This window comes from Thermaerobacter sp. FW80 (assembly GCF_004634385.1).
GTDB lineage: Bacteria > Bacillota > Sulfobacillia > Thermaerobacterales > Thermaerobacteraceae > Thermaerobacter > Thermaerobacter composti.
In genome coordinates this window covers 173015-288357 of record NZ_CP037895.1, presented here as the reverse complement: position 1 = coordinate 288357, position 115343 = coordinate 173015, and the positions used below count along the sequence as shown (strand labels likewise).

At 68.7% G+C, this 115343-nt stretch carries 93 protein-coding genes, 4 pseudogenes and 1 riboswitch (2 of these 98 running past the window's edge); of the genes and pseudogenes, 59 read left to right on the top strand and 38 right to left on the bottom strand.

The genetic code is table 11. The features are described 5' to 3' along the window. The 14 genes from E1B22_RS01190 to E1B22_RS01130 form a co-directional block, all read left to right on the top strand. Window positions 1-93: the 3' end of a type I restriction endonuclease subunit R gene (locus tag E1B22_RS01190; protein WP_243123545.1), read on the top strand. It extends 2772 nt beyond the left edge of the window; only the last 93 of its 2865 coding nucleotides appear in the window; its start codon lies beyond the left edge, outside the window; the stop codon is at window positions 91-93. Next, a complete protein-coding gene (locus E1B22_RS01185) occupies window positions 90-434 on the top strand; it encodes a M48 family metallopeptidase (protein WP_243123543.1) in 345 nt (114 codons plus the stop codon). The genes E1B22_RS01190 and E1B22_RS01185 overlap by 4 nt, the downstream gene beginning before the upstream one ends. A 208-nt stretch (window positions 435-642) precedes the next feature. After that, window positions 643-1563: an ABC transporter ATP-binding protein gene (locus tag E1B22_RS01180; protein ID WP_135224233.1), complete on the top strand. Its 921-nt coding sequence runs from the start codon at window positions 643-645 to the stop codon at window positions 1561-1563. A 52-nt stretch (window positions 1564-1615) separates the two neighbouring features. Continuing rightward, complete coding sequence (locus E1B22_RS01175) at window positions 1616-2434, top strand: ABC transporter permease subunit (protein WP_135224232.1); 819 nt, start codon at window positions 1616-1618, stop codon at window positions 2432-2434. Between the two features lie 22 nt (window positions 2435-2456). Then, entirely contained in the window at window positions 2457-3218 is a 762-nt protein-coding gene (locus E1B22_RS01170) for a TetR/AcrR family transcriptional regulator (RefSeq protein ID WP_135224231.1), read from the top strand. Window positions 3219-3384: 166 nt separating this feature from the next. Beyond that, window positions 3385-4041 carry an RNA polymerase sigma factor gene (locus tag E1B22_RS01165; RefSeq protein WP_135224230.1) on the top strand — a complete coding sequence of 219 codons (657 nt, stop codon included), beginning with the start codon at window positions 3385-3387 and terminating at the stop codon, window positions 4039-4041. 17 nt (window positions 4042-4058) lie between these two features. Then, window positions 4059-4382 (top strand): hypothetical protein, encoded by a 324-nt coding sequence (locus E1B22_RS13035; RefSeq protein WP_243123541.1) that lies wholly within the window; start codon window positions 4059-4061, stop codon window positions 4380-4382. Between the two features lie 22 nt (window positions 4383-4404). Beyond that, window positions 4405-5763: a sigma-E factor regulatory protein RseB domain-containing protein gene (locus E1B22_RS01160; RefSeq protein ID WP_243123540.1), complete on the top strand. Its 1359-nt coding sequence runs from the start codon at window positions 4405-4407 to the stop codon at window positions 5761-5763. Window positions 5764-5911: 148 nt separating this feature from the next. Continuing rightward, on the top strand, window positions 5912-6247 hold the full coding sequence (locus E1B22_RS01155; protein ID WP_135224229.1) for a hypothetical protein: 336 nt from the start codon (window positions 5912-5914) through the stop codon (window positions 6245-6247). Between the two features lie 83 nt (window positions 6248-6330). After that, complete coding sequence (locus E1B22_RS01150) at window positions 6331-6960, top strand: GNAT family N-acetyltransferase (RefSeq protein ID WP_243123539.1); 630 nt, start codon at window positions 6331-6333, stop codon at window positions 6958-6960. Window positions 6961-7123: 163 nt separating this feature from the next. Further along, window positions 7124-8425 carry an MFS transporter gene (locus tag E1B22_RS01145; RefSeq protein WP_135224228.1) on the top strand — a complete coding sequence of 434 codons (1302 nt, stop codon included), beginning with the start codon at window positions 7124-7126 and terminating at the stop codon, window positions 8423-8425. Window positions 8426-8609: 184 nt separating this feature from the next. Then, entirely contained in the window at window positions 8610-8834 is a 225-nt protein-coding gene (locus tag E1B22_RS01140) for a hypothetical protein (RefSeq protein ID WP_135224227.1), read from the top strand. Between the two features lie 252 nt (window positions 8835-9086). Then, window positions 9087-9572, top strand: a complete 486-nt coding sequence (locus tag E1B22_RS01135) for a peroxiredoxin (protein WP_135224226.1) — start codon at window positions 9087-9089, stop codon at window positions 9570-9572. 320 nt (window positions 9573-9892) lie between these two features. After that, window positions 9893-10564, top strand: coding sequence for an SIMPL domain-containing protein (locus E1B22_RS01130; protein ID WP_135224225.1), 672 nt, complete (start codon window positions 9893-9895; stop codon window positions 10562-10564). Between the two features lie 71 nt (window positions 10565-10635). On the opposite strand, the gene E1B22_RS01125 is transcribed toward E1B22_RS01130, so the two are convergent. Continuing rightward, the gene (locus tag E1B22_RS01125) at window positions 10636-11745 is read right to left on the bottom strand and encodes a HepT-like ribonuclease domain-containing protein (protein WP_135224224.1); all 1110 of its coding nucleotides are present in this window, start codon (window positions 11743-11745) and stop codon (window positions 10636-10638) included. A gap of 264 nt (window positions 11746-12009) precedes the next feature. Here E1B22_RS01125 and E1B22_RS01120 point away from each other — a divergent pair, with 264 nt between their 5' ends. From E1B22_RS01120 to E1B22_RS01100, 6 genes and pseudogenes are all read left to right on the top strand, one after another. Beyond that, a complete protein-coding gene (locus E1B22_RS01120; protein ID WP_135224223.1) occupies window positions 12010-12372 on the top strand; it encodes a hypothetical protein in 363 nt (120 codons plus the stop codon). Window positions 12373-12506: 134 nt separating this feature from the next. After that, window positions 12507-12776 (top strand): annotated as a pseudogene (locus tag E1B22_RS14025) (NAD(P)-binding domain-containing protein); the annotation flags it as partial. Between the two features lie 34 nt (window positions 12777-12810). After that, window positions 12811-13020, top strand: coding sequence for an NAD-binding protein (locus tag E1B22_RS13030; RefSeq protein WP_371413490.1), 210 nt, complete (start codon window positions 12811-12813; stop codon window positions 13018-13020). Window positions 13021-13126: 106 nt separating this feature from the next. Continuing rightward, a complete protein-coding gene (locus E1B22_RS01110; RefSeq protein WP_167758813.1) occupies window positions 13127-13762 on the top strand; it encodes a CPBP family intramembrane glutamic endopeptidase in 636 nt (211 codons plus the stop codon). 210 nt (window positions 13763-13972) lie between these two features. Beyond that, a complete protein-coding gene (locus E1B22_RS01105) occupies window positions 13973-14335 on the top strand; it encodes a hypothetical protein (protein WP_135224220.1) in 363 nt (120 codons plus the stop codon). Then, window positions 14328-14711, top strand: coding sequence for a type II toxin-antitoxin system RelE/ParE family toxin (locus E1B22_RS01100; RefSeq protein WP_135224219.1), 384 nt, complete (start codon window positions 14328-14330; stop codon window positions 14709-14711). Before E1B22_RS01105 ends, E1B22_RS01100 begins: the two co-directional genes overlap by 8 nt. A 159-nt stretch (window positions 14712-14870) precedes the next feature. Here E1B22_RS01100 and pckA read toward each other — a convergent pair whose 3' ends face one another. The 3 genes from pckA to E1B22_RS01085 all read right to left on the bottom strand — a co-directional run bounded on the left by pckA (window position 14871) and on the right by E1B22_RS01085 (window position 20100). Then, window positions 14871-16466: a phosphoenolpyruvate carboxykinase (ATP) gene (gene pckA / locus E1B22_RS01095; protein WP_135224218.1), complete on the bottom strand. Its 1596-nt coding sequence runs from the start codon at window positions 16464-16466 to the stop codon at window positions 14871-14873. A gap of 554 nt (window positions 16467-17020) precedes the next feature. Further along, entirely contained in the window at window positions 17021-18769 is a 1749-nt protein-coding gene (locus tag E1B22_RS01090) for a hypothetical protein (RefSeq protein ID WP_135224217.1), read from the bottom strand. After that, window positions 18769-20100, bottom strand: a complete 1332-nt coding sequence (locus tag E1B22_RS01085; protein WP_135224216.1) for an ABC transporter ATP-binding protein — start codon at window positions 20098-20100, stop codon at window positions 18769-18771. Before E1B22_RS01085 ends, E1B22_RS01090 begins: the two co-directional genes overlap by 1 nt. A gap of 65 nt (window positions 20101-20165) precedes the next feature. Here E1B22_RS01085 and E1B22_RS01080 point away from each other — a divergent pair, with 65 nt between their 5' ends. Beyond that, entirely contained in the window at window positions 20166-21671 is a 1506-nt protein-coding gene (locus E1B22_RS01080) for an RsmB/NOP family class I SAM-dependent RNA methyltransferase (protein WP_243123537.1), read from the top strand. On the opposite strand, the gene E1B22_RS01075 is transcribed toward E1B22_RS01080, so the two are convergent. Both E1B22_RS01075 and E1B22_RS01070 read right to left on the bottom strand, forming a co-directional pair. Next, on the bottom strand, window positions 21606-22967 hold the full coding sequence (locus tag E1B22_RS01075; RefSeq protein ID WP_243123536.1) for an MFS transporter: 1362 nt from the start codon (window positions 22965-22967) through the stop codon (window positions 21606-21608). The two genes, E1B22_RS01080 and E1B22_RS01075, sit on opposite strands and share 66 nt — an antisense overlap. Window positions 22968-23278: 311 nt before the next feature. Continuing rightward, window positions 23279-28405, bottom strand: a complete 5127-nt coding sequence (locus E1B22_RS01070) for a S8 family serine peptidase (protein ID WP_167758812.1) — start codon at window positions 28403-28405, stop codon at window positions 23279-23281. Window positions 28406-29222: 817 nt separating this feature from the next. On the opposite strand from E1B22_RS01070, the gene E1B22_RS12825 reads away from it, so the two are divergent. Beyond that, on the top strand, window positions 29223-29843 hold the full coding sequence (locus E1B22_RS12825) for a helix-turn-helix transcriptional regulator (protein ID WP_207669900.1): 621 nt from the start codon (window positions 29223-29225) through the stop codon (window positions 29841-29843). Window positions 29844-30096: 253 nt separating this feature from the next. Here E1B22_RS12825 and E1B22_RS01060 read toward each other — a convergent pair whose 3' ends face one another. The 5 genes from E1B22_RS01060 to E1B22_RS01040 form a co-directional block, all read right to left on the bottom strand. Further along, window positions 30097-30522, bottom strand: coding sequence for a hypothetical protein (locus E1B22_RS01060; protein ID WP_135224213.1), 426 nt, complete (start codon window positions 30520-30522; stop codon window positions 30097-30099). A gap of 261 nt (window positions 30523-30783) precedes the next feature. Next, the gene (locus E1B22_RS01055; protein ID WP_135224212.1) at window positions 30784-34215 is read right to left on the bottom strand and encodes a VWA domain-containing protein; all 3432 of its coding nucleotides are present in this window, start codon (window positions 34213-34215) and stop codon (window positions 30784-30786) included. Continuing rightward, window positions 34205-36646: a VWA domain-containing protein gene (locus E1B22_RS01050; protein WP_135224211.1), complete on the bottom strand. Its 2442-nt coding sequence runs from the start codon at window positions 36644-36646 to the stop codon at window positions 34205-34207. The genes E1B22_RS01055 and E1B22_RS01050 overlap by 11 nt, the downstream gene beginning before the upstream one ends. A 120-nt stretch (window positions 36647-36766) precedes the next feature. Next, window positions 36767-37894: a DUF58 domain-containing protein gene (locus E1B22_RS01045; protein ID WP_243123534.1), complete on the bottom strand. Its 1128-nt coding sequence runs from the start codon at window positions 37892-37894 to the stop codon at window positions 36767-36769. 138 nt (window positions 37895-38032) lie between these two features. Then, a complete protein-coding gene (locus tag E1B22_RS01040; protein ID WP_135224210.1) occupies window positions 38033-39436 on the bottom strand; it encodes a transposase in 1404 nt (467 codons plus the stop codon). A gap of 383 nt (window positions 39437-39819) precedes the next feature. Here E1B22_RS01040 and E1B22_RS13025 point away from each other — a divergent pair, with 383 nt between their 5' ends. The 13 genes and pseudogenes from E1B22_RS13025 (at window position 39820) to E1B22_RS00975 (ending at window position 53849) form a co-directional block, all read left to right on the top strand. Next, the gene (locus E1B22_RS13025) at window positions 39820-40008 is read left to right on the top strand and encodes a hypothetical protein (RefSeq protein WP_243123532.1); all 189 of its coding nucleotides are present in this window, start codon (window positions 39820-39822) and stop codon (window positions 40006-40008) included. A gap of 1142 nt (window positions 40009-41150) precedes the next feature. Continuing rightward, window positions 41151-41801: a GntR family transcriptional regulator gene (locus E1B22_RS01030; RefSeq protein ID WP_135224209.1), complete on the top strand. Its 651-nt coding sequence runs from the start codon at window positions 41151-41153 to the stop codon at window positions 41799-41801. A 127-nt stretch (window positions 41802-41928) separates the two neighbouring features. Then, window positions 41929-43116, top strand: a complete 1188-nt coding sequence (locus tag E1B22_RS01025) for a LeuA family protein (RefSeq protein ID WP_167758811.1) — start codon at window positions 41929-41931, stop codon at window positions 43114-43116. A 5-nt stretch (window positions 43117-43121) separates the two neighbouring features. After that, window positions 43122-44402 (top strand): 3-isopropylmalate dehydratase large subunit, encoded by a 1281-nt coding sequence (locus tag E1B22_RS01020; RefSeq protein WP_135225871.1) that lies wholly within the window; start codon window positions 43122-43124, stop codon window positions 44400-44402. After that, entirely contained in the window at window positions 44399-44923 is a 525-nt protein-coding gene (locus E1B22_RS01015; protein WP_135224207.1) for a 3-isopropylmalate dehydratase small subunit, read from the top strand. Before E1B22_RS01020 ends, E1B22_RS01015 begins: the two co-directional genes overlap by 4 nt. Next, window positions 44920-46371, top strand: a complete 1452-nt coding sequence (locus E1B22_RS01010; protein ID WP_135224206.1) for an MmgE/PrpD family protein — start codon at window positions 44920-44922, stop codon at window positions 46369-46371. Before E1B22_RS01015 ends, E1B22_RS01010 begins: the two co-directional genes overlap by 4 nt. 40 nt (window positions 46372-46411) lie before the next feature. Next, window positions 46412-47425 (top strand): tripartite tricarboxylate transporter substrate binding protein, encoded by a 1014-nt coding sequence (locus tag E1B22_RS01005; protein ID WP_135224205.1) that lies wholly within the window; start codon window positions 46412-46414, stop codon window positions 47423-47425. Window positions 47426-47442: 17 nt separating this feature from the next. Continuing rightward, the gene (locus E1B22_RS01000; RefSeq protein ID WP_167758810.1) at window positions 47443-47898 is read left to right on the top strand and encodes a tripartite tricarboxylate transporter TctB family protein; all 456 of its coding nucleotides are present in this window, start codon (window positions 47443-47445) and stop codon (window positions 47896-47898) included. Continuing rightward, on the top strand, window positions 47895-49391 hold the full coding sequence (locus E1B22_RS00995; RefSeq protein ID WP_135224203.1) for a tripartite tricarboxylate transporter permease: 1497 nt from the start codon (window positions 47895-47897) through the stop codon (window positions 49389-49391). The genes E1B22_RS01000 and E1B22_RS00995 overlap by 4 nt, the downstream gene beginning before the upstream one ends. Before the next feature lie 86 nt (window positions 49392-49477). After that, a complete protein-coding gene (locus E1B22_RS00990) occupies window positions 49478-50398 on the top strand; it encodes an oxaloacetate decarboxylase (protein ID WP_207669899.1) in 921 nt (306 codons plus the stop codon). Next, on the top strand, window positions 50388-51716 hold the full coding sequence (locus tag E1B22_RS00985) for an MFS transporter (protein WP_135224201.1): 1329 nt from the start codon (window positions 50388-50390) through the stop codon (window positions 51714-51716). Before E1B22_RS00990 ends, E1B22_RS00985 begins: the two co-directional genes overlap by 11 nt. Window positions 51717-51836: 120 nt before the next feature. After that, a pseudogene (locus tag E1B22_RS00980) lies at window positions 51837-52964 on the top strand (IS110 family transposase). A gap of 132 nt (window positions 52965-53096) precedes the next feature. Further along, window positions 53097-53849 (top strand): SDR family NAD(P)-dependent oxidoreductase, encoded by a 753-nt coding sequence (locus E1B22_RS00975; RefSeq protein WP_207669898.1) that lies wholly within the window; start codon window positions 53097-53099, stop codon window positions 53847-53849. Between the two features lie 39 nt (window positions 53850-53888). Here the strand turns inward: E1B22_RS00975 and E1B22_RS00970 are convergent, their stop codons facing one another. From E1B22_RS00970 to E1B22_RS13675, 7 genes are all read right to left on the bottom strand, one after another. Continuing rightward, window positions 53889-55421, bottom strand: a complete 1533-nt coding sequence (locus tag E1B22_RS00970) for an aldehyde dehydrogenase family protein (protein ID WP_135224200.1) — start codon at window positions 55419-55421, stop codon at window positions 53889-53891. Window positions 55422-55441: 20 nt separating this feature from the next. Further along, on the bottom strand, window positions 55442-56521 hold the full coding sequence (locus E1B22_RS00965; protein ID WP_135224199.1) for a hypothetical protein: 1080 nt from the start codon (window positions 56519-56521) through the stop codon (window positions 55442-55444). A gap of 5 nt (window positions 56522-56526) precedes the next feature. Further along, window positions 56527-57045, bottom strand: a complete 519-nt coding sequence (locus E1B22_RS12820) for a hypothetical protein (RefSeq protein ID WP_207669897.1) — start codon at window positions 57043-57045, stop codon at window positions 56527-56529. A gap of 5 nt (window positions 57046-57050) precedes the next feature. Further along, window positions 57051-57344, bottom strand: coding sequence for a hypothetical protein (locus E1B22_RS12815; protein ID WP_207669896.1), 294 nt, complete (start codon window positions 57342-57344; stop codon window positions 57051-57053). Next, window positions 57314-57934 (bottom strand): hypothetical protein, encoded by a 621-nt coding sequence (locus E1B22_RS12810; protein ID WP_207669895.1) that lies wholly within the window; start codon window positions 57932-57934, stop codon window positions 57314-57316. Before E1B22_RS12810 ends, E1B22_RS12815 begins: the two co-directional genes overlap by 31 nt. Next, window positions 57931-58233: a hypothetical protein gene (locus E1B22_RS00955; protein WP_135224198.1), complete on the bottom strand. Its 303-nt coding sequence runs from the start codon at window positions 58231-58233 to the stop codon at window positions 57931-57933. The genes E1B22_RS12810 and E1B22_RS00955 overlap by 4 nt, the downstream gene beginning before the upstream one ends. A gap of 76 nt (window positions 58234-58309) precedes the next feature. Continuing rightward, a riboswitch (TPP riboswitch) is annotated at window positions 58310-58420 on the bottom strand. 150 nt (window positions 58421-58570) lie between these two features. After that, a complete protein-coding gene (locus tag E1B22_RS13675) occupies window positions 58571-58705 on the bottom strand; it encodes a hypothetical protein (RefSeq protein WP_256369292.1) in 135 nt (44 codons plus the stop codon). A gap of 251 nt (window positions 58706-58956) precedes the next feature. On the opposite strand from E1B22_RS13675, the gene E1B22_RS00950 reads away from it, so the two are divergent. Further along, the gene (locus E1B22_RS00950; RefSeq protein ID WP_371413477.1) at window positions 58957-59505 is read left to right on the top strand and encodes a transposase; all 549 of its coding nucleotides are present in this window, start codon (window positions 58957-58959) and stop codon (window positions 59503-59505) included. On the opposite strand, the gene E1B22_RS00945 is transcribed toward E1B22_RS00950, so the two are convergent. The 6 genes from E1B22_RS00945 to E1B22_RS00925 form a co-directional block, all read right to left on the bottom strand. Beyond that, the gene (locus E1B22_RS00945; RefSeq protein ID WP_135224197.1) at window positions 59408-60649 is read right to left on the bottom strand and encodes an IS256 family transposase; all 1242 of its coding nucleotides are present in this window, start codon (window positions 60647-60649) and stop codon (window positions 59408-59410) included. The genes E1B22_RS00950 and E1B22_RS00945 overlap by 98 nt on opposite strands. Before the next feature lie 577 nt (window positions 60650-61226). Then, on the bottom strand, window positions 61227-62219 hold the full coding sequence (locus E1B22_RS00940; RefSeq protein WP_135224196.1) for a GTP-binding protein: 993 nt from the start codon (window positions 62217-62219) through the stop codon (window positions 61227-61229). Between the two features lie 535 nt (window positions 62220-62754). Continuing rightward, window positions 62755-63240: a hypothetical protein gene (locus tag E1B22_RS12805; RefSeq protein WP_207669894.1), complete on the bottom strand. Its 486-nt coding sequence runs from the start codon at window positions 63238-63240 to the stop codon at window positions 62755-62757. A 24-nt stretch (window positions 63241-63264) separates the two neighbouring features. Then, window positions 63265-63648 carry a polysaccharide deacetylase family protein gene (locus E1B22_RS12800; RefSeq protein ID WP_207669893.1) on the bottom strand — a complete coding sequence of 128 codons (384 nt, stop codon included), beginning with the start codon at window positions 63646-63648 and terminating at the stop codon, window positions 63265-63267. Between the two features lie 132 nt (window positions 63649-63780). Further along, a complete protein-coding gene (locus E1B22_RS00930; protein ID WP_135224195.1) occupies window positions 63781-64746 on the bottom strand; it encodes an asparaginase in 966 nt (321 codons plus the stop codon). A gap of 35 nt (window positions 64747-64781) precedes the next feature. Beyond that, window positions 64782-66140: a TrpB-like pyridoxal phosphate-dependent enzyme gene (locus E1B22_RS00925; RefSeq protein ID WP_135224194.1), complete on the bottom strand. Its 1359-nt coding sequence runs from the start codon at window positions 66138-66140 to the stop codon at window positions 64782-64784. Between the two features lie 376 nt (window positions 66141-66516). On the opposite strand from E1B22_RS00925, the gene E1B22_RS00920 reads away from it, so the two are divergent. The 3 genes from E1B22_RS00920 to E1B22_RS00910 all read left to right on the top strand — a co-directional run bounded on the left by E1B22_RS00920 (window position 66517) and on the right by E1B22_RS00910 (window position 71173). Next, window positions 66517-67803 (top strand): IS256 family transposase, encoded by a 1287-nt coding sequence (locus E1B22_RS00920; RefSeq protein WP_135224086.1) that lies wholly within the window; start codon window positions 66517-66519, stop codon window positions 67801-67803. A gap of 570 nt (window positions 67804-68373) precedes the next feature. Next, window positions 68374-69603: an IS256 family transposase gene (locus E1B22_RS00915; protein ID WP_135224084.1), complete on the top strand. Its 1230-nt coding sequence runs from the start codon at window positions 68374-68376 to the stop codon at window positions 69601-69603. A 196-nt stretch (window positions 69604-69799) separates the two neighbouring features. Further along, window positions 69800-71173, top strand: a complete 1374-nt coding sequence (locus E1B22_RS00910; RefSeq protein WP_135224193.1) for a tryptophanase — start codon at window positions 69800-69802, stop codon at window positions 71171-71173. 607 nt (window positions 71174-71780) lie between these two features. Here E1B22_RS00910 and E1B22_RS00905 read toward each other — a convergent pair. After that, a complete protein-coding gene (locus E1B22_RS00905; RefSeq protein WP_135225854.1) occupies window positions 71781-73004 on the bottom strand; it encodes an IS256 family transposase in 1224 nt (407 codons plus the stop codon). 651 nt (window positions 73005-73655) lie between these two features. Between E1B22_RS00905 and E1B22_RS00900 the strand changes: the two genes are divergently transcribed. After that, entirely contained in the window at window positions 73656-74195 is a 540-nt protein-coding gene (locus E1B22_RS00900) for a hypothetical protein (RefSeq protein ID WP_135224192.1), read from the top strand. A gap of 1730 nt (window positions 74196-75925) precedes the next feature. On the opposite strand, the gene E1B22_RS00890 is transcribed toward E1B22_RS00900, so the two are convergent. Both E1B22_RS00890 and E1B22_RS00885 read right to left on the bottom strand, forming a co-directional pair. Further along, window positions 75926-77212 (bottom strand): IS256 family transposase, encoded by a 1287-nt coding sequence (locus E1B22_RS00890; RefSeq protein WP_135224104.1) that lies wholly within the window; start codon window positions 77210-77212, stop codon window positions 75926-75928. 212 nt (window positions 77213-77424) lie between these two features. Further along, a complete protein-coding gene (locus E1B22_RS00885; RefSeq protein ID WP_135224191.1) occupies window positions 77425-78663 on the bottom strand; it encodes an IS256 family transposase in 1239 nt (412 codons plus the stop codon). A 415-nt stretch (window positions 78664-79078) separates the two neighbouring features. On the opposite strand from E1B22_RS00885, the gene E1B22_RS00880 reads away from it, so the two are divergent. Next, the gene (locus E1B22_RS00880; protein WP_135224190.1) at window positions 79079-79567 is read left to right on the top strand and encodes a hypothetical protein; all 489 of its coding nucleotides are present in this window, start codon (window positions 79079-79081) and stop codon (window positions 79565-79567) included. Between the two features lie 110 nt (window positions 79568-79677). Then, window positions 79678-80901, top strand: a complete 1224-nt coding sequence (locus tag E1B22_RS00875) for an IS256 family transposase (protein WP_135225854.1) — start codon at window positions 79678-79680, stop codon at window positions 80899-80901. A 242-nt stretch (window positions 80902-81143) separates the two neighbouring features. Here E1B22_RS00875 and istB (E1B22_RS00870) read toward each other — a convergent pair whose 3' ends face one another. Further along, on the bottom strand, window positions 81144-81929 hold the full coding sequence (gene istB / locus E1B22_RS00870) for an IS21-like element helper ATPase IstB (RefSeq protein WP_243123526.1): 786 nt from the start codon (window positions 81927-81929) through the stop codon (window positions 81144-81146). A 5-nt stretch (window positions 81930-81934) separates the two neighbouring features. After that, window positions 81935-83491, bottom strand: a complete 1557-nt coding sequence (gene istA, locus E1B22_RS00865) for an IS21 family transposase (protein ID WP_135224189.1) — start codon at window positions 83489-83491, stop codon at window positions 81935-81937. A gap of 209 nt (window positions 83492-83700) precedes the next feature. On the opposite strand from istA (E1B22_RS00865), the pseudogene E1B22_RS00860 reads away from it, so the two are divergent. After that, window positions 83701-84987 (top strand): annotated as a pseudogene (locus E1B22_RS00860) (IS256 family transposase). Between the two features lie 272 nt (window positions 84988-85259). On the opposite strand, the gene E1B22_RS13020 reads toward E1B22_RS00860, so the two are convergent. Then, entirely contained in the window at window positions 85260-85613 is a 354-nt protein-coding gene (locus tag E1B22_RS13020; protein WP_243123523.1) for a DJ-1/PfpI family protein, read from the bottom strand. Window positions 85614-86151: 538 nt separating this feature from the next. Between E1B22_RS13020 and E1B22_RS00850 the strand changes: the two genes are divergently transcribed. From E1B22_RS00850 to E1B22_RS00835, 4 genes are all read left to right on the top strand, one after another. Then, window positions 86152-86901, top strand: a complete 750-nt coding sequence (locus E1B22_RS00850; protein WP_135224188.1) for a hypothetical protein — start codon at window positions 86152-86154, stop codon at window positions 86899-86901. A gap of 292 nt (window positions 86902-87193) precedes the next feature. Then, complete coding sequence (locus E1B22_RS00845; protein WP_135224187.1) at window positions 87194-87934, top strand: TetR/AcrR family transcriptional regulator; 741 nt, start codon at window positions 87194-87196, stop codon at window positions 87932-87934. A gap of 3 nt (window positions 87935-87937) precedes the next feature. Next, complete coding sequence (locus E1B22_RS00840) at window positions 87938-89527, top strand: acyl-CoA dehydrogenase family protein (protein ID WP_135224186.1); 1590 nt, start codon at window positions 87938-87940, stop codon at window positions 89525-89527. A gap of 227 nt (window positions 89528-89754) precedes the next feature. After that, window positions 89755-91359, top strand: coding sequence for an AMP-binding protein (locus E1B22_RS00835; RefSeq protein ID WP_135224185.1), 1605 nt, complete (start codon window positions 89755-89757; stop codon window positions 91357-91359). 887 nt (window positions 91360-92246) lie between these two features. Here the strand turns inward: E1B22_RS00835 and E1B22_RS00830 are convergent. Further along, window positions 92247-93533, bottom strand: coding sequence for an IS256 family transposase (locus E1B22_RS00830; RefSeq protein WP_135224104.1), 1287 nt, complete (start codon window positions 93531-93533; stop codon window positions 92247-92249). A 1109-nt stretch (window positions 93534-94642) separates the two neighbouring features. On the opposite strand from E1B22_RS00830, the gene istA (E1B22_RS00825) reads away from it, so the two are divergent. The 7 genes from istA (E1B22_RS00825) to E1B22_RS00795 all read left to right on the top strand — a co-directional run bounded on the left by istA (E1B22_RS00825) (window position 94643) and on the right by E1B22_RS00795 (window position 101706). Beyond that, a complete protein-coding gene (istA, locus tag E1B22_RS00825) occupies window positions 94643-96100 on the top strand; it encodes an IS21 family transposase (protein WP_243123896.1) in 1458 nt (485 codons plus the stop codon). After that, window positions 96097-96873, top strand: coding sequence for an IS21-like element helper ATPase IstB (gene istB, locus E1B22_RS00820; protein WP_135224183.1), 777 nt, complete (start codon window positions 96097-96099; stop codon window positions 96871-96873). The genes istA (E1B22_RS00825) and istB (E1B22_RS00820) overlap by 4 nt, the downstream gene beginning before the upstream one ends. Before the next feature lie 79 nt (window positions 96874-96952). Then, window positions 96953-97738: an NRAMP family divalent metal transporter gene (locus tag E1B22_RS00815; RefSeq protein WP_243123520.1), complete on the top strand. Its 786-nt coding sequence runs from the start codon at window positions 96953-96955 to the stop codon at window positions 97736-97738. A 313-nt stretch (window positions 97739-98051) separates the two neighbouring features. Next, complete coding sequence (pxpB, locus tag E1B22_RS00810; protein WP_135225868.1) at window positions 98052-98768, top strand: 5-oxoprolinase subunit PxpB; 717 nt, start codon at window positions 98052-98054, stop codon at window positions 98766-98768. 107 nt (window positions 98769-98875) lie between these two features. Then, a complete protein-coding gene (locus E1B22_RS00805) occupies window positions 98876-99919 on the top strand; it encodes a biotin-dependent carboxyltransferase family protein (protein WP_135224182.1) in 1044 nt (347 codons plus the stop codon). A 133-nt stretch (window positions 99920-100052) separates the two neighbouring features. Next, a complete protein-coding gene (locus tag E1B22_RS00800; RefSeq protein WP_135224181.1) occupies window positions 100053-100829 on the top strand; it encodes a LamB/YcsF family protein in 777 nt (258 codons plus the stop codon). 88 nt (window positions 100830-100917) lie between these two features. After that, window positions 100918-101706: a putative hydro-lyase gene (locus E1B22_RS00795; protein WP_135224180.1), complete on the top strand. Its 789-nt coding sequence runs from the start codon at window positions 100918-100920 to the stop codon at window positions 101704-101706. 151 nt (window positions 101707-101857) lie between these two features. Here the strand turns inward: E1B22_RS00795 and E1B22_RS00790 are convergent, their stop codons facing one another. Next, window positions 101858-102421, bottom strand: coding sequence for a DJ-1/PfpI family protein (locus E1B22_RS00790; RefSeq protein ID WP_006903186.1), 564 nt, complete (start codon window positions 102419-102421; stop codon window positions 101858-101860). A 446-nt stretch (window positions 102422-102867) separates the two neighbouring features. Here E1B22_RS00790 and msrA point away from each other — a divergent pair, with 446 nt between their 5' ends. Further along, window positions 102868-103539, top strand: a complete 672-nt coding sequence (gene msrA / locus E1B22_RS00785) for a peptide-methionine (S)-S-oxide reductase MsrA (protein ID WP_243123519.1) — start codon at window positions 102868-102870, stop codon at window positions 103537-103539. Between the two features lie 140 nt (window positions 103540-103679). Here msrA and E1B22_RS00780 read toward each other — a convergent pair whose 3' ends face one another. The 6 genes and pseudogenes from E1B22_RS00780 to E1B22_RS00760 form a co-directional block, all read right to left on the bottom strand. Then, window positions 103680-105137, bottom strand: a complete 1458-nt coding sequence (locus E1B22_RS00780) for an FAD-binding oxidoreductase (protein ID WP_135224179.1) — start codon at window positions 105135-105137, stop codon at window positions 103680-103682. Window positions 105138-105158: 21 nt separating this feature from the next. Continuing rightward, the gene (locus E1B22_RS00775; protein WP_051009282.1) at window positions 105159-105953 is read right to left on the bottom strand and encodes a thiazole synthase; all 795 of its coding nucleotides are present in this window, start codon (window positions 105951-105953) and stop codon (window positions 105159-105161) included. 168 nt (window positions 105954-106121) lie between these two features. Further along, a pseudogene (gene thiS, locus E1B22_RS14020) lies at window positions 106122-106349 on the bottom strand (sulfur carrier protein ThiS); the annotation flags it as partial. Next, window positions 106349-107056 carry a thiamine phosphate synthase gene (gene thiE / locus E1B22_RS00770; RefSeq protein WP_135224177.1) on the bottom strand — a complete coding sequence of 236 codons (708 nt, stop codon included), beginning with the start codon at window positions 107054-107056 and terminating at the stop codon, window positions 106349-106351. The gene thiE and the pseudogene thiS, both read right to left, overlap by 1 nt. A gap of 427 nt (window positions 107057-107483) precedes the next feature. Next, the gene (locus E1B22_RS00765) at window positions 107484-109280 is read right to left on the bottom strand and encodes a DUF262 domain-containing protein (RefSeq protein WP_135224176.1); all 1797 of its coding nucleotides are present in this window, start codon (window positions 109278-109280) and stop codon (window positions 107484-107486) included. 549 nt (window positions 109281-109829) lie between these two features. Next, window positions 109830-110450 carry a PA domain-containing protein gene (locus E1B22_RS00760; protein ID WP_135224175.1) on the bottom strand — a complete coding sequence of 207 codons (621 nt, stop codon included), beginning with the start codon at window positions 110448-110450 and terminating at the stop codon, window positions 109830-109832. A gap of 174 nt (window positions 110451-110624) precedes the next feature. Between E1B22_RS00760 and E1B22_RS00755 the strand changes: the two genes are divergently transcribed. From E1B22_RS00755 to E1B22_RS00740, 4 genes are all read left to right on the top strand, one after another. After that, window positions 110625-110981: a nuclear transport factor 2 family protein gene (locus tag E1B22_RS00755; RefSeq protein ID WP_135224174.1), complete on the top strand. Its 357-nt coding sequence runs from the start codon at window positions 110625-110627 to the stop codon at window positions 110979-110981. A gap of 98 nt (window positions 110982-111079) precedes the next feature. Continuing rightward, entirely contained in the window at window positions 111080-112447 is a 1368-nt protein-coding gene (locus E1B22_RS00750) for a short-chain fatty acid transporter (RefSeq protein ID WP_135224173.1), read from the top strand. Window positions 112448-112939: 492 nt separating this feature from the next. Beyond that, window positions 112940-114634, top strand: a complete 1695-nt coding sequence (locus E1B22_RS00745) for a spore germination protein (RefSeq protein WP_243123517.1) — start codon at window positions 112940-112942, stop codon at window positions 114632-114634. 92 nt (window positions 114635-114726) lie between these two features. Then, on the top strand, window positions 114727-115343 hold the start of the coding sequence (locus tag E1B22_RS00740) for a GerAB/ArcD/ProY family transporter (RefSeq protein ID WP_207669891.1). The gene runs 661 nt beyond the window's last position; the window shows 617 of its 1278 coding nt (coding positions 1-617); its start codon is at window positions 114727-114729; its stop codon lies beyond the right edge, outside the window.

Genomic DNA, 115343 nt, shown 5'->3' with positions numbered 1-115343 from the left:
GCCCTCTACAAGGTGTTGATGGACGCAGGGATCGAGACGGTCATCGAGGTAGCAGAGCGTCTTCTGAAGATGTTATGGAGGAAAGACGGGTGAATCAAAACAGCCAGTGGATCAGATTAGAAGAAGCGGTGCCTATTGATGTATTTAAGGCCGAGGTGCTTGCTTGGGCCCGTCGGATCGGGGTGGCGCCGCGAGAGATCCACGTGCGCCCTATGAAGAAGAAGTGGGCTAGTTGTTCCTCCAAAGGCAGGCTGACCTTCAACTCAGATCTTCTTAAGGAAAGTGCGGCGTTCAGGCGAGAAGTCATCGTGCATGAGCTCCTCCATCTCAAGGTGCCAAATCATGGGCCGCTGTTTCGAGCTTTATTGCGAGCTTATTTGCACGATCCGACGTCATTGCATCTTGGTCGGCATCGCTCGATAATTCCTTCTTGATTACGGCTCGTATCTCGGCTTGTCCAAATGGGACGATTTCTCTTGACCATCCGGTCAGCCCCGCGTTAGCATCATCTTGCACCGAATTGACCGGACGGTCAAACCGCGGTGGGTGCCCCGCCATCCCAACGATCCCAGCGATCGGGCCCATCAAGTGATCCGGCCCCACGATCCGGTCAAACCATGCGGTGCGGGGAGGTCCCTTCCCATGCCCGCCGCCATCGAGATCCGCGGGCTGACCAAGTACTACGGCAGGACGCGCGGCGTCGAGGACCTCGACCTGGAGGTGGAAGAGGGCGAGATCTTCGGCTTCACCGGCCCCAACGGCGCCGGCAAGACCACCACCATCCGCACGCTGCTCGGGCTGGTTCGTCCGACGTCGGGCAGCGTGAGCGTGTTCGGGCGGCCGGTCCCTCGCGGGGGCGGCCCCTGGTTGGCCGAGGTGGGCTACCTGCCCAGCGAGGTCGCCTACTACCCGGACATGACGGGCCAGGAGCTGCTGGACTACGCCGCCGGCTTCTACCGGGGCGTCGACCGGCGGTGGGTGGCCCAGCTGGTGGAGCGCCTCCAGCTGGATCTCTCCCGCCCCGTCCGCACCTACTCCCTGGGCAACCGCAAGAAGCTGGGCATCGTGCAGGCCCTCGTGCACCGGCCGCGGCTGCTCATCCTGGACGAACCCTCCAGTGGTCTGGACCCGCTGATCCGAGCGGAGCTGTTCGCGATCCTGCGCGAGGTGAACGCCGCCGGGACCACGATCTTCTTCTCCACCCACGTCCTCGACGAGGTCGACCGGCTCTGCCACAGGGTGGCGATGATCCGCGCGGGGCGGCTCCTGCAAGTGGCGCCCGTCGACGATCTGCCCGGCCGGCACATGAAGATCGTGACCCTGCGCCTGGCAGGGGGTGCGCCGCTGCCGGAGGCGCTACTGGCCCGCTTGGGCGACCCGCGGCCCGAGCCGGTGCCCGGCAAGCCCGGCACGTACCGCCTGGTGGTGCGGGCGCCGGTGCAGGAGCTGGTGGCTGCCCTGGCCCCCGTGCCGCTCGAGGACCTGACCATCGGCGATCCCGGCATCGAGGACGTGTTCCTCACCCTGTATCGGGTTCCGGACGCCGTGGAGGGCCGTCCGTGACGGCGCGGAGGCCGACGCACGGGGACCGGCTGCCAAGCGGGAGGGCAGGGCGATGAACGGTCGCGATGGACTCCGCCCGATCGTCCACATGACGCGCATGGAGCTGCGGCTGGCGCGCCGCGCGCTGCTGATCTGGACCGCCGTGCTGGTCGGCGTGGTCGCCCTCTACCTGGGTCTGTTCGAGTCCATCCAGGACCCGGCGATGGTGGAAGCGCTCAAGGCCATGCCCGAGAGCCTGCTGAAGGCGTTCAGCTTCACCCCGGCGATGATCGCCGACGTCAACAGCTACTACGGCGTGTACATCATGGGCTACCTGGTGCTGCTGGCCACCATCTACGGCCTGATGCAGGCGGGCGGCAGCGTCGCCCGGGAACCCGACCTGGGGGCGGTGGAGTTCCTCTACACGCGTCCCGTGACCCGCCGCCAGGTGGCGGTCGCCAAGATCGCCGCCTTCGTCGTGGGCGCGGTGATCCTGTGGGTGGCGATCTTTGCCGTCAGCACGCTGGTGGGCTGGGCGGTGGCGGGCGACGCCTACGACCTCGGACGCCAGCGGTGGACGCACCTGGCGGGACTGGCCGCCACGCTGGCCGGCGGCGGCGTCGGATTCCTCCTGGCGCCCTTCTTCCCCCGGGCCCAGACGGCCATCTCCGCCGGCGTCGGCGTCGGACTGGCCTCCTTCGTCCTCCACGCCCTGAGCCAGGTGGCGGACCGGCTGCACCCCATCGGGTACCTCAGCCTGCAGCGCTACGCCGCCCTCGACCGCGCGGCGGCGGGCGACCCCGACGCGGCGGGCCTGCTCGTCCTGGTGGCGGTCTTCCTGGCGGGCACGCTGGCCGGTACGATGATCCTCGAGCGGAAGGACTTCGCGTGATCGAGGGGGATGGAGGCGAGCCATGGCCGACGACGGGACACCCAGCAGCGGCACCCCCGCGGGCGACCACCGCGCGGGGCCCGATGGTTTCGGAAGCAGGGGCCGCCGGGGTACGGCGGCCCCATCGGCCCAAGGGGGCGCGGGGGGCGCCAGCCCGAGGGGCGCTGGCCCGAGGAGGACGGCCGATGCCAGCCCCCGCGAGCGCATCCTCGACGCGGCGGTGGCCGAGTTCGCGGACCGGGGCTACCTGCGCGCCTCCCTCAGCCGCATCGCCCGTCGCGCCGGCGTGGCCAAGAGCCTGGTACTCTATTACTTCGGCAGCAAGGACGACCTCTACCGGGCGGCCGTGGACCGGGCACTCCAGCCCATCGAAGCCGCCCTCGAGGAGGCGGCGCCCGACCTTCCCCGGGATCTGTTCGAGCGGCTCCGCCGGCTGGGCGCGATCAAGCTCCAGGTGTACCGGGACCGCCCGGACGCCTACCGGCTGATCGTAAGATCGATGGTCGACCCCGCCGTGTCCGCCGAGTTCCGCCAGCAGCTGGCCGAGGCGGCGGCCCGTAGTCAGGACCTGCTCTACCGCGACGTCGACACGGGACGCCTGCGGCCGGGGGTGACGGTGCAAGAGGCGGTCGAGCTGCTCATGCTGCTCGGCGACGGCCTCATGCCGCGCATCTTCGCCGCCATCCGCCAGCGTCCCGACCTCGGCTACGCGGATCTGGACCGATGGGTCGCGAAGTGGGAACGCTATCTCGAGCTGGTCCGCGACGGTCTCTACCAGCCCTAGACCGGCCGCTCGGCGCGCGACCCGATCGCGACCCGACGCGCACCGTGGGCATACGCCGCTTTCCGCGATGGACCCCCATCCCTGCCGCGTGACGTCCCCCGCCCCGCTGCGTTCTTCCCCGATGGAGGCGCCTCTCCGAGCCACGGTTGGGAAAGCGGGTGTCGCGATGGCCGAAGGAGCGAACGCCGGGTCGCCGTCCCCCGCCGGCGAGGACGCGGTCCGGCGGTGGTACGACGCGACGTGGCCCTGGCTCTACCGGTTCGTCTATGCCCGGGTCCAGAACCGCGAGGAGGCCGAGGACGTGACCCAGGAGACCGTGCTGCGCGTGTTGCGGGGCGGCCGGGCCGCGGGCCCCGGCGGCTCCGGTGCCCACGGTGATACCGATACCGCGTTCGGTGCCCCCGCGCCCGGTTCCGGCGCTCAGGGAGCCACGCCGGCGGAGGCGACGCGGAGCGGGTTCCCGCCGCCCGACGCCCTGGTCCGCACCATCGCCCTCAATCTGATCCGCGACCGTTGGCGGCGGCAGCGGCGGGACGGGGCGGCCGTACCCCTCGAGGAGGCCCTGCTGCAAGGCCGGGTCCCAAGCCGCGGCGGCGCGACCGCGGACGTGGACACGGCCGCCGTGGTCGACCGCCTCTGGCTGGAGGAGCGGCTGCGGCGGCTGCCGCCCGCATATCGCGAGGTGCTGCACTGGCGCATCGTCGTGGGGCTGTCGAGGGCCGAGACCGCCCGCCAGATGCGGCGCAGCGAGGCCGCCGTCCGCGGTCTGCAGTTCCGGGCTCTCAAGGCGTTGCGGGACCTTTTGCGGGAGGTGGACCGCTGATGGGAGGGAAGGGCCCGATGACCTCCTGGCGCGACTGGAACCGGCGTCGGTTGCGGGCCCTCCGCGAGGAGCGGATCGACCGGATGATCGACGCCCTGAACGAGGAACGCCGTCCCCCCGCGCCTGTGGACCGAGACGAGGCCGAACTCTTGGCCGTCGCCCGCATGCTGAGGAGCCTACGCGGCGTGCCGGAGCCGGCGGAGGGGTGGCAGCCGCGGGTCGCCGCCGGGTGGCCGGGTTCGTCCGCAGGGGGACGTCCGGAAGCGGCCGGCAGCGCCGGCCACGCCGGGGGCGCCCGGCAACGGGATCACTCCCGCGCCCGACGGGGGGGAGGCCGGTAGGACGCGCAGCCGCCGGCGGCGGGTGGGGATCGCCGCGGCGGCCCTGGTGGCCGGGATCGCGCTGGCGACGGTGCTGGCCCCCTGGCCCGGGACCGCCGGTCTCGGCGGGTGGCTCCGGGCGCAGCTGGGGCTCGGACCGGCGGCGGAGACCGACGTGGTCCATGCCATGGAGCGGGCCATCGCGCAGCTCCAAAGCTACCACGGGGTCCTGGAGAAGCGCGCGACCAACGCCGACGGGGAGACGTGGCTGGTGCGGCGGATCGAGGTGTGGGTCGACGGCGACCGCTACGCGACCCGCGACGACACCGGCGTGGTCACGGTCCACGACGGCCGGCGCAAGTGGCAGGTTCGTCCCGCCGATCGGGTGGTGGCGGTGCTGCCCCCGCTGCCCGACGTGCGGCCCTTCGACCTGGAGGACGAGGCCCGCGCCGCCCTGCGCTACCCCCACCGGGTGGTGGGCCGCGAGCAGGTCGCGGGACGCGAGGCGATCCGGCTGCGCATCGAGCCGCCGGGCGGGCTTCCCTACGACCTTTGGGTCGACGCCGAGACCCACCTGCCCCTGCGCCTGCGGACGGCGATGCAGAACGGGATCCAGACCGAGACCACCTTCGTCCGGTTCGAGGCCAACGCGCCCGTCGACCCGTCCCGGTTCCGTTTCGAGGTGCCGGCGGGTTACCGGGTCGAGGAGGAGAACCCGGGGCAGTTCGTGGACACGCCCGCTGAAGCCGCGGTCATCGCCGGCTTTGCGCCGCTGCTGCCGGACGAGGCGCCCCGTCGGATCCTGGCGGCTCGGGACCGGGTGGTCCTGGACTACGGTGAGACGGTGATCGTGGAAGAACCGGCCCAGGGCCCGTTCGAGCCCCAGCCGAACGCCGCCCTCGGCTCCGCCGGCCAGGACGGCGTGCTCGAGGTGTTCGGCGAGCGGTTGCGCTGGCGCCAGCAGGGGCTCGAGATCACCGTCGAGGGGCCGCAGCGGGTGGAACTGGCCCGCGCCCTGGCGCCGGACCTGCGGCTGCCCGATCCCGGCGGGCAGCCGTCCGGCAGTGGGTCCGCCAGTGGCAACTTCGATCCACAGGTCGAGGTCTCCGTCGACATGGAGGTCGAGCGCAACTCCCAGCAACAGGTCGACGGCGGCCATTTTCCGTGGATGCTGGATCCCGTGCAGGTGGCGGGGGCCTTCCTGCTGGGCCAGTTCGGCGAGCAGATGGGCGATCCCGCGGCCCTGGTGGATGAGCACATCCGCGTCGTGCACAACGACGGCCGGCGGGCCATCGTCGAGGTCGAGGTGGGTCCGGTGGCGCGGGTGTACCTGGAGCGGCTGGTCCGCCCGGACGAGTCGGGGATCTGGACGGTGGTGGGTTACGATCCGCGGGGATCGTGAGGACGCGGATCGCTGGGGTGACAGCCGAGCAGGGCCCGGGCTCATCCGAAGGTACCCGGTCGATGGGCAGGTCCACCGTCGGGCCATGGTATGCTCTGGATGAGCCGTGCCGGCGGCCCGGCACGGCCTGGGCAAGGGGGTGGTGACGGTGGCGCTCGCCGAGTTGAGCACTCTGCTCCTGGGGGCCCTCGTCGGGATTCCGGGGTGGATCCTCACCGTCGGCTGCGGGATGGCGGGACTCCTCACCCGCCGGGTTGGATGGGTCTACGCCGCTGCGGTTTTCGCCATCGGGCCGTTGTCGTACTTCTCCGCCACGCCGCGGTTTCAGTACGTGGCCCCCGTCGGCATCGTGCTGGCCGTGGCGGCCCTGGTCGTGCTCCGGCGGAGAGGCGATCTTCGCGTGGCCGCCGTCCTGGCCACGGTGCCGTTGGTCGCCATCCTGGCGTGGATACTGGTCTCGGCCATCGCCACGGGGCAGAGCTAGGCGGCCTGCCCGCGGGCGCTATGCGCCATCCGTTGAACGCCGAGGCACCAAGCGACCCGGGTACCGACGGGGGAATCGAATCCATGGACGCCATCCAGGTTCGCCGGGCGATGCTGGCCGACGCGGCCGGCATCGCCCGGGTGCAGGTGGCCACCTGGCGGACCACCTACCGGGGCCTGATCCCGGATGCGTACCTCGACGCCATGGAGGAAGAGCCACGGGCCAAGATGTGGGAGGAGGTCATCGCCCGGGACCGCGGCGATGGCGCCTCATCCTTCGTCATGGTCGCCGTAACGGCTGGCACGGAGCCTGGCCATCGTCCGGTGTCTGGTCCGTCGTCGGCCGCTACCGGCGAAGAACGCGGCCGAGCCATCGTAGGCTTTGCCGCCGCCGGGCCGGAGCGATCGGGCGACCCGGAGTTCCGGGGTGAGCTGGGTGCCATCTACGTGCTGAAGGAGTACCAGGGGCGGGGCGTGGGCCGGCGGCTGGTGGCGGCGGCGGTCCGGGAGCTGCTGGGCCGCGGGCACGCGTCGATGCTCGTGTGGGTGCTGGCGCAGAACCCCTACCGCCGTTTCTACGAGTCCCTGGGCGGAGTCCTCGTCCGCAGCCGGACCATCGAGATCGGGGGGGTGGCGCTGGAGGAATGGGGGTATGGATGGCCGGACCTCGAGGGGTTGCTGCGGCGCCTCGAGGGGGAGGGACAGGGCGCATAAAGGGACAGGGCGCATAAGGAGGTCGGCAAACCCACTGGAGCAAGCCCGTAGGCGATGACGGGCTGCGGTCCGATGGCGGTGGTCCTGGGGGCGCTACGATGCTGCCATCCAGCCCACGAGGCCCCCTACGCATGAGTGCAGGCTCCAACGTTCCCGTCACGGGATGCTGCTGCCGATGTTTGGACTTTTCCGTGAGGCATCTTTTCGATGGCTGTGGATCGGGCGCGCTGCCTCCCTTCTCGGAATGCGGTTGGCGGACCTGGCCCTGCCGTGGTTGCTGCTGCAGGCGACAAGTTCGGTGTGGGTCACCGGCGCGGCCCTGGCGTGCGACCGGCTGGCGGCGCTCGTCCTGTCCATTCCCGTCGGGGCCTGGGTGGACCGTGGTTCCAAGTGGAAGGCAGCTCTCCTGGCGGAAGCGCTACGGTTTGGTGCCACGAGTGCCGTGGCCGGTTTGGCCCTGGTGGGTCCTGTGCGGGCGTGGGAGATCGCTCTGGTTCTGGCGTCGCTGGGTGCGGCTGACGTGCTTCACGCCGCCGCGTTCCGCCCGCTGGTCGTCCACACCGTGGGGCGGGAGCGGCTGGCGGCCGCGTTCAACCTCAACGAAGGAGCCGATGCCGTCGCCACACTGCTTGGGCCGCTGCTCGCAGGGGCGATCATCGGCCGGTACGGGGCGGGATGGGCGCTGGCTGCCGATGCGCTGACGGATCTTCTTGCGGTGGCCAGCCTGCTGGCGGCCCGGGTCGCGGCATCCGGACGGCAGCATCGCGAGGAAAGCCCATGCAGCCAGCCGGAAGCGGCGGCATTGCGGGACGCCCCCAAACGGGCGGGATTCAGTGCTTGGGACGGGTTCCAGTACCTCTGGCGCGAAGCCCTTGCCTGCCGCTTGGCGCTGGCCGGATGCCTCCTCTCGACCACCAGCGTGGCCGTCGGTCTCTGGGTCGTCGTGCTGGCACGGGATGAACTGCATTGGGATGCGGAACGGGCGGGTTGGATCTTCTCCGCCATGGGAGCGGCCAATGTGGTCGCGGTACTGCTGCTAGGCTCCATAGGGGATCGGGTGGCCTGGTCCCGGCTCTTCACAGGGGCGGTCGCCCTCGCCGCTGCGGGGACCCTGGTGCTCGCAGACGCACGGAGCGTCCTGGCGGTTTTGATGGGGGCCCTTCTCCTTGACGGTGCGCTGTCCGCTGCCTTCGTGCTGCAGAGCAGCCGGTTGACGGCGGTCACCCCGCCGGACCGGATGGCGCGTGTCACCGTGGCAGCCGGTCTCGCGGACGACGGGGTGCGGGCCCTGGGGCGCGTCCTGGCCGGCAGCGCGGCGGAGGTCGGTGTCCGGTGGGCGTTGCTGGGTTGGGGCTTGATGCTGGCGGCCGCGTCCCTGTGGATTCATCGGTGGGGGCGTTTCAGCCGCTGGCCATGGGCGGGACCGTCATGTCTAGGACCAGATCGGCGCAGGTCCACTGCCTAGGGGCTCGTGGCCCCTGCATGGCCGGGGCCCGAGCTGGTGTGCACCGCCCGAGGGAAAGGGTGTGATCGGATCGAATCGAACCGACCAACCGCTAGGAAATCCCTAGGAAACGGATAAGGAGAAAGGGGGCGTAGAAGAGAAGGGACATTTTGTGCGGGATCACGGACGAAGGAGGCGGGGGATGATGTCCGTATCCTATGCCGCGCCGGGCGGACCGCTACTGTGGCTGACCCTTTGGCTCGCGGTGGCCGCCCTCGGGCTGGTTTCAGCCGCCCGGCTGTCAGCGGGCGGAAACCGCGGCGCCCGTGGTGTCTTGTGGTGGGTGGTGGCGACGCCCCTGGCACTTGTCGCCGCGGCCGTCATCCTCGTCCTGGTGAACGCCGTCATCGCGATGCTGACGTTGTCGTGACGCGATGAGGTCCAGGTAGTGTATTGGCGCGTCGGACCACGAGCGAGCCGAGGTCGAACGAGGCCTGTCCCTTGGCCGGGTGAGCCGGTGGCCGCCGGCTCGTGGGCCGCGGGATCGACGGGGACGTCCTGAGCCCGGACGGGGCACGGTCGCGGACGGGCGGGGCCTGAGCCCGTCCTTGCGCCTGGCCATGGTGTGCCCCGGCGTGACAGCCGTCCTTCAGCGCTGATGGATCCCAGGAGATGAGCCCCCATGCTCGGTCCCGGTGACCCTGCCCCCGACTTCACCGCCGTCGACGATGAGGGCCGCCCGGTTCGCCTCTCGGACTTCGGCGGAAGGCCGGTCGTCTTGTACTTCTATCCCAAGGACCACACCCCCGGTTGCACGGCGGAAGCCTGCCACTTCCGGGACCGCCACGCCGAACTGGAAGCGCTGGGGGCCGTGGTGCTGGGCGTCAGCCCGGACCCGCCCCAGACCCACCGGCGCTTCCGGCAGCGGCACCACCTGCCGTTCCGCCTCATCGCGGATCCCGACCGCCGGGTGGTCGCCGCGTACGGTGTCCGGCGGGATTTGCCCGTCATCGGCCGGTTCGTCCCCCTGGTGGACCGGGTGACCTTCGTGATCGGGCCCGACGGGCGGATCCTTGGGGTACTGCGGGGCATTCCGCCCAACCGTCATGCGGAGAAGGCGCTGGAGCTGCTAAGAGGGGAGCTGGAGGTCCCGCCGCAACGGGGATGAGGCTCGGACCCCCCACGCTCGGCCTCGCGAAGGTGCGCGCTTGAACCCGTTGCGGCCGGTGCGACGTCGATTCGATGTCGGTTTCGTCCGGGGTTGGGTGCCAAGCTCCCTCCCGTCCCATCTCGTGATTGCAGGGCTCAAAGCCCATCGGCCGCTTTCCCATCGAATCGCGAACCCGCCTCTGGACGCCGCCCGCCGGCCTGCCGATCTCTTCCGGTAGAGCCGGTCGCTTGGAGCCGCTCGCTGCAGGCGGTCCTGTTCCCGTGGCGAACCGGCTCTTGCGTGGAAGTTCATACCACAAGATGCGAGGAGGAGCCATCGTGTCGCCCGATGCCGAACCGTGCCAACCTACCCTCTTCGCCACCGGCTACGGAACGGTCTCGGTCACGCCCGACGTGGCGGTGCTTCGGTTCTACGTCTACAGGACGCACCCCACGAACCACATGGCCGCGTATCGGGCGGCTGTGGACGCCGCGCAGCAGGTCGTCGCCGCCCTTAAGGATGAGGGGCTCGACGACGATTCCCTGCGGACCGTGGACATCGAAACCGATACACGCTACCGCACCGACCGCCAGGGGCGCCGGCACCTGATCGAACACGAGGTCCGGTATGTCCTCGAAGTCCGGGTGCGGGACTTCGAGCTGGCAGGCAGGCTCCTCGGCCGTGCCCTGGCGGTGGGGGCCAGCGAGGCAAGCTTGTGGGGGTTTGAGGTCTCCGACGTGCGGGAACTGGAACTGCGGGCCGTCGAACAGGCCGTCCTGCACGCGCGGGAGCGGGCGGAGGCGGCCGTCCGGGCGGCGGGGGTCCGGCTCGGCCCGCCCCTCCGGATGAATCTGCGCCTTAGCGGCCGCGGTGGCCGCTACGGATACCGCGATTCTTTCGTGGTGTACTCGGCAGGACCCGGAGAGGAACCCTCCGCTCCCATCAGCCCCGGCCAACGGGAGATCGGCGCCGAGGTGGAGGTGAACTTTGCCCTCGAGATGAACGGGTGACGGCACCGGTGGGACCGGATTGGAACAACGGGACGAGAAGACCGGGAGATAGCAGAAGCGCTGTTACGCTGTTAGAAGAACTGGCGCACGACAGCCCCGATGAACAGGTCGAAGTCCCCCAGGTGATGGGCCAGGATCCCATGAACCTCTTCGGGCGAGATGGTGTCGTAAAGATGCACGGCGCGATTGCGGAAGCAGACCATCCGGTGGAAGGTGGCCCGGTGCTCCGCGGGGAGGATCCCGGCTTCCACCAGCAGGTCGAAGGCTTCGCGGTACGCCTTGGGAACCCCCAGCCCCAGCCGGCCCACCACGTGGTTGGCCACGTCGATCATCGCCTCGATGGAGGTCTGTAGCATGTGGACGGTCGCGGCCTCGGCGATCTTGTCATCGCGCAAGGCCCCGGGCCCGCGCCCGGCGAGGGCCGCGAGGTGCACCAGGTTCCTGCGAATGAAGTCGAGCTTGTCCCGTACCTTCTCCCGGTCGATGACGCCCAACGTCGTGGTCGGGGGCTCGCCGTTCATTGCCGGCCGCGTTTCCGGCACGCCCTCGGGGCCGTCCCGGCGCGGGCCTGCCGTCGGCCGGCCGGGTTCGTCCGTGGGGGTGGGGCCGCCGGGATCCGGACCTTCTCCCTTGGCCCTGCCCGGATCCTGGGACCCGCCAGAAGAATGGGAAGGCGGCACCTCGTCCATCGGAGCGCAGGCCTCCTGGAGCGGGGCGTACGCCTCCTTCAGCGGGGCATGGGCTTCCTGCAGCGCCCGGTTGTAGTCCAACGCCAGGCACCGGTAGTCGGGCTCGAAATCCCCGTAGAGCTTGCAGACGCGTTCCCGGAAGTCCGCCAAGGCTACGGGATCGGCGACGTAGAGCAGCCGGCCGCTGGCCAGCACGCGGAACTGAAAGGGCAACGGTGTCCCGTTGAGGATCGTGACGGACACGTCTTCGAGGCCCAGGGCGTCTTCCACGGCACCCTGGAGGTTCACGAGTTCCCGAAGGTCCGGAAGCCGCTCCGGCCGGTAGACCACGGAGAGGTCCACGTCGCTCAGGGGCGTCTGGTGCGGGGTGCCGTAACTGCCGTGGAGGAACGCGGCTACCAGGCCGTCGAACCGGGCGAAGACGCCCGGAAGGCGGCCAAGCTGCTCGTCGACGCGGACGAACTCGCCGGTCACCCGCAGCTTACGGACCACGGGTCCGAACCTCCGTATCACCGATGGTACCACCGGAGGAGGCCCAACTGCAGTTGGACTGGCCCGCCTGGGAAGGAAGCCCGCCCGGGAAGGAAGGACAAGGGGAATTCGAAAACGAGGTGGGGTGGCGGTAGGTGTTGCCGTCACGCCGCGCGAAACCCTCCGGCGGCGGCCCGCGCCCGGCCGAACCGGCACGGTGCCGTGCGGAGCCCGTGGTGAGGGTCGGTGACCGCTGTGTGGGGCGCTTGGTTCGGAGCCGGGACGATGGTCTTTGCCGTCAGCGTGCTCGCCCTGAGCCACCGTATGGCGCCGGCGACCGCCCGCCGGTGGGGCTGGGCGGCGGTGGGGGCACTGTTCGCCTTCGCCCTGATCAGCATCTTCTCGATCGGACGCTATGTCATGCTCCTCACCCTGGCGGCGGTGGCGGCCATGGCCGCCCGGGAGGCCGGGCGAGCGGCCGGCAGCCGGCTGCTGGCTGTCCTGGCGGCCATGTGGGTGGCCGTCTCCCTGGGGTTGGTCACGGTGGTCCCGGCCATGGCGGGCGTGCAGGAGCTGGTGCTCGAGTTCGCCCTGGCCCTGCTGGCGTACCGCTGGGCCGTAAGGCCGGGGGCCTCTCGGGTAGGGTGAGCCCGGCCGGGCCGTAAGGGCGGCGCGCCGTCGGGTAGGGTGGAACCGGCGGCCAAGCCCGATGCAACCGAATTCCCGCGGGCAGGACGCCCGGTCTTCGCATCAGCGAGACGTCGGCGAAGGAGGGCGGACTCATGCCTTTGCGGCGCGTGGGATGGATCGGCCTTGGCGCCATGGGGAGTCGCATGGCGCGCAACCTGATCAAGGCGGGTTTCGAGGTGGCCGTGTGGAACCGGACGCCAACCCGGGCAGAGGAACTCGGCCGGGCCGGGGCCGTGGTGAAGGCCTCACCGGTCGAGGTGGCGGCCGGGTCTGACGTGGTGGTGACCATGGTCGCCGATCCGGCAGCGGTGGCCGCGGTGGCGCGGGGCGAGCAGGGCCTTTTGACCGCCGCGGGGGCTGGGCGCCGGTTCGTCTGGGTCGACATGAGAGTTCCAGCTGGCCTTGATGCACAAGGACCTCGGCCTGGCCTTGGCGGCCGCTCACGAGGCGCGGGTGCCCATGCCTGCCACCGCCCAGGTGGCCCAGACCTACGCCGCCGCCACGGCCGGGGGGCTGGGGCATCTCGACTTCAGCGCCATCCTGCGCGCGATCGAGCGGTGGGCGGCTCTGGAGCCGAATCCGGGGAGCGGGCTGGGGGCCGCTTGACGGTCTCCGTGCCCGTGGGCGCTTGGGACGCCCCTACCGCGGGTGACGGGTGCCACGGTTTCCGGTGATGGGTGTCACACGAGACGACGAGAAGGAGCCCCACAGCGTGGAACAGCGGAACGGGACGCCCTCCCTGTGGATGCTCTACCTGAGCGCCGTGTACGTCGGGGTGTTTGGTTTCCTCATCCTCCTGCTCGGCGATGCCAAGACGCCCTCGTGGTCCCGGCTGCTCGCGCTGGGGGATGCGCGGCAGGTGTTGGGCCTGGGAACGATCCTGGGCCTCCTCGCCGTGGCGATGCAAATCGGCATCGCCGTGTTCCTCCCCGAAGGGTTGTGGGCCGACGACGGAACCAACGCCTTCTTCACCCGGCTCAGCTACGCCCACATCGTCCTGCTGATGGCCTTGACGGCCCTCGGCGAGGAGCTCTTCTTCCGGGCAGCGATCCAATCCCTGCTCCTTCGCTGGATCCCCTCCGTGGCCGTAGGCCTAGCGGTGGCAGCGGCCGTCTTCGCCGTGGCCCACGTGCGGTATGTGACGCGGCCCGTGCTGCTGGCGGGGGCGTGGGGGATCGGGCTCCTCCTGGGTTGGGGATATTGGTTCACTGGCAGCATCTGGACCGCGGTGTGGGCGCACTTCCTGGTCAACGTCACCATGACCGTGCTGGGGAAGCGCGGATGGTTCCTGCCGGGGTGGAGATCGTCGACGGGGGAGCGCAGGCGGCTCCGACAGCCCGGACCGTAGTGACGCCTCCTTGGCCGCAGGCCTGGCCGCCAGGTCCATCATCTTGCTCCCGACCGCCGTAAGCCGGCCGAGCCTTGGGCCGTGCAGTGGCCGTCGCGAGGCCGCGGCTGGCCCGTCGGCAAGCGGAGGCATTGCGCGAGTCGAGTCAAAGCGCGAAAATAAATACGCATAAAATGTTGAAAAAGCGCATACGATGAAAGGAGGTCGAACATGGCAGGGGGTACGGCCGCCATGGCTTCCAAGCCGCCGTTTACACGGGACCAGATCGTTTCGGCCACCGATGTGGCGCGCCACTGGCGTTCTCGCGTGGAACCCAAGCTTCGCGAGTTTCCCTATGTCCTCGTATTTTCCGGATCCGATCCCCGGACCACGATCCTGCCCTATGACCAGTTCGAGGTGTTGTGGCAGAAGGCCGAAAAGGCCGCCGAACTCGAGCTGGAGCTGGAAGTTCTGGCACGGGTGCTCCACGCGGCAGTCTCCGGGGAGCAGATGATCCCGTTGGCGGACGTGATGAAGGAGTTTGGGATCACCCCGGACGAGCTGGTCGGGGACGTGGACATGGACGATGAGTGAAGTCTTACCACCAAACGTGTGGTTTTTCCCCGACGCCAGGGCCGACTTGGGCCGCTTAGACCGGTCGCAGCGAGTCCTCGTCCTCCGGGCCGTTGTGAAGATCGCGCGGGCACCGGATCAGGTGGGGAAGCCGCTGGGGCATCTTGCTGGCCTCAATCTGGCAGGTTTTCGGAGTGTGTACGTGGACCGTAAGAGGATTCGTATCGTGTGGAAGGTTGCCGAGACCGGCGTCGTGCAGATTGCGGTCATTGCGGCAGTCGCAGAGCGCGATGGACTGGTGGTGTACCGAACGGCGGCCCAGCGTCGCGAAGCCATTGATGCGTGGATTCTAAAACGCATTGAGAGTTCGAGCAACCCGCGACGACAATCACATTGAACGGCTCACGTCACGCTGCAGCACGTCGACGGGCGCTGAATGGTCGCCTCACTGGCGGTTCCTTAGGCGTGGTAGGTGAAGAAAGGCACACTGGCACGGAGCCCGGCCGGTCGACCGGCCGGGCCCCGTGGGCCATCAGTGACTCTGGGAGGCGCGGGACTACCCCACCCGCGGCCCCGCGGCCTTGATCTCCGCCGAGACGCCCTCGAAGCGGCGGAAGTTCTCCACGAAGCGGGCGGCCAGCTCCCGGGCCTGCCGGTCGTAGGCCTCGGGGTCCGCCCAGGTGCCACGCGGATCCAGCACCTCGGACGGCACGCCCGGGCAGGCCACCGGCACGGCGAACCCGAAGACCGGGTCGACCCGGTGCTCCACGTCGTCCAGCTCACCCCGCAGCGCCGCCCGGATCATGGCCCGCGTGTAGGGCAGCTTCATCCGGTTGCCGACGCCGTAGGGGCCCCCGGTCCAGCCCGTGTTGACCAGGTACACCCGGGTCCCGTGCCGCCGCAGCCTCTCGCCCAGCATCCGGGCGTACTCCACCGGCCGCCGCGGCAGGAACGGCTCGCCGAAGCACGTGGAGAAGGTGGCCTCGGGCGTCGTCACGCCCCGCTCGGTGCCCGCCAGCTTGCTGGTGTAGCCGGAGAGGAAGTAGTACATCGCCTGCTCCGGCGTCAACCGGGCGATGGGCGGCAGCACGCCGAAGGCGTCGGCGCTGAGGAAGAACACGGTCCGCGCGTGGCCCGCCACCCCCGGGATCACCGCGCCCTCGATGTAGTCCACCGGGTACGCGGCCCGGGTGTTCTCGGTCAGATCGGCCCGATCGTAGAGGGGCTGCCGGGTCTGCGGGTCCAGGATCACGTTCTCCAGCACGGCGCCGAAGCGGATGGCGTTCCAGATCTGGGGCTCGTACTCCCTGGACAGGTTGATGCACTTGGCGTAGCAGCCGCCCTCGAAGTTGAAGATCCCCCGATCCGACCAGCCGTGCTCGTCATCGCCGATGAGACGCCGCTCCGGGTCCGCCGAGAGCGTCGTCTTGCCCGTCCCCGACAGGCCGAAGAACAGGGCCACGTCGCCCTCGGGCCCCACGTTGGCCGAGCAGTGCATGGGCAGCACGCCCCGCTCCGGCAGCAGGTAGTTGAGCACGCTGAAGATCGACTTCTTCATCTCGCCGGCGTACTCGGTGCCCCCGATCAGCACCGTGCGCCGCTCGAAGCTGACCAGGATGAAGGTCTCCGAGCGCGTTCCGTCGGTGCGCGGGTCGGCGTGGAAGGTCGGTGCGTAGAGCACGGTGAAGTCGGGCTCGAAGCCGCGCAGCTCGTCCGGCTCGGGGCGGAGGAACAGCTGCCGGGCGAACAGGCTGTGCCAGGCGTACTCCGTCACCACCCGCACCCGCAGGCGGTAGGCGGGGTCGGCGCCGGCGAAGCCGTCGAAGATGAAGTGGTTGCGCTGGCGCAGGTACTGCTGGACCCGCTCGTACAGCCGGTCGAACCGCTCCCGCGGGAAGGGCTGGTTCACAGGGCCCCAGGCGATGTGGTCGCGGACCGACGGTTCGTCCACGATGAACTTGTCCCTGGGCGAGCGGCCGGTGTACTTGCCGGTGGTGACCACCAGGGCGCCGGTGTCGCTCAGCCGACCTTCCCCGCGCGCCAGGGCCAGCTCGACCAGCTGAGCGGCGGGCAGGTTGCGGTGCACCACCGGCGCCGCCTTGCGACTGCCGTGGGATGCGGGCTCGTAGTCGTCCCGGATGCGCGCGTCCATGGCGGGACTGGACCCCCCGTGCGGCGGGGCCGTGGTGGCCCCTGCGGGCTTGCGCCCGCGGCGTCGGCCTCGGCGGCCGTTGCGGCCTGGCGTGCTCAGTGGGACCGGGCCGTGGAGGCACGGGGCGGGCTGCTGTCGCGCTGCCGGCCCAGCGTCCGAGGGGCGACGATGGAGCCGACTCCCAGGCGCCACCGCTCCCTCGCCGAGCACTCATCCCTTGGGCTGGGCGACGCCCCGCGTCGGCCTCCTGCCCGTGAGCTGCCCGGTCCCCTACGGCTGAGGTACGCCGCCTGCCGAAGGCCTTATGCCGATCCCCAGGCCGCATGCCGGTCCCCGCGGCCGTCCGCTTGCGCTTCCTCGGGGCACGATGGCCCCCTGCCCGGCGGCCCGTCACCCATCGCCTCCCACGACCGGCCGGTGATGGACCGGGGCCAGGCAGCAAGATCGCCTGCGTCGCCGCGGCCGGCTTGCAGGTTCCATTTCAGCACATTTGGCGGTCGGCGGCAACGACCACCCGGCGGTGACCCGTCGCCCTTCCCGGCGGACGATGCCCGCTACGCCGGGGGGACGATGCGCCGGTAGGCCACCGGCGTGTAACGATGCAGCATCCGGAGCGCAACCCCGACGCCGATGAGCACGCACGCGGCCAGCCCCGCCAGGACCAACGGGCCGCTTCCGGTGGATTGCAGCACCAGGGTCGCCAGGGCCAGGGCGAGCATCCACCCGCTCCAGAGCAGGAAGATCGTCCAACCGAACCGGCGTGGCACGACGTCCTCGAGCGGGGAATCCAGCTCGGGTCGGGCGGCGTCCATCAGGAGCGAGGCCGCGTTCATCATGGCGAGGGTGCCCGGCACCATGACGAGCACGCAGGCCCACGCCAGCGGATGCATCCCGGAACGCAGACCCCACACCACCGCCACGGGCAGGGCGACGACGAGTCCCATCGCCGTCTGCACGACCAGCTTGGCGGCCACCTGGGCCGTAGGAGCCACGGGGATGGCGAGGGACAGCCAGAGCCGGCGGCCCTCGGCGCTGACGGTGGCGCGCGCCACCACCAAGGCTTGGGGCACGACGGTGGCCATGGCCACGGCCGCCAGCACCTGCCATGCGACGGCGGGGGTGAGCTCGCCCGACGGTCCCAACGCTCCCGCCGTTCCCGCCAGCTGCCTTAGCGACGGTCCGTCACCGGCCAGGCTCCCCCGGCTGATGACCAAGGGGAACAGGAGGGCGTTCACGACGAGGGCCAGCATCTCCTGGGGCCTCCGCCACGTTGCTAGCTCCCGGGCCACCAGGGCGCGGAAGGCGCTGCGCCGCCGGCCGATCTCGGGGACGAACCGGCTGCCGATCCGCCCCGGCCTTTGCCCTGGGGCGCCCCCGGCCCGGGGTGCGGTCAGGGAGGCGGCGAGGGCACGGGGCAGGGCGACCGCCGCCATAAGGACGGCCACCAGCCCCGTGGCCAGGGCGGTGGCCACGAGACCAGCGAAACCAGAGGCCGCGGTCGCCGCGCTGCCCGACGTGAGGGCCTGGGCCGCCCACTCCACGTGCGGCAGCCCGTGGGCGACCACCGCCTCCCAGCGGGCGGCGAAGGCATCCCATTTCGCCTGGGCTGCCGGATCGAACCCGAAGGGGCCTCGGGCCCGGTATGGATCGGGCGAGAGCAGCCCAACTTGCAGGACGGGCACGATGATCACCAGCCCGGCCAGTCCCGAGACCACGGCCAGCGCGTCCCGCTGCCGGTGGGCGGGCACCAGCCGGGCGATGGCCAGCAGGACCAGAGCGGCCACGGACAGCGGCGGGAGGGGCACGAGCAGCAGGACCGGGACGGTGCGCGCCCAGAAATCGGCGCCGAACCCCTGTCCCAGCGCACCGGGGACCAGGGCGAACGCCAGGGATACCGTGAGCAGCCACTGCCCGATCAGGGCGACCAGCAGCTTGGACGCCCCTAACACGCCCGGTGCCACCGGGAGAGCGGCCACCAGGGGGAGATCGCGAAGCTGGAAGAACAGGCTTCCCAGCCCCGACAGGCCTGCAGCCAGCGCCGCCATCGAAAGGAGGGCGAGCCCCAGCGGCAGCCAGAGGCGGGCGTGGCCCGTGGCCGCGAGGCGGTCGTACAGGTAGTCGCCCACCAACCAGCTGGTCGTCATCAGGCCGAGGATGCCCAGCGCCGCGTTGAGCAGCCAACGATCGGACAGGTTGGGAGGTGGGGTAAAGAGCTGCCGCAGCTGGACCCGAACCAGCGCCCGGAGCGTCCGCCCCGACCCGGGCGCCCACACCGCCTGCCGCCACCAGCCGGCCGTTCCCATCAGGGTTGCCTCCTGCCGGGGGGCCGGTCCCCGGCGCGCCCGGACCGGTTCCCGTCCTCCAGTCCGGGGCCGGACTCGGGCGCGTCCTCAGGTCGGGGGCCGAATCCCGGTTCCTCCGTCCCGTCGGCGGCGCTCACCTCCGACTCCCGGGTTAGAAGGAGGAACACCGCCTCGAGATCGGCCGTTTCCAGCTCCCCGGTCTCCCGGGGCACCGCGGTCATCCCCTCCGTGGCGCCGGCGCGGGCCGGGGTGGTGGCGCCGGGGCCGGCGGTGGCGTCCCGGCGAGTGGCGCCGTCGTCGCGAGCCGGTTCGTCCCCCGGTTCCCCCAGGAACCGGCGGCGCAGCGCGGCCGGCGAGCCCTCGGCCAGGAGCCGCCCCCGGTGCAGGATGGCCACCCGGTCGCAGAGCCGCTCGGCCACGTCCAGCAGGTGGGTGGTGAGCAAGACGGTCCCCCCGCGGGCGCGGCGTTCGGCCATCAGGTCCTTGAGCCCTCGCTGCGCGTCCGGGTCGAGACCGGTCATCGGCTCGTCGAGGATCCACACCGCCGGGTCGTGCAGCAGGGACCCCACGAGGAGCAGCCGCTGCCGCATGCCCGTGGAATAGCTGGCGATGGGGTCGCGGACCCAGGTCCCGATCCCCAGGCGGCGGCCCAGCTCCTCCATGCGCCGGGTCCGCTCGTTGTCCGGGACCCCGTACACGTCCGCGAGGAAGCGCAGGAACTCGACCCCCTTCATCCGGTCGTACAGGGCGGCGCCGTCGGGCACCAGCCCGATGCGCCGCTTGGCATCCAGGGGCCGCTGGGCGAGGTCGATGCCGTCGACGCGGACGGTCCCGGCGTCGGGAGGCAGGATCCCGGCGATCACCCGCAGGGTGGTGGTCTTGCCGGCGCCGTTGGGGCCCAGCAGGCCGGTGATCCGGCCGGGTTCGACCCGCCAGGTGAGCTCGCGCACGGCCCAGGTGGTGCCGCCGTCGAAGCTCTTGCCCACGCCGTCGAGTTCGATGCCGCGGGCGACGGCCGGCGTTCCAGGGAGGGTGACCATGACGGTGCTTCGTCCTCCTCGGCCCGTCACCGGCGGGGTCGCAGGGATCGCTCCGCGCAGGTTGGGCGCGACGTCCTGCGGGGTCTGGTTCGTCCTTCCAGGCTGATGTTCCTGCTCCCGGGGGCGGCCCAACCGATCCAGCCCGAGGCTCGAATCCGCGGGCCGATCCGTTTCAGGTGCGATCCATTCCAGGGGATCGTGTAAGGTGAAGACGGCACCCGGTGCCGGCGTCCCCGTGGCCTCGACGCCGGACGCCAAGCGGCAGCGCGATGCCGCGGACCAGAGCACCATCGCGGACGCTGCTGACCGCAGCGACACCGCGGGCTGCCCGACCCCCCGAAAGGGGCGACCGGACCTTGTTCGAGCGCTACCGCACCATCGTCGACGACTGGGACGCCTTCCAGGCCAGCCTCGCCCGGCCGCAGCCGGCCACGCTCAGGGTCAACCGCCTCAAGGCGGATCCCGGCGCGCTGCGCGCCCGTCTGGAAGAACGCGGCTTCCGCCTGGAACCCTACGACTGGTACCCCGACCTCTGGCGCGTGGCGGAGGAGCCCTTCTCCCCCGCGCTGACCCTGGAGCACTGGCTGGGCTGGTTCTACCTCCAGGAGGCGGCGGCGGCCCTGCCCGTGCTCGCCCTCGACCCGCAGCCCGGCGAGACGGTGCTGGACCTGAGCGCGGCGCCGGGGGGCAAGTCGACCCAGATGGCCGAGCGCATGGGGGACCGGGGGATGGTGGTGGCCAACGATCCCGACGTCCACCGACTGGCGGCACTGTCCCACAACCTGCAGCGCCTCGGTGTGACCTCGGCCGTCATCACCCGCGCCGACGGGCGGCGGTTCCCCGGCGGCCTCGCCTTCGACCGGGTCCTGGTCGATGCCCCGTGCTCCGCCGAGGGCAATGCCCGGCGCAGTCGCCGCGCCCGCCAGGGGGCGAGCCGGCACCAGCGGCGGCGCCTGCCCGCGGTGCAGGCGGCCCTGTTGCGTCGCGGCCTCGCCCTGGCGCGACCCGGCGGGGTGGTGGTCTACGCGACCTGTACGTTCGCACCCGAGGAGAACGAGGCGGTGGTGGACCAGGTCCTGCGGGAGGCCGAGGGCAGCGTCGTGGTGGAGCCCCTGCCCCACGGGCTGCCGGGCGCCGGTGGGGTCACGGCCTGGGAGGGGCGGCGGTTCCTGCCCGACGTGGAGGCATGCCGGCGGATCTACCCCCATCACCTGGACTCGGGCGGGATGTTCGTCGCCCGTCTCCGCAAGCGAGGCCCCGTCCCGTGGGAGGAACGCGGCCCGGAGCCGGCGGGCGCGGACGAACCGGCCCCGGCGTGGACCGAACCCGACCCCGGCCTGCGGGAGCAGGTGGTCGAATGGCTGCGGCGGGAGTTCGGGCTGACGGGGTCCGAGATCGACGGCCTCCACGCGTACGGCGGCCAAGGCCAGGGCATCTGGTTGGCCCGGCTCCCCCGGGTCCCGGGCTGGACGGCCGTCCGATCGGCGGGCATCCGGCTGGCGCGGGCCCACGGCGCCACCTGGAAACCCACCAGCTTCGGGCTCATGCACTGGGCGAGCGGGGCCAGCCGCAACGTGGTCGACCTGGATCGGCCTTCCCTCGAAGGGCTGCTCCAGGGCCGGCAGATCGCGGCACCACCCGGTGCACGCCTCCTGCGGCGCGGCTGGGTCGTCCTGCGCTATCGCGGTCAGGCCGTGGGGTGCGGCTTCTGGGACGGGACGCGGCTCCGCTCCGCCCTGCCGCATGAGCGCGCGGGGGAATTGTCTAGCATCCTGCGCCGCGAGTCGTCGACGTCGTCAGCCGTCGCGCCGGCCGGCCACCCAGCGCCAGGCGACCAGGGCGCCGGCGACCGCCAAGCCTAGGGACACCAGCGGGACGTGGGCCAGGCCGGCGGCGTCCGCCACCAGCCCGCCGGCCACGCTGCCCAGGGAGGCGGCCAGCGCCGCGCTGCCCTCGTAGACCCCGATCGCCTCGCCCCGGCGAGCCGCGGGGAGGGTGCGGCTGATCACCCCGGTGGCGCCGGTGGCGGTCAGGGGGTAGAGGGGCAGGGCGAACGCGGCCACGGTGGCAGCGGGCGTCCGGAAGGCGCAGATCAGGGCGTACATCCCGACGTAGCCGGCGATGCCCAGGGTGAAGACCCGCCGCGGCCCCCACCGGTCGGCAAGGCGCCCCACGGGTGCCATGATGAGGATGCCCAAGGTGCTGGCCAGGCCCAGCGCCCATCCCACTTGGCCGTTGCTGCCGCCGAGGAACTCCGTCAGGTAGGCGCTGAACACGGCGAAGAACGCCTCGTTGCCCGACGCGGTGAGGAGCACGGCGGCCGCGATGGCGACCACCTCCGGGAAGCGCCAGATGGGGAGGCCTGCGGTGGCCCCCGGGCCGGCCGGGGCGGGGAGGGGGACGGGCGTGGCGGCGGCGGTGCGCCGGGTCGTCGCCGGTGCGGCCGCCGTCTCCCGGGTGGTCTGCCGTGGGCTCCCCGTTGCCGCCGGTGCGATCTCGCTCTGCGGGGCCGCCGTCGGATCGGTCGCCGCCCGCCCGATGGTCACCGAGGCCCGTCGGGTCATCGCCGACGCGGGACCCGCCACCCGCGCCACGACGACGGCCGCCACCAGGGCGACGGCAGCGGAGAGGTAGAACGACAGGCGCACCCCCTCGAGGCCAAGGGCGTCCGCCAGCCAGCCACTGCCGAAGCTGCCCGCCGCCCATCCCAGGGAGCGGGCCCGGTAGAGCCGCGCCGCCGCCTCCGCCGGTCGATCCGGCTGGTGGAGGGTGAGCCACGCCACCGAGAGGGGGATCACCCCGGCGAGGCAGGCCGTGACGGCGACGACCAGCGCCCCGAAGACAGCCGACGACGGCGCAGCCGAAGCGGTCGCCAGCGCCAAGGCGGCGCCCCCGAGCCCCATGGCGACCAGGCGCCCGGGTCGTCCCGTGCGGTCCCCCCATCGCCCCCATCGGCCCGCCAGGAGGAAGGTGGCCAGGGAGGCGAGCGCGATGACCAGGGTGACCACGGCCAGTCGCGGCTCGCCCAACCCCTGTCGCATGTAGACCGGCCCGTAGGCGTAGACCACCACGCCGGCCGTCCCCTCGGCGACGGCGGCGAGGAGGAACGCGGGAACCGGCAGGCGCGGCGCCATGGAGGCGTGGCGCCCGGCGGCCATGCGGGACGGGTCCCGTGCAGCGCGCGCAGCGGACGCGGGGGTGGTCATCGGCAACGAGGTAGCCCCCTCCCGGCCGGGCATCGCGACGGCGCAAACAGACGTTCGCCATTCTATCCCAGGCCGGGACGGGGGTCAAGGGCCGGGATGGGGCGAAGGCTTCCTCGCCTTGCTCGCGATGGCCTTGCTCGTGACGGGGCTCGAGGTGCTCCTCGCTTTCGCCACCGGGGAGAACGGGAGAGGGGGGCCTTGCCGGCCCCCCCTCGTCTCGGACCGCCAGCCGGGCGCACCGGCACCCTACCGACGGAGCGGGCTCACTTCTTCCCCTTCCCGCCCTTCCCGCCTCCGGGGCCTACGCTCACCCGGCCCGGGGCCTCGGCCTGGGCCCCGTTGCCATGATCGTCGACGGCGTACACGATGATCCGACCTCCGCTGAACCGGGTGCCCCTGGGCGGGGTATAGGTGCCTTCGTAGACGCCCGGTGCCGTCTCGGTCATGGGCGTCCCGACCAGCGGATCCCCCGTCACCTGCGAACCGGAGCCGTCGACCACGATGACGAAACCGGCCTTGGCCAGGTTCGGCTCCGAGGTGAAGCGAATCGTCAGGCTCTGGTTCGGCCGGAGGGTGACGTCCGTGGCCGGCTCCACGTCGCGGATGACCGGGGGGACGGTGTCCACGCTGACGGTCCGCACCACCGTCGTGGCGTTGCCCGCCCGATCGGTGGCGGTGACCACCACCTCATTGATGCCCTCGTCCAGCAAGACCCTGGCGCTGAAGGTCCCGTCGCCGGCCACCGTAGCGGGCTGACCGTTGACGGTCACCGTCGCCAGGGCCAGGTTGTCCGCCGCCCTGCCCCGGACGGTCAGGTCGGGCCGGTTCCGCTTCTCGCCATCGGTCGGCGTCTCCAGCGTCAGCTCGGGAGCAGCCCGGTCCAGGTACACCCGCACGGGCTCCGACGGATCGGTGGTCCCGTCTGGGGTGCTGGCCCGGGCGGTGAGGACGTTCTCGCCGTCCTGGAGGGTGACGGGGATGCGGAACGTGCCGTCAGCGACCGCCACCGTCCCCACTTCGGTCCCGTTGTTGTAGAGGGTCACCGTGGTACCCGTGGTGGCCCGTCCGGTGACCGTCACGTCGGGACGGTTGGTGTACGTCCCGTCCGCCGGTTCGGTGATGACGGGCGGGGGGACCTCGAGGGCGAGGACGGCCCGGATCATGCGATTCCCTTCGTCCCGAGGAGCCTTCGCCCACTGGCCGCCCACCAGTTGCCAGGACCGGTCGTGGAAGGGGCCGTTCTCGTCGGTGGCCAGCCCCGGCACGTTGGGATAGGCGCCATCCTGGATGTAGGCGATGAAGAAGTCACCCTCCAGGTCGATGCCCAGCTCGCTCAGGTCGACGTCGGTCCACTGCCCGTCGCGCCGGGCGGTGGCCGGGATGGGTCCCGCCAACCTGGTGCCCGGGCCGCCCCCAGGACCGTCGGCGGCGTATACCTCCACCCGGAAGCTGGTCCCGCCGGGGCTTGGCCAGCTGGCGTCCCAGAACATGAAACGGGCGCCCAGCAACTTGGCCGCCTTGCCCTCGGGGACGCTGAACTGGACCGCCCAACCGTTGCCGCTGTCGCGGTACGCCCAGGCGTTCTCGGCGGTCCCGTCGTCGTAGGCGAGCTCCGTGCCGATGCCGATGAACGGCTTGAGCTCCACGGTGACCTCCTGGGTCGCGTCCCCGGACACGTCCACCCGCACGTCAGCCCCATGGTAGTCGGGATGGCGGACGGTGAGGGTATAGGAACCCTCCAGCACGTCCAGTTGGAATCGGCCGTCCGCATCCGTCGTTGCGGGTGCGACCGCCGGATCTTCCACCACCCAGACCCGAGCCCCCTGGACCGGTCGTTGCGTGCGCTGGTCGACGACGGTCCCCACGATGCGGCCGCGAGGGATCGGCTCCAGGACGAAGTTCTGGGTGGTGGTCCCATCCCGGGTGATGGTCACCGTCGCCTCGGCGGGATAGAACCCGTAGGCCTCGGCCACGGCTGTCCACGTCCCGGCCGGGTGACGCAGGGTGTAGCTTCCTGTAGCGGGGTCGGTGCGCACGGACACCCCGGTCTCCACGATGGTCACCGTCGCCGCCACGGGCAGCGCCGCGATGCTTCCCGCCACGCCCTGGCCGGCCTGATCACGCCGTTCGCCGAGGTTCAGATCCGGTCCGGGTGGTTCGACGCGCGGCTTGTTCGGCGACGGCTGTTCCTCCTGGCTGGGGGGCTCCAGCGCGTCGGCTGGGGCCGAGGCCGCGATCACGAGCACGTCGTCGATGTACCAGCCGGGGTACTGGACGGAGCCATCGCTGGTGAGCCGGAAGCGCAGCCGGATCACCCGCCCGGCGTAGGCGTCCAGGCTGATGGTGGGCTGTTCCCAGCCCACGGGGCTTCCACCCGTCCCGGGGGAGGTGTACCGTGCGAGCTCGGTCCAGGTCTGGCCCCCGTCCGTCGAGACCTCCACGCGGCCGAAGTCCCAGTTGCGCTCGAGGCTGTACCAGTGCGCGAACTTCAGGAGGGCGTGTTCGTGGTCGGTGAGATCGATGGCGGGCGTCATCAACCAGGCATTGGCGTTGTTGGGATAGTTGCCCTCGAGGTTCGTCGCCCAGACGTTGGCTCCCGAATAGGCGGCCCCTGGCCCGGAGGTGGGCGTTCCCCGTTCCCAGAGGCCTTCGGGTGTGCCGCCTGTGCTCCAGCCGGGATCCTGACCCTCCATGTCGTCCCAGAACACGACGCGGTTGGTCGGCGCCGTCGCCGATGCCTCGTTGGAGTAGGCGCTCTCGTTGCCCCAGAGGTCCACGGCGGTGACCACATAATACGACGGCACGCCCCCAGGCGCCGTGAAGTGGTTGTAGGTGGTGGCGGTCCGGGGAAGATCCGCGACGAGGGTGTAGGGACCGCCCGGGGCCGTGCTGTGATACACGTGGAAGCGATCCAGGTCGGCGTCGGTGGGGGCGACCCAGCGCAGATCGATGCCGGCCACCGCGTTGGGAACGGCGGTGAGGTTCGAGGGCGCGGCGGGCGGCGTGTCGTCCGGTGCGACCACCGTCACGTCGTCGATGTACCAGCCGGCCCGGGTGACGGATCCATCGGTGAAGAGGTTGAAGACGAGGTAGGCCACCCGACCGGCGTACGGCCGCAGATCGACCTCCCCCTGGACCCATCCGTTGGACGAACCGGTGAACCGCGCGGCGCGGGTCCAATTCTCCCCGTCCACCGAGACGTAGACCTCGGCGAAGTCGTAGTTGGTCTCCACATCATACCAATGCATGAAGCGGAGGACAGCACCCTCCGCCGACGCGGTCAAGTCGATGGGCGGCATCAGCAGCCAGGCGTTGGCATCGTTGGGATAGTCGCCATCGAGGTCGGTGGCGAAGAGGTTCTCGCCCGAGTGGGCCGCCCCCGGGCCGCTGGTGGGGCGGCCCCATTCCCATGGGTCGTTGGTGCCGCCGTGGGTCCATCCCACCGGCTCCGACTCGAAGTCCTCGAAGTATCCGGGTGGCACGCCGCGGCTGACGGCGATGGTGTGGGGTTCGTCGGCGGTGCCATGGGTCTTCTGGTTGCCACTTCCATCCGCAGCTTCCAGGTAGTACTCGGCGGCCGGCGCCATGACCAGCGAGCCGGGGACGGTCGCCGTCCAAGTCCCCCGGAGGTGATCGCCTTCCGATTGGGCCATGGGGATCCGGGTGTAGAGCGCCTCGCCGGATCGTCGGACGAACAGGTCCACCCTGGCCACGCCGACGTTGTCCGCCACCGTGGCGGTGATGGTCACCGGGAGGCCCTGAAACGCGCGGGTCACCGGGGTGTGTTCGATGGCGGGCGGCTCCAGGTCGTCCCCTTCTCGGACCACACGCCCCGTGAGGACGCCACGGCCCCTGGTGAGCTCGCCGACGGCGGCGAACGCGTCGATTCGACCCCAGCCGTACCCGTTGTTGGGATGGTCGGGGTACTGGGCGTCGGTGCGCGGCACCGCGGTCCGCGTCAACAGCGCCTCGATCTCCTCCACGGACAGCGCCGCGTTCGCGCTGCGCAGCAGCGCCGCCGTGCCGCTGACGTGCGGTGCCGCCATGGAGGTGCCGTTGTAGACCGCGTATCCCCCGCCGGGCACCGAGGACCGCACCCCCACCCCGGGGGCAGCGACCTCGGGTTTGATCTCCCCATAGGGTGACGGACCGCGGGAGGAGAACGAGGCGAGGGCATCGTTGGCGTCGGTGGCTCCGACGGCCAGGGCTTCCGGGTAGTTCCCGGGCGGGGCCACCGTCGACGCTCCCGGCCCGTCGTTGCCTGCGGCGAAGACGGGGACGATGCCGGCGGCCCGCCAGGCCTGCACCATCGGGCGGAACCACTCGTCCATCCCCGGGCCGCCGCCCCAGGAGTTGTTGATGACGTCGGGCGCCCACTCCGGATGGGGGACCCCGTTGGCATCCGTCGGGGCCAACAGCCACTGGGCGGCCTCCAGGATGTCCGATGACGCGCCCGTGCCCCCGGCCGTGAAGGCCTTGGCGGCGATCCAGCGGGCGCCCGGGGCCACGCCAATCCGGTGGCCGGCGCCGTCGTCACCGACCATGGTGCCCGTGACGTGGGTTCCGTGCCCGTTGTCGTCATACGGCGTCGCCCGTCCGTTCACGGCGTCGAACCAGTTCCCCTCGTGACGCGGGCTCCCCGGCGCGTCCGGATCGTAGCCACGGTACCGGGTGCGAAGGGCCGGGTGACTTCCGTCCACCCCGGTATCGATGGAGGCGACCACGGTCCCCGTCCCGTCGACACCGAGGGCCCAGGCGCCCGGGGCACCCACGCGTTCGACGTTCCATTCGACGTCGCCGGCGCTGGACGCCTGGGAGGCATTCGCTTCCTTCCCGCCAGCGGTCCGCCCCTCGGCCGGGTGACCCAAGATGTGCACCTGTTCGTCCAGGTCGATCCGGCCGACCCCTGGCAGTCGTGCCAGCGCTTCCACCGCCTCCCGCGCGCCGGTGACGGCGAACCCGTTGACGATCCAGAACGGGTGGTAATCCTGCACGTGGCCTTGCCGCTTCAGGTCTTCCAACGCCTTCGCGATGCGGGCCTGGCTCGTCTTGGCGGTCTCCCGGAGGGTCCGGATCACTTCCTGCCGCACGGTGAGGCGGATCAGGTCGGGGGAGCGGTATCCCCGGTCCCGGGCGAGATCGCGGCCGCGTCGGGCGGCGGCCTGGACGTCCGCCTGGGTGGACAGCTTCACCAGGAAGCGGACGGGATCGCCCTTGTCCAGCTTGTCCTGCAGGGCCTTCGCCACAGGCGCTGGTGTGAGGGACTCCCGCAAGGAGACGGCCGGGCCGCCCGGCCCGGCCCCGGCCGCCAGGGCGACGGCTTGCATCCCCGTGGCGACGATCAACGTCGCGGCGAGGAACGCCGCCAACGCGGCGGGAAACGCCGCCAACCCGGAGCGCTGCCAATGACGAAACCGGCTCGTCGGGCGGTCGCACATCGCAAGGGCACCCCTCTCGCTTGGACCCCGTGACGCAACGCGGTGCACGCATCACGGACCTTCGCAACCTCCGCGGCACCTGGCCGCCCCGTTGCTCCGCAAAGGGGTTGTCCATCACCTCCCTTCCAGATTAGGAGGGTTCGTCCAATGTCTGGCCGATCCTTTGGCGAAAATCGTCATATTTGTGTCGACTTTCCCCGATGCGGGGCGACGTCGGCCGGGCGGGACGGCGGGGAAGGGGAGGGAATGGCCAAGACACAGGGGACACAGGGAGACAGGGCGAGGGAGCGGGGCATCCGGAAACCGCGGTGGTCGACCCCAGCGGCAGAATACCTCGGTTCCCCGGAAGTCGACGGACCTCGAAAGACGGGCCTGGCGACAGTCGGCGTCGATCTGTTCTTCGAGGAGGCATGGGCTGCATCCCGATGGTCATCCTCGGGAGGTTCGTCGTTTGGATCCATGGGCTTGGCGGGGGCAGGCGTGATCAAGCTGCCCCTCGGTGTCGGCGACCTCTTCAGGGATGCGCTTTGCTGGGCCGGTCGCTGCGCAACGAGGAGTGCAGGCTACTGGCTACTGTTCGCTCCTCGCTCCTGTGTTCCGACGGGGCGTGTCCGCTCGGTTTGGCATCGCGGGGAGGGGAGGGCCCGCCCTGCGCCCGCCGCGCAGACCCCGCCCGGCGCCGCCGGCCCCCGGGGCCCTTGACAGATCAACAATCATTGATATAAGCTGACCTCGCATGTATCAACATCCTTTGATGGGAGGTGTGGCCATGGTCGCGGCGGTGCGCACGGGCGGGGCAAGCGCGCCGGAGCTCGAGGCGACGCTGGCGGCCCTCGGGCGGGCCCTGTCCGACCCGGCCCGGGTGCGGATGCTGGCCCTGCTGGCCAAGGGGCGGTCGTGCTGCGCGGGAGTGGCCCGTGCGGCCGACGACGCCCCCGGCGCCGACGCGATTTGCGTCTGCGAGCTGCAGGCGGTCCTGGGGATGCGCCAGTCCCTGGTCTCCTACCACCTGCGGCTGCTGCGCGAGGCCGGCCTGGTGCGCGAGGAGCGCCGCGGCCGCTGGTCGTTCTACAGCCTCGACCGCGCCGCCGTTGCGTCCGGGGCAGCGGCGCTGGCCGCCCTGGCAGGAGGGGACCCAGTCAGCCAGGCGGGAAGCGTCCCGGCCAGGCCGGCCCAGGCAACAGGGGGGAAGGGGGTGGCGGACATGGCCTTCGGGCGCGGGGACCCGGCGGAGCAGCCGGAGGGCGGTTTCACGAAGTCGGCGGCGGACGCGGGTTGCTGCGGCGAGACGGGGTGCTGCGGTGACGCCAGCAGCGCCGAGCAGGCCAGCGCCTGCTGCGTCTGTTGCGAGGCGTCACCGGCGGAGCCGGCGTGCTGCGAGGGTAGCTGAGCGCTGCGGACGGTGCGGGAGGCGGGGGCGACCGGGGTGCGCGGCGGGCCGGCGGAGAGGGCAACGGAACAGGCGGTGGAGAGGATCGCTGCCCCGGTCTTGCGGGCAGGGGTGGAGGTCCTCTCCCGCCCGACATTCGGCGGCCGTGCCGTGGGCTCGCCGGGCCAGGAGCGCGCCCGGCGCTGGCTGATGACGCGACTGCGATCGTGTCCCGATGGACGTCGGCGAAACGGGGCCGGCCTCGTTCATCGACCTAGGAAGATGGCGACGACACCCGCCGGTAGACCCGCCCCGCCAGCCCGAGCACGAGCAGGATCCCGCCGGTGGCCACCAGGAGCAGGTAACCGGAGACGCTGGCCAGCAGCACGGCGGGTCCCAGGGGCGAGGTGTAGCGGGCGACGAGGGCGGCGCCGCCCAGGCTGACCATCCCGGCCAGCACGCCCAGCAGCACGTTGTAGTTCTGCTTCATGGCTCCCTGCGGGTCGACCCAGTCCAGCTTGGGGCGCCACAAGTCCACCGCCAGTTCCAGCGCGTTGACGGCCACCACCGCCAGCAGGCCGGTGACCAGCCAGTAGGCCCAGGCACCCCCTGTCCACCCGAGCAGGATGCCCGCGGCGGCGCCAAAGGGGAGCCCCCCGGCCCAGGCGACCAGGCAGGCGAACAGCAGCTTGGCCGCCACCTGCCGCCGGGGTGAAGTCGGGAAGACCTGGGAGACTCTTCCGCAGTTTATGGAGCTCGATCAATGGCGTCGCCCTTCGATCGCCCTCCGACCTTGCCGTGGTCCCCTTCGAGCCGGGTGGTGGATAATCCTTCCAGGACGGGCGCCTGCGCCGCGGGCGGCCGGCAGGCGGGTTCCATCGCCGCGGACCGGCGCAACCCCTGGCGGAAGGGAGCCGCGCCGCCCGGTGGGGTCACGGCGCTCCCGGCACGCCCTGACGGGTCAGGCTGCGGGGCCCGGTGGCGGGCCGGGTGGCGTGGTGCCCACATGCCGGCGAACCCGGTCCGCGGCCCGGGCGCGGGATCGGTCGCGAGCGGCCCGCAGGCGGTCGGTGACCTCGCTGCCGCCGTCCGTGGCCCCCGAAGTCCTTGCGCCGGCGGCGCCCGGCGTGCCGACGGCCGCGGCACCGCGCGGGTCCCCGCCGGCTTCCGCGGGGGCGGCGGCACCCGTGGCAGCGGCAGGACCGGCCACGGAAGGACCGGCCGCCCCCCAGGTCGCGGCATACGGGGAAGAACCGGCGCCCGCAGCGGCCGGCGCCCGATGGGCGGGCGCCGGGAAGACCGCCCCCTCTGGCGGGGCCGCGCCTTGGGTGCCCGCGGTTCCGGTCACCCCGGCCGGGACGGGGCGCCAGGCTCGCCGTCGCACCGGCCCGCGCCAGCCCAGGCCCAGGCGGCGGGCGGCCACGTCCAGGGGCAGGAGCAGGGCGGCGACGCCCAGCAGGTACGGCCACAGGGGCCGACGGCCCGGGGGCGCCGGCAGCCCGGCGCCACTGAGGATGCCTCCCGACGCCAGCTGGTCCAGCTCCAGCAGCCTCCCGCCCGTCACCGCGGCCAGGCTCTCCAGGTAGGCCGGGTCGGGCCCCGGGTTCCGGAACTCGGCAGGGTAGAGAACCGCCACGGCGGTGTTCAGGACGATCCCGGTGCCTCCCGCTGCCGCCGTTCCCCCGCTCAGGTCCACGGCCACGCCGTAGACGCCGGGCTGGGTCACCGGCAGGCGGGCCTCGGCGCGGTCGGGAGCCACGGGCAACAGGGTGGCCTCCAAGGGGGCCGGAGCTCCGGCGCCGGCCGCCGGCCCGCCCCGGCCGTCAGCACCGGCCGCGGCGGGGGATCTCGCACCGGCGCCGGTTCCGGGCCCGGTCCCGGCGCCGGTACCCTCCGCCCCGCCCGCCGCACCGCCGCCATCCCCGCCTGCCTCGCCACCGCTCCCGGGCTCCGGGACCAGGCGCACGAGGCCTGTGGGGGGAGGGGACCCCGTCACCCGCACGCGGATCTCGTAACCTCCGGTGGCAGGGACCACCTCCGCCTCCACCCCGTGGGCGCCGGGGGCGCCCGGGTCACCGGCCTGGGCAGGGCCTCCCCGGCCCGGCCGTGCCGGGCGGCCCAGCAGCCAGTCGGCCGCGTTGGCCCAGAGCCGGGGGAAGGCGCCATCCTCCTGGCCGATCCAGCGCGCCGCCCAGCGCCCGCCGGCGTCCGACGTCCAGGCGATGGCGCGCCCGGCGCCGTAGCGCCAGGCCGCCAGCACCGGGTCGTCCTCGTCGCTCACCAGGAGCACGTCGGCCTGCTCCTTGGGGCTGGTGGCCACGTACCCGCCCAGGGGCGGCAGCGCGGACCCCGGCGAGCCCTCGCCCACCAGGCCGCGCAAGAGGGCGGCCGCCCCGCCGCGGCCGGGGCTGGTGGTGGGAATGGGCACGAACGGACGGTCCACCAGGAAGGAGCGGGTCGCCAGCACCGCGTCCTGGGTGATCAGGCTGGGTATCTGGCTCGGGTCCACCGCCTCGTAGAAGCCGCCGCCGCCTTCCTCGGCCAGGGTGCGCAGCAGGGAGAAATCGGCATCGCGGCCGATGGCCACCGCCGAGAGCGTGACCCCCGCCGCGCGGAACTGGCGGGTGATGCCCGGTACGTCGAAGGGTTCCGACACCCCGTCGGTCAGCACGATCACGTGCCGCACGTCCGCCTGCACGCCGCGGATTAGCTCCCAGGCGGCCGTGAGACCCGCGCCCACCGAGGTGCCGCCACCGGCGGCGGAGGGAAAGGCGGCCCTCACCTCGTCGGGCGAGGTCACGGGGGTGGGCTCCCGGGTCACGTAGGCCTGGTGATCGAACAGCACGACCCCCAGGCGGTCCTTGGGGGTCAGCAGCCGGGTCGTCCGGGCCGCCGCCTCCACCGCCATCTGCAGCTTCTGGCCGACCCCCATGCTGCCGGAGCGGTCGACCACCAGGACCACGGCCACCGTGGGCAGGTTCTTCTTGGACCGCAGGTCCATGTGGACCGGCAGGGCCCGCTCCACGGCCGTGCCCAGGTACCCGCCCGGACCGAAGGAGTGGGGCCCGCCGCTCATCGCCAGCCCCCCGCCCAGATCGTGGACGAACCGCTCCAGCTCGTTCATCGCCCGCTCCCCGAGGACGTGGGCCGGCACGTTGTCCAGGATGACCGCGCCGTAGCGGGCCCAGCCCGACAGGTCCGCGGGGCGCTGGGCCGGGCCGCGGGCGTCGACCTGCAGGCCCTGGGACCGTAAGGCCCTGGCCAGGGCGCCGTCGGGTTCCTGGGTGAGGAGGAGCACCGGCCGCGCACCGGCCACCTCCACCACGCCGTGGTAGCGGTTGTTGCCCGGCTCGGCGTCGTCGCCGGGCGCCAGGGGCTCGATTTCGGCCCGCAGCGGCAGCGGGCCCGGCGCCGCGGGCGTGATCTGGAAGACGAACCGGTTCTCGCCCGGCTGCAGCCGCACCTGGCGGCTGCCGGCCAGGGCGTCGGCGGCATACAGGCGCAAGCGGGCCGCGGTCTCCCGGTCGGCCGTGGCCACCACTTCCACGGCCACGGGCCGGCCCGGCCGGGTCGCCGCCGGGGCCCGGAGCTCGCGCACCGCCAGGTCCGCGCCGGCCGCCGGGACCAGCGGGATGGCGTCGAGGCGGATGCCCGCGGCCGCCAGGGCCCGGGCCTCGGCCAGGGCGTTGCCGTGGGTGGGCCGGCCGTCCGAGAGCAGGACCACCCGGCGGCGGGCATCCCCCGGCAGGACCGCCGCCGCCAGCCGCAACGCCCCCGCCAGGTCCGTGGCCTCCCGCTGGCGCGGGCTCGACCACCGGTCCAGGGGCAGCTGGGGCAGCGGGGCGGGGGCCCGTTCCAGCTCGGCCCGGCCGCTGGCCGAGATGATCGCCACCTGTACGTCCCGGTCCGCCCGGGCCAGGAGCCGGTTGAGGGCGGCCATCGCCTCGGGGAGGGCCGGCTCCGCGCTGGCGGAGTGGTCGACCACCACCGCCACGGCCACCTCGTCTGCCGGCAGGGGCAGGGTCGGGTTGGCCAGGGCCAGGACCACGCAGGCCAGTCCAAGGGCCCGCAAGGTACGGGCCGGGGAGAGGGCGGGGGTGGCACGGGCGCCCGCGGCACCGGGGTCACCCCCGCTGGCGGCATGCTCGTCGGCTGGGCGGCGCGGCCACGGCATCCCCGGGAACCGGGACCCAGAGCGAGAGGGTGGCGAGAACCGCGACCCGGCGACCCCGGCGGGGAAGAACCGGGAGCGGGCGAGCCGACCCGACGACAGCCGGCCTGGGAACGGCCGGCCCATCACCAGCCCGCCCGGGCGCCGAGGCCACCATGCCGCCAGGAGCAGGGCGACCGGGACCACCAGCAGGATCAGGAGGTGGGGCGCTTCAAAGGCCATGGCGCACCACCCACGCGTCCAGGATGAGCAGCAGCAGGGCGATGAAGGCCGGAATCCGCCAGTAGGGGGACGCGGCCGCCGCGCCGGTGGCCGCCCCGGTCGCCGCGCCCGCCGTCCCGTCGTCCGCGCCGGTCGCCCCGCCAGCTGTCCCGGCGCCCGCACCGGCCGCCTCAGAGCCGGCGGGCTGCCCCTGTCCGGTGGTGCCCGCGGGCTGCCCGCCGACCGCGCCGTCGCCGGAGGCCCCGGCTCCGGACGAACCCGACGAAGCGGCGAGTTGCCCGGCCCCCGTACTCACCGCCCGGGACTCCCCGGGGTGCGGCCGGACCCAGAGGAAGGCTTCGACGGGTTCGCCGCCGGCCGTGCGGGCGGTGGCCCGGTAGAGGCCGGGCTGTTCCAGCGGCGAGCCCGGGGCCACCGCCGCGCCGTGGGGGTCGGTGACGGTGACATCGGCAAGCAGGGGGGACGGGGCCATCACCAGGGACTCGCCGGCCGTCGCCTCCGCAGGCAGGCCGAACCCGCCGGGGGCCAGGACCGCCAGGAGATTCTGGACCAGCAGGGGCCAGGCGGGGCGGAGCAAGAGGGTGCCCTGGTACGGGTCGAAGGCGAGCACCGCCCGCCCCGCCCGGGCGGCGCCGGCCGGGCGGAGGACGGCCACGGGCCGCCCGTCGCCCAGGATCAGGGGCACCTCACCCGGTTCCAGGGTGAGGGGACGGGCCGCCATCAGCTGGAAACTGCCCAGATGCACATGGCTGAGGACCCGCGCCGTCTCGGGATGGTCGCCGGCGGCCAGCCGCCGCGGAGCAAAGGCCGGCCCCAGTTCCCGCCCCGCCCCGCCGGGCGGGTTGATCCAGACCACGGGCAACCGCTCGGGTACCTCGGGCGGCAGGGGGCGTCCCACCACCACCAGGAGATCGAACCCCTCCAGGTCGGGCGCCACGGCCTCCGGGGCGGCGCCGCCACCCGCTTCGCGGGTCCCGCTCCCATCCCGGCTTCCCGCGCCGTCGCCGTTGCCGTTCCCGCTCCCGCTCGAGGGCCCGGCGCCGCTTTCGCTCTCGCTGCTCTCGCCACTCCCGGCCTGGCCCTGGTCGAGGCGGACCACCTGGCTGCCCGGGTGCAGGCGAAAGGCGCGTTCGATCAGCCCGGCCGGGCCCGCGGACAGGAGGCCGATGCGGATGCGCTCCGGCTGCCGGGCGAGGGTCCAGGCCACGTCATCCAGGGGATACGCGTCCCCCGGCGCCAGGGCGACCCTGTAGAGGCGAGCCGGTTCGTCCAGGGTCCAGATCACCTGCTCCACCTCGCCGGGCTCGAGCCGGACGGGCCGGGCTTCCCGGGGTTGGCCGTCCGTTTCCAGCAGGACGTTGGTCTCGACAGGCCGGCGGCCGAAGTGGGCCAGGGTGGCCGTGACCGTCACCCCCGCCGGGGCCGTGGCGGTCTTGCCCACATCGCCCGGAGGGGTATCACCGGGTGGGGCGCCGCCCGGAGCCGCGGTGCCCGGGGTTGCCCCGGCCGGGGCCGGCCCACCCGCAGGCGCACCCGCGGTGCCCTCGCCGGCCTCCCCGGCCGCGGCCGGGCCGCCCGCTGCCGCCCCCCTCGCGGCGCCGTGCCCGGAAGTCCCACCGCCCGCGGACGGGCCGCCGGAGGCCGCACCCCCGGGTGCGGCACCAACGGGAGCGGGATCGCCGGGCGCAGCACCTCCGGGGGTGGCCGAGGAGTCTTCCGCGGCCACCGCCAGGATCCCCGTGTTGTCCACGGGCTCACCCACGGGGACCAGCTCCACAGGCCGGTCCCCGGGGAACGCGCCGCCCAGCTGTTCCCGGAGCCCGGGGTCGCTGCCGTCGGTGACGATGCGGATGGGGCTGCCCGCGGGCAGCCGGGCCGCCGCCCCGTAGGCCAGGGCGAGGGTCGTCTGCCAGTCGGCCACCGCGCCGGTCGGCCGGCGCTGGCGGAGGGCCGCCACCGCCTTGCGCAACTGGCCCGGCGTCGCGTCGGGACCGGCCAGCACTGCGGGCACGGGGCCGGCCCAGATGAGGGCGCCACGGAAGCCGCCGCCCGCCCGCCGGAGGTCGGCTTCAAGGGCCTGCAGGGCCTGGGACCAGCGGTCGCCGGCGTGCATGCTGGCGCTGGCGTCGACCACCCACACCCCGCCAGGCAGGGGCGGGGCCGAGCCCGGCCACAGGGGCCGGGCCAGGGCCAGGGCAAGGGCCAGGGCGGCCAGCACCTCCAGCCAGAGGGGCAACTGGTTGCGGAGCCGCTGCCACGGCGTGCGCGCCACCGCCTCGCGCAGCGCCCGTTCCCAGAGCAGCGTGGAGGAAACCACCCGCCGCTCGGGCTGGCGCCGGAGCAGGTACAGGAGCACGATGACCCCGGCGCCGGCCAGCGCCAGCGCCGCTCCCAGTGCACTCCAGCCGGTGGCGCCGAAGATCGGTGGCACGGGAGGGTTCCTCCCCACGCACGGAATCGCATCGGGTTGCGGGACCGGCGGTTCCGGGTCCCGCGCCCGGATCTTGAGGCCTCTGGCCCTCCAGGTGATCGATCCCGCAGCCGGCGGATCTCAGGCGACGATCCCCGCCGGGGCGAGGGCTTCGAGAATCACCGCCCGGAGCGGCCGGGCGGAGGACACCAGGGCATGGGCCACGCCCCGGGCGTGGCAGGTTGCCCGCCATGCCCCCACCCAGGCGGCCAGGGTCCGGCGATAGGCGGCGAGGACGGCACCGTCCACGGTGACTTCCCGGGACGAACCGGTCTCGGCGTCGACCAGCGTCCACTCGGCCGCGGCCCCGCCCGCGCCCCCGTTTCCGCTGCCGCTCAGGGACGCCGCAGGGTCCAGCTCGTCCGGGGCCAGGACCTGCACGATGGCCGCGTCGCCGGCCGCCGCCAGGACCCCCGCGACCTGCCGGGCGTACTCGCCGGCGGGATCCGCGGCCACCGGGTCCAGCAGGTCGCTGAGCAGGATGGCGATCCCCCCGCCGGCCGGGCCGCCGCCTGGCGCTGGCGGGCCCCAGGGGGCTGTCGATGCGCCACCCCCGGCGGGAGCCGCCCCGGGTACGGCTTCCTGGTGCCCCGAGGTGCCACCGGTCACGGCAGCCGGGGTGAGGGCATCCGCACCCGCTGTCCCCGGGGCGGAGCTGCCCGCCAGGGTACCGTGAGGGGTGCTCCCAGGGGTGCCGGCAGGCGTGCCCGCAGGGGTGCCCGAAGCGCCGCCCCACCAGGCCAGCAGCGCCGGCAGGAGGGCGGTGGTGCCCTGCCAGGTGTCCAGGGCGGCCAGCGCCCGGCCGATCCGGCTCCGGCCGGCGGGCCCCCGGGCGCTGACCAGCCGCCGGGCGGTGGCGCCCCTGAGCAAGGTCACCTCGACCCGGTCGCCGTGGCGCAGCGCCACGTAGGCGAAGGCCGCGGCCAGCTCTCGCAGCCGGCGGTCCTTGCCGCCGAAGCCCAGGGAGGCCGACCCGTCGAGGAGCAGATGGACCGTCCGGTCCCGCTCGTCGGCGTACTCCCGGACATAGGGGCGGTCCAGCCGGGCCAGGGCCCGCCAGTCGAGGCGCCGCGGGTCGTCGCCGCGCACGTACTCCCGGTAGTCGGCGAACTCCAGGGAGCTGCCCTTGAGGCGCGAGCGGTGGGGTCCGGCCATCCGGCCGGCCAGGGGGCGTCGCCCCAGGAGGCGCAGGCGGTTGAGCAGCGCCACGGTGGCCGGGTCCAGCCAGGAGCCTGTTTCACTGATCCTGACGAGATCAGAACTGGGGGAACGTACCGGGTCGATTCGGCCATGTCCCGTGGGCTGACGGTCAGGACGGGGTAGGCCGGCGGCCCGGTCGTTACCCTTCTACGCCAACGCGGCCGCCATCCAACCAAAGGGTGAGGATGCGGACCCCTTCGTTACCTTCCGCCAGAGCTTCAGCAAGTTATGGGTCAGGCAGAGCAGCTTCCACTCGCTGTCACACGCCGCCAGACCCCGACGGAGGAACCGGTCGGCGCCTCGCACGGTCTTGATCTGCCCGAACACCGGCTCCACGGTCTGGCTGCGCTTGGCGTAGATCGCCTGTCCTCGCCGGGTCCGCAGCTTGCGTTCCATCCGCTCCCGCAGGCTCAGCCCTTTGGGGATCCGGCCCCGCGGAGGGGGTGCATCCTTCCAGGCTTGGCGCTGCTTCCACTCTTTACTCGTCGCCAGGAACAGTTCCGGCCCATCCGCCGGTGCCTGCTTCACGTTCGCCTCGCTCCAGTACCCCGCGTCGGCGACGACGGCCCGGATGGGCTTGTCCACGCCCGCGGCCCGCAGGTTGGCTTGCGCCTGCTGGAGCATCGGGTGGAGTTGGCCCACGTCGTTGGCGTCCTGCGTCACCGCCGCGGCCACGATGAGCGGGTCTTCGGTCACCACCGCCTGGGCGTTGTACCCTTGCACAAAGCCCTGCCGGGTCTTCATGATCCGGCTGTCCGGGTCCGTGACGTTCGCCTTCGCCGCCGGATCCACCGAGGGATCCGGCGCCTTCGGCTTGCGCCCCCGCCGCTTCTTGCCGGTCGCCTGCTCCTGCGCCTTCCGCTCCTCGATGCGGGCCTGCTGCCGGGCCGCTTCCCGGGCCGCCTCTTCCTCCAGCCGCTGTTTGCACGCCTTCAGCCGCTCCAGCCGGCTCGCACGGTGGCGCAGCTCCTCCGGCAACTCGTCCCCACGACGCCCGGGGCCGTACCGCTCATCTTCTTCCCGGTCCGTGGCCTCCGCCTCCCGAAGCATCTTCTCAACTTCCTGGCGAATCGCATCGTAGGTTCGGTTGGCCGCCAGCGAGGCGTTGGCCTTCATCTTCGTCCCGTCAAGGGCGACCACGCCCACCTTCCCGAGCCCCGCCGCGCGGCACAGCCGCAGCACCTGGGTGAACAGCTCGGCCAGCTCCCGCTCATGGCGCTGGCGGAAGCGGGCGATGGTCACGTGATCCGGCTTCTGGTTGGCGGTGATCACCCGGAAGGCCACGTCCTCGAGGCACAACCGCTCGATCCGCCGGCTCGACCGTTCGCCGACGCAGTAGGCGTACAGCAGGAGCGTCACCATCATGGTCGGGTCGTAACTCTCTCCACCCCAGCCGTCGACGCGGTACTTCTCGTAGAAAGCCCGCAGGTTCATCTGCTCGACGGCGTCGATCAGAAACCAAGCCAGGTGATCCTCAGGCAGCCAGTCGCGAAGGCTCGGTGGGAGCAGGTACAGTTGGTCACGGTTCACCGGGCGGAAGTTGTAGGCCATAGGAACACCTCAGGCAATGGCGAATTCCAACCGATGCCTTCACTTAACCTCCCGTGGCTGCAATCCTGCGGAAATACCTGGGTTCGCGAAACAGGCTCCACTCCTTGCCGAAAAAGCCAAGGGGTTTTTCAGAGACCTCATGACTCGGGTTTGACAGTTAGCGGCCCTTCTCGGTGCCACGCCGCCCCAGAAACCCGGATGAATCAAGGGGTTTCCATGGGGCGGCGGTTCTTTTGGGTCAAAAATGTAGTGCCACGTTTTTCGGATAAGATCTTGTAGACGATTGGTTGTGATACTATGATGGTTGTGCCATATTCATCCGCCAGAAGACCTTCAAGAACAAAGACGGCTCCACCCGCACCTACCTCCAGCTCGTCGAAAGCGTGCGTCAGGGCGGCCGCGTCCGCCAGCGGGTCGTTGCCACTCTGGGGCGGCTGGAGGACCTCCAGGACGGCCGGCTCGATGCCCTCATCGAGAACCTGGCCCGCTTCTCCCAGAGTACCTGGCGTCGACTCGAAGAACAGGCCAAACGTCTGAACGTCCGCTGGTCCAAGCAGTGGGGTCCGCGCTGATCTTCGAACGGCTGTGGCGCGAAGCCGAACTGGACAAGGCCTTCGAAGCCCTCCTGCAAGATCGCCAGCTGGCCTTCGACGTGGCCGAGGCTGTCTTCACCATGGTGCTGAACCGCCTCACCGATCCCTGCTCCAAACGAGGGCTGTCTTCTCGTGGCGGCCGGCCGAGGCGTTCTGGCGCGCCGTGCCCGACGGCGTGGGCTGCGTCTTCAACACCATCGGCCTACCGAGGGGGGCGTGGGCGGAGTCTCCCCCGGGCGACTACCGTCTGGATGCCCAGCGTTCGGCCCAGTGGGCGAGCGCGCGTCGAAGAAGTTGCCCTCTGACGCCGGACGCGTCGGACCTCCATGGCCCCCCCTCGTCGCCGTGCCAGGACAACGCCGGCCGTGATGCCCGCGCGGTGCGAGGCCGCGCCCCCCTGGTGCCGCGTGATGCCGTCCATGCCGCGCCGTACGCGCCCCGCGTCGGGGAACGGCGCTTCGCCGGAGGCCTGGCGCTGCAGTGCGAACACCACGCACGCCCGCTCCTCGTAGTCCATCTCCCGAGCTTGGACGAGCGAGAGCACCGCCTCCGCCGCCTCCCGGGGGTCTAGCCCGAAGGCCTCCGCGTACTGTAGCACGTTCAGCGTCTCCTGGATCACGAGAGGTGGGAGAGGAACCGGTCCGCGGCGGCCAGCCGGCCCGCGGTCAAGTGCCTCTTACAGGGCCCGCAGGTGGGCTACGGCCTCCGCAACACGGGCGGCGCCTTGCGGGTCAGAAGGACCAGCAAGCTTCCCGGCGTGATGGCCCGGAAGTGCTAGTAGTAGGGTGCAGGCGTGAGCGGGTCGACCAGCCAGGGGGCGGGCAATCCGGCGAAACCGGCCAGCCCCGCCGCGACGACCGCAGCGGCGAACGGAGTGACGCGGAGGAGAAAATCCTATTGGCGTGGCACCGCGATCCTTGCTGGTGCGTTAGCCACGTTCGGCAGGGAAGTGCCCCCTCGTGCAGAATTCTACACAATACATGCAGCATGAGACACGTAGCATGCACGCGTGTTTACATCTCCGTGCGGCATGGGTCGCGCGGTGCGCTGTGCGTGAGCCGTTAGGGGCACGTGCTCGTGCCGCTTAACGGCGGGCTGTTGTGACGGGGAGGGCCCATGCGATGCCGCAACGGCCCGCTTTCAATCTCCACACCCTACGGCAGCAGGTTTACCAGCGCTTGCGCGACGGGATTCTCCAAGGCGAGCTGCCCAGGGGTACTCGCCTGGTGGCCAGCCAGCTGGCGGAACAGTGGGGTATCTCCCGCACCCCGATCAGTGAGGCGCTGCTGTTACTGGAGCAAGAGGGATTAGTTAGCCGCCTACCCACGGGGATTTGCGAGGTTGTCGGACTGTCGAAGGTCGCCATCGAGGAACTGTATCTAACCCGGGCCGCGTTGGAGGGGCTGTGCGCTTTGCGCGCAGCGCAACGCATCACGGACGAGGGCATCGCCGAGCTGCAATCCATCATGCAGCAGCTGAACAAGGCGACCCGAGCCGGTGACCTCGATACCGTCGACATGTTGGGCAAGCGCTTCCACGAACGCCTCGTCGCCTTCAGCGGGCTTACCTACATTCCCAATCTCTTGCGCTCTATCGAGGGTATGATCGACCGCTACCGTGCCCGTACCATCGCCAGCCCTGGTCGACCCTGGGAGGCCTTTCGCGAGCACGAGCGAATCTTGGCCGCGCTACAGGAGCGGAATGCCGAAGCGGCCCGGGCGGCCATGCAGGAACACATCCTCAATGCCTATCACAAGGCGATCCGCGATTGAACGTGGAGGTGGACCCGTGACGGACAGCGCACGTTCCCCCGACACAACTGCACCCGCCATAGACGAGTGGGGCCCTGCGTGGCTGTGCCCACGGGCCTTCGGTGGCCCCGGGAGATCCACCGGCCCTATGGCACGCCCGGTGATCATCAACGATTGCACCCTGCGCGAAGGCGAGCAAGCGGCTGGGGTAAACCTCGACTTCGAGGCCAAGTGCCGCCTAGCGCGGGCCCTGGTCGCGGCGGGCGTCCGGCACCTGCAGGTAGGCTACCCAGGGCGGTCCACCGCCGACGAGACGTTCGCGCGCTGGATAAGTGGTGCCGCCCTGCGTACCCCCGACGGACACACAGTGGTGACGGAAGCCATCGTACAGGTCTTCCTCGATGACTGGCGGGAGCAGATCGATCGGGCGCTGGCCACGGGCGTGGACTGGGTGGTCCTGATGTTCCCGGCCTCAGACCTGCGCCTGACCTATGTGCAGCGTACGACGCGCCGTCAGATGCTCCAGCACTCGACAAAAGCCGTCCGCTACGCCGTCGGCCGCGGGTGTCATGTCCGCTTCAGCCCCACCGACACCACACGCGCCCATCCGGCCTTTCTGCGCGACCTCTACCGCGCCGTGGTCGATGCGGGCGCCGAAAGGGTCACGGTGGCGGATACGGCAGGCGCCGCCACGCCGGAAGTCTTCGCGGAGCTTGTGTCCCAAGTGCGCGAGTGGAGTGGGGTCCCCGTGCACATCCACTGTCATAACGATTTCGGCCTAGCCTTGGCTAACACCCTGGCTGGTGTACGTGCAGGGGCGGCCAGCGCCGACGCGACACTGGGCGGACTGGGAGAACGGGCCGGCAACGCGCCGCTAGAACAGCTTGCGGTTGTCTTGGAATTGCTGTACGGAGCCGAGACAGGAATCGAGCTGGCGCGGCTAACACCCCTGGTGCGCCAGGCCTTTGCGGAGTTCGGCCTGCAGCTTCCGCCCTGGCATCCCGTAGCCGGCCGCGACGCCTTCGCACACAAGCTGGACGCCCACGTGCTGGGCGTACTGCGGCATCCCATGGTCTACGAAGCCCTAGCTCCCGAGCAGGTGGGCAACACCCGCCGGTTTCCGTTGGGCAAGTACTCGGGCGAGGCGGCCTTGCGCGCTCGGTTAGGCGCCCTAGGCCTTTGGCCAGAAGGCATCGACGACCCCGCGTTGCGCACCCGGCTGGCACGCCTAGCTCGCTGCTTGGAATCGCAAACCCTGTCCAAGGGTGGTGAGCTGAGCGATGAGGAACTGGTCAGCCTCTGGGCGGCCGTGGATGGTGAGGAGGAGGCGAGGTGAGCATCATGGGACAGACGTTGGCCGAAAAGCTGCTTTCCGCCAAGGTGGGCCGGACTGTGGAGGCCGGCGAGCTGGTGGTCTGCCCGGTGGATGTGTGCATGGCCCATGACGGGAACCGACCCCTGGTTACCGACGTGTTCGTCCGCCTAGGTGCGGAGCGGGTATTTGACCCCGAGCGGATTAAGTTCGTCTTCGACCACGCCCCGTCGAGCCATATTCCGTTGGCGGCCCAGGTGCAGCGTGACATGTGCACCTTTGCTCGGGAGCAGGGCATCGAGGTGATTGAGGTCGGCGAGGGCATCTGCCACCAAGTACTTCCCGAGCGGGGCCACGTGGTGCCCGGCGACGTGGTGGTGGGGACGGACTCCCATACCACCACCCTTGGGGCCTTCCACGCGTTCGCGACCGGGGTCGGTTCCACCGATTTAGCGGTGGTCATGAAGACCGGCCGCATCTGGCTGAAGGTGCCGTCCTCCGTGCGCGTGATCCTGCGAGGGCGCCTGCGCGCGGGCGTATATGCCAAGGATGTGGCCTTGGCCCTGCTGAGGGCGCTGACCGCCAACGGCGCCACCTACAAGGCTTTGGAATTCGACGGTCCGGCCCTGGCACACCTGGGTGTGGGCGAGCGTATGACGCTGGCGAACCTGGCCATGGAGATGGGCGCCAAGGCGGCCCTTTTCCCCTGTGACGCGGTGCTGACGGAATGGCTCCGCCAGCGACCCACACGCCGGCCGTGGCAGGTCTTCACTCCCGATCCGGACGCCCGCTACGACCGCGTGGTCGAGCTGGACCTGGATCAGCTGGAGCCCCTGGTCGCCGCGCCACACCGGCCGGATAACGTCCACCCTCTGAAAGCCTACGCCGGCCTGCCAGTGCAGGTGGCCATCATCGGCACGTGCGTCAACGGACGGTACGAAGACCTGCGCGAGGCCGCTCGCATTCTGCGCGGTCGCCGGGTGGCCAAGGGAGTGCGTTTATACGTTACACCGGCTTCCCGCGAGGTGTACCGGCGTTGCCTGGCGGAGGGTGTGATCGCCGACTTGATGGAGGCGGGCGCCGTCATCGGCGTGCCCGGTTGCAGCGGCTGCACCGCCGCGTCGGGCTTTGGCCTCCCGGCACCCGGCGAGCGGGTGATCAGTTCCGGCAACCGCAACTTCAAAGGACGCCTGGGCACCCCCGAGGCCGAGGTCTTCCTGGCCTCGCCGGCCGCGGTGGCGACGGCTGCGCTCACAGGGTGCATCACCGATCCTCGAACCGTGCTTCGCGAGGAGGCGATGGCGCGATGAGGGCCCGCGGCCGCGCCTGGGTGTTCGGGGATGACATCAACACAGACTACATCATTTCCGCGGCTCGCAAGCAGAGCGTGCGCGACCTGTCCGAGGCGGCCCGCTATTTGATGGAAGATGTGCGACCCGGTTTCGGCTCGCTGGTACGGCCTGGCGACCTGATTGTAGCCGGTCAGAACTTCGGTTGCGGGTCGTCTCGGGAGGCTGCGCCAGTGGTAATCAAGCTGGCGGGGGTCGCTGGGGTGGTAGCCGCCTCTTTCGCCCGCATCTTCTACCGCAATGCCATCAACGTGGGCCTACCGCTGCTGGAGGCGGCGCCAGAAGGCATCGCCGACGGCGACGAGGTGGAGGTGGACTTCGCGGCCGGCACCGTCCGCAACCTTACCCGGGGCGGCGTGATCCACGGGCGGCCGTTGCCCGCCTTCATGCGCCGGATTCTGATGGCAGGCGGTTTGGTAGAGTACTTCACGCGGCACGGGCAGTACCCCGACCCCATGGTCGAAGGAGAGGAGACGCCATGACGGCCGCCGCCAAGGGGGGCTGGCAGCGTGTAACCCAGCCGCTGGCGGAGTGGTGCGCCACCGCTAGCGTGGACGATCTGCCCGACGAGGTCGTTGCGACCGTGAAGCTCGTCACACTGGACGGCATCGGTTGCGCGTTATTCGGCCCCACCACGCCGTGGGGTCGCATCGTCGCCGACTTCGTACGGACCGAGGCATCACGGCCGGAGGTACGCCTCTGGGGAGCAGGAGGCTTCCGCACTTCCGCTGCCGACGCCGCCCTGGTCCACGGTACCTACATCCACGCCTTCGAGATGGACGACGTGCACCCGGTGGCCGTGATCCACCTAGCATCCCAGGTATTGCCAGCCGCCTTCGCCATGGTGGAGTTGCGGGCGGCCGCCGCCCGCGGTGACCGTAGCCGGCCCGAGGTGCCACCCATCCCCGTGGATGGGCACGAACTCCTGCAAGCGTTGGCGGTGGGCATGGAGGTGGGTTCGCGCATCGGGATGGTTACTGGCGCGCGGCAGCTGGCTCGAGGCTTTCACCCCAGCCCAAATACGGGGGTCTTTGCCACGGCCGCCACGGCCGCGCGCTTGCTCCGCCTGGACCCGCAGACCACCGCGCACGCGCTGGGCATCGCGGGATCGGGTGGCGGAGCGTTGATGGCGGCCCAGTATGGGGCCATGGTCAAGCGCGTGCACGCGGGGTTCTCCGCCCGCGCTGGCGTGGTGGCGGCCCTGCTGGCCGCTCGTGGCCTCACCGGCACGCCGAACGTCCTGGAATCGCCGTACGGCGGCTTTGCGCGTGCCCTGGCCGATGTGGAGGACGTTTCCGACGTGCTGGCTGACCTTGGAAGTCGATGGATGCTCCTGGGCGTACAGATCAAGGCCTACCCATGCTGTGGGAGCAACCACACTAGTATCGACGCCCTCCGCTCGATTCTGGCAGAAAGACCGGATCTGCGTCCGGAGGACGTAGACCACATTGAGGTCCGTTGCACCACCGCCACCTGGCACCACGTGGGCTGGCCCTATCAACCCAACGGCATCCTGGCTGCCCAGATGAACCTGGCCTACACCCTGGCCGCGTTACTGGTGGACCGCGCCCTGTTTGTGGAGCAGTTCGCGGAAGACCGGCTGGCCGACCCCCGGATCCTGGCTCTGGTGTCACGGATCCGCGTGGTTCCCGATCCCAACTTGGACCGGTTGGGGCGGGAGGGGCGCCACACCGTGGAGCTGACACTGGTCACGCAAGACGGCCGATGCTATCGCCGCCGCGTGACCCATGCGCGAGGCAGCCGGAACAACCCGCTCTCCTATGAGGAGGTGATGGCCAAATACGAACGGCTCGCTGCGCCGGTGGTGGGACGTGAGGCAGCCTTAGCCGTCCGGGACGGGGTGCTAGCCTGCGAGGAGCAGGCCGACGTGGCGGCACTGATTCCGTATCTGGCACCCAAGGTGCCGTAGGATCCGGCGCCCCAACCAGAATGTCAGAGGGGGTAAGAGTATGCAGCGGCGGCCTTGGCGCTTGATGTGGATCACCTTGCTGGCTCTGACCTTGGTCGTCACAGCGTGTGGCCAAGCGGTGGATGAGGGATCGGACCAGGCTGCACCGCAACAGTCCCGCTACCCCGAGCGGCCCATCGAGTTGGTAGCCGCCGGTGACCCCGGCGGTGGCTTGGACCTGCTGGCTCGGGCCATCGAGGAGGCCTTGACCAAGGAAAAGCTGTTGCCTGTCACGCTGACGATCAAGAACATGGGCGGCGGTGGCGGCAACCCGGCTCGTGCGTACTTGTACGAGAAGCGGGGCGACGGGTACACCCTGTTGACTGAGTCCAACCGCATATACCTAAACCCCATTATCGGTACTACCGACCTGGACGTGGACGACTTCACGCCCGTGGCCCGGCTGGTCACCGACTGGGTGGTTTTGGCCGTGCGCGCCGATTCGCCGTACCAGTCGGTCCAGGACGTGGTAAACACCCTGAAGGCCAATCCCAAGGCCATTACCTTCGGCGTGGGCACCGTTCCCAGCAACGACCAGATGAACATCCTGCGTATGGCCCAGGCCGCGGGCATTGACCCGGCGCAGATCAACATCGTGTCTTTCCGTTCCGGCGGCGACCTAATGACCCAGCTGTTGGGCGGCCACGTGGCGGTGATCTCGACCGGCCTGTCTGAAACACTGCCGCAGTATCAAAGCGGTCAGGTCCGCATTCTGGCCATCTCGAGCCCCGAGCGGGTAGAGGGCGTGGATGCTCCGACTTGGAAGGAGCTAGGGTACGACATCGAGATCGCGCACTGGCGCGGCGTGTTCGCCCCCCCCGATATGCCCGCCGACGCGCTGGCTTTCTGGAATGAGACGTTCGCGAAGATGGTGCAGACGCCCACGTGGAAGCAGATCCTCGAGCGCCACGGCTGGTACGACGCCTACCTGGACAGTGAGGCCTTCAAGCAGAGCCTGCAAGAGGAAGCCGCTGCCGCCGAAGAGCTGCTGAAGGCCGTTGGACAGGTCAAGTGACGGGGAGGCTCATGCGCATGGGGCGGCTGAGGTCGAAGGACGTTGCCGCGGGGCTGGCGATGGTCCTGCTGGGCATGCTGACGGTCCAACAAGCCGGCCGCATCTTCCAGCCCGAGGGCCTTGTCGATGCCCTTGGCCCGCGGACCTTTCCCATGACCTTGGGCGTAACCATGGTGGGATTGGGCCTGCTTCTGCTAGTACGGGGCCTGCGCGCCGCCCACCACGAAGCCGCGGACTTGGGGGACGTGACGGCTGTTGTCCTCTTCGCGGGCGGCTTCGTGATCTACATCGTTCTGCTGGCGAAAGTGGGCTTCGTGGCCGCCAATGTCCTGGCCGTCTCGTACATGCTCTACGTCATGGGTGGACGGCGCCACCTGGAATCGCTGCTGGTAAGCGTCAGTGCCACAGCCCTGCTCTACGTTCTGTTTGCGAAAGTGCTGCACATCGCGTTGCCGGGGGGGTTGGGGCTGTGAATGAAGCCCTTTCACTGCTGCTGGAAGGGTTTCAGGTTGCGTTGCAGCCGGCCAACCTACTCTCGGCGTTGATCGGCTGCATCTTGGGCACGATCGTGGGCATCCTTCCAGGGTTGGGACCATCTACCACAGTGGCCCTGCTGATCCCGGTCGCCTTCGCCCTGCGTCCGGAGTTCGCCCTGATTATGATGACGGGCGTCTACCTGGGCGCCATGTACGGAGGCTCGCTCACCTCCATCCTGCTCGATGTCCCCGGCGAGGCATCGTCAATGATGACCGCCGTGGACGGGTTCCAGCTGGCCAAGCAGGGGAAGGGCGGCGCCGCCCTTGCCATCTCCGCCATCGGCTCCTTCATCGGCGGCACCCTGTCGGTGGTCGGCCTGACCTTTCTGGCTCCGTCCATCGCCCAGTACGCCTTGCTCTTCGGCCCAGCCGAGATGTTCTCCCTCATGCTGGCGGCGCTGCTGTTCACATCGGCCCTGCTGGGTGATGACCTGCTCAAGGGCCTGGCGGCGGTGGCGCTGGGTCTGGTGCTGGCCATGGTGGGCACTGACCTACAGACCGGTGCACCGCGCCTAACCCTGGGGATCGATGAACTGTTGGACGGGATCGACGAAATCCTGCTGCTGATGGGCGTCTTCGGGGTAGGCGAGGTGCTCTGGCACGTCAGTCACCGGCAGGGTGGCGCAGCAGAACGCCTGGGCATTCGCGGACGCCTCTGGCCCGACCACGAAGACTGGCGCCGTTCGTGGCCAGCCATCCTTCGCGGATCCGTGGTGGGATTTCTGGCCGGCATCCTGCCTGGCTCGGGTAGCTCGCTGGGCTCGCTCATGGCATACACGCTGGAGAAGCGCGTCTCGCGGCAGCCGGAACGTTTCGGCCGTGGCGCCATCGAGGGTGTGGCGGCCTCTGAGACGGCTAACAATGCCGCCACGGGCGGGGCGATGATCCCCATGTTCACGCTGGGCGTGCCTGGGTCGGGCACCACCGCTGTGCTCCTGGTTGCTCTGATGATGTACGGCATCCAGCCAGGCCCACGGCTAATGATCGACCACCCGGACGTGATCTGGGGAACCATCGCGGCCTTGTACGTAAGCAATGTCATCTTGCTCATTCTGAACCTGCCGCTGATCGGGATATTCACGCGAATCCTCGACGTACCCGTGCGCATTCTTATGCCACTAATCATTGCCATTGCCGCCGTGGGTGCCTACGCTCTCCACGGCAGCCTGGCGGATGTAATCATGCTGTTCGTATTCGGTCTGTTGGGCTACGGCATGCGGGCCTTGGGTATCCCCCAGGTGCCGCTGGTGCTGGGGGCCATCCTAGGGCCTCGGATGGAGCAGTCCCTGCGCCAAGCCCTGTTGCTTTCCAACGGGGATTGGAGCGTACTGGTGGACAAGCCCATCAGCGCCGCCTTTCTCGCGGCCGGTGTGGGCTTGGTGCTGCTGGACGCGGTGACGCGGCGCCACAGGATCCCCACGGCTGCCTAATTCGCTCAACCGGGCTCCGTTCCGGAGACGGAGGGACGGGGCCCGGTTGAGTGAAAGCCGCAATCATCCGGGGGGAGGAGATGACCATGACGCGCGCCGAGACCCTGCGTCGCCTGTTGCGGCCCGGGGCTGCGGTGGCCATTCCCGGCGTGCCCGACCCCATCATCGCCGAACTCGCCAGGCGCGCGGGCTATTCGGCCGTGTACGTCAGTGGCTCGGTGATCGCCAGCCAGGTGTACGGCCTGCCCGACATCGGACTGGTGACTGCAACCGAATCGGTTCGCCGCGCGGGGGAGATTGCCCAGGCCACGTCTCTGCCCGTGATAGCCGACGCCGATACGGGCTACGGCAACGCCCTGAACGTGATTCGCACTGTGGGCGACTTCATCCGCGCGGGAGTAGCCGGTATCCACCTGGAGGACCAGGAGTTCCCCAAGCGCTGCGGCCACGTGGAGGGTAAACGGGTGATAGACGCCGGCGAAGCCGCGGCCAAGATTCGGGCCGCCGTGGAAGCCCGGCGCCAGGCAGGGGACATCTATCTCATCGCCCGTATTGACGCCCGCGCGGTGGAAGGCTTCGACGCCGCCGTGGAGCGCGCCCGACTGTACGTAGAGGCCGGAGCCGACGCCGTTTTCCCCGAGGCCTTACAGAGCGAGGCGGAGTTCGCCCGCTTCGCCGAGGCGCTGCCCGGCGTACCGCTGATCGCCAACATGACCGAGTTCGGCAAAAGCCCCCTGCTGCCGCTGGAGCGTTTTCGCGCGTGGGGTTACGCGGCCGTGATCTTCCCTGTTACCGTCTACCGTGCGATGCTGCATACCGCCCGGCAGCTGTTGGAGGACCTGGCCCGCCACGGTACCCAGGTGGGCTGGCTCGACCGGATGCTCACCCGGCGCGAGCTGTACGAGCTCAACCATTACAGCCGCTGGGTAGCCTGGGACGGCGCCTTCGTTCCCGGCGGCGGCACACCCCCTCTGCGGGAGGGATGGCCACTCGACCATGGACGATAGCCTCGCCACGCCGATCACGCGATCCGCGTTCACCGCGTCCACCGGCCCCGAGACGCCCGGCGATCGCGTACTCAGCCGCTGGCGGACCGTGATGCACCGACCTGCCGCCCTAACCACACGATTGCCAGGCTGGTTTCTCCACCTGTTGGCGGGCACGGTACTGATCCAACTGGCCGTCTACGCCGCCCGGCCGGCTGTTACCTACAAGGCGTTGGAGTTGGCCGCCCAACCCTGGGAGCTGGGCTTAATCGCCTCCTCGTTTGCGGCGCTTTCGCTGGTAATGGCCATCCCGGCCGGGCGATGGGTGGACCGCATCGGCGAAACGCCGGTGATCGCGTTGGGTGCTGCCTTGGTGGCAGCGGCATGCGTGGGCATCGCCCTGATGCGCCACGCGTGGGCAGTGGCGGTGGCGCATGCCCTGTTGGGTTTCGGTCACCTGCTGAACACCGTCGCGTTGCAGACCATGCTGGCCAATCGCAGCGAACCCGGTGCCCACGGGGCCCGCGTAGGGAGCTACACGGTGGCGGTGTCGGTGGGCCAACTGGTCGGTCCCGCGCTTGCCGGGTGGCTAATGGCGCACGCCGGCGGGACGTGGGCCGTCTTTGCTGTGTCGGCGACCATCGGGTTGGTGACCGCGTTGCAGTGGTGTGGTGATCCTGGCATGCACAGACGTCGGGGTGGCACTGCTCCAGCGCAGGCCGGCGATGCGGTCACCCGCCCTGCAAAGGGGACTCCCGTCCGTGAAGACCCCGTCCGCGCCGGGGTGTTGGATGTGTTGCGTTCTCCGGGCGTAGCTGCCGCCATGTTGACCAGCCTGGCCGTGCTTTCATCGATCGATGTGCTGGTCGCCTACCTGCCCGTATGGGGAGAAGAGAGGGGCTTCCCGGTCACATTCGTGGCACTGCTGCTGTCTGTACGCGGCGCCGCGTCCCTGTTGTCCCGCCTAGTCATGGGCTGGTTGACGCGGACTGTACCCATGCATACATTGCTAGCCGGCAGCGCCCTGGCCGCTGCCGCTGCCTTGGCAGCGATGCCCTGGGTAGGGTGGCCGTTGGCGCTGGTGGGGCTGATGGCGGTGGCTGGCCTGGGACTGGGGTTAGGCCAGCCGCTCACCATGGCCTGGGTGGCCTCCCGTGCTCCCCGGCACATACGTGGACTAGCACTGGGCTTACGCCTGAGCGGCAACCGTCTTGGACAGCTGCTCGTGCCGGCGCTCGTCGGCATGGTGCTGCATCTGGCTGGCATAGACGCCATCTTCTGGAGCGTTGCCACACTGCTGCTGTTGGGTGGGCTCGTTGCCCTACGCACCCCGTTCTAACCGCGGCGATGGATCTTGCCCTAGTCACAATGAACGAGGCCGGCCCCGTTTCGCAGGTGCGTGGGTTACGCTGAAGGTGCCTGCCTTCGCGCAGAGCCACATACGAAAGGGGCCGGTACCATGAAGGATCTCACGAAGTTCGTGGGCCTGGACGTCCATCAGGACACGATCGCGGTCGGGGTGGCGGATCGCGATGGCGGTCGCGGGCGGTACTGGGGGACCATCCCGCACCGCCCGGAGGCCGTGCGCAAGCTGATGGAGCAGCTCGGGCCCAAGGAGCAGCTTCTGGTGTGCTACGAGGCGGGTCCGACGGGCTACGGGCTGCAACGCCTGTTGGCTTCGCTGGGGATCGCGTGCATCGTGGTGGCCCCGGGGCTGACGCCTACGCGCCCCGGGGACCGGGTGAAGACCGACCGCCGGGATGCCGTGCGCCTGGCGAAGCTGCTGCGGGCCGGCGAGCTGACTCCAGTATGGGTACCGCACGAGGAGGACGAGGCGCTGCGCGACCTGGGGCGGGCCCGGGAGGATGCCAAGCAGGATCTATTACGTGCGCGCAACCGGCTCAGCAAGTTCCTGCTCCGGCACGGGATCAGGCCGCCGCAGGGTGTGCGCCGGTGGTCACGCCGGTACCGGGAGTGGCTGGAGGGGCTGCAGTGAGGGCATCCGGTGTTGCAGCGGGTCTTGCGGGAGCACGTGCACACCATCGACGAGATCGAGGAGCGGCTCAAGCGCCTAGAGGCGGAGATCCATGAGCAGGCCACGGCCAGCGTGCACGCGCCGGTGATTCAGGCTCTGCAGGCGTTGCGCGGAGTGGGCCAGGCGGTGGCGGTCACGGTCGTGGCCGAGGTGGGGTCGTTCCTGCGGTTTGCCCGGGCGGGACAACTGATGGCCTATGCGGGGTTGGTGCCCAGCGAGTACTCCAGCGGGGCACGGCGGCGCCGGGGTGCGATCACGAAGACGGGGAACGCGCACCTGCGCCGGGTGCTGGTGAATGGGGCGTGGTCCTACCGCTACCCGCCAGCGCGCAAGGCGAAGATTCGGCAGCGCTACGAGAGGCACCCGCCAGAGGTGCAACGGATGGCGTGGAAGGCACAGGAGCGCCTGTGCCGCCGCTACCCGCGCAGAATCGCACGGGGCAAGCCGCACGCGGTGGCGGTGACCGCGGTCGCGCGAGAGTTGTTGGGCTTCACGTGGGCTGTGGGTTGTTGGGTCGAGCACCAGCGACCGAGGCGCCAGGCTGCGGCCTGAACCGCGGAGGAAGCCCCGCGCAGCCCTCTGGAGCGCCGAGGTCGTGTAGTCGGCATCGCCCCGACTGAGTGGTCGAGATCGTCGGAATGTGTAAGGAGCAAGGCCGGGGCTAGCAGGGCGGGAGGAGTCGGCGTGGAGCTGGCGGGCAGGGCGGCGCTGGTCACGGGAGGCGCCCGCGGCATCGGGCGCGCCATCGTAGAGCGGCTGGCCGCCGAGGGGATGCGGGTGGCGGCCAGCTACCACCGCAGCGAGGCCGAGGCCCGGGAGCTGCAGGAGGCCCTGGCCCGGTGCGGCCGGCGGGTGGAGCTTTTACCCTGCGACCTGGGTGACCCCACCCAGGCGGAGGCGCTGGTGGAGGAAGCGGAGCGCCGCGTGGGCCCGCTGGACCTGCTGGTCAACAACGCGGGCATCGTCCTGCCCACGCCGGTGGAGGAGCTTTCCCCCGAGCGCATCGACCGCATGCTGGCCGTCAACGTGCGGGGGACCCTGCTGGTGACCGCCGCTGCGGCCCGGCGCATGAAGCAGCGGCGCAGCGGGCGCATCGTCACCGTGTCCTCGGTGGCGGCGGAGGCGGGCACGGTGGACGTGCTCTACGCCGCCACCAAGGCGGCCCTGCTGGGCATGACCCGGGCGCTGGCGCGGGAACTGGGCCGTTACGGCGTCCTGGTCAACGCGGTGGCGCCCGGTCCGGTGGAGACCCGGATGAACGACGACATCGTGGCCTACTTAGAGCAGCGCAGCTTCCTGGGTCACGAAAACCTGGACACCCTGCTGGCCCGCCGCAAGGTGCTCCCTCAGGAAGTGGCGGAGGCGGTGGTGTTTTTGGCCCGGCACGACTTCATGACCGGGCAGACCCTGCACGTCAACGGGGGTATGTGGTGGTAAAGCTCCCCGGCGCCCGCCGGCCCCTGGGCGTCGGGCCTCCTATCCGGCGGGAAACCCTGCCTCCCCCGTGCCCGTGTGGAACAGGAAGCCGGCCAGGAAGCCGTGGTGGGGGCGGATCAGCTCGATCTCCCCGGGATAGCGCTCCAGGTAGACACGATCGAGGGTAGGGTCCTCCCACAGGGCATCCCGCAGCCGGGGCTCGTCTAGGAAGGCGGCCACCAGCAGGCTGCGCTGCAGCAGGCGCAGCAGCAGGTCGGGATCCGGGGGCACGGCGGTGACCGCGCAGTAGGGATAGGGCAGTTCGCACCAGAGGGGATGGCGGTCCCCCTCGGCGCCGGGCGGGATCCACACCACGGTGGGGCGCAGGACGTGCCAACCGTCCACCTCCTCCCGGAGCCGGCCGGCCAGGTCCCGGGTCAGGTCCCGGCCGCCGGCCTGCATCCCTTGCCGGATATACCCCTCCAGGGCATCGGCTTCCTCCTTGGGGAGCGCGGGGACCCGGGCGCGCGGGTCCGTGGGGGGCAGGATGGGGAGGGCGGCCAGGCGCTCGGCCAGGGCGCGGGCCAGGCGGAGGCCGGCTTCGGCCGGGCCCACCACCGCGATGCGGGACAGGCAGAAGCAGGCCCGCCCTCCGGCCCGCAGGACGCCCCGCACCAGGTGGTCCAGCACCCGCGGGTCGTCCGCCCGGGAAGCCGACACCGCCGCCGAGCTCTGGCCGGGGCCGAACAGCCGGATCCGGCCTGCGTCGGGCAGCCGGCCCACCTCTTCCGCCAGGCGGGGGCCGCCGAAAGCCAGGGCCAGCCGGGCGCGCCGCAGCAGCTCCAGGCCTTCTTCCCGCGGGCCCGGCAGCACCCACAGGGCCGGGCCGGGCAGCCCCGCGGAGTACAGCGTCGCCGCCAGGTACCAGGGGGTAAGGGGGTCCCCCTCGGAGGGCCTCAGCACCAGCGGGAACTTGAGGGCTAGGGCTAGGCACCACCACACGTGCACGTGGGGGTCGTTGCCCGGCAGCAGCACCGCCAGGTGCCGGGCCCGGCGGACCCAGCGCAGGCCGGGGAGGAGGCCGGGATGGTCCAGCAGCTCCAGCCTGCCGCCGGGCACCTGGTGTTGCAGGATCTCGTCCAGGTGGCGCAGGGCCGAGGCCAGGTGCTGATAGGAAGCCCGCACCCAGGTGTAGGGCATGCCGGTGGCCAGGACTACCCGCTGGAGGTGGGCCTCGTATGCGGCCCGGGTCCCGGGCAGGGGAAGGGCGGGCTCCTGCAGGGAAGGGGTGCCGGCCCCGGCCGGGCGCCCGGCGGGGCCCGGGGGCGCAGGCCCTTCGGCCCCGCCGTAGGCGGAGCCGGTCAGATGCAGCGAAGCCGCCCTCAGCACCGCCAGCAGGCGGTCCCAGGGCAGCTCCCGCAGCGCCGCCCAGCCTTCCCAGGCAGCCCCCTCTAGGGCGTCGGCGTAGAAAGCGGGCGGAGCCTGGCATACCCAAGCCAGCGGCTCCCCCCGCGCGTCCCGCACCAGCCGCTGCAGGCGGGTGTAGTACGGGCGGCCGGCCCGCCACAGCGGCACTACCGGCAAGGATTCCATTCCCTTGCGCCCCCGCGCGGTCAGTACACGCCCTCGCGGCCGGTCAGGGCCTCGGGGGACATGGGGTTGCGCACCCAGTCCCAAGGATAAGGCTCGCGGCCGGGCACCCGCTCCGCCTCGTCGCGCTCCAGCATGCCAGGGATGAAGAAATCCTCGCACAGCACGGTGATCTTCACCCGCCCCCGCTGCCCGTAGGGGAGCACCCGGAAGGGGTCCTCGGGATCCACCGCCTCCACCACGAAGTAGGGGAAGCAGGGGATGTACAGCAGATGCTCCCGGGATTCCGGGCTCCGGGTGTCCTGAGGGGCCACCCCCATCAGGGTATTGCCGCACTCGCCGCAGAAGAGGCAGCCCGCGTACCACTCCTCCCGCAGCACCCGGTAGGTATCCGGATCCAGCGCCGCGCCCCCGTGCATCACCACCCGGATGCCGTAGCGGTGCACCAGCTCCCGGCAGCGCGGTTCCTGCAGCAGGCGGCCGGTGGTGAACAGCATGCCTACGGGCTGGGTTTCGGCGATGGCTTCCGCCTGGTCGAAGAGGTGGGCGATGTAGGCCTCCACCTCCTGGTGGGCGCCGCGTAGGATGAGCTTTTTCACCCACCGCGGGTCGAAGTTCACGTGATAGGAGAGGGCGCCGCGCTCCCGGGCCAGGTAGCGCACGAACACGCCCGCGTTGTTGTTCCCTCCCGGGGGCATGAGGGCCAGGATGTGCAGGCTCCGGGGCACGCCGAGCCCGTCCAGCACGTGGGAAGTCCAGGCGGCCATGGTGCGCCAGTAGGTGGTCATCACCACCCGCTTGGGAGCGCCGGTGGTGCCGCCCGTCTCGTACACCCGCGGGTGGAGGCTCGGGTCCTGCAGCCGGCGCCGGGGCAGGAAGTCGGTGGCGGGGATGCGGCGCAGCACGTCCCCGTCGAAGAGGTCGAAGACCCGGGGCAGGTCGGCAAACCCTTGCACCTCGCGGCGCACATCGATCCCCCGCTCCTCCTGCCAGCGCAGCCAGTAGGGGGTGCCCCCGTCGGGGTCAAAGTGCAGGGCGACCATCTCGCGGGTCCACTGGTCCAGGTCCACTTCCCGGCCCAGGAAGGGCTGGTAGAACCGCATCCTCCCTACCCCCTTGCGGCCAGCGGAGAGGGTGCCGGCCGGCCCAGATAGGAGCCCGCCCACAGGGCGAGGCCCGACAGCACCAGGGCGGGCACGAACGAGGCGAACCCGAAGGAGGGCAAAAGCCCTGCCTCGGCGGCGGCGAAGCTCAGCTGGCCCACCACCACCGAGGCCAGCACCCCGGCGGCGTTGACCCGGCCGTACAGGGCGGCCAGGAAGGCGGGCGCCAGCAGGGCGTTACCCTGGATGAAGTACACCGCCAGATCCACGATGGAGGGCGGCCGGGTTAGGGCCAGAAGGTAGCTGGCCAGCAACAGCAGGCCGGTAAGGGCCCGCGCCCGGGCCAGCGACCGTTCCGGGCCGGGCGCACGGCGGCGCAGCAGGTCGTGATCCAGGATGCTGGCCATGGTCAGCAGGATGGAGTCCTTGGTGGACATCATGGCCGAAAGGGCCCCACCCAGCAGCACACCGCCCACCCAGGCCGGGGCGTAGGCACCCACCAGCCGGGGGATCACCTGGTCCACGTCCTTCAGGTCGGGCCACAGGGCCCGGCCCCACACTCAGCAGCACGGGCACCAGGGCCACCACCGCCGTCAGCGGCGGCCACCATACCGCCAGCGCCCGGAACGCTTCGGCCGAGCGGGCGGCGAAGTACTTCTCTGAACACCTGCGGGTAGGCCAGTACCGCCAGCACGTTCATCAGCATGAAGCTGAACATCATGCGGGGCGTAAAGAAGCCCTGTGCGCCCTGGGGCTGCAGCATGCCGGGCAGTTCCCGGGCCAGCTTCTGGGTCAGCTCGGCGACGGGCAGGGCGTGGAACACGTAGGGGACCGCCACCAGGAGCGCCACCGCGATGAACAAGCCCTGGAACACGTCGGTCCAGGCCACCGCCTGCAGGCCGCCCCACAGTCCCCGGCGGACAGCAGGGTCATCAGCAGGGCTCCCAGGCCGTAGGGGATGGCGCCCCCGCTGAGGGCGCTAAGCAGGTGCCCCCCGCCCACGGCCTGGATGGCCAGGTAGGGCACGGACCAGAAGAGCTGCACCAGCGCCACCAGCACCCTTACCGCTTCGCTGCCGGTGATGCGGCCCAGCAGCTCGGGCGGGGTCAGCGCGCCGTGCTGCCGAGCCAGGATCCAAGCGCGATAGCCTACCAGGGCCATGGCCACGCGCAGGAAGGCTTCGATGCCGATGGGCGGGTACCAGGCGAACCCGTGCCGGTACGCCCAGCCGCCCGAGCCCAGGAACACAAAGGCGCTCATCAGGGTGGCGAACTGGGTCAGGGGAAAGGCTACCAGCCCCAGGCTGCGGCCGGCCAGGTAGTAGTCGGCCGGACTGCGCTGGGTGTAGCGCGCCGCCGCGTAGCCCAGGGCCAGCATGGCGGCCGTGTAGAGGGCCAGCACCAGCAGGGTCACGGCCGCTCACCTTGCGGGAGGGGGTCGGCGGGGCGCTGCTCGCCCGGTTCGGCCGGATCCGCAGGGGTGCGGCCTTCCGGACCGGAAGCCCCGAAGGGGGCGTAGGCCCAGAGGAGGGAGAGCAGGCTCACCACGCCCAGCAGGACCGTCAGGGCCAGCACCCAGCCGGGGAGCCACCCCCATACCAGGGAGGCGCCTTTAGGCAGGAGCGCGTCGCCGCGGACGCTGAGGAAGTAATAGAGCAGGGCCGTAAGCCCGATGAGGGCCAGCAACCCGTGCTGCAGCGGGTGTCGGCTCATGGCAGGGGCCTCCTTCCCGCGCGGGCGGAGGCGGGGCGGGGAAAACGCATGCCACCCCGGCCGGGGTGGCGGACGCACCTGGCGGTGAACCGTTCCCCACGCCGGTATTACCCGGATCGGGTGCAGGGGTCGGCGCCGGACTAGGCGCCCTCTCAGCCCGGTTCCCCGAGCTCCCCCAGGACCGCCGCGCTGGATTTTTGGAACGGGCGCCGGCGCCCCGGACCCGCGCACAGGGCGGAGCGTCCGACACCCAAGCAAAGAACATTCGCGCTGGCGGGCGCAGTTCCTGCCGGACCCAGCCCCCATCCTGCAGGCGTCCTGCCGGCCGGGACCGCACCTACGCCGGCCTCAGATGCTCCCATTCTTCTCGGAAGCGGGCCAGCTCCGCCTCCGGCTGCACCTTCCGACGCTGCCGCCAGGGGATGGGCATGATCAGGTTGTAGCGGGCGATCAGCCGGTTGACCTCCTCCACCCGGAGCCGGAAATGGCGCTCTATCTCGCAGGCCGCGGCTTCCCAGCGGGCCCTTTCGGCTTGGGCAGGGGCTTGGTGCCACGAGCCCGCAAAAAAGACGGCCTCCCGGCAGCCGGAAGCACCACGGTGTGTCGCCCCCGGGGCGGTGTTCCGGGGAGCACGCGGGGTCGTGTCTCAGGATTGCAGGCTGCCGCGCCCGCTGCAAGGAGGGGCCGAGTGATGGAGGTCCTCGTCGAGCGCGCGGCGGGCTTGTGGCCACGGTACACACGCCCGAGGTGCAGGAGACCCGCACCGACGGGACGATGACCAAGGAACTGCACGAGCTGGGACGATGGCTTGAGGCCCTGGGCGTGACGCACGTCGCCATGGAGAGCACCGGCCCGTACTGGAAGCCCGTGTACAACATTCTGGAGAAATTCGGCTTCGAGCTCCTCGTCTGCAACGCGCAGCCCATCAAGGCGGTCCCGGGCCGCAAGGCGGACGACGTGCACGACGCCGCCTGGCTGTGTGATCTGCTGCGCCACGGGCTGCTCCGGCCCAGCTTCGTCCCCTCGCGGGAGCAGCGGGAGCTGCGGGAGCTGGTGCGCTATCGGCGGGCGTTGATCCGGGAGCGGGCGCGGGAGCTGAACCGGATCCAGAAGGTGCTGGAGGTCACGTCCCGTCAAGTGGTGGAAAAGTCGTGTCCCCTCCGGGTTGGGTTGATCAGACAGCCAGCACCTTCAGTGCTGCCGAACTCTCGTGTAGCTGAGAGTCCTCACGGGGTGGGTTCGCATCGATCTTGGCCATGGACTCCAGGCTGAAGTACCGCCGGGACACCAACCACTCATCCTGCTGCTCCTCCAGAAGAGCCCCCAGTAGCCGCAGGGCCGCGGCGACGTTCGGGAAAATCCCCACTACGTCACAGCGCCGGGCCAACTCCCGGTTCAGCCGCTCCAGGACGTTCGTCGAGTGGATCCGGCGCCAGTGCTCGGCCGGGAACGCCATGTAGGCCAGCACGTCCTCCATTGCATCCCGGAGCAGAGCGGCCGCCTGGGGGAATCGTCGGTCCAGGTTGGCGGCCACGTGTTCGAGCTGCTCCCGGGCAGACGCCAGGTCGGGTTGAGCAAAGATCGTTCGCACCAGGGCCGCCACCATCGGCTGGGCGTGCTTGGGCACCCGGGCCAGCAGGTTCCGCATGAAGTGCACGCGGCACCGTTGCCAGCTGGCGCCCGCCAGCACCTCGCTGATGACGCGCTTGAGTCCCTCGTGGGCATCCGAGATGACCAGGCGAACGCCCTTGAGCCCTCGGGCCACCAGGCTGCGGAGAAACGCGAGCCAGAACTCGTACGTCTCGGCCGCGCCCACGTCAAAGCCCAGCACCTCGCGCTGCCCGGTTCGCGTCACCCCCACGGCGATGACCGCGGCCATGTTCACCACGCGATGGTCCTGCCGTACCTTGATCGGCTTGGCATCCAGCCACAGGTAGGGGTACTCGCTCTCCAGGGGGCGGTTCCGGAAACGCTCCATCTGTTCGTCCAGTTCCGCACAAAGCCGGGAGACTTCACTCTTGCTGATGCCGTCCAGGCCCAACGCCCGGACCAGGTCGTCGACCTTCCGGGTGCTGACACCCTGCACATAAGCCTCCTGCACCACGGCGACCAGGGCCCGCTCTGCCCGCCGGCGGGGCTCCAGCAGGCTGGGGAAGTAGCTGCCCTGGCGGAGTTTGGGGATCCGCAGCTCGATGGTGCCCACGCGGGTATCCCAGGGCCGGGAGCGATAGCCGTTCCGGTACGTCTTCCGCGTTTCCGTGCGCTCGTACCGCTGAGCGCCAACGAGTTCGCTCACCTCGAGCTCCATGAGCTGTTGGGCCAGCCAGCGTAGTCCTTCCCGCAGGGCATCGACTTCCGGCTCCCCCTGGTATTTGCGCAAAAGCTCGAGAAGTGCCATCCTGAAATCAGCGGTCACCGGTGAGCGGACCTCCCTTCGAGCTATTACTCGTCCAACCCGAAGGGGAGCCGCCGGTGACCTTTCTTGTCAAGGGCCACCAGGGCCGAGCCCTATGGCTCGGCTATTTCCACCACTACCTGGGACGCTAACCATGACGACACTCTCGCCCACACGGCCTATTCTGCGCTCCACGCTAGCATCTTCGCTCCGGCAACCCCATTTCTCTGCTTTCCCACTAAACCAGTAAGCCCGCAACCTTCGATACGGCCCAGCCCCACCTCGGCCACATCAACCGGCCGGCTGGGCGGGCTGATTGGGGTGAGGATCGCCAGGGTGGAGGTGGAGAGCTGCTTTACAGCAGCCACAACCATGGTGATCATCCCGGTGAGAATTGGCTACGCATCCCCCAGGTGCAGGCCCGCCCCGCCCACCGGTGGGATGGCTTAAGTGGGCCAGACGAGTAAAGCCTTCTATCCAGGCCAACGACAACTCGGTTCACGGACAGACAAAGCAGGCGCCGGCCCCGTTCGAGCCGGCGCCGTCCCGTGTCTCGGGCGATCCAAACCACCACTCTCTTGCGTCTCTTGGGACGTTCTTATAAAGAACCAAAGCGGGCTTGGAAAGTCTTTAAGGACTGGAGTAGTCGCTCGCGCTCAAGGCCCCGAACGATGAAGACAATCCTGGATCGGTGACCATCCGTCGGCCACTGGGGCAGGTGTTCGGGTGGATGGATTACGTGCTGAACGCCGTTAATGACCACCGCCCCATCACCCACATCGAGAATTCCCTTCACCCGCAAGACCTGCTCGCCCCGGGCATGCAACAGCATGCTCAGCCAGACGGCGAATACATTCCAGTCCATGGGCGAATCCAGTACCAAAGAGAGCGATTCCACATCCGCCGCATGGTCTTCCCTCGCGGCAGGTTCGGACATTGTATCTCCGTCTTTGGTGGCCAAGAGACGGCGCCAAACGTGATCACCGGCTTGATCAAACACGAGAGCCGCCAACTCAGCTATGTCAAGGTCCCGGTGCACGGGAACGGCGGGATTGATCTCCCTGATCAGCCGCTCCAGGTGCTCCGTTTGGGGGTTCAGGTCTGTCTTGGTAAGGATTACGTCGTCGGCGGCGGCGAGTTGCTTTCGCGCTTCGGGGTGTCCTGCCAAGTGGGACTCCCCATGGAGGGCATCGACCGTCACCACTACCCGAGAGATGCGATAGCGGTGCTGCAACAACGGATCGTTTAGCACCGTGAAGAGGATGGGCGCAGGATCGGCCAGCCCCGTAGTTTCAAGAATCACGTGCCTGAGTGCCGGCTTGCCCCCGTCGTGGAGCTCCAGGAAATCTCGCAGTACGCTGACAAGATCTTCTCGCCGGGCACAGCAGACACAGCCGTTGCCCACGAGCGTGACGCTCTCGCCTACATGCCGGACAAGATGATGATCGAGCCCCACCTCTCCGAATTCGTTGATGATCACAGCCACGCCTTGTCCTGGTGATGCCGCGAGGGCACGCCGGAGGATGGTCGTCTTGCCGCTGCCCAGGAAGCCTGTCACCAAGGTGATGGGAATGCGAGAGGCGCCCGACATTACACGATCCCTCACTACCGGGCTACCTTGGTCTGTCCCCTACTACCTGACCCCTTGACCGATCCCTCTCCGGACGTCTCGACAGTACTTCCAACCACTCGGGATCCAGGGGGTCCAGCCGCCGGCCCAGTCGCGTCTCGACCACTCCCCAGATACCACCGAGATCGTCCACCAGGGTTACGTTTCCCTTGTGGTCGTCGACCACGTACTTGGCGCCATTCCAGTCGTAAACCGTCAAGCCCAGTGAGCGCAACAATTGGTTGACGATATCCAGCCGCCGGTAGCGCTGGCGAAACCGGATACCAACCCCTTCGTGACCCGCCTCGACCCTGGTTGGATCGGCACCGCCTGGTGCAGGTGCCTGCTCGGACCAATGAACCCGCGTGGCAAATTCACTACACAGCAGGCACATCTTCGCTCCCCCACTTGTTCCCTGCCAGGACCTCTTGCCTTATCCCCAGAGATGGTTCGAGGGGAACTACCGGCCTGGGGCCGGGTTCCCCTCGCCCATATCCGCCTTACCGAAGTTATGGCCTCAGTCGGCGGCAGCCTTCACCCGTGGGAACCTCTGCGCGAAGTCGTTTGCAATTTCCTCGAACGTAGCCCAGCGCACCCCGTGATGCCGGTTGATATATTCAATAAGACGCTCCAGCATCAGCAAGACCTGCGGGCGCCCGCTGACGTCCGGATGAATCGTCATCGCGAAGACGGCATAATCGTATTCCCGGTACACATAATCGAACTGGTCGCGCCACAGTTGTTCGATATCACGCGGGTTGACAAAACCATGGCTGTTCGGTGCCTTCTTGATGAACATCATAGGCGGCAAGTCATCCAGGTACCAGTTAGCTGGGATCTCGATCAGGTCGGTCTCCTCTCCGCGCACCAAGGGCTTCATCCAGGTTTCGGCCGGCTGAGAGTAGTCGATTTTCGTCCAGCTATCGCCAACGCGTACGTAATAGGGGTGGAAGTCGTTATGCATGAGGCTGTGGTCGTACTTGATTCCGTACTTCAATAGCAACTCGACGGTGTTCTTGGAGAACTCTCACCAGGGAGCGACATATCCAACGGGCTTCCGCCCCCACAGCTTCTCGATCAGTTCAATGCACCTACGCAGAATGGTTTCTTCCTGTTCCCGCGTCAATGCCGTCGGGTTCTCATGGGAATACCCGTGTAAACCGATCTCGTGGCCCGCTCGCGCCACCATCTGCATCTGCTCCGGGAACGTCTCGATCGAATGTCCGGGGATAAACCAGGTCGTCTTGAGCCCGTACTTGTCAAAGAGCTTTAGCAGACGAGGGGCACCAACTTCTCCTGCGAATATACCGCGCGAGATATCGCAGGGCGAGTCTTCTCCTCCGTAGGATCCCAACCAGCCAGCCACGGCATCAACGTCCACCCCAAATGCAACAAAGATCTCCTTAGCCACCCTCATTCCCTCCCGACGGAAATCTCGAGATACGGAACAAATCCTGCAACACCAGAACGGTAGGACAAACCCCTGTCCACGAAAAGCTGGTGGGACCTCACCCCCTCCATTCGGCCGTAGTTCCTTCGGGGCCTACGGCATAGCCCACTCCGCCAACCACGCTTGAGCTTCTTCCCCTCTGATGCCATGAGCCAGCAAGAGACCAAGGAGGAGGCGTGCCTTTTCTCCCGCCAGGTCTCCAGCAAACCAGGCGCCGGCCCGCTCCAAGTCGCGTCCCCCGCCATCCCCGTAGATGGGTGCTACGAACCCCTGCACGCACCGGCTCGTAACAACCACGGGGACGCCGGCTTCCACCAGTTGCCTGACGGCTTCAGCCACGGAGGGATGTCCGTTCCCCCGCCCAAAGGCCTCCAGGACGACTCCCGCAGCGGCACCGGCTGCCTGGAGGATGTCGTCTCCCGTCATACCGACGGCCAGGCGTACCAAGCCTACGGGCCGCGGAACGGTCGCCGGCAATACGCGGCGCGCCCGTACGGTACGCACCTTGATGACGTGGCCACGGTCCACGAGCCCGACCGGTCCCCACCCCGGGGACTTGAAAGCGTCTAGAGCGGCTGTATCGACCTTGCGAACGTCCCGTGCCGCGTGAATCTCGCCGTTGAAAACCACTACGGGTCCCCAGGAAGCCGCTTCTGGATCGCGGGCCACTGTAATGGCTTGTGCCAGATTACGCGGGCCATCGCTGTGGGGGTCGCTGGCGGGCAGCTGGGCACCTGTGAGAATGACGGGCTTCCGACGTTCCAGCACGAGCGCCAAGTAAAAACTCGTCTCCTCCAGCGTATCTGTCCCTTGCGTGATCACGATGCCGTCTGTGTCTGGGTCGTGCAGGTACTGGCCGACTGCTTGGGCGATTTTGTAAAGATCGTCCAGCGTGAACGCATAGCTCCCTTTGACAAAAAGGGTCTCCGCCCGAACGGTGCCAACCTCGCCAGCCCGGCTCACCAACTCCGTGCCGCCCAGCGATGCAACGTAATCGCCGTGCTCACGGGGAATCGATGCGATCGTACCCCCCGTCGCCAGGACCACCACGTGGCCCACCCTCGCACCCCCTATCCCTGTCCCCGGCCTGCCCGTTAAGGTGTATTCGGAACTCGCGGCCGATCTTTCAACGCCTCTTCGACGAATTCCCGCGGATAGGTGTAATCCTGAAGCTTGCCGGCCAAATACTGCTCGTACGCACCCAGGTCGAAGTGGCCGTGACCGCTCAAGTTGAACAGGATGACCTGCGACCGGCCTGTCTCCCGGGCCTCGACGGCCAGGTCCATGGCCACCTTGATGGCATGCGCCGACTCCGGCGCCGGGACGATGCCCTCGCAGCGGGCAAACTCCACGGCCGCTTTGAAGACAGCCGTCTGGGGCTCGGCCCGGGCTTCGATGAGCCCGTTTTCGTACAGCACGCTGACGAGGGGCGACACCCCGTGGTAGCGCAGGCCCCCGGCGTGGATGCCGGGAGGTAGGAAGCTATGGCCGAGGGTATGCATCTTCAACAGGGGCGTCATGCCGGCCGTGTCGCCGAAATCATACGTGTAAACCCCACGGGTCAGGCTCGGACATGCCTCGGGCTCTACCGCAATCACCCGGAGGTTGCGCCCCCGGAGCTTGTCGGCGAGGAAGGGGAAGGCCAGCCCGGCGAAGTTGGACCCGCCCCCTACCGAGGCGATCACCACGTCGGGGTAATCGCCGGCCAGCTCCAGCTGCTTCTTGGCCTCCAAGCCGATGACGGTCTGGTGCAGGAGGACGTGGTTGAGAACGCTGCCGAGGGAATACTTGGTGTCGTCGCGACCGGCGGCGTCCTCCACGGCCTCGCTGATGGCGATACCGAGGCTTCCCGGCGAGTCGGGATTCTCCGCCAGTACGGCCCGGCCGGCCTGGGTATCCGGACTCGGACTGGGGACGACCTGGGCGCCCCAGGTTTCCATGAGCACGCGCCGGTAAGGCTTCTGGTGGTAGCTCACCTTGACCATGTACACCTTGCATTCCAGGTCGAAGAACGCGCAGGCCATGGCCAGGGCGCTACCCCATTGCCCGGCCCCGGTCTCGGTGGTGAGACGGCGGACGCCCTCCGCCTTGTTGTAGAAAGCCTGGGCGACGGCCGTATTGAGCTTGTGGCTGCCGGCCGGGCTGGCGCCCTCGTACTTGCAGTAGATGCGGGCCGGCGTCCCCAGGGCCTTTTCCAGCCGCCGCGCCCGGTAGAGGGGCGTCGGCCGCCACAGGCGGTAGACCTCCCTCACTTCCTCCGCGATTTCGATCTCACGCTCGGTCGTCAGCTCCTGCTCGATCAAAGCCGCCGGGAACAGAGGAGCAAGGTCCTCCGGCTGCAAAGGCTGGCCGGTGGCGGGGTGCATCGGCGGCGGCAGCTCGAAGGGCAGGTCGGCCACGATGTTGTACCAGGAACGCGGCAGATCCTCTTCGCTCAGCAGGTACTTGACCACCTGTGCTTCCTCCTTGCCCGTTGGCTTTCATTTAAAGTACCAAAGCTGAGGAAGAAGGTGGAATAGCTTCGGGCTGAGCGGGTGCCTCCGCCGTCCCCGTGGACGCTCTCGTGGCACCCTCCCCTCTGTGGTGCAGTACCTTTCGCGTTCGGAGCACGAGTTGGCATACGAACAAACATGAAGGCGTCCGGCCTGTTCTCCGGGCCGGCGCCTTGTAGTCGGGAGAAGTAGGCTGAGTTCTCGACGAAGGCTTTCAGGAATCCGTTGAGGAGAGGTGACGTCCTAAACTGTCTGTAAACGCGAAGCGGTCTGGGCTACCATCGGTGGCGTCGGAAAACTCGCCCCAGCTGGGGCACACCGAGGAGGACCCAGACCTATGTCCAGGATACCACCCAGCCAGCAGTTGGCGGAGCTGGCCCGGCAGCTGGCCGCGCAGGCCCGGGAGGGTACTGAGGTCGAGGACCTGACCCATGCCCTCGTCCGCCTGGGCGCCCGCAAGCTCATCCAGGAGCTGCTGGAGGCAGAGGTCACGGAGCTTTTGGGGCGCGGACGCTACGAGCGGCGCGAGCCTGGCCAGGAAGGCGCCCGCAACGGCTACAAGCCGCGGACGCTGCGTTGCGCCGAGGGGCGGCTCGAGATCGACGTCCCCCAGGTGCGGGGCATGGAGGGACTGTGCCAGCCCACGCTGTGGAGGGCCCTCAAGCGGCGGACGGACGTGCTGGAGCGCCTGGTGGTGGAGATGTACGCCCGGGGCCTCTCTAGCCGGGACATCGAGGATGCGCTGGCGGAGCTGGCGGGCAGCGAAGCGCCGCTTTTGAGCCGGTCCACCGTGAGCCGGATCACCGAGGCGCTCCACGAGGAGTTCGAGGCCTTTGCCCAGCGGGACCTGTCAGGCCTCGACGTGGTGTACCTGTTCGCCGACGCCATCTACGAGTCGCTGCGCCGGCAGGCGGGCTGCCGTGAGGGCATCCTGGTCACCTGGGCCATCTTGAGCGACGGCAGCAAGGTGCTGGTGCACCTGAGCCTGGGCAACAAGGAGCGCTACGAGGACTGGCTGGAGCACTTCCGGGATCTGGTGCGCCGGGGGCTGAAGACGCCGCTGACGGTGACGACGGACGGGGCGCCGGGGCTGATCCAGGCGGTGGAAGCCATGTGGCCGGAGGCGGAGCGCATCCGCTGCTGGGTGCACAAGATGCGGAACGTGCTGGACAAGGTGCCGGAGGAGGCGCGGCCCGTGCTCAAGCCCTACCTGGAGGCGATCCGGGACGCACCGGATATCGAGCAGGGCCGGCGGCTGGTGGCCGAGGTGGTGGAGCGGTTCGGGCGGGAGTATCCCTCGGCCATGCGGAGCCTGCAGGAGGACCTGGAAGCGAGCCTGGCGCACCTGCGGCTACCCGCCGCCCACCGCAAGCATGTCCGGACCACCAACCTGGTGGAGCGCAGCTTCGAGGAGGAGCGGCGGCGCGCCAAGGTGATCCCGCGGTTTCGGAGCGAGCGGGAGTGCCTGAAGCTAGTCTTCGCCGTGCTGTGGCGGGCGAGTGAGCGCTGGCGGCGGGTGCAGTTCAGCGAGCACGAACGAAAGCAGCTGGAGCGCTACATCGAGGAGCGGCAACGGCAAAGAGCGGCGCAGAAAGAGGTTTCACCCGCTGCCACCGTGGCATGACCCAGACCGCTTTTACAGACAGTTCGGGACTTGACCTTGAGGAGACTGTGCCACCCAGGGCATCGAACGGATCAAACCACAGCACGGCCGTTCCAACGGCTGCCGCACCCGCTGCCACCTGCTCGCGGGCCTTATAGTCCTCCGAGCATTGGCTGCGCCCGCGCTCACGGAGAGCCAGGAGTAGAGAGAGCAAGGAACGAAGGAAGGTGCGCTCCTGCTCCCACCGCGACTTCCACAGCCAGAAAGCGGAGCGACTTGCGGTTGCCATGAACTCGGCAAGCCCAATTTCAGACCTCTGCGCACAGATCACGACACGTCTCTCTAGTAAGCGATAAAGCCATAAGCCACTACCGCATCGCGACCCCTCCGTAGCTGGGCTCACGGTCACCAGAATCCTTAGACTTCCCGGGCGGCAGGAACTTTGTACAAGTGGTTCCAGTTAAAGTCCCGGGTAGTGGTGGACTTTCCGGCCAGGGTTTAGGCGTGGCTGGTGGCCGTTGACAGCAGCGGTCACCGGCGGCTTCCCTTCGGGTTGGACAAACCCGAGCACGAAGGGAGGTCGGACCACCGGTGACCGCTGACTTCAGGATGGCACTTCTCGAACTGCTGCGCCAGTACCAGGGCGAGCCCGAGGTCGACGCCCTGCGGGAGGGCCTGCGCTGGCTCGCCCAGCAGCTGATGGAGGTCGAGGTCAGCGAACTCATCGGCGCCCAGCGCTACGAGCGCACCCCGTCGCGCACTACCTACCGAAACGGGTACCGCCCCCGGCGCTGGGACACGCGCGTGGGCACCATCGAGCTGCAGATCCCGAAGTTACGCCGCGGCAGCTACTTCCCCAGCCTCTTGAAGCCGCGGCGGCGCGCGGAGCGGGCCTTGCTGGCCGTGGTGCAGGAGGCCTACGTGCACGGGGTGAGCACGCGCAAGGTGGACGAGCTGGTCCAGGCGCTGGGCGTCGGGGGCTTGAGCAAGAGCGAGGTCTCCCGCATCTGCGCCGAGCTGGACGAGCACATGGAGCGCTTTCGGAACCGGCCGCTGGAAGGCGAGTACCCCTACGTGTGGCTGGACGCCAAGGCGGTGAAGGTGCGGCAAGACGGACGGGTGGTGAACATGGCGGCCGTGATCGCCGTGGGTGTGCGGGAGACAGGGGAACGGGAGGTCCTGGGGTTCGACGTGGGCGCGGCCGAGACGTACGAGTTCTGGCTGGACTTCCTACGTCGCCTGGTGGCCCGGGGGCTGAAGGGCGTGCGGCTGGTGATCTCGGACGCCCACGAGGGCCTCAAGCGAGCCATCGGTGAGGTGCTGGCAGGCGCCACGTGGCAGCGGTGCCGGGTGCACTTCATGCGGAACCTGCTGGCGCGGGTGCCCAAGCACGCCCAGTCCATGGTGGCAGCGCTGGTACGGACCATCTTCGCCCAGCCGGACCGTGCCTCGGCTCGGCAGCAGCTGGAGCAGGTGGCGGCAAACTTGGAGCGGCGGTTCCCCCAGGTGGCGAGCCTGCTGCGGGAGGCCGCGGAGGAGGTTTTGGCCTACATGGACTTCCCGCCGGAGCACTGGCGGGGGATCCACTCGACGAACGTCCTGGAGCGGCTGAACCGCGAGCTGGCGCGGCGGTGCGACGTGGTGGGCATCTTCCCGAACGTGGCGGCGGTGCTGCGCCTGCTGGGTGCGCTGCTGGAGGAGCAGCAGGACGAGTGGCTGGTGCAGCGGCGGTACTTTAGCCAGGCGTCGATGGCGAAGCTCAAGGGCGGTGACGCGTTGGGGAGTGACTCGGTAAGCGCCTTGGCTGTTGCAGCGAGGTAAGCCCATGGAACCCGAGGGGGAGCCGCTTTTCCACCACTTGCCGGGACACGGCCTCGTCATGGAGGAGGCATGATGACGCACGACGGATGACGCATCACTAAGGATGATGACAAGAGCATAACGTGAGCAGTATGCCACACCGGGATGGAGACAGCAGCATCATGAAGGTCGCATCACAAAGGGAGGCCAACGCCCCATGCCCCGAGGCGAACCCTTCAAGATCAAGATGGTCGAACCCATCCGGCTCATCTCCCGGGAGGAGCGAGAGGCCGCCATCCGGCGGGCCGGCTACAACGTCTTTGCCCTGCGGTCCCACGAGGTTTACGTCGACCTGCTGACCGACTCCGGCACAGGCGCCATGAGCCAGGAGCAATGGGCGGCCATGATGCGGGGTGACGAGTCCTACGCCGGCGCGGCCAGCTACTACCGGCTGCGGGACGTGGTCGAGGAGATCACGGGCTACCCCTACGTGCTGCCCACCCATCAGGGCCGGGGTGCTGAGCAGGTGGTCCTGCCCAATCTCGTCACCCGCCCCGGCATGTACGTCCTGAGCAACATGTTCTTCGACACCACCCGGGCCCACGTGCAGCTGGCCGGCGGCCGGCCGGTCGACCTGGTCACCCCCGAGGCCATGGACACGGAGAGCGAGTACCCCTTCAAAGGCAACATGGACCTGGACAGGCTGGAAGCCTTCATCCGGGACCACGGGGCGGAGGACATCGCCTGCATCATCATGACCGTGACCAACAACTCCGCCGGCGGCCAGCCCGTCTCCATGGCCAACATCCGGGCCACCAGCGAGATCGCCCGGCGGCATGGCATTCCCCTGCTCTTCGATGCGGCCCGGTATGCGGAGAATTGCTGGTTCGTCCGGCAGCGGGAGCCGGGTTACGCCGGCAAGAGCCCCCTGGAGATCGCCCGGGAGATGTTCTCCTACGGCGACGGCTTGATGATGAGCGCCAAGAAGGATGGGCTGGTGAACATCGGCGGCCTGGCCGCCTTCCGGGACAAGGAGCTGTACGAGAAGGCCTGCGGGCGGCTCGTCCCCTATGAGGGCTTTCTTACCTATGGCGGGCTGGCCGGCCGGGACATGGAGGCAATGGCCGTGGGGCTCAGGGAGGCGCTGGATGCGGACTATCTGGCCTACCGGGTGGGCCAGGTGGAGTACCTGGGGCAGCTCCTCCGGGACGGCGGCGTGCCCATCCAGTGGCCGGTGGGCGGTCACGCGGTCTTCGTCGATGCCAGGAAATTCCTGCCCCACATCCCGCCGGAACAGTTCCCCGGCCACGCCCTGGCCATCGAGACATACCTTGAAGGGGGCGTGCGGGGCGTCGAGGTGGGCTCCCTCATGATGGGCCGCGACCCCGCCACCGGCCGGCAGCTTCCTTCTCCCTTCGAGTTCTTCCGCCTGGCGATTCCGCGGCGGGTGTACACGAGCCGGCACCTGGAGGATGTGGCCGACACCCTGATCCGCGTCTACCGGCGACGGGAGCGGGTGCGGGGCGTCCGGTTCACTTACGAGCCGAAGGTGCTACGCCACTTCACGGCACGGTTCGAGTTCGTGGAGTAATATGGGCCGGGGGAACTAGCCCGGGCCAGGGAAATACTTACCGCTCGCCTATGCAGTTGGCTCATGGTCAACGCCGCGCCTCCAACTGGAAGGACAAGACACAGAACGGCGGTAATCGCGTTTGACCAGCAACGCTGTCCCTTGTTCCACGGCGGCGCCTCCCCACTGGTGGAGTTTTCCGAAACCGACAGCTGTAATCGCTGGAGTAGTTTGCTCAGGCCGCTGGCACCCTCGAGGACTTAAAATCCGCTGGGGGTAGCCCGTGTGGGTTCGAGGCCCACCCCCGGCACACAAGGCATATCAAGGGTTACCTGGCATAGGCCCCGGCGCCGAACGTAGCGCGCGGGGCCTTTTTACAAACTATTTGCAAACTTCCGGGGAAGCTACGTCTATCACGGATCACCGGCCATCCCTCGATCCGGCCGCCACGCTCGCTCAGGCTTATTGCCAGGTTACAGGACACACACAAGGAGAAGCCCATCAGATTGTCGAACGCTACGGCCTGGCTTACGCTCTCAAATATTAAATAAGCCGCGCGCCAGCCGGCCGGGCGACGGTCACGTCCCGTCAAGTGGTGTGATTTGCGCTCCCCTCGGGTTTGAACGCCTTACATGGCCAGCACCTTCAGGGTTGCTTCGGTTTCATGGAGCCGCGTAGCCTCATGTGATGTACACGCGTCAATCTTGGCCATCGACTCCAGGCTGAAGTACCGCCGGGACACCAGCCATTCGTCCTGTTGCTCCTCGAGAAGAGCTCCCAACAGGCGGATGGCGGCGGCCATGTTCGGGAAGATCCCCACCACGTCGCAGCGCCGGGCCAGTTCCCGATTCAGCCGCTCCAGAACGTTGGTCGAGTGGATCCGCCGCCAGTGCTCGGTCGGGAAGGCCATGTACGCCAGCACGTCCTCCATTGCATCCCGAAGCAGAGCGGCGGCCTGGGGGAATCGCCGGTCCAGGTTGGCTGCCACGTGTTCCAGCTGCTCCCGGGCGGACTCCAGGTCGGGCTGGGCGAAGATCGTCCGCACCAGGGCCGCCACCATCGGCTGGGCGTGCTTGGGCACCCGGGCCAGCAGGTTCCGCATGAAGTGCACGCGGCACCGTTGCCAGCTGGCGCCCGCCAGCACCTCGCTGATGGCGCGCTTGAGCCCCTCATGGGCATCGGAGATGACGAGGCGAACACCCTTGAGCCCGCGGGCCACCAGGCTGCGGAGAAACGCGAGCCAGAACTCGTACGTCTCGGCGGCGCCCACGTCAAAGCCCAGCACCTCGCGCTCCCCGGTTCGCTTCACCCCGACGGCGATGACCGCGGCCATGTTCACCACCCGGTGGTCCTGCCGCACCTTGATCGGCTTGGCGTCGAGCCAAACGTAGGGGTACTCGCCTTCCAGGGGACGGTTGCGGAAGCGCTCCATCCGCTCGTCCAGTTCCGCGCAGAGTCGCGACACCTCGCTCTTGCTGATGCCGTCCAGGCCCAAGGCCCGGACCAGGTCGTCGACCTTCCGGGTGCTGACCCCCTGCACATAAGCCTCCTGCACCACGGCGACCAGGGCCCGTTCCGCCCGCCGGCGTGGCTCCAGCAGGCTTGGGAAGTAGCTGCCCTGGCGGAGCTTTGGGATCCGCAGCTCGATGGTGCCCACGCGGGTATCCCAGGGCCGGGAGCGATAGCCGTTCCGGTAGGTCTTGCGCGTTTCCGTGCGCTCGTACCGCTGAGCGCCAACGAGTTCGCTCACCTCGAGCTCCATGAGCTGTTGGGCCAGCCAGCGTAGTCCTTCCCGCAGGGCATCGGCTTCCGGCTCCCCCTGGTGTTTGCGTAGAAGCTCGAGAAGTGCCATCCTGAAATCAGCGGTCACCGGTGAGCGGACCTCCCTTCATGGCGGTTCTTGTCCAACCCGAAGGGGAGCCACCGGTGACCTTTCTTGTCAAGGGCCACCAGGCTCGGGCCCTACAGCCCGGCGATTTCCACCACCACCTGGGACACTAACCGGGCGACTCTAGCGCGTTGTATCTCACTGTTTGAGATGTTGCCGAAATCATAGGCGATAACCGGGGGCCCTGCTCATGTCGCGCCACTCGTCAAGAATCTCGGCGACGCGCCGATGATCCCGGCACTGCGGGGGGCTAATTCAATGGAACACAGTCGTTACTACCTAATACTTGGTTTTCGGGAACAGATGGAATGCGTACCTGAATGCACACCTTGGATAACGGAAAAGTCCTTTCACGAGCCGCCGCGGGTCGACTGGATTACCTTAAAAAAAGACATACCACGGAGCACTGTCATCTATGCAATGCTAGTATTGGATTGTGGGAGGCCAGTCTCATTTGAGACGGCTCTAGAAATGGTGGAAAGCATGCAAGCTGTGTACACTATTTTAGCCTTCTGTTCTCATGTAGAATTAGGGTTGTCTCCATTGCCCCTACCTCACGATATTAGATCACGGCTTACTGTACCCCTAAGCAAGCAATGGTTGTTGGAAAACTGCTTGGATGAGATCTACTCCTGCTTTCGTGCAATAGAAGAGTTCGAAAGGGTCTTTCGTGCATACAGTGTGCCAGGCATTCCTTTTGAAAAATGTTTTCCATGGATTAACAGCTGCTTCAGGGACGAAGATTTCCGGAGATCCGCATTTTATCTTTATCAAAGTATTAAGGAGCTAGGATGGGACCACTGCGACTGGCAGGTACAAGGATATGATGATCAATTCAAGCCGCACGTTTCTGTATCGGAAGCCGAATCCGCGGCGCAAAACGCGTTCAAGTGTATCGAAGCTATTATCGGGGAACCTACCAAGACTAAGCCTCATAAATTGGCAGTACTTCTTCGGAGCAAAGGTTTTGATCCTGATATTCGGTTAGGGTTTCGGAAGAAGGATACGCTCTTCAACAAGATTGTTGAATTCCATGAAATTCGGGATAGGGTGGCTGCACATGGTAAAAGCAAGTACAAACGACGTCTGAGTGTTTCGGAGGTAATTGAAATGCAGGCATTGGCGCGATACATGTTGTTAAAAGAGCGATTATGATTACGACATTTGCGTGTTCTTTTGTCGTGCGAATTGATGTGCAAGGAGCGGCACCCAGCTGGACCCTGCCCCCTTGTCTGTGGCCCACAATGCGCCCCGTTGCGCGCCTCGCTGAGCCGCTTTGCTGGCCGCCAGACCTGGGTACCCCACCAGGGCCGGAAGGAACGCCATCTGGAAAAGGCGCCAGGCTGCTGGCAGCCCTTGGCGCGCAGGGCCAGGCGCCCCTTGACGGTGCGACCGGAGGCCATAGGCTAACCGGCTGCCGAGCGGCTAAGAAGCAGTAACCGCCCAGGCACAAGCCTGAGCGGTCACCAGGGGGGAGCGGGGTCTTAGGAAAAGTGGGCCAACACGTGCCTTACGATGGCGTCAGCTCCCTGCTGGAGCAGCGATGACGTGGAGACGGAAAACTTGAGGGTTACCGGGCCTTTGCCTGGGGTTCCCAGTCCATGCCGAAATCGACCGCCGGCGGGAGCTCCGCATAACGTAAGGCCCTGAGATTAATCAAGGGTACCCCCATCTCGCGTAACTTTGCCAAGGCTTCTTCTGTCCATTCGCGTACCCGTTCGTTGAGCGTGTCTACATCGAGGGCGTCTACGCCGGGCATGTAACCACCTCCTTCCTGCTGCGAGGTGGTTCTTTGTTTCGACGGAGGGGCGGTGCCAACCATGTAGCCGCCGCCAAGGCCTCTAATTTGCCCCAGGAGCTCATTGGGCCTCATTGGTCCTATCCGTGTACGTCTCACGGGATGAAGGATGGGGAGAGCACGACAACCGTCGAATGGTACGACAACATGGCGGCACGAACCTTCCACAGAAGAAGCTCTAAGGGCGGACCTTGTGGTTCAAGAAGGATACCCGGGAGCGGGGTTGCGCCGGTGGTTGCGGTGAAAGGGGAGTCCTGTGAGCTGCAGGCACAGCTTGAAGGCCCGGTCCTCGTCGAACCGACCGGACCGTATCTTCTGCTAGGGGGTGCGGGTGCATCCAGCGATCAAGGAGTCACACGAGGAAATTCGCACGCCAGCGCCGCATTCTGGAACATTAGCAGCGCATGTGCTTCGCAAACCCGATCCGTGTAGCCGGGGTTCCCGGTGTCCGAGTCCGGTGCCAGCAGTTCAGGCAGAGGGGGTGTGTAACATCTGTCCCATGGTTGCACCTCCTTGGGGACAATCAAGACGATGAGTCACGAAATGCGGGGCAATGATGCCTTTTTCGCATTGCTCTGCCGTCGATATGCTTATGCTTGTACTGGATGGTACAGGCAGAGCAGTTCGGCCGGCGCGTGACTCTCTTCATATAACCAAGGGAGGTAGGCCCCGGGGGCGGTCGAGTGGATTCGTAAGACAGGAGATGGAAACAAGCAGACGAGGCGTGAAACCCTGGCGGTGACCGTGGATCAGAAGGCCGTCGTTCTTTCCAGCACGTTGCGACGTGAGCTTCTGGGGGACGATAAGCAGGATCAGCCGCTGAGAATCCTTTTGGGGGTTCGCGGGGGCAAGCTAGCACTGGCGAAGGCGGGTCCGGCCGACACCGAAGCATGGCTGGTGAACAAGAAGACCGGCCGGACGAGCAGCAAGCAACTCCTAGCCCTTCTGGGAGAAAAAGGCGTGGCCGAGGGACGGTATATCATGCGCTGGAATCCGCGTTCCCGTTGCTACATGTCCGTCGAACGCCAGGAAGTCCGGCGCCGGCGGCGCAGGTCAAGTCCCGAACTGTCTGTAAAAGCGGTCTGGGTCATGCCACGGTGGCAGCGGGTGAAACCTCTTTCTGCGCCGCTCTTTGCCGTTGCCGCTCCTCGATGTAGCGCTCCAGCTGCTTTCGTTCGTGCTCGCTGAACTGCACCCGCCGCCAGCGCTCACTCGCCCGCCACAGCACGGCGAAGACTAGCTTCAGGCACTCCCGCTCGCTCCGAAACCGCGGGATCACCTTGGCGCGCCGCCGCTCCTCCTCGAAGCTGCGCTCCACCAGGTTGGTGGTCCGGACATGCTTGCGGTGGGCGGCGGGTAGCCGCAGGTGCGCCAGGCTCGCTTCCAGGTCCTCCTGCAGGCTCCGCATGGCCGAGGGATACTCCCGCCCGAACCGCTCCACCACCTCGGCCACCAGCCGCCGGCCCTGCTCGATATCCGGTGCGTCCCGGATCGCCTCCAGGTAGGGCTTGAGCACGGGCCGCGCCTCCTCCGGCACCTTGTCCAGCACGTTCCGCATCTTGTGCACCCAGCAGCGGATGCGCTCCGCCTCCGGCCACATGGCTTCCACCGCCTGGATCAGCCCCGGCGCCCCGTCCGTCGTCACCGTCAGCGGCGTCTTCAGCCCCCGGCGCACCAGATCCCGGAAGTGCTCCAGCCAGTCCTCGTAGCGCTCCTTGTTGCCCAGGCTCAGGTGCACCAGCACCTTGCTGCCGTCGCTCAAGATGGCCCAGGTGACCAGGATGCCCTCACGGCAGCCCGCCTGCCGGCGCAGCGACTCGTAGATGGCGTCGGCGAACAGGTACACCACGTCGAGGCCTGACAGGTCCCGCTGGGCAAAGGCCTCGAACTCCTCGTGGAGCGCCTCGGTGATCCGGCTCACGGTGGACCGGCTCAAAAGCGGCGCTTCGCTGCCCGCCAGCTCCGCCAGCGCATCCTCGATGTCCCGGGTAGAGAGGCCCCGGGCGTACATCTCCACCACCAGGCGCTCCAGCACGTCCGTCCGCCGCTTGAGGGCCCTCCACAGCGTGGGCTGGCACAGTCCCTCCATGCCCCGCACCTGGGGGACGTCGATCTCGAGCCGCCCCTCGGCGCAACGCAGCGTCCGCGGCTTGTAGCCGTTGCGGGCGCCTTCCTGGCCAGGCTCGCGCCGCTCGTAGCGTCCGCGCCCCAAAAGCTCCGTGACCTCTGCCTCCAGCAGCTCCTGGATGAGCTTGCGGGCGCCCAGGCGGACGAGGGCATGGGTCAGGTCCTCGACCTCAGTACCCTCCCGGGCCTGCGCGGCCAGCTGCCGGGCCAGCTCCGCCAACTGCTGGCTGGGTGGTATCCTGGACATAGGTCTGGGTCCTCCTCGGTGTGCCCCAGCTGGGGCGAGTTTTCCGACGCCACCGATGGTAGCCCAGACCGCTTCGCGTTTACAGACAGTTTAGGACGTCACCGGCGGCGCAAGGGGATAGCCCACACTCCTCACGTTGAGGCGCAAAGCGCGTAACGGTATACGGTACCAGTACTCTGGGAGAGCTTCCGTCAATAGGTGTGTAAATGCGCTCAGGCGGCGACCCCCTTCTCCGCGACCTCGATGCCGTCTTCGTACCGCGCCCCGGCGTAGACCTTGGCCAGCAACTCCGGGGCGCTTAGCCGCCGGAAGCGGGTCTGGGCCACCATGAGCATCTTCCAGATCACCGCCGTGGCCCGCTCCACCTTCTTGAACCGCTTGGCCGCGTCCGTACGCAGCCGCAGCGCGGCGAAGGGGGATTCCACCACGTTTGTGGTCCGCAGGTGGCGCCAGTGCTCCTTGGGGTACCGGTAAAACGTCACCATGCGCTCCCAGTCCCGCCCCAGCGTCTCCGCCGCCTTCCCGTAGCCGTGCCGGTGACACCAGGCCTCGAACGCCTTGCGCTTCCGTTCCGCCTCCGCCCGGGTCGGGGCGTAGGCGATGGCCCGGAGCATGGGCTTGGCCACGGCCTGCTGCCGGCGCGGCAGCTGCTCCAGCACGTTGAGCACCTTGTGGTTCCAGCAGCGCTGCTCCTCCGCTTCCGGCCAGACGTTGCGCAGCGCGCCCCAGATCCCTAGGTGCCCGTCCCCGATCACCAGCCTGGGCGCGTTCATCCCTCGGTCCCGCAGGTCCCGCAGCACCTCCGACCCGCTCGCCACCGACTCCCGGTAGCCCGGCACAACCGCCACCACCTCCTTGCGGCCGTCCACGAGGCCCGCCACGGCCACGAGCAGCGCCGCCCGCTCCCGCTCCAACCCCGCCTTCACGTACACCCCGTCCACCCACAGGTAGACCACCTGCAGCGCATCCAGCCGCCGCGTCCGCCAGGCCTCCCACTCCGCCTGCCACCGCTCCTTCAGGCGCGCCACCGTCCGGGCGGAAAGCGGCGCCTCTTCACCGAGCAGCCCCCGCAGGGCCAGGTCGAAGTCCCCCTCGGCCAGCCCGTGCAGGTACAGCTCCGGCAACAGCTCCGAGACCTCCTTCGTGCGCCGAACGAACAGAGGCAGGATCCGGCTCTCGAACCGCTCCTCGAGGCCCCGCACCCGGGGACGCCGCAGGGTCAGGGTGCCCATGGGGGTGGTCAGCTTCCGCGGCTTGCCGTACCCGTTCCGGTACCCGGCCGGTGCATCGACGGCGGCACGCCGCTGGTAGCGGACCCGGCCCAAAAGCTCGGTCACCTCGGCCTCCAGCGCCTCCTGGATCAGCGCCTGGATCGCGTTCCGCAGCCACTCGTGCAGTCCTTCCCAGGTGGGGCTTGACGTCAGGTTCCCCGACGTGGTCCGCTGGTGCATGGCGGTGGCTCTCCTCCCTCCGGGCTTCCAAGCCCTCGTTGTTCACCAAGAGGAGGGTACACCGCCTTCGCCATTTACACACCTTTTGAGGGTACCTCCTCTGGGATAGGTCGCAGGCCGTGCCTGATAGGCTCGGCCTTTATCATTCTGTGAGGACCTGGCGCAGGGGATCCTCCCGCGCTCCTCGCTTATGCACCATGGCCAGACGATGAACGCCCGGGATGGCAATTTCATCAAAAAGGTCAAGCTGCCACGAATTACGCCAGCTCTTTCTCGGAGACGCACAGACCAGGCGCCAGGGCCAGTCCTTGAAAACCAAGTGCAAACTTACGCGCCTAGCGCGTCCTTGTATACCGTTCGCGGAAGGTACAGCTGTATCTGGGACGAATTGCATACAATTGGGAGGTGGTGGGAAGTGGCGGGCTGGACCCACTCCGTGGTGTCGGCAGATGAGATCCAACGGTCCATTCAAGAGAGCCTTGATAGTCTATCTCTCCGCCCCTCCGACCCAGGCTGGCAGTGGTCGATGGCCACCGAAGCAATTCTCCGTGGGCTGGGGGAGCTGGGGCGTAGCAAGGGGCTTCATGTTCGTAGCAAGTACCACAACGGTGAGTGGCTGTGGGACTTGTGCTGGGTGGAAGTAGATGACGACGGGTGGATCAAGAGACTTGTGTTGGCATGCGAAAGTGAGCTAGCTGGTCGACTGGCAGTGCAAGAGGATTTCCAAAAGATCATTTTCTCTGCGGCCGAGGTTCGGCTTCTCGTTTGTGTTGACTTTGGCGATAGTTACTTTGATGAACTGCAGCAGCGCACTCGGGCGCAACGCGGCAAGTATTTAGCGATCGGTTTGTTGTGGAACTCGGAGTTAGTGTCCCAGGTGGTGGTGGAAATCGCCGGGCTGTAGGGCCCGAGCCTGGTGGCCCTTGACAAGAAAGGTCACCGGTGGCTCCCCTTCGGGTTGGACAAGAACCGCCATGAAGGGAGGTCCGCTCACCGGTGACCGCTGATTTCAGGATGGCACTTCTCGAGCTTCTACGCAAACACCAGGGGGAGCCGGAAGCCGATGCCCTGCGGGAAGGACTACGCTGGCTGGCCCAACAGCTCATGGAGCTCGAGGTGAGCGAACTCGTTGGCGCTCAGCGGTACGAGCGCACGGAAACGCGCAAGACCTACCGGAACGGCTATCGCTCCCGGCCCTGGGATACCCGCGTGGGCACCATCGAGCTGCGGATCCCAAAGCTCCGCCAGGGCAGCTACTTCCCAAGCCTGCTGGAGCCACGCCGGCGGGCGGAACGGGCCCTGGTCGCCGTGGTGCAGGAGGCTTATGTGCAGGGGGTCAGCACCCGGAAGGTCGACGACCTGGTCCGGGCCTTGGGCCTGGACGGCATCAGCAAGAGCGAGGTGTCGCGACTCTGCGCGGAACTGGACGAGCGGATGGAGCGCTTCCGCAACCGTCCCCTGGAAGGCGAGTACCCCTACGTTTGGCTCGACGCCAAGCCGATCAAGGTGCGGCAGGACCACCGGGTGGTGAACATGGCCGCGGTCATCGCCGTCGGGGTGAAGCGAACCGGGGAGCGCGAGGTGCTGGGCTTTGACGTGGGCGCCGCCGAGACGTACGAGTTCTGGCTCGCGTTTCTCCGCAGCCTGGTGGCCCGCGGGCTCAAGGGTGTTCGCCTCGTCATCTCCGATGCCCATGAGGGGCTCAAGCGCGCCATCAGCGAGGTGCTGGCGGGCGCCAGCTGGCAACGGTGCCGCGTGCACTTCATGCGGAACCTGCTGGCCCGGGTGCCCAAGCACGCCCAGCCGATGGTGGCGGCCCTGGTGCGGACGATCTTCGCCCAGCCCGACCTGGAGTCCGCCCGGGAGCAGCTGGAACACGTGGCAGCCAACCTGGACCGGCGATTCCCCCAGGCCGCCGCTCTGCTTCGGGATGCAATGGAGGACGTGCTGGCGTACATGGCCTTCCCGACCGAGCACTGGCGGCGGATCCACTCGACCAACGTTCTGGAGCGGCTGAATCGGGAACTGGCCCGGCGCTGCGACGTGGTGGGGATCTTCCCGAACATGGCCGCCGCCATCCGCCTGTTGGGAGCTCTTCTCGAGGAGCAACAGGACGAATGGCTGGTGTCCCGGCGGTACTTCAGCCTGGAGTCGATGGCCAAGATTGACGCGTGTACATCACATGAGGCTACGCGGCTCCATGAAACCGAAGCAACCCTGAAGGTGCTGGCCATGTAAGGCGTTCAAACCCGAGGGGAGCGCAAATCACACCACTTGACGGGACGTGACCAACTCGGAGCGGATTTGGATCGAACGGTCAATGTCGTGGGAAACATGATGCATATTTCAATCATGCTGTACTGTCGACGATCACGGAATTCCCCAGGGTTCGATCACGGAATTCCCCACGGCTCCGATCATGGAATTCCCCAGTGGGGCGATCACGGATTGCCCCACTTGGGGTCGACTCGGCTGTTTCGCTACGCGGACGGCATCACCTCCCCGGTGGGATCGGCGGTTAGGGTGGTGGTGCTGCCGGGCCGTTTGCGGGGCCTGTAACTGGGCCCGTCCATAAGCACGTGGTGCGAGGCGTTGACAAGCCGGTCCAGCGCACCTTCGGCCAGCACGGGATCGGCGAAGAGGGTGTACCACTCCTGCGGCGGCCGGTTGGAGACGACGATGGTGCAGCGGCGCAGGTACCGCTCGCAGATGAGCTGATCGAGGTCCTCGGACTGGGTGGCGGTGAACGCCTGCAGGCCGAAGTCGTCGAGGATGAGCAGGTCCGGACCGAGGTAGCTACGTAGGCGAGTGTCGTAGGTGCCGTCGGCACGGCCACCGCCGAGATCGGCCAGCAGGCGGGGCGTCTTGACGTAGCGGACGCGGTAGCCCTGCTGGCAGGCGAGGTACCCGAGGGCTTGGGCGATGTGGGACTTGCCCACGCCCACAGGCCCGCAGATGAGCACGGACTCCTGGCGCTGGAGGAAGCGCAGGGTAGCCAGGTCGCGGATGAGGGCGGCGGGAATCTTCGGGCTGGCCCGGAAGTCGAAGTCGGTCAGCGTCTTGACCTCCTCAAAACGGGCTTTGGCCACGCGCAGGGCGAGGGTCTTCTGGTCGCGGCGGGCGATCTCGTCCTCCAGCAGGAGCACGAGGAACTCGAGGTAGCCGAGCTGCTGGCCCTGGGCCTGCTCGAACCGCTGTTGGAGAGTGGCGAGCATGCCCCCCAGCTTGAGCTTCTTGAGCAGGCGCTCGAGCTGATGCACCTGCACAGCGGTCACCTCCTGGGCGTGAGGGTATAGGCCCCGGGGCCCCGCAGGTAGGCGTCGCCGCGGCACGCGGGGGTCGGCTGAGGCCCCGAGGCTTGGTCGTAGCCGCGTTCGAGGATGTTCTTGACAGTGCGGTAGCGGGGATCGCCGAACTCCAGGGCGCGCTGGCAGGCGGCCTCCAATCGCCCGGGGCCGAAGCGCTCGCCGAGGCGGAGGATGCCCTGAGCCTGGCGCAGGTGAGTGAGCGTATGCCCCTGGAGGAGCTGGTGGACGAGCTCGAACACGGACGGTCCCAGGGCGCGGGCCTGTTGCAGGCACCACGGGGGCGTGCGCTGGTAGAAGGCGACCCGGTCCGGCGGCAGGTCGGCCGGGTCGGTGGTTCGGCTGCCCTTGGGCCCGCGCACGTGGGTCTTGACGAGGTCCTCACCGCGATAGAACTGCACCCGTTTCGGGGTGAGGCGCACATCCAGGCGCTGACCGCGCAAGGTGTAGGGCACCGAGTACAGCGCACCGGCGACGCCGCAGTAACTGTCGGGTGCCACCTTGGCCACGGTCCAGATCCATGGCTCCCACGGCGTAGCAGGCAGGGGCAAAAGGCGTGGGCGTTCCTCGGCGCAGAACACCTCGACGGGCCGGCGGCGGGTCGTGCCGTGCACGCGCTGCCCGGCCACTTCGAGGCACCAACGCTCCAGCTCCCGGTTGGCGGCGTCGAGGTGGACGAACGCCTGTCCCTGCCAGAAGCTCTCTCGCAGGTAGGGAATGGCGCGCTCCACGCGCGGCTTGTCCTTCGGGCGGCCGGCTCGAGCCGGGTCGATGAGGAAGCCGTAGTGCGCGGCCAGCTCGGCGTACGTTCGGTTCAGCACGGGATCGTACAGGTCGGGCTTGAGCACGCCGGGCTTGAGGTTGTCGGGGACGATGCGCCGTGGGATGCCGCCGAAGAAGGCGAAAGCGCGCACGTGGCCGTCCTGCCAGGTCTCCTGGTCCAGGCGTGTGACCAGCCGGGCGAAGAGGTGGCGGCTGTAGCTGAGCACCATGGTGAAGGCGTACACCCGCATGGTGCGCTGGCGAACCGGGTCCAGCCAGAGCCCCAGGTAGCCGAAATCCACCTGCGCCTCTTCACCGGGCTCCACCTCCGGTCGCCACACGGGCACCGAGGCCGCGGGCAGGAGCAGCTCCGGGAACGTGGCGTGCACGTAGCGCCGGAAGGTGGCGATGCTCACGGGCAGGCCCGTCTGGGCCACCAGGCGCCGGTGTACCGTGCTCATCCGGTTGGTTGCAAGGCCCTCGCGGATGAAGTCCCGGTAGGGGTCGAGCAAGGCGAAACGGTCCGAGCGCCGGCGGGGATCCTCCAGCCCGGGGAACCGCTCGCGCACGAACGCGCGCCATTGCTCCGGTGTGCGTGCCACACCCGGCTCGAACCCTGCCGCCAACGCGACCCGGATGTACTTGCGTACCGTCTTGCGGTCGATGCCCAGGCTGCGGGCGATGGCCTGGATGCTACGGCCTGCCTGCCAATGCAGGTAGATGTCAACAATCTGGACCACGGTCCACGACCTCCGCGCCATGCCCTCAACCTCCCGGTGTGGGTTGAGGGCCGGATTCGATCTGCCCCTGCCTGAGGCCCGTCCCGCTGGGGAATTCCATGATCGCGGAGGTGGGGAATTCCATGATGGTGACGTCCTAAACTGTCTGTAAACGCGAAGCGGTCTGGGCTACCATCGGTGGCGTCGGAAAACTCGCCCCAGCTGGGGCACACCGAGGAGGACCCAGACCGATGTCCAGGATACCACCCAGCCAGCAGTTGGCGGAGCTGGCCCGGCAGCTGGCCGAGCAGGCCCGGGAGGGTACGGAGGTCGAGGACCTGACCCATGCCCTCGTCCGCCTGGGCGCCCGCAAGCTCATCCAGGAGCTGCTGGAGGCAGAGGTCACGGAGCTTTTGGGGCGCGGACGCTACGAGCGGCGCGAGCCGGGCCAGGAAGGCGCCCGCAACGGCTACAAGCCGCGGACGCTGCGTTGCGCCGAGGGGCGGCTCGAGATCGACGTCCCCCAGGTGCGGGGCATGGAGGGACTGTGCCAGCCCACGCTGTGGAGGGCCCTCAAGCGGCGGACGGACGTGCTGGAGCGCCTGGTGGTGGAGATGTACGCCCGGGGCCTCTCTACCCGGGACATCGAGGATGCGCTGGCGGAGCTGGCGGGCAGCGAAGCGCCGCTTTTGAGCCGGTCCACCGTGAGCCGGATCACCGAGGCGCTCCACGAGGAGTTCGAGGCCTTTGCCCAGCGGGACCTGTCAGGCCTCGACGTGGTGTAGCTGTTCGCCGACGCCATCTACGAGTCGCTGCGCCGGCAGGCGGGCTGCCGTGAGGGCATCCTGGTCACCTGGGCCATCTTGAGCGACGGCAGCAAGGTGCTGGTGCACCTGAGCCTGGGCAACAAGGAGCGCTACGAGGACTGGCTGGAGCACTTCCGGGATCTGGTGCGCCGGGGGCTGAAGACGCCGCTGACGGTGACGACGGACGGGGCGCCGGGGCTGATCCAGGCGGTGGAAGCCATGTGGCCGGAGGCGGAGCGCATCCGCTGCTGGGTGCACAAGATGCGGAACGTGCTGGCCAAGGTGCCGGAGGAGGCGCGGCCCGTGCTCAAGCCCTACCTGGAGGCGATCCGGGACGCACCGGATATCGAGCAGGGCCGGCGGCTGGTGGCCGAGGTGGTGGAGCGGTTCGGGCGGGAGTATCCCTCGGCCATGCGGAGCCTGGAGGAGGACCTGGAAGCGAGCCTGGCGCACCTGCGGCTACCCGCCGCCCACCGCAAGCATGTCCGGACCACCAACCTGGTGGAGCGCAGCTTCGAGGAGGAGCGGCGGCGCGCCAAGGTGATCCCGCGGTTTCGGAGCGAGCGGGAGTGCCTGAAGCTGGTCTTCGCCGTGCTGTGGCGGGCGAGTGAGCGCTGGCGGCGGGTGCAGTTCAGCGAGCACGAACGAAAGCAGCTGGAGCGCTACATCGAGGAGCGGCAACGGCAAAGAGCGGCGCAGAAAGAGGTTTCACCCCCTGCCACCGTGGCATGACCCAGACCGCTTTTACAGACAGTTCGGGACTTGACCGCATTCAGGGAGGTCAGAATGCCAAGGAAGAGGGACAAGGCGTTGGAACCGTCCTACGGTAACCCGCTAGTATGTGCATGTTGTCAGCACGACGAACCGCAATTGCCAATCTCAATGAAGCCTGCCACCCACCCCTTGCGTTCTACGGAAAGCGGCATGGAAGACCCCCCACCCCCTGGGGTGGGGGGTCATGCGCTATCGCCCGACGCCTGCCGTCGGTGGCAAAGCACCAGTGGTTACTGATTACGGGTTAAATCGTCAAGCCGCCGCAGGAATTCGCGCATGAAGCCGGGCAGATCGGGCCACGCGTGGGCCGACACCAGGTTGCCGTCGACGTGCAGCGGCTCGGTCACGTAGGACGCGCCCAGAGACTCCACGTCCGGCCGGCAGGCGGTATACGCCGTCAACTTTCGCCCTTTCAGGTGGCCCTTCAGCCGCGCGAACACCAGGGCGGCATGGCAGATGGCGCCGATGGGCTTGTTGGCCTCAAAGAAGTGGCCCACGATGCGCGGCACGTGCTCGTTCAGCCGGATGTATTCCGGTGCCCGGCCGCCGGGTAGGATCAGCCCGTCGTACTCCTCGGGCTTCACGTCGACAGGCGAGGTCCGCCTGCAGCTGGTAGGCCGGCTTCTCCGTGAACGTCTCCCAGCCCGGCTCAAAGTCGTGGACGACGGTCCGCAACGTCTTCTTCGTCGGTGCCGCCACGTGGGCCTCGTGCCCTGCTTCCTTCAACCGGTACAGGGGGTAGTAGACTTCCAGCGCTTCCACGGCGTCACCCGTGAGGATGAGCACCTTGGCCACACCGGATCACCCTTTCTGCGGTGTAAGTGGCGGATGCAATAGAGGTTTGAGGACGAGATTGACCTGACTTGCCGGTTGGGAAATGAGGTAGTGGGTGCACATTCCCGCACTCGTCCACTAATCTAGCAGCACCTTTCTCGGCCTGTCCAGTAAGTGTCAAGGGACCTGACAACGGCCATCGCAAGCAGTATGGTAATAAAATGGAACCTTAACAGATGGAGCGGATTAAGGGCCGAAGTTAGGAGTTCGCGCGCCTGGAGGTTGCTGGGAGTTAGCGTATGAGTTACACCAGATAGAAGACCGATCGCCGGCGAGGAGGTTTCACGCGTGGCCCATAATGACGACCGTCGCGTGATCAACCGTGGCGACCGTGGCCATGGGAGCGCCGGCACCTGCACCGTGGCCATCCTGCCGACCCTGCACGATCTGCACAAGGACCCGGCCTTCGCCCATTACGACTACAACATCCTGCGTTCGTTGATCCTGACCTTCGACCCCGACTGCATATGTGGGGAGGTTCGCCCGGAAGATTGGGAGGCCACGGCCGGCGGCACACGTGAGGGCTACTGCGGCCCGGTGGAATACAGGGAATGTATCCTGCCCTTGTGCCGAGAAAGAGGCATTGCCTTTCGCCCCATCGACGCTTACCGGGACGAAGACGTTGCCGAATCGAATCAGCGTTCCGGCGGCGAAGCCCATGCCGGATCCCGTGGCAATTCTTGCGGCGTGGCCCAAAAAGATTCGGTGGAAACTGCCTGGCAGGCGGTCACAGACGTTTTTCTCCAATTGATCCGGCGGTCCGAGTGCGGCGTGCGGGCGTTTTTCGATCCCGCGGTGATGGAGGTGATCCGTGTCAAGCATCGTCTGCAACAGCAAGCCCTTCCCGTCCAAGAGGCGCGCCTCTGGCAGGCCCGCAACCTGCGCATGGCCGCCAACATCGTCGATGTCTGCGCAGAATACCTGGACGGGCGCGTACTGGTCACCGTCGGTCTTGAGCATGTGCCCTTTCTCTGGGACCTTCTCAGCCTTTCTCACGCTGTGCGGTTAATGCCGATCGACTGGGCGCGTGAAACATGACGGTACCGCACAAGAGCGTGCGTGCATGGCCACAGGCGATGGCCGTGGCGGCCGATCAGTCCTATACCCTTCCCTTTGTCATCCCCTTCGTCGTTTACGCGCCGGCCAGCGGAACCCCCGTGGATCACCGCTGTATGATGCACATGTCGCGAATTGTCCGGGACGGTGGAGAGTTGGCAGGAGGATTGTGACGCCCTCGTACGTATTTCGTTAGTTAGTAATCACTCACTTTTTCTTTCAGTCTGGACACCGTCATTATGGGACTCCATGATCCACAAACACAGTCCGCGGCTTGCGTCCGAGCCGGACGGGGGGTGAGTCGAAGATCAGCCCGCGGCGAGCGAGAACGAAACGGCCCGAGCAGATCCTGCTCACGGCCAAGTCGGTCTTCGCCCGGTCCAACTACCGGTCGAGCACCACGGCGGAGATCGCCGCCGAGGCGGGCGTCTCGGAGCCGCTCATCTACCGCTATTACCCGTCCAAGAAGCACCTCTTCCTGGCGGTGCTGGAGGACGTCACCCAGCGGATCTTCCGGCGCTGGGACACCATCCGCCGGTCCGAGACGTCGAGCCTGGCCTGCCTGCGGCGCATCGGCCAGGACTACCTGGATCTCGTGGACCGGAACAGCGAGGACCTGAAGGTGTTCTTCAAGGCCGTCTCCGAGGACAGCGACCCGGAGATCCGCCAGTTCCTGGCCGAGAGTTACCGCAAGTACGCCCGGTACCTGGAAGACGTCGCCCGGCAGGGACAGGAGCAGGGGGAGATCCGCCGCGACGTCCCCGCCCGGGTGATCGCCTGGCAGATGATGAGCCTGGGCGCCGCCTTCAACCTGTTCGCCGTGCTGACGCTGTCGGAATGGACGAGGGCGGACCGCGAGGCCCAGTTACTGGCCTTTATCGAGCGCATCACCGCGGCCGGCGCGCCCGCCAGTTCATCGGCCCGTTCAACGGACGAACGGGCGACGGGCTCGGTCGCCAGCCCGGATGGCGGCGGCGAGGGGCAGCCCGCCACCCGGCCGGATCGAGGGGGATGAACCGTGAGGTACCAGTCCTACGCCTACGAGCAGAACCACTGGGAGCGGGACCCGGACCTGCGCCACGTGCTCGCCCATTACTGGCCGGGTTTCGCCGCCCACGAGGAGGAACTGCGGCGCTTCGGCGCCCTGGCGGGGAAGGAGGTCTACGAGGTCGCCTACCACGTGGACCACGACGCCCCGCCGGTGCTGGTCATGCACGACCTGGACGGCAACCGGGTGGACAGGGTGCGCCTGTCGCCGGCCCAGGAGGCCCTCCTGCGGGAGCTGGCGCCCATGAACCGCCCGCCCTATGAGGGCGGGAGCTGGCACCACCACTACGCCCTGGGCTACCTGGTGGCCGACCCCGGCATCTACTGCATCCTGACTATCACCAACCAGACCGCCTACATCATTCACAAATACGCCCCGGAGTTCGCCGAGTGGAAGGACAAGCTGCTCCGCGGCGAGTTCTGGGGTGCCACCTGGATGACGGAGATCCAGGGCGGCAGCGACCTGGGCGCCAACACCCTCCGGGCCACCCGCGACGGCGACGCCTGGCGTCTGGACGGCGAGAAGTACTTCTGCAGCGGCGCCGGCCTGACCGACGTGGCCGTGGTCACCGCCCGGCCGGAAGGGGCGCCCGCCGGGCCCAAGGGGCTGGCCCTCTTCCTCGTGCCCCGGATGAACCGGGCCGGCGAGCTGAACTACCACGTCCGCCGGCTTAAGGACAAGAGCGCCACCCGCGCCGTCCCCTCCGGCGAGGTCGACTTCCGGGGCAGCGAGGCCTTCCTGGTGGGCGAGGCCGAGAAGGGGATCTACTACACCCTCGAGGTTCTCACGGTCTCCCGGCTGGCCAACGCCATCGCCGGCATGGGCATCGCCCGCAAGGCGCACCTGGAGGTGCTGGAGCGGGTGCGTCGCCGCCGCTCCTTCGGCCGGCAGCTGGTGGACCACCCGCTGATTCGCCGCGACCTGACCGACATGGCCGTGCGCATCGCCGGCGGCCTGATGCTGGGCTTCCACGCCGCCGACCTCTTCGAGAAGGCGTGGGACGAGTTACCGCCCTACACGTCCCGCTACCACTACGCCCGGTTCCTCTCCCACCTGGCCAAGAACCGCACCGCCGACCACGCCGCCGAGGTGACGCGGCTGGCCATGGAGCTCTTCGGCGGGCTCGGGTTCCTGGAGGAGTACGCCGTGGCCCGCTGGCACCGCGAGGCGCTGATCACGCCCATCTGGGAGGGGCCCAGCAACATTCAGGCCCTGGACCTGCTGGAGGCCATGCACAAGAAGCGGGCCCACGAGGCCTTCCTGGCCGAGTTCATCCCGATGCTGGAGAAGGCCGGCACGGCCGAGGCCCGGACCGCCCGGGAGGTCATCGAGGCCACCCTGGCCCGGCTGGCCGGCAGCAAGCCCGAAGAGGCCCAGTGGTACGCCAAGGATGCCACGGCCCGGCTGGCCGACGCCGCCCAGGTGGGCCTCCTGTACAAGCTGGCGGAAACCGCTGGGGACCGCTACGCCAACTTGGCCGCGCTGTACGCCCGCCGGTTCCTCCTAGGGGAGGAGTACCCGGCCTGGGCGCTGGACAAGCCGGAGGTGTGGTCGGCCTAGGTGCCGGCCGGTCCCCGGGGCGGCCCTTACCCCGCTGGTGGGGGGATGGGAGGCGAGGCGGAGGCGGGGAGGCGGAAGCCTCGATTGGCAATTGCGCAATTGGCAAATCTGCAATTCGGGAACCAGGGGTCCACGACCACGGGGACACGACGACGGGGAGCCCGCACGGGCCGGCCCGCCGGCCGGGCCCGAGCGATCACTGACCACGCGGAGAGGGGGAGCGCACGGTGCGCGAGCTGGTCGTCCACGAGGTGTTGAAGAGCGCTCTGCACAACGGGCCGGACTCCGAGATCGTCTACGGGAGGCGGCGGTTCACCTACGGGCAGTTCTACGAGCGGGTGCTGCGGCCGGCCCAGAGCCTGAAGAAGCAAGGCGTGGGCCGGGGCACCGTGCTGGGGGTCATGGACGTCAACAGCCACCGGTACCTGGAGCTGCACTACGCCAGCTCCATGCTGGGGGCCGTGTTGCACACCATCAACTTCCGCCTTCCGCCCGACGACCTCCTCTACAGCCTCCAGCATGCCGGCGTGGAGTGGATGTTCGTCTGGGAAGGGTTTCAGCAGCCGCTGGCCAAGGCGCGGCCGCTCTTCCGGAACTGGGTCTGGCTGACGGACGGTGACGAGTCGCCCGAGCCGGGCACGCCCACTCACGAGGAACTGGTCCAGGAGGGCCGGGCCGAAGTGCCGGACGAGGCGGCGCGGGTCCGCGAGACCGATCCGTATTCCATCTTCTACACCACCGGCACCACCGGCCGGCCCAAGGGGATGCTCTACCGGCACCGGGACATGCTGCTGGCGTCACTGGGCATCCTGCACCACCTGGCCACCCATCCCACCGGAGCGGCGGCCGGCAGCCGGGACGTGTACATGCCGTGCATCCCGTTCTTTCACATCCACGGGTGGGGTACCGCCCTGTTCGTCCCCTACCTGGGCGCCAAGCTGGTGCTGCCCGGTAAAGCCACTCCCGCCGAGCAGGTGCGCCTGATCCTGGACGAAGGGGTCACCTGGTCCAACATGGTGCCGACCCAGCTCCACATGTTGCTGGAGGCGGCCGACCAGGCCGGCGTGGCCGAGCTCAAGGGGTACAAGATCCTCACCGGCGGCAGCCCGGTGCCGTCGGGCTTGGCGCGGCGGGCGCGGGAGCGGGGCATCGCCTACAGCGTGATCTACGGTGGCTCCGACCAGCTGGCGGCCACCATCTCGGTGGTGCCCAGGGGCGTCGAGCCGGGCACGCCCGAGGCCTGGGAGGCGCTGCGGACGAACATGCTGCCCCTGGCCATGGTAGAGGTCCGGCTGGAGGACGAGAACGGCAACCCCGTGCCCGCCGACGGGAAGAGCATCGGGGAGGTGCTGGTGCGCTCGCCCTGGCTGCCGGACGGCTACTACAAGGATCCCGAGCGCAGTCGCGGCGTCTACGAGGACGGCTGGTTCCGCAGCGGCGACCTGGGTGTGATGAACCCCGACGGCACCCTGTACGTGGTGGACCGGAAGAAGGACGCCGTGAAGAGCGGCGGCGAGTGGATCGCCACCGGCGTGCTGGAGGCGCTGATCTCGGAGCATCCCGACGTGGCCGCGGTGGCCGTCATCGCCCGGCCCGACGAGCGCTGGGGAGAGCGGCCCCTGGCGGTAGTGCAGCCCCGCGGGGTACTGGCGAAGGAAGAGGCCAGGGCGGGCCTGGAAGAGTCCCTCAGGGCTCACCTAGCGGCGGCGGTGGAACAAGGGCGACTCGCCCGCTTTTGGATCCCCGATCGCTTCATCTTCGTTGAGCAACTGCCGCTGACCAGCGCTGGCAAGATCAACAAGGTGGCGTTGCGGCGGGAGCTGGTGGGATAGGTTGAGGGGCAGCTTCGAGTAAGGCTTGCCGGCCTTGTTGTAGGCCGGCAAGCCCATTCACTATGGGAGATTGAAGCCAGCGCATATACTAGCAATGTTGGTCACTATTAGCGACCACAACTGCAGCAGCTCAACTCGATCAACTATCTCCAGATGTTGCTGCCGCGATAATTAACTCGAAGACGGGCGCGATGCACTTACGGAGGGCCTCACTCCAAGGTGAGAGCTCCGTACATGGTGAAAGGTGGGGCTGTCATGGAGATCATGGGCCTATACGACTTAGACCTTTCAACGCGGCAGATATCCCACCGAACCGGTTTTCCTTGCAACACGATGTGCGATTATAAGCGCTAATCGATCGTACCATCGTTCGGGCTATCGCCCATTAGGCTGTTGGCTCTCCTTCGAATTGTACATCGAACAGCGGCGATGCAGGTAATAGGTGCTTTGAAGCTTACCTGTCTGCCAATCCGACCGCTTACTGTGCTGCCGGCTACCTACCGTTTCAGCGTACCGCGCCGTTGGGTAGGTTGCACCTCGCGGCTGGCAAGCGCCTGTGTCGCAGCTACTTGTTCTTGTACGTTCTTGGGGAGCGGAATGAACATTAGGTCGATACCGGGCGCTAGCCTACCTTCGAGGTGCTTCTTCATGATTTCATAAAACTCCTTGTTCGTCAGAACAAGCAAGCGGGTAGGAGCCTCGATGAGAGTCAGATAGTACAGCTCTGCCACAGCCGCGTTTATCTTACCGGCCGGACGCAGTCCGCTGGACGTCCTTCCAGAGGCGGACTTAATCGACGCTACCACCTTCTCGTCCTCTGATACCGCGTCAAATTCGTGCTTGCCACCGGAGGTCAAGTCCCGAACTGTCTGTAAAAGCGGTCTGGGTCATGCCACGGTGGCAGCGGGTGAAACCTCTTTCTGCGCCGCTCTTTGCCGTTGCCGCTCCTCGATGTAGCGCTCCAGCTGCTTTCGTTCGTGCTCGCTGAACTGCACCCGCCGCCAGCGCTCACTCGCCCGCCACAGCACGGCGAAGACTAGCTTCAGGCACTCCCGCTCGCTCCGAAACCGCGGGATCACCTTGGCGCGCCGCCGCTCCTCCTCGAAGCTGCGCTCCACCAGGTTGGTGGTCCGGACATGCTTGCGGTGGGCGGCGGGTAGCCGCAGGTGCGCCAGGCTCGCTTCCAGGTCCTCCTGCAGGCTCCGCATGGCCGAGGGATACTCCCGCCCGAACCGCTCCACCACCTCGGCCACCAGCCGCCGGCCCTGCTCGATATCCGGTGCGTCCCGGATCGCCTCCAGGTAGGGCTTGAGCACGGGCCGCGCCTCCTCCGGCACCTTGTCCAGCACGTTCCGCATCTTGTGCACCCAGCAGCGGATGCGCTCCGCCTCCGGCCACATGGCTTCCACCGCCTGGATCAGCCCCGGCGCCCCGTCCGTCGTCACCGTCAGCGGCGTCTTCAGCCCCCGGCGCACCAGATCCCGGAAGTGCTCCAGCCAGTCCTCGTAGCGCTCCTTGTTGCCCAGGCTCAGGTGCACCAGCACCTTGCTGCCGTCGCTCAAGATGGCCCAGGTGACCAGGATGCCCTCACGGCAGCCCGCCTGCCGGCGCAGCGACTCGTAGATGGCGTCGGCGAACAGGTACACCACGTCGAGGCCTGACAGGTCCCGCTGGGCAAAGGCCTCGAACTCCTCGTGGAGCGCCTCGGTGATCCGGCTCACGGTGGACCGGCTCAAAAGCGGCGCTTCGCTGCCCGCCAGCTCCGCCAGCGCATCCTCGATGTCCCGGGTAGAGAGGCCCCGGGCGTACATCTCCACCACCAGGCGCTCCAGCACGTCCGTCCGCCGCTTGAGGGCCCTCCACAGCGTGGGCTGGCACAGTCCCTCCATGCCCCGCACCTGGGGGACGTCGATCTCGAGCCGCCCCTCGGCGCAACGCAGCGTCCGCGGCTTGTAGCCGTTGCGGGCGCCTTCCTGGCCAGGCTCGCGCCGCTCGTAGCGTCCGCGCCCCAAAAGCTCCGTGACCTCTGCCTCCAGCAGCTCCTGGATGAGCTTGCGGGCGCCCAGGCGGACGAGGGCATGGGTCAGGTCCTCGACCTCAGTACCCTCCCGGGCCTGCGCGGCCAGCTGCCGGGCCAGCTCCGCCAACTGCTGGCTGGGTGGTATCCTGGACATAGGTCTGGGTCCTCCTCGGTGTGCCCCAGCTGGGGCGAGTTTTCCGACGCCACCGATGGTAGCCCAGACCGCTTCGCGTTTACAGACAGTTTAGGACGTCACCGCCACCGGACACAAGAGTGAGCGTCCGGGATTTGAACGGTATACCAAATTGTTGGGCAAGCTGCTGCCGTACAACTTCTTCCACGACCTGTTTGAGGTACAATGTATTAGCCACGTGATCACCCCCTTCGACCTGTTCCGGTGATGATGTGAGACAGACACAACCGTTGCCGCTTTTCTCTGAGTTTACTCGCGTTTCCTCCCTTGGAGCCCGACTGCACAGCTCCGTGGCTCTTAATGTTCGACCGGCTCCAAGCGAGGAAAGGCGGGCGTCCAGAAAGGCGTTAGCATGAGCCCAGCACACATTTTCTTGGCAGGAATTGTAATACTCTACTGGAATAGTACTGGTACAGATCATCGAACAACGGGGGGACGTCCAGGTGGACAACCGCGACGAAAGCAAAGCCGTGCCCGTCCTGCGGGCGCTTGCGGGGATGCTCGCCAACCCCGGTGGGACCTTCGCGGCATTTCCGGAGAAGCAACCATGGTTCGCCCCTCTACTCCTGTTCTGCGTGATCGGCGCCGTGGCGGCTGGACTCGTAGCTCCCGGACTGGTGGATGTAGCCGCTCAGCAGGCGGAGGAAGCTGCCCGCCAGGCCTGGCCCTGTAGGCCATAGGCCAAGGTCGGTATGAAATGGCCCTTCTTGGTGCCAGCCCGTGCAGCGGATCCGCATGGATAGAAGGGTTTCCCTGGAGGCCGTAAAGGGGCGGGTAACGGATAGTGACACGTGATTTGGAGCAGGGCCTGTATTCTGGACACGAGCGTGATGCGCTGATTGTGGCCATTCTCACCCGGTGCAAGACCTTACATTCCGTCCCACTTTCGCCGCTGGTCGCCTTCTACATCTTCTTATTCTTATCCAAGGAGATGTGTGAATGCTAACCGAAAAGTTGCCCACTATGGCCCGGTGTGCTAACCGAAAAATTGACCACCCCGAGACCTGGCCCCTGTATGCTGGGAGGGTGTGCAGACCTTCCAGAGACAGGAGGCCGAAGGAGTGCTCGGGATGGTCGATATTGAGTTTATCCGAAAGCGCCACTTCGTCGATGGTTGGTCCATCCGGAAGATCAGCCGGCAGCTCGGACTGGCCCGCCAGACGGTTCGCAAAGCCCTGGCAAGTGCGGAACCGCCTCGTTGCCGGCTCACGTCGCCACGGCCCAGCCCCGTGCTCGACCCCTACCGGGACGTCATCCTGACGTGGCTGGAACAAGACGCCACAGCCCCGCGAAAGCAGCGTCACACCGCCCGTCGAATCTACCAGCGGCTGGTCGAGGAGTACGGCTTTCAAGGCGGTGAGTCCACGGTCCGGCGGTTCGTCGCCCAAGTTCGCGGCCGGCAGCCCGAACCGTTCCTGCCGCTGACGGCCGCCTGGGGCCAGACGGCCCAGGTCGACTGGGGCGAAGCAGTGGTGGTGCTTGGGGGTCGCCGGACCGTCGCCCACCTGTTCGTCCTGCGCCTGCGGGCTAGCGGCGTGATCTTCGCCTGGGCGTCGCCGACGGAGCGGCTTGAGGCCTTCCTGGAAGGCCACTGCCGGGCCTTTGCCTGGCTCGGCGGCGTTCCCCACGAGTGCATCTTTGACAACCCCAAGACGGCGGTCATCAAGATCCTCGCCGGCCCGGCCCGGGAGGAGCACACCCTCTTCGCCAGCCTCCGTGCCCATTACCTATTCGACAGCGCCTTCTGCCGGCCCGGCGAGGCCCACGAGAAGGGGGCGGTGGAGAACGGTGTGGGGTATGTGCGGCGAAACGCCCTGGTCCCCGTGCCCGACTTTCCCGACTGGGAGGCGCTGAACGCCCACCTGCTGGACTGGTGCGAACGGGAGCGCCAGCGGCGGGGAGAGGCCTGGGAACAGGAACGCGCCGCGCTCCGGCCCCTGCCGGACCGACCCTTCCGTGCCGCCCGGCCCCACGTCGTGACGGTGAACAAACTGAGCCTCGTGACCTTTGACCGGAACCGGTACTCGGTGCCTTGCGAGTGGGTGGGGCGCACGCTCACCCTTTGGGCCTATACGGACCGGATTGAGGTCACCGACGGCGAGCGTGTGGTGGCGACCCATCGGCGGGCTTATGGCCGTGGCGAGACGAGCCTTGAGCTGGCCCATTACCTCCCGGCCCTGGCCCGGAAGCCGCGGGCCGCCACCCACCTGGCCGTCGTGACGAAGTTGCCGCCGGTCTATGCCCAGGTTCAGCACCTCCTGTGCAGCCGGCGTCCCGACGGGTATCGCGAGTTCGCCCAGATCCTGCTCCTGCACCGGGAGTTCCCGGCCGCGGTGGTGACCGAAGCGCTGGAAGAAGCCGCTACCCAGGGGCTCCTTGACGCCCAAGCCGTTCGCCAGCTGATCCTCAACCGTCTGGCCCGTCCGGCACCCGAGCCCGTGCCCGTTCCAGACCGGTTGGCCGCCGTTCGGGTCCGGGTTTCCGATCCGGCCCGCTATGACGCGCTGCTGGGAGGGGATCGCCGGTGAATGCCGCCAAGGCCACGCAGGAAGCCCTCATCGACCTCTACGCCCGGGAGTTACGGCTCCCGGGGCTGCGCAAGGCGTACCGCGAACTGGCCCGGGACGCCGCCCAGAGCGGCCAGGACCCCTTGGCCTACCTGGCCGCCTGCCTGACGGCCGAGGTGGAGTCACGACGGCAAAGCCGGTTGCAGCGCCGGCTGCACTTGGCTCGCTTCCCCGCTCTGAAAACGCTGGACTCCTTCGACTTTACGGCGCTTCCCGACCTCCCGAAGGCCCGGGTGCTCCAGCTCGCCGACGCAAGCTTCGTGAAGGACCGGGAGAACGTGATTTGCCTCGGGCCGACGGGGACGGGGAAGACCCACACGGCCATCGCCCTCGGCGTGGCCGCCATCCATGCCGGCTGGCGGGTCCGGTTCACCACGGCCGTGGCCCTGGGACAAGAGCTGCTCCAGGCCCACAACGAGGCCCGCCTGCCCAAGGCCCTCAAGGGGTGGGATCGCTTCGACCTGGTCATTCTTGACGAACTGGGATACCTCGGCTTGGGACCTGCAGGCCCGCTGCTCTTCCAGTTCTGCGCACACCGCTACGAGCGCGGCAGCCTGCTCATCACGACCAATCTGGAGTTCTCGCGCTGGGTCGAGGTCTTTGGCGACGCCGCCTTGACCTCGGCCTTGCTCGACCGGCTCACCCACCGGTCCCACGTGCTGCTCTTCAACGGCGAGTCCTACCGGTTCCGCGAAAGCCAGCAGCGGTTGCGGAAGGAGGGGGTCTCACACTGACGAACCTCTGAATCCGATGCCGGGGTGGTCAACAATTAGGTTAGCACGGTGGTAAACTTTTCGATTAGCACGCACAGAGATGGGCCGGGCGATGGACAACTTCACCAAGGTGCTCGGGGTCGTCATGTTGGTCCTGACCCTCTATGTCGCCGTGGTCACCAAGCCGCCCCTGGGCGAAGCGCTCCTGCGGGCGGTCGCGCCCACCCACGTTCCGTTCCTCCCCATCCTCACGCTCTTGGGGGGGACGGTAGGCGGGTACATCACCTTCGCCGGAGCGCACCGGCTCCTGGACGCGGGCATCCGCGGTCCTGAGCACCTGCCGGAGGTCACGCGGAGTTCGGTCACGGGGATCTTGACGGCCTCCCTCATGCGGGTGCTCCTCTTCCTGGCCGTGCTCGGCGTCGTGGCGGCGGGGGCGAAGCTCGATCCCCAGAACCCGCCGGCCTCTGCGTTCCAGATCGGCGCCGGCATCCTGGGGTACAAGATCTTTGGCGTGGTCCTCTGGGCGGCGGCCATCACCTCCGTGGTCGGGGCGTCGTACACGTCGGTCTCGTTCCTGCGGACGCTGCACCCGTCCATCGAACGGCACCACGCGAGGTGGATCATCGGCTTCATCACGGCCTCCACGCTGCTCTTCGTCACCGTGGAGAGGCCGGTGGCGCTGCTCATCCTGGCCGGATCCCTCAACGGCCTGATCCTCCCCATCACCCTGGGCACCGTGCTCCTGGCGTGCCGCCGCCGGGACATCGTGGGAGCCTACCGGCATCCGGCCTGGATGACTGCCTTCGGGGTCCTCGTGGTGGCATTGGCCACCTATGCGGGCGTGCAGTCGCTCCAGGGCATGGCCGCCCTGTGGCGGCGGTGAGACCCAAGCCGGTGCGGGTGGGATGGTCGCCGTTCCGTTGGCGGCGGGCGGGGGACGGCCACCATCCCCCCATGGTCGAACCGCCAAACGGATGCAAGCCGATGGGGGAACGTCCATGGACCAGCCAAGCGGGTTCCTGCCACCGCGATTCGACCCGGACCACCCCGTGCCGCCTGACCAGGCGGGCCGTTCCGAAACCTCGGCACGCCCGCGCGGGCATGTCGCAGGCGGGGCCGGGCCTGCGGCTCGACAGGCCCGACGCCGTCCCGTCCATCCCCAAGGCGTCGAGGGATTCGACCGCCCCGTCCGTTTCCTGCCCGCGGGGGATCGGGCGCTCGTGGTCGAATTCGGCAACGAGATCGCGCCCGCCATCCACGCCCGCGTGCGAGCGCTGACCCAGGCCTTGCAGGTTCGTCCGATTCGGGGGATCGTGGAGGTCGTTCCCACCTACCGGTCGCTGCTCGTGTACTTCGACCCGATGCAGGTGGACCCCGCGGCCCTGGAGCAGGCGCTGCTGGATCGCGTCCGCCAGCGGGAGGCGCTGCAGCTGCCGCAACCCACGGTGACCGTGATCCCGGTGTGCTACGGGGGCGAGTTCGGCCCGGACCTCCCCTTCGTCTGCGAGCACACGGGGCTCTCCGCGGACGAGGTGATCCGCATCCACACCGGCCGGGACTACCTGATCTACATGCTGGGCTTCACCCCGGGCTTTCCCTATCTGGGCGGGATGGACGAGCGGATCGCCGCGCCACGCCTGGAATCGCCGCGCACCAAGATCCCTGCGGGGTCCGTGGGCATCGCAGGCAGGCAGACCGGGGTCTACCCCGTCGAGAGCCCGGGCGGCTGGCGGATCATCGGGCGGACGCCGATCAAGCTCTACGACCCCTACCGGGAGCCGCCGGTGCTCCTCGAGCCGGGCAACTACGTCCGCTTCAGGGCCGTGACGCGGGCCGAGTACGAAGCCATCGCGGAGCAGGTGGCGGCGGGCACCTATCGCGTAGAGGTCGTGCCCAAGGCTGCCGAACATTGAGTCCCGACGCACCGGCGGCGGGAAAGGGTGGAGGCTCGGCGACGGTCAGGGCGGTTGGGCGGCGGCAGGATCGAGAGATCGCCCACGGGTGGAGGTGGGCATCGCGGATGGCGGAGGTCTTCGAGGTCGTCGCACCGGGCCTGCTCACCACGGTGCAGGACCGGGGCCGCCATGGCTACCAGGCCTTCGGCGTGCCCGTGGCGGGGGCGGTGGACGAGTACGCCCTCCGGATCGCCAACCTCCTGGTCGGCAACGACGAGAACGCGGCGGGCCTCGAGATCACCCTGCTCGGCCCGACCCTCCGGGTTCTGGCCCCGACGGTCATCGCCGTCACGGGCGCCGACCTGGGGGCGACGCGGAACGGCCAGCCGCTCCCGCTCTGGGAGGCGGTGGCGGTGGAACCGGGCGACGAGATCCGGTTCCGCGGCGTGAAGCAGGGGTGCCGGGCCTACCTGGCCGTGGCCGGCGGCATCGACGTGCCGCCGGTCATGGGGAGCCGCTCGACCTATCTGCGGGGCGGGATCGGCGGGATCGGCGGTCGAGCCCTCAAGGCCGGGGATGTCCTCGAGGCGGGGGGCCTCTTCCGTGCGGACGAACCGGCGACGACCCGCCGGCCACGGGCGGCCGTCTGCGGCAGGCGGGGGGACGCCGATGGTTCGGATGCGTCGCCGGGGGAGGTCGCCCGCCAGATCGCCGGCCGGCGCGTCCCGGCCGAGTTCGTCCCCCGTTATGGAAGCCCCATCACCCTGCGGGTGGTGCTCGGGCCGCAAGACGACCACTTCACGCCGGCCGGGGTCGCGACGTTCTTGAGCGCCGAGTACGTGGTCACGGTGGAGGCGGACCGCATGGGCTGTCGCCTCGACGGGCCGACGATCGAACATGCCGGGCCGGCGGACATCATCTCCGACGGGATTCCGCTCGGCGCGGTGCAGGTGCCGGGACACGGGCGGCCCATCGTGATGCTGGCCGACCGCCAGACGACGGGTGGCTACCCGAAGATCGCCACGGTGATCAGCGTCGACATCCCGCGCATCGCCCAGGCCAAGCCGGGGGACAGGGTGCGGTTCGCGGCGGTGAGCCGCGACGAGGCGGTCCGGCTCTACCGGGAGCGGGAGGAGGGGCTGCGGCGCCTGGCGCAGCGCCTCGCGTGAGGTGGCCGCGTTCTTGAGTGGCCGTGTCAGCGCCGGTTGCGCCTTCAGCGGCCCTTGCTTCTGATTCGTTCGTCTCCGACTTCGCCAGGGCACGTTTTCCGGGGCCACGGCTTACCGAGGGGGAGGGACGGACATGGTACCGCGGGTCGACCTCAATGCGGACCTTGGCGAGAGCTTCGGCGTCTACCGGCTGGGGTTGGATGCCGAGGTCTTGCGCTACGTCACCTCGGCCAACATCGCCTGCGGGTTTCACGCCGGCGACCCCATGGTGATGGCCCGGACCGTCGCGATGGCGGCGGAGAACGGCGTGGGCATCGGGGCGCATCCGGGGTATCCCGACCTGCAGGGGTTCGGACGCCGCAACATGGAGCTCGCGCCGGAGGAGGTGAAGAACCTCGTCATCTACCAGGTCGGGGCGCTCACCGCCTTCGCCCGCGCCGCGGGTCGCCCGCTGCAACACGTCAAGGCCCACGGTGCGCTGTACAACATGGCGGCGAGGGACCTCCGGCTCGCCCGGGCCATCGCCGAGGGTGTCAAGGCCGCGGCACCGGACGCCATCTTGCTCGCCCTGGCCGGTTCGGCCATGGTCAGGGCGGCCGAGGAGGTCGGGTTGAAGGTGGCCCAGGAGGTCTTCGCCGACCGTGCCTACAATGCCGATGGCACGCTGGTTCCCCGTTCGCGACCGGATGCGATGATCCACGATCCGGAGATCGCCATCCCCCGCGCCGTGCGGATGGTGACCGAGGGCAAGGTCACGGCGATCACGGGGGAGGAGGTCCCCATCCGGGCGGACAGCATCTGCGTACACGGAGACAACCCCGAGGCGATCGCCTTCGTCGCCCGGATCCGGCGGGCGCTCGAAGAGGCGGGCGTGGAGGTCGTGCCGCTGGCGCAGGTGGTCGGCGGGTGAAGGCGGATCGACATACCAGCATGACGGTGGTGGCCACGGGTGAGGCACGAGCGCAGGGTGTCCTGGCCGAGGAGGGGGCGGATCAGGAGTGGACGTTCGCCATCTGTCCCTGCCCGAACTGCGAGAGGTCATCCGCCGCGGGCAGTACACGGGGCCGACCCCGGGCCTGGCGCCCGGCTACGCGCAGGCCAACGTGGTGATCCTACCCCAGAAATACGCCTTCGACTTTCTGCTCTTTTGCTTTCGCAATCCCAAACCGTGTCCGCTGCTCGACGTGACAGACGTCGGCTCACCGGTTCCGCGCATGGTGGCACCGGAGGCCGACCTGCGAACCGACGTTCCCCGCTATCGCATCTGGGAGAACGGGGTATTGAAGGCCGAGGTGACGGACATCCGCGACTACTGGCGGGACGATCTCGTCGGATTCCTTCTCGGTTGCAGCTTCACGTTCGAGGCGGCTCTGCTCGAAGCCGGCATCCCCGTCCGTCACATCGAAGAAGGATGCAATGTCCCCATGTTCGTCACGAACCGTCCGTGTACGCCGGCAGGTGTCTTTCACGGGCCGATGGTGGTGAGCATGCGCCCCATCCCCCAGGAGCAGGTGGTGCGGGCGGTGCAGGTGACGTCACGTTTCCCGGCAGTCCACGGGGCACCGGTTCACATCGGGGACCCAGAGGCGCTGGGGATCCGTGACCTGGCGAAGCCCGACTTCGGGGACCCGGTGACGATCAGGCCGGGGGAGGTCCCCGTCTTCTGGGCATGCGGGGTCACCCCCCAGGCCGTGGCGATGAGCGCCAAGCCGGAGTTCATGATCACCCATGCGCCAGGACACATGTTCATCACGGATCGCAAGGACGAGGAGCTGGCCGTGCTCTAGGGGTCGACGGCGACCGCAGCCTTGAGCCGAGCACAGGAGGCCCCACCCGGCTCGGGTGGGGCCTCCCATGCGCTGCATCGACCGACCGCGTATCCGCTCCGCAGGCGACGTGCTGCTCGCGGCTCCCCCTCGCGCCTCAGCGCGATCTGCCTCACCGCTTCAGGTACTCGTCGAGCCGCCGCAGGAACTCGCGCATGAAGCCCGGAAGATCCGGCCAGGCGTGGGCGGAAACCAGGTTCCCGTCGACGTGGAGCGGCTCGGTCACGTAGGTGGCGCCCAGCGACTCGACGTCCGGCCGGCAGGCCGTGTAGGCCGTGAGCTGCCGCCCCTTGAGGTGGTCCCGGACCCGCGAGAAGATCAGCGCCGCGTGGCAGATGGCGCCCACGGGCTTGTTCGCCTCGAAGAAGTGGCCGACGATGCGCGGGATGTGCTCGTTGAGCCGGATGTATTCCGGTGCCCGGCCGCCGGGCAGGATCAGGCCGTCGTACTCCTCCGGCTTGACGTCGGCGAACGCCAGGTCCGCCTCGAGCTTGTAGCCCTGCTTCTCGGTGAAGGTCTCCCAACCCGGCTCGAAGTCGTGGACGACGGTCCGCAGCGTCTTCTTGGTGGGGGCTGCCACCTGGACCTCGTGGCCGGCTTCCTTCAAGCGGTACAGCGGATAGTACACTTCGAGGGCTTCGACGGCATCGCCGGTCAGGATAAGCACCTTGGCCACGATGGATCCCCCTTCCTCGGGCGTCTCGGACCGAGCTGCCCCGGTCGCCTCGCGGCAGGATCCGACGGAGCACCCAAACCGCGACGCCGGGGCCCAGCCCCCACTCTAGCGAGTCAGGGCACCCTTGTCCAGGACGTCCTCGGCCCCGGGCCTCCTCGGCTGGCGCCCGGCGGCCGGGTCGGAGACGGCCAGGAGGGAACGCCAGGGGTGAACGATCGGGCAACTTAACTTGAAAGAGGAAGGGTGAAGGGGCCGGGAAAGGGCCACCGGAGGGCGGGACGCAGGGCGTCGAGGCGGCACGCGCTGGCTCCGGTCGCCGCCCGGGGCCGGGGTTCCGGGCGGCGGATCCGACCTGCGGAACAAAATCCGGCGCCCCGCCCTGCGGAACGAAATCCGGCCCGCCATGCGCCGGCCCGCCATGCGCTGAAGAGGGGGACCGAAATTCCATGGAGGATACCATGGAGGCGAAGGACGGGCAGCGCGCCGACCGCCAACTCAGGACCGCGCATGCGACCGACATCGCGGAAGCGAGAGACGACACCGCGGAGGCAGTGGACGGCGCGCGCAGCAGGCGCCGCTGGGAGACCGCCACCCTCGGCGGCGGCTGCTTCTGGTGCCTCGAGCCGGTCTTCGCGGAGCTCGAGGGCGTCGTCCGGGTCGAACCCGGCTACGCCGGGGGCCACGTTCCGAACCCCACCTACGAGCAGGTCTGCACCGGCACCACCGGCCATGCCGAGGTCGTCCAGATCACCTTCGATCCGGAGGTGATCAGCTACCGCGATCTGCTCGAGGTCTTCTTCGCGATCCACGACCCGACCACGCCCAACCGCCAGGGGCATGACGTCGGGCCCCAGTACCGGTCCATCATCCTGTACCACTCGCCGGAGCAGAAGGCGGTGGCGGAGGCGACGATCCGCGAACTCGAGGCCAGCGGTCGCTGGAAGGATCCCATCGTCACGGAGGTCGTGCCGTTCACGGCGTTCTACCCGGCCGAGGAGTATCACCGCCGGTTCTATTGGAAGAACCCGGATTACCCGTACTGCCGGGTGGTCATCGACCCCAAGGTGCGCAAGTTCCGCCAGCGGTTCGCCGGACGGTTGAAGCCGGTGACCTCGTGATCCCACCACGTCCGCGACGGGCTGAGCGGCGGCGGCACGATGGAATGTATGACGCGGTTCTTCCGAGCGAGCCGGTTCGTCGGACGCGGTCCGGGCATCAGCCGGGGGGCGATCGGCCGCCGGACGCCAGGGGGCCCCTGTCAAGAGGCCGTGGGAGGCGCCTGGGCGAACCGCTCGGGTCGCAACGCCTCCAGCCAGTGGGCCGGAATGACGGCCTCCCCGCCCCCGGGGAGCGCGGAACGGCCGGAGGCCTTGCCGGCGCAGAGCACCGCGACGATCCGGGCCGTCAGGGGCGCCAGCAGGATCCCGTTGCGGTAGTGACCCGCCGCGACCAGGGCGTTGACGAACCCCGGCGCCCGGCCGATGATCGGCCGCTTGTCCGGCGTCCCCGGCCGCAGCCCCGCCCGGGCCTTCAGCCACCGGGCCCCGGCCAGCTCCGGCAGGAGGCGTTGCGCCGCCGTCGCAAGCCGGCCGACGGCCCCCAGGGTGATGCCCGTGTCATAGCCCGCTTCCGGTTCCTCCGTGGCGCCGATCAACAGACGCCCGTCGCGTCGGGGCACGAGGTACACGCTCCCACCGAACACCGGCACCTGCCCGCGGACGAACGCAGCCACAGGTGCCGGCGGCTCCACCGCCAGGATCTGCCCCTTGACCGGCACCACCGGCAGGGAAAAGCCGGCCTGGGCAGCCAGGGTGGCGTTGTAGACCCCACCCGCCAGGACGAACCAGCTGGCGCGGATCTCGCCGGCCGTGGTCAGGGCGGCCACCAGGCGGCGGCCGCCCGGGGCCGGTTCGTCCCGCCAGCCGTGGACGCGGGTGCCGGGGAGCAGGGTCACGCCCGAGGCGGCCAAGGCGGCTGCGAGGGCGCGGACGGTCGCCACCGGGTCCACGTGGCCCCCTTCGGGGAAGAACAGGGCGCCGCAGGCCCCGGGGAAGACGGCCAGGTGGGCCGGGAGGTCCTCGCGGGCAAGCCACACCGGATCGCGAAAGCCCCCATCCGACAGTTCGACGCCGCAGCCGGCGTCCGAGAGCTCGACGCCGCTCCCCGCCCGATGCGGTGCGGGGTCGGCGGGGGCCAGCCCCGTCTGCTCGGCGCGGCGGATCGCGGGACCTGAAGCCCCCGTCCCCGGAGCCCCTGCACCGGGTCCCGGGGTTCCGGCTCCCTGCGAGGAGGGGGCCGGTCGGTCCGGCGGTGGAACCGCCCGTTCCGATGCCCGTGCCGCCAGTTCGTCCGCCTCCCCGGGGTCCGTGGCCAGGACGGCGATCCCGCGTCCCACGTAGCCGGTCGTCAGGCCGGAGACGCGCTCCACCGCCTCGGCGAAGGACGGCCACAGCCGGTGGCTGTGCAGACCGAGTTCCCGCAGCAGCGGGTCGGCGTGGGCCTCGTGCCCGGGCGCCAGCATCCCTGCAGCGACGGTCGAGGCGCCGCTGCCAGGGCGATCGGCCTCGACGACGACCACCCGCGCGCCGTGCCTGGCCAGCTCGAAGGCCGCGGCCAGGCCGACGACCCCGGCGCCGGCGATCGCCACGTCATACGGGCCAGACCCGCCGTGGTCGGTGATGGGCGATGGGGTGGGCGATGCAGTCCCGCTGGGCATGGGCGATCGCTCCTCGGCGCCTTACCCGCTCCCACCCGGGGCGGCGATGCCTTGCAGCTGCGGCACTCCTCGCACCGGGCTCGAGGCGCTGGCTTCCCGCTGCGGCGGCATGCGGCCGGCCAGGAAGGCCTGCCGCCCGGCGATGACGCCCCACCGGAAGGCCTCGGCCATGAGCGGCGGGTTCTTCGCCCGGGCGATGGCCGTGTTGACCAGCACGGCACTGGCCCCCATCTCCATGGCGATGGCCGCATCCGACGGGACGCCCAGCCCGGCGTCGACGATCACCGGCACCGAGACCCGCTCGATCACGCGCTGGATGCCGACCCAGTCCTGCATGCCCTGCCCCGTCCCGATGGGCGCCGCCAGGGGCATCACCGCGGCGGCCCCGGCGTCCTCCAGCCGCAGACAGGTCACCAGATCGGCGGTGCAGTACGGCAGGACGACGAATCCATCCCGCACCAGCCGGCGCGTCGCCTCCAGCGTGCCTTGCAGGTCGGGCAGCAGCGTGCGGGGATCGCCGATGACCTCGAGCTTGATCCAGTTGGTGCCCAGTGCCTCCCGCGCCAGGTGGGCGATGCCGATGGCCTGCTCCGCCGTCGTCGCCCCGGCGGTGTTGGGCAGCAGGTGGTAGCGGCTGCGGTCGATGTGGGCGAGGATGTCGCCGCCGGCCGGGTCATCCGGGTCGATCAGCCGCATGGCGACGGTGACCATCTCCGTGCCCGACCGCTCCAGGGCGGCGACCATGGTGGCGGGATCGGCGTACTTGCCGGTGCCGAGGAAGAGCCGGGACCGGAAGGTGCGCCCGGCGATGACCAGGGGATCCGTGGCGGACGAACCGGCCTGCGGCCCGTCCGAGGGTGCGGGCGCCTCCGGCGCTGCGGGCTCCGGGCCCGGGCTCGTCGGCCGGCGGTGCAGCGGTCCATCCGAAGGTACCGGCCCTTGCGGGCCTGCGGGCGCGTCGGGGGCCGGGGCGCCCCCGGCCATGGCCTTGACCACCTGCACCCGGTGGGTCTCCCGCAAGACGAACTCGGCCCACTGGCGCCTCGGGACGACCCGGCCGTCGACGGCCACCGCGACGGGGGCATCGGCGGAGTAGCCCATCTGGGCCAGCAGGTCGACCAGCGTGGGGCCGTTGCCCGCAGGACGACCGGACACGGCCACCGGCTTCCCGTTGACCAGCACCGTCACCGTCGGCACATCGGAGACGGCCATCATCCTCGTCCTCCTTCCCGGAGTCGCAGCGGGGTCTCCTGGCCAGGGGTCGCGACGCACCGAGGTTTGGGGAATGGGTGGCGCGGCCGGTGGGCCGAGGCTTCCATACGCTCCCGCAGCCGCGCCGCGGCCGCCGCCGGGTCGGGGTCGCCCTGGATGGCGGAGATCACGGCGATGCCCGCGACCCCGGTGGCGAGCACCGCCTCCACGTTGTCCGGCGTGATGCCGCCGATGGCCAACACGGGGACGGGGACGGCATCCACCACGCGCGCCAGTTCATCCAGACCCGCCGGCCGCTGGCCGGGGTGGGAACGGGTGGGGTACACCGAGCCGAAGGTGACGTAATCGGCTCCCTGCTGCACCGCCTCCTGGGCTTCCGCAAGCGAATGCACGGAGGCGCCGAGCAGCATGGGGACGGGCAGGATGCGCCGGGCGGCAGCCACCGGCAGGCTCTTCCGGGCCAGGTGGACCCCGTCACACCCGGCTGCCACCGCCACATCCACGCGGTCGTTGACGAGCAGGCCGGCGCCCGCGGCCCGGCAAACCGGCGCCAGCCTCTGGGCCAGGTGGAACAAGTCCAGAGCGGCGGCCGTCTTGTCGCGCAACTGGACCCATTGCACCCCACCCGCCACCGCCGCCTGGACGACGGCGACGAGGTCGGGCGCGGCCTTGCGATCCGTTACCAGATGCAGAACGCCCCCGGCCACCGGGATTCTCCTCTCCCATCCGACAGCCCGGAAAGCAACGCCCGACCCCATCGTGCCGGGGGCCGGGCGGTGACCTACTCCGTCAGCCGCAAGCGTCGGCTCCACAATCGAACTGCGAATTGATGCGCGGCTTCGTTTTGCATTGTACCACTCTGGCTGGTATGGGGATCACCCTCACTGGGGCTTACGTCCCAGGTATCGGGGTGTCCGTCCCCTAAACCGGGCCAAGTCCATCACTGGAAACAACGATTCCGCTTTCCGCGCCGCTTCCCTGGCTTCGGCCTCGGCCCGTCGCTCGCTGCGCCAGCCGGGCCTTGGCCGCCTGAATCGCCTTCAGCCGCTTTTCCGCCGTGGGCAACTCGGGCGGCAGCCGCCAGCCGCGGAAGTTGGACCGGGCCCTTCCGTGAAAGGGGCGGGAATGGTTGCCCTATAGTCTCTCAAACCATCGCTTGATCCGGAGCGCCATCAAGCGGCGACGCTCAGCCAGGAACGAATCATAATCCGGCACATCGCCCTCCAGCACGGCCAGGGGGATGCAATTTTCCTCAAGATTCCTCCTCAGTGCTTCGGGATCTGTGATGCCACCGTACTTCTTGGGGCCGCCGTTGACCTGGTCCCACAACTCCTTGAAGTAGATGTGTGGCGGGGTGTCGCCGATGGCAATATTAATCTCACTCTGGGCGATGACGAAGTTGGCGATCTGGTTGTAGCGGCCCCGGCTCAGCCCGAGCTGCTGCAGGTACTTCCTCGGGAAGATGTGATGATGATCACCATGATTGAGGAGAAGATCCCGAACCGTGATGTTGGTGGAAAGAAATCCCCTGTCCCCGAGGCAAACTTGCGCCGCCTTAAAGGCGACAAAATAGGGACTTTGGACTGAAGAGGTTTCCATCAGTTGAGGAAGAAGGGTGGTCCAAAAGCTGTCGGAAAGTTCACTGTTCAGGACGGCTTCCGTGTAGCGCGCAATGCCATGGCTCTCGATTTGACGAATGTCCAGGTCGAAGACTGTCTCTGGATGCGTTGTATACCGTCCTGTCAGGATGGACATCGCATACCATCGTCGCACAATGCGTTCCAGCTCATCGGCCGTAATGCCCTCGGACCGGCCCCGCAGGTACAGGATGTAGGCGAAGTTCACCGCGTTATGACTGGTGATCATGTTGCTCGTGATGAATCCTGCTGAGCGGAGGATCATCACGAAGCGCTTGAAGTGGGTCTCGTTGATGAAGGCGTGGATACCGTCCTTGAGCCTGGCAAAGGAATCCTCAACAATGGCTTCCTCGTACTCCCGGGTCTCGAAGTTGCGACCCGACAGCAGGGCGACCAGGTCCTGCAGCCTGCCCCGGCCGAACCGGGTGGTGAAGGCGACCCGCAGCATATCCGTGTAATTCGGGTCGTACAGGTCGTCGTTGAAGTCCTTGAGCCATTTCATCTTGGGCCAAAACTCGCTCCGGGTGAACTCGGCATCGTTCTTCTCAATGTGGACGTGGAATTCTGGGTTCCGAGCCAGGTGGCAGAAGTAGTCGATGGCCTTCCGCAGAAGGTGCCCGCCATAGGTCTCGTTGACGGCGATCTTGGACATGGCGAAGTCGGCCTGGGACAGTTCCACCCCGGCCGAGTTCACCCGGATGAAGATCTCGGTGACGGTCTCGATATCCAGGTCTTCCGCCAGCTCGATCAGGCCGATGTGGTTGTTCACGATCTTCTTCAGCCGTTCCAGGACCCGGCCCACCTGCTTGCGATCGGTATCCGGATTCTTTGCTACGTAGTCGTCGACGAAGTCCCCTAGATAGGCATCCGGCGCGAACAGGCGACTGATGTCGTCAATCCAGGCCGGGTCCCTAGCAATTGCGGAGTTACGGACTTCAAAGCGCTCCTCCTGGGGGTTGAAGGCGATGTGGATGCGTTTCCGGGCGTAGTTTTCGTCCAGCACCTCCTCGCCTAGCAGTGCGGCCCGTAGGGCCGTGACCCGCTGTTGCCCGTCGATGAGGATCCGTTTGCCGGCCGACAGGGTGCCGTCCTTCAACCGGACGGTGGGATTGCGCCAGGCGATGAGGTAACCAACGGGGTAGCCCCGGTAGAGGGAATCCAGGAAGTCGCGGACCTTGGTCGCATTCCAGACGAAAGGCCGCTGAATCTCAGGAATGGCGATCTCGCCCGACTTGACCCAGGCGAGCAAGGTTTCGATGGGGTGGGGTGCCACAGAGTACCGTTGCGTAGACATGTGAAGTCCTCCTTGGACGGTACGTGCGGCGGCGCCGATCGCCTTTTGGGACCGTTCGGTGCCACAGATGGATTCCCTTGACACAGGCGGATTCCTCTGCCCCAGGAGGGTCGACCCCCAAGGCGGAGGATAGCCCGGAGCCGATGGGCGTGAATCCAGACAGGACGGGCGGCAACCCGCGCGGAGGTAGAACGGAAGCGGGCCGCCGGCATCTCCTCTGGGTGTCTACGCGTGATCCTTACTGCCAGGTCGCGATCGATCCCAAGCCAGGTCGCGATCGATCCCAAGGTGTAGAAGTTCCGCAAGCAGTTCGCCTGGCGCCTTAAGCCCGTAAGCGTTGGAGAGGCACCGCGCCAGCGATTTGAAGCGACCGGATGCTCAGGCATGTGACGCTTCGGGCAGGGTGAGCCCCTGCCCCGGCTGGCGTTGAAGCAGGGATTGAAGCAAACCGCCGGAAAGGGAAGACAGCCGGATTCGGTTACCTCGGCTGTCCACCCAAACCGGCGGGATGGCGTGTTTCTTAAGGAGAGCAGAATGAACCAAATGTGCTTAGCGTATAGCTGCTGCGACGGATACCTCTCCAGCCCGCGGGCGATAATGGGGACCGACGGTCGAGTACAGGATGACGGCTGCCGCGCCCCGCGCTGCGGCGTTGGCAACCTGGGTATTACGGGCACTCGCAACGTACTCCATCAGCACAACTTTGCCACGAACGTCATCGGGAAACTCGTCCGGGGATAGCCCGCGTCCCGCATCGATGACGAGTCCGCGAACCGGATTGTTACCCGTAATAGCACCAAATCGCGAAGCACCCATTTGCCAGCTGGTACCGTCGGGGAGGGTCACGGTCCCAATGTACTGGTCTGGGGTGGGAAAGGTTTGCATGGATACCTCATAGCCATATTGCTGGAGAATTGAGGCGATATACTCGGCAGCCTGGCGTTCGGCGGGCAGCCCCGCTGGCCGCGGCCCAATGTGCTCGGACAAGACACGCACGTGTTCGATCGCCCGCTCCGCGTCGACTCGCCGTACAACCTTGTTGTCAAAGGGGCTGTTGGCCTCCGCTGGCCATGGAGATACCGCCAGGCTGACCCCCATCCAGCCGGCGAGGAACAAAACCAGAACGACGCAGGTGCTGGCATACCGCCAGTGGCCAAGCCGACCAAGCATCACCCTACGCTCGTTTCGAGTCGTGGAGCCTACCAGCGGGTTGGAAACCCACTCGGGTCACGGGTGAGTATACGTTGCGCAGGAAGGTGGGACAAGCGAATGATGTCGAAACAACCAGCACCCGAGACCGGCGAAGCCCCGGGCTGATGCACGGGTGTGGGGGGAGGATCCGTCGTGGACGATCGCCTGCGAGATGCGGTTCTGACCTACTATCAGCGGGTTGATGCAGGGGATCTTGACGGGCTGCTGGCGCTATTCCACCCGGAGGTGCGGTATGAGCGAGGCGGACGGGATCCCATCGAAGGCATCGATGCCCTACGTCGTTTCTACCAAGCCGAGCGGCTGATCCGGGAGGGCCGGCACCAATTGGATGCCGTCCTGGTTGAGGGCGACCAGGTGGCTGTGCGCGGCGTGTTCCGAGGCATCTTGAAGACCGGGGAAGAGGTCGCCGTGCGGTTTGCAGACTTTTACCACTTTCGCGACGGTCTCATCTGGCGTCGCTACAGTTACTTCATGGACCGGTTCGTGTAGGCGTGGGGTTGCACCGCATATTCGGTACCAGTGACAACGAGATTCGTGTTGTGGGATGCCGGTGGGCTTATTTTCCTTCCCAGCTGGGGGTGGGGTACGTGCAGCGTATCGGTGAGGCGCTCAGCCGGTTCACCCATCGCTATGTTCCGGACTCCTTCATCTTTGCCATTCTGCTGACGCTGGTGGTGTACGCGATGGGCTTGGTCTTCACCGACCGCGGACCCTACCAGCTTGTGCTGGACTGGTACGGCGGCTTCTGGAACCTGCTGGCCTTCGGCATGCAGATGACGCTGATCCTAGTCACAGGCTACGCACTGGCCAACACCGCCGTGGTGCGCCGCGGACTCCAGCGGCTTGCGGACTGGCCCCGGTCGCCCAGGCAGGCGGTCGCCCTGGTGGCCTTCGTCACCGGTGCCCTCGGCTTGATCAACTACGGCCTCAGCCTGGTGGCGGGCGCTCTACTGGCCCTGGAGGTCGGGCGGTCCTGCGCCCGGCGCGGGATCAAGGTGCACTTCCCTCTGCTTGTAGCCGCAGGGTACATCGGCCTGATGATCTGGCACGGCGGACTCTCGGGCTCGGCCCCGCTGACGGTGAACACCCCTGGTCACTTCCTGGAGCAGCAGATGGGCCTCCTTCCCCTGACGGAAACCCTCTTCCGGCCGTTCAACATCATCGTGGTGCTGGTGCTGCTGTTCCTGTCGCCGTGGATCATGGCTCGCATGCATCCCGCCGACGGAGAGGTGGTGGCGATGCCACCGGCCCTGGCCGGTTCGTCCGGGAACGGGGCGGCGGCAGCTGCCGAGCCGCCCCTGGCCTCGGGAGGCCCCGCGGAGCAGCTGACCCTGGCGGAGCGGCTCGAGAACAGTCGGGTGCTGGTGGGCCTGGTGGTCGTGGCAGGCGTGGTCTCCATCGTCAGCGCCTTTGCCCAGAAGGGCATCGCCGCCCTGGACATCAACATGGTGATCTTCATCTTCCTGGTCCTCGGGCTGCTCCTGCACGGGACGCCCATCCGGTACGCCCAGGCCGTGGCCGACGGCGTGCGCTCCGCCAGCGGGGTCATCCTACAGTTTCCCTTCTACGCCGGCATCATGGGCATCATGACCTCGTCCGGACTGGTAGCCGTCATCGCCAACTGGTTCGTGGCCATCTCGACGCCCCTCACCTTCCCGTTCTGGATTTTTGTCAGCGCCGCCCTGGTCAACCTGGCGGTGCCGTCGGGCGGCGGTCAGTGGGCGGTCCAGGGCCCCATCGTGATCCAGGCCGCCCAGGCGCTGAATCTGGACCTGGGGAAGGCGGTCATGGCGGTGGCCTTTGGTGACGAGCTGACCAACATGATCCAGCCCTTCTGGGCCCTACCGCTGCTGGGCATGACGGGGCTGCGCGCGGGCCAGATCCTGGGGTACACGGCCGTTGTGATGCTGGCCGCCTTCGTGGTGATGAGCGTGGGGCTGGTCCTGCTGCCGTGACGCGCACCGATGGCGTTCCCTCGTGGCAGCCCGCGGACCCGTGCGGGACCCAACGACTGGCCAGGGAACGCGGCCGCAACGCAGCGCGAACGCCCCGGAGCGGGAGTCCCGCGGCCGGCCCGGCCTCCGAAGGCCGGAGCCGGCCGCGTCCTTCGTTTGCGTTCCTCCTGCCATCGAAACGGGCATACCACCCCGGAAAGCCGGCGACCTTATCCAGGTGAGATCTTCACAGGACACGGGGTCTTTGCAGAGCGACCCGCCATCGCGCGTCGCGGTCGGTGAAAGCCGGTGAAGGCCCTGGAGGAGCCGTCGAACCCCATGGACCCGAGGAGGCCGATGCGGGAGTCCGGCACGGGCCGTATCCGCGACCGGACCGCATCCGCCCCGGCCGGCACAGGACAGCCGGCGATCCATCCCGACCGGGGCCTGTCGGGGGCGGGCGGGCGGCCGGGTCGCACCGACCCCCGCCTACCCTCCCGGTCGCCCGTGCCGGTGAGCGGACAACCGCCCCTGGCCGAGTCTCCGGTCACCCGGCTGCGGGAGCACCTGGACGACTTCCTGGGCCAGGTGGATCGCTGGGCGGCGGAGCTGGCGCTGGCGGCGCCCATCCCGCCCGCCGTGTCGGAGCTGGAGCATCGGCTGCGGGACGCCCTCGGTCACCCGGCCGACCTGGTGGTGGTGCCGATTCGCCGGCCTCAGGCGGCCGTCGTCCTGGTGGCCTACGTGGACGGGCTGGTGGGGGAGGAGCTGGTCCATCGCTGCATCCTGCGGCCCCTGACCGAGCGATTGCCGGAGCCGGCCGACGAAGCGGCCCGGTGGCTGGATCGCGGGCTCCTGCCCGGCGGCCGGGCTCGCCCTGTCCACCGTCTCGCCGAGGTCGTGGACGGTCTCCTCCAGGGATGCGCGCTGGTGGCGGTGGATCGCCCGGCGGGCATGGCGATCCCCGTGCCCCCGGCGTCGCCGTCGTCTCCGGTGCCTCCCGTGCCCGCGGTACCCTCGTCCTCGCCGTCCCGCGTGCCCGCGGTGCCCTCGTCCCCGGCGTCCTCTGGGCCCGCGGCGGGGTCGGGGGGTGCATGGCTCGTCGACGTGCGCCAGTTCGAACACCGCAGCATCGACGACCCGGCCACCGAGGGCACCATCGGCGGTCCCCGGGAGGCCTTCGTCGAGGTCTTGCGGACCAACACCGCCGCCCTGCGGCGTCGGTTGCGCACCCCCCATCTGCGCATCGAGGAGCTGGACACCGGCCGGCAGACGCGCACCCGCACGGCCATCGCCTACGTGGCCGGCCGGGCCGATCCGGGCACCGTGGCCCTGGTGCGCCGGCGGCTGGAGTCCGCCCCTTGGGATCTGGTCTTCTCGGAGGAACAGGTGGAGGCGTTGCTCCAGGATCGGCCGCTCTCGCTCTTTCCCCAGGCGAGGTTGACCGAACGACCCGACGTGGTGGCGGCGGGGCTGATGGAAGGGCGGGTGGCGGTGCTGGTGGACGGCACACCCTTTGCCGTGGTGGTGCCGCTGCAGTTCTGGGACCTGCTGCAGTCGCCGGACGACTACTATCTGCGCTGGCCCTTCGCCTCGACCCTGCGGCTGGTGCGGCTGTTCGCCGTGCTGCTGATGACCGTGGGCCTCCCCCTCTATGTGGCGGTGACCACCTACAACCAGGAGTTGATCCCGCGGGAGTTCCTCTTCACCCTGGCGGCATCGCGGGAGGCCCTGCCCTTTCCCACGGCCCTCGAGGCCATCGTGCTCAGCTTCATATTCGACATCCTGCGGGAGGCCACCACGCGGTTGCCCCGCCAGGTCGGCGGCGCCCTCACCATCGTGGGCGGCCTCGTCATCGGGGACACGGCCGTGCGGGCGGGCATCGTGACCGCGCCGACGCTGATCCTGATCGGCGCCAGCGCCATGGCCGCCTTCGCACTACCGACCTTCGCCGCCGCCATCCCCTTCCGCATCCTCCACTACGTCTTCTTGGGGGTGGCCACGGTCTTCGGGATGTACGGACTGGTGACGGCCTTCCTCATCGTCCTGGCCCACATGGCCTCCCTGCGCTCGGTGGGCGTGCCGTATCTGACGCCCCACGCGCCCTACCGGCCGCAGGGCTGGGAGGACACGCTGGTCCGGGCACCGTGGGTGATGATGCGGGGCAAGCCGCCGCTGATCGGGCGCGAGACGGGACGGGGACGGTGAGCCCGGGCGGGTCGCGAGCGCTTGCGGGGGCCGCCCTGACGGGCCTGGGCCCACCGGGCCGCCTGCCTGGGGCGGGGTAGGGAGGGACGGCATTGCCACGGCGCGATCAGGTGGATTCGGTGTCCCTTGCCGCGCTCCTGATCGTCGTCGTGCTGGCGACCCTGGTGTTCTTCCTGCCGCGGTCGCTGACGGCCGTGGCCGGCCGGGATGCGTGGCTGGCGGTGTTGGCCAACACCCCGGTGGTGGCCCTGGTCCTCGGCGCCTGGTACGCGTTCTACTTGCGGCCGGGCCTGACGCCCCTCGACCGGCTGCGCGGCCACCCCTGGGCGCGCTGGCTGCTGCTGCCGGTGCTGGTGGCCTATGCCGTCTACCATGCCGGCGGGATCCTCGGGGAGACGGTGATGCTGATGGTCGTGGTCTACGCCGAGACGCCCGTATGGGCCTTTCACGGGACGCTGGCCCTGACCGCGTGGGTCCTGGCTGCCTACGGCCGCGAGACCCTGGCGCGGGTGGGATTGATGGTCCTGCCGGTGATGGTGGCGGCGCTCTTCGTCAACCTGGCCATCCTGTTGCCGGGCAACGCGGAGTGGGCGCAGCTGCTGCCGCTGCTGGAGCACGGCCCCGCTCCCCTGGTGCGGGGCGCCGGGGTGATGGCGGCCGCGGCGGCGGAGACCCTGCTGCTGGCCTACTTCGCGGACGGGCTGGCATC

Coding starts and splice junctions, on each gene's coding strand:
- E1B22_RS01180 (WP_135224233.1), top strand. CDS start 643: ATGCCCGCCGCCATCGAGATCCGCGGGCTGACCAAGTACTACGGCAGG.
- E1B22_RS01175 (WP_135224232.1), top strand. CDS start 1,616: ATGAACGGTCGCGATGGACTCCGCCCGATCGTCCACATGACGCGCATG.
- E1B22_RS01170 (WP_135224231.1), top strand. CDS start 2,457: ATGGCCGACGACGGGACACCCAGCAGCGGCACCCCCGCGGGCGACCAC.
- E1B22_RS01165 (WP_135224230.1), top strand. CDS start 3,385: ATGGCCGAAGGAGCGAACGCCGGGTCGCCGTCCCCCGCCGGCGAGGAC.
- E1B22_RS13035 (WP_243123541.1), top strand. CDS start 4,059: ATGACCTCCTGGCGCGACTGGAACCGGCGTCGGTTGCGGGCCCTCCGC.
- E1B22_RS01150 (WP_243123539.1), top strand. CDS start 6,331: ATGGACGCCATCCAGGTTCGCCGGGCGATGCTGGCCGACGCGGCCGGC.
- E1B22_RS01145 (WP_135224228.1), top strand. CDS start 7,124: ATGCTGCTGCCGATGTTTGGACTTTTCCGTGAGGCATCTTTTCGATGG.
- E1B22_RS01140 (WP_135224227.1), top strand. CDS start 8,610: ATGTCCGTATCCTATGCCGCGCCGGGCGGACCGCTACTGTGGCTGACC.
- E1B22_RS01135 (WP_135224226.1), top strand. CDS start 9,087: ATGCTCGGTCCCGGTGACCCTGCCCCCGACTTCACCGCCGTCGACGAT.
- E1B22_RS01120 (WP_135224223.1), top strand. CDS start 12,010: ATGGTCTTTGCCGTCAGCGTGCTCGCCCTGAGCCACCGTATGGCGCCG.
- E1B22_RS01105 (WP_135224220.1), top strand. CDS start 13,973: ATGGCAGGGGGTACGGCCGCCATGGCTTCCAAGCCGCCGTTTACACGG.
- E1B22_RS01100 (WP_135224219.1), top strand. CDS start 14,328: ATGAGTGAAGTCTTACCACCAAACGTGTGGTTTTTCCCCGACGCCAGG.
- pckA (WP_135224218.1), bottom strand. CDS start 16,466: ATGGACGCGCGCATCCGGGACGACTACGAGCCCGCATCCCACGGCAGT.
- E1B22_RS01090 (WP_135224217.1), bottom strand. CDS start 18,769: ATGGGAACGGCCGGCTGGTGGCGGCAGGCGGTGTGGGCGCCCGGGTCG.
- E1B22_RS01085 (WP_135224216.1), bottom strand. CDS start 20,100: ATGGTGCTCTGGTCCGCGGCATCGCGCTGCCGCTTGGCGTCCGGCGTC.
- E1B22_RS01075 (WP_243123536.1), bottom strand. CDS start 22,967: ATGGCCGCCGGGCGCCACGCCTCCATGGCGCCGCGCCTGCCGGTTCCC.
- E1B22_RS12825 (WP_207669900.1), top strand. CDS start 29,223: ATGGTCGCGGCGGTGCGCACGGGCGGGGCAAGCGCGCCGGAGCTCGAG.
- E1B22_RS01055 (WP_135224212.1), bottom strand. CDS start 34,215: ATGGCCTTTGAAGCGCCCCACCTCCTGATCCTGCTGGTGGTCCCGGTC.
- E1B22_RS01040 (WP_135224210.1), bottom strand. CDS start 39,436: ATGGCCTACAACTTCCGCCCGGTGAACCGTGACCAACTGTACCTGCTC.
- E1B22_RS01030 (WP_135224209.1), top strand. CDS start 41,151: ATGCCGCAACGGCCCGCTTTCAATCTCCACACCCTACGGCAGCAGGTT.
- E1B22_RS01025 (WP_167758811.1), top strand. CDS start 41,929: ATGGCACGCCCGGTGATCATCAACGATTGCACCCTGCGCGAAGGCGAG.
- E1B22_RS01020 (WP_135225871.1), top strand. CDS start 43,122: ATGGGACAGACGTTGGCCGAAAAGCTGCTTTCCGCCAAGGTGGGCCGG.
- E1B22_RS01015 (WP_135224207.1), top strand. CDS start 44,399: ATGAGGGCCCGCGGCCGCGCCTGGGTGTTCGGGGATGACATCAACACA.
- E1B22_RS01010 (WP_135224206.1), top strand. CDS start 44,920: ATGACGGCCGCCGCCAAGGGGGGCTGGCAGCGTGTAACCCAGCCGCTG.
- E1B22_RS01005 (WP_135224205.1), top strand. CDS start 46,412: ATGCAGCGGCGGCCTTGGCGCTTGATGTGGATCACCTTGCTGGCTCTG.
- E1B22_RS01000 (WP_167758810.1), top strand. CDS start 47,443: ATGGGGCGGCTGAGGTCGAAGGACGTTGCCGCGGGGCTGGCGATGGTC.
- E1B22_RS00990 (WP_207669899.1), top strand. CDS start 49,478: ATGACGCGCGCCGAGACCCTGCGTCGCCTGTTGCGGCCCGGGGCTGCG.
- E1B22_RS00985 (WP_135224201.1), top strand. CDS start 50,388: ATGGACGATAGCCTCGCCACGCCGATCACGCGATCCGCGTTCACCGCG.
- E1B22_RS00970 (WP_135224200.1), bottom strand. CDS start 55,421: ATGGAATCCTTGCCGGTAGTGCCGCTGTGGCGGGCCGGCCGCCCGTAC.
- E1B22_RS00965 (WP_135224199.1), bottom strand. CDS start 56,521: ATGCGGTTCTACCAGCCCTTCCTGGGCCGGGAAGTGGACCTGGACCAG.
- E1B22_RS00955 (WP_135224198.1), bottom strand. CDS start 58,233: ATGAGCCGACACCCGCTGCAGCACGGGTTGCTGGCCCTCATCGGGCTT.
- E1B22_RS00940 (WP_135224196.1), bottom strand. CDS start 62,219: ATGTCGGGCGCCTCTCGCATTCCCATCACCTTGGTGACAGGCTTCCTG.
- E1B22_RS00920 (WP_135224086.1), top strand. CDS start 66,517: ATGTCCAGGATACCACCCAGCCAGCAGTTGGCGGAGCTGGCCCGGCAG.
- E1B22_RS00910 (WP_135224193.1), top strand. CDS start 69,800: ATGCCCCGAGGCGAACCCTTCAAGATCAAGATGGTCGAACCCATCCGG.
- E1B22_RS00905 (WP_135225854.1), bottom strand. CDS start 73,004: ATGGCACTTCTCGAGCTTCTACGCAAACACCAGGGGGAGCCGGAAGCC.
- E1B22_RS00890 (WP_135224104.1), bottom strand. CDS start 77,212: ATGTCCAGGATACCACCCAGCCAGCAGTTGGCGGAGCTGGCCCGGCAG.
- E1B22_RS00885 (WP_135224191.1), bottom strand. CDS start 78,663: ATGCACCAGCGGACCACGTCGGGGAACCTGACGTCAAGCCCCACCTGG.
- E1B22_RS00875 (WP_135225854.1), top strand. CDS start 79,678: ATGGCACTTCTCGAGCTTCTACGCAAACACCAGGGGGAGCCGGAAGCC.
- istA (WP_135224189.1), bottom strand. CDS start 83,491: ATGGCGCGGAGGTCGTGGACCGTGGTCCAGATTGTTGACATCTACCTG.
- E1B22_RS00830 (WP_135224104.1), bottom strand. CDS start 93,533: ATGTCCAGGATACCACCCAGCCAGCAGTTGGCGGAGCTGGCCCGGCAG.
- istA (WP_243123896.1), top strand. CDS start 94,643: ATGGTCGATATTGAGTTTATCCGAAAGCGCCACTTCGTCGATGGTTGG.
- E1B22_RS00815 (WP_243123520.1), top strand. CDS start 96,953: ATGGGCCGGGCGATGGACAACTTCACCAAGGTGCTCGGGGTCGTCATG.
- E1B22_RS00805 (WP_135224182.1), top strand. CDS start 98,876: ATGGCGGAGGTCTTCGAGGTCGTCGCACCGGGCCTGCTCACCACGGTG.
- E1B22_RS00800 (WP_135224181.1), top strand. CDS start 100,053: ATGGTACCGCGGGTCGACCTCAATGCGGACCTTGGCGAGAGCTTCGGC.
- msrA (WP_243123519.1), top strand. CDS start 102,868: ATGGAGGATACCATGGAGGCGAAGGACGGGCAGCGCGCCGACCGCCAA.
- E1B22_RS00780 (WP_135224179.1), bottom strand. CDS start 105,137: ATGCCCAGCGGGACTGCATCGCCCACCCCATCGCCCATCACCGACCAC.
- E1B22_RS00765 (WP_135224176.1), bottom strand. CDS start 109,280: ATGTCTACGCAACGGTACTCTGTGGCACCCCACCCCATCGAAACCTTG.
- E1B22_RS00760 (WP_135224175.1), bottom strand. CDS start 110,450: ATGCTTGGTCGGCTTGGCCACTGGCGGTATGCCAGCACCTGCGTCGTT.